This is a genomic window from Jeotgalibacillus sp. S-D1 (genome assembly GCF_004358665.1).
Taxonomy (GTDB): domain Bacteria; phylum Bacillota; class Bacilli; order Bacillales; family Jeotgalibacillaceae; genus Jeotgalibacillus.
In genome coordinates this window covers 1,153,432-1,268,774 of the sequence record NZ_SMZR01000001.1, presented here as the reverse complement: position 1 = coordinate 1,268,774, position 115,343 = coordinate 1,153,432, and the positions used below count along the sequence as shown (strand labels likewise).

The 115,343-nt window shown below is 40.4% G+C and carries 119 protein-coding genes, 1 tRNA gene, 1 other RNA gene and 1 other annotated feature (1 of these 122 running past the window's edge); of the genes, 92 read left to right on the top strand and 29 right to left on the bottom strand.

Annotation, left to right across the window (positions count from 1 at the left end; translation table 11 throughout):
* The 5 genes from E2R51_RS06430 to E2R51_RS06410 form a co-directional block, all read left to right on the top strand.
* Window positions 1–319: the 3' end of a sugar ABC transporter substrate-binding protein gene (locus tag E2R51_RS06430; RefSeq protein ID WP_133376362.1), read on the top strand. It extends 953 nt beyond the left edge of the window; only the last 319 of its 1,272 coding nucleotides appear in the window; its start codon lies beyond the left edge, outside the window; it ends in the stop codon at window positions 317–319.
* 103 nt (window positions 320–422) lie between these two features.
* Complete coding sequence (locus E2R51_RS06425; RefSeq protein WP_133376169.1) at window positions 423–1,733, top strand: carbohydrate ABC transporter permease; 1,311 nt, start codon at window positions 423–425, stop codon at window positions 1,731–1,733.
* Window positions 1,733–2,575, top strand: a complete 843-nt coding sequence (locus E2R51_RS06420; RefSeq protein ID WP_133376168.1) for a sugar ABC transporter permease — start codon at window positions 1,733–1,735, stop codon at window positions 2,573–2,575. The genes E2R51_RS06425 and E2R51_RS06420 overlap by 1 nt, the downstream gene beginning before the upstream one ends.
* A gap of 115 nt (window positions 2,576–2,690) precedes the next feature.
* Window positions 2,691–4,238, top strand: a complete 1,548-nt coding sequence (locus tag E2R51_RS06415) for an alpha-amylase family glycosyl hydrolase (protein ID WP_133376167.1) — start codon at window positions 2,691–2,693, stop codon at window positions 4,236–4,238.
* A gap of 84 nt (window positions 4,239–4,322) precedes the next feature.
* The gene (locus E2R51_RS06410) at window positions 4,323–5,354 is read left to right on the top strand and encodes a LacI family DNA-binding transcriptional regulator (RefSeq protein WP_133376166.1); all 1,032 of its coding nucleotides are present in this window, start codon (window positions 4,323–4,325) and stop codon (window positions 5,352–5,354) included.
* Window positions 5,355–5,436: 82 nt separating this feature from the next.
* Here E2R51_RS06410 and E2R51_RS06405 read toward each other — a convergent pair whose 3' ends face one another.
* Window positions 5,437–6,780 (bottom strand): CoA-disulfide reductase, encoded by a 1,344-nt coding sequence (locus E2R51_RS06405; protein ID WP_133376165.1) that lies wholly within the window; start codon window positions 6,778–6,780, stop codon window positions 5,437–5,439.
* 10 nt (window positions 6,781–6,790) lie between these two features.
* Window positions 6,791–7,663 carry a DegV family protein gene (locus E2R51_RS06400; protein WP_133376164.1) on the bottom strand — a complete coding sequence of 291 codons (873 nt, stop codon included), beginning with the start codon at window positions 7,661–7,663 and terminating at the stop codon, window positions 6,791–6,793.
* A gap of 182 nt (window positions 7,664–7,845) precedes the next feature.
* Here E2R51_RS06400 and E2R51_RS06395 point away from each other — a divergent pair, with 182 nt between their 5' ends.
* Window positions 7,846–8,688: a YitT family protein gene (locus tag E2R51_RS06395; RefSeq protein WP_133376361.1), complete on the top strand. Its 843-nt coding sequence runs from the start codon at window positions 7,846–7,848 to the stop codon at window positions 8,686–8,688.
* Between the two features lie 181 nt (window positions 8,689–8,869).
* Here the strand turns inward: E2R51_RS06395 and E2R51_RS06390 are convergent, their stop codons facing one another.
* Entirely contained in the window at window positions 8,870–9,676 is an 807-nt protein-coding gene (locus E2R51_RS06390; RefSeq protein WP_133376163.1) for a Cof-type HAD-IIB family hydrolase, read from the bottom strand.
* Between the two features lie 178 nt (window positions 9,677–9,854).
* Here E2R51_RS06390 and yjfP point away from each other — a divergent pair, with 178 nt between their 5' ends.
* The gene (gene yjfP / locus E2R51_RS06385; RefSeq protein WP_133376162.1) at window positions 9,855–10,622 is read left to right on the top strand and encodes an esterase; all 768 of its coding nucleotides are present in this window, start codon (window positions 9,855–9,857) and stop codon (window positions 10,620–10,622) included.
* A 71-nt stretch (window positions 10,623–10,693) separates the two neighbouring features.
* Window positions 10,694–11,002, top strand: a complete 309-nt coding sequence (locus tag E2R51_RS06380) for a metal-sulfur cluster assembly factor (protein ID WP_133376161.1) — start codon at window positions 10,694–10,696, stop codon at window positions 11,000–11,002.
* A gap of 62 nt (window positions 11,003–11,064) precedes the next feature.
* On the opposite strand, the gene E2R51_RS06375 is transcribed toward E2R51_RS06380, so the two are convergent.
* The gene (locus E2R51_RS06375; RefSeq protein WP_133376160.1) at window positions 11,065–11,901 is read right to left on the bottom strand and encodes an undecaprenyl-diphosphate phosphatase; all 837 of its coding nucleotides are present in this window, start codon (window positions 11,899–11,901) and stop codon (window positions 11,065–11,067) included.
* 146 nt (window positions 11,902–12,047) lie between these two features.
* Between E2R51_RS06375 and clpB the strand changes: the two genes are divergently transcribed.
* Entirely contained in the window at window positions 12,048–14,633 is a 2,586-nt protein-coding gene (gene clpB / locus E2R51_RS06370; RefSeq protein ID WP_133376159.1) for an ATP-dependent chaperone ClpB, read from the top strand.
* A 64-nt stretch (window positions 14,634–14,697) separates the two neighbouring features.
* Here the strand turns inward: clpB and E2R51_RS06365 are convergent, their stop codons facing one another.
* Window positions 14,698–14,880 carry a YjzD family protein gene (locus E2R51_RS06365; protein ID WP_133376158.1) on the bottom strand — a complete coding sequence of 61 codons (183 nt, stop codon included), beginning with the start codon at window positions 14,878–14,880 and terminating at the stop codon, window positions 14,698–14,700.
* Between the two features lie 217 nt (window positions 14,881–15,097).
* Between E2R51_RS06365 and E2R51_RS06360 the strand changes: the two genes are divergently transcribed.
* The 8 genes from E2R51_RS06360 (at window position 15,098) to opp4C (ending at window position 23,817) form a co-directional block, all read left to right on the top strand.
* Entirely contained in the window at window positions 15,098–15,286 is a 189-nt protein-coding gene (locus tag E2R51_RS06360; RefSeq protein ID WP_133376157.1) for a ComZ family protein, read from the top strand.
* Between the two features lie 253 nt (window positions 15,287–15,539).
* On the top strand, window positions 15,540–16,475 hold the full coding sequence (locus tag E2R51_RS06355) for a beta-ketoacyl-ACP synthase III (RefSeq protein ID WP_133376156.1): 936 nt from the start codon (window positions 15,540–15,542) through the stop codon (window positions 16,473–16,475).
* A 59-nt stretch (window positions 16,476–16,534) separates the two neighbouring features.
* Window positions 16,535–17,776: a beta-ketoacyl-ACP synthase II gene (gene fabF / locus E2R51_RS06350; protein WP_133376155.1), complete on the top strand. Its 1,242-nt coding sequence runs from the start codon at window positions 16,535–16,537 to the stop codon at window positions 17,774–17,776.
* Window positions 17,777–18,125: 349 nt separating this feature from the next.
* Entirely contained in the window at window positions 18,126–19,154 is a 1,029-nt protein-coding gene (locus E2R51_RS06345; RefSeq protein ID WP_133376154.1) for an ABC transporter ATP-binding protein, read from the top strand.
* Window positions 19,151–20,164 carry an ABC transporter ATP-binding protein gene (locus tag E2R51_RS06340; RefSeq protein ID WP_133376153.1) on the top strand — a complete coding sequence of 338 codons (1,014 nt, stop codon included), beginning with the start codon at window positions 19,151–19,153 and terminating at the stop codon, window positions 20,162–20,164. The genes E2R51_RS06345 and E2R51_RS06340 overlap by 4 nt, the downstream gene beginning before the upstream one ends.
* A gap of 25 nt (window positions 20,165–20,189) precedes the next feature.
* Window positions 20,190–21,899 carry an oligopeptide ABC transporter substrate-binding protein gene (gene opp4A, locus E2R51_RS06335; RefSeq protein WP_133376152.1) on the top strand — a complete coding sequence of 570 codons (1,710 nt, stop codon included), beginning with the start codon at window positions 20,190–20,192 and terminating at the stop codon, window positions 21,897–21,899.
* Between the two features lie 33 nt (window positions 21,900–21,932).
* Window positions 21,933–22,898: an oligopeptide ABC transporter permease gene (gene opp4B / locus E2R51_RS06330; RefSeq protein WP_133376151.1), complete on the top strand. Its 966-nt coding sequence runs from the start codon at window positions 21,933–21,935 to the stop codon at window positions 22,896–22,898.
* 64 nt (window positions 22,899–22,962) lie between these two features.
* The gene (gene opp4C / locus E2R51_RS06325; RefSeq protein WP_133376360.1) at window positions 22,963–23,817 is read left to right on the top strand and encodes an oligopeptide ABC transporter permease; all 855 of its coding nucleotides are present in this window, start codon (window positions 22,963–22,965) and stop codon (window positions 23,815–23,817) included.
* A gap of 176 nt (window positions 23,818–23,993) precedes the next feature.
* Here opp4C and E2R51_RS06320 read toward each other — a convergent pair whose 3' ends face one another.
* On the bottom strand, window positions 23,994–24,350 hold the full coding sequence (locus E2R51_RS06320) for a DUF3899 domain-containing protein (protein ID WP_165967152.1): 357 nt from the start codon (window positions 24,348–24,350) through the stop codon (window positions 23,994–23,996).
* A 262-nt stretch (window positions 24,351–24,612) separates the two neighbouring features.
* Between E2R51_RS06320 and E2R51_RS06315 the strand changes: the two genes are divergently transcribed.
* The 6 genes from E2R51_RS06315 (at window position 24,613) to E2R51_RS20625 (ending at window position 30,726) form a co-directional block, all read left to right on the top strand.
* Window positions 24,613–26,289, top strand: a complete 1,677-nt coding sequence (locus tag E2R51_RS06315; RefSeq protein ID WP_133376149.1) for a peptide ABC transporter substrate-binding protein — start codon at window positions 24,613–24,615, stop codon at window positions 26,287–26,289.
* 138 nt (window positions 26,290–26,427) lie between these two features.
* Window positions 26,428–27,357, top strand: a complete 930-nt coding sequence (opp3b, locus tag E2R51_RS06310; RefSeq protein WP_133376148.1) for an oligopeptide ABC transporter permease — start codon at window positions 26,428–26,430, stop codon at window positions 27,355–27,357.
* On the top strand, window positions 27,357–28,388 hold the full coding sequence (gene opp3C / locus E2R51_RS06305) for an oligopeptide ABC transporter permease (RefSeq protein ID WP_133376147.1): 1,032 nt from the start codon (window positions 27,357–27,359) through the stop codon (window positions 28,386–28,388). Before opp3b ends, opp3C begins: the two co-directional genes overlap by 1 nt.
* Before the next feature lie 14 nt (window positions 28,389–28,402).
* The gene (locus tag E2R51_RS06300; RefSeq protein WP_133376146.1) at window positions 28,403–29,458 is read left to right on the top strand and encodes an ABC transporter ATP-binding protein; all 1,056 of its coding nucleotides are present in this window, start codon (window positions 28,403–28,405) and stop codon (window positions 29,456–29,458) included.
* 3 nt (window positions 29,459–29,461) lie between these two features.
* Window positions 29,462–30,406 (top strand): ABC transporter ATP-binding protein, encoded by a 945-nt coding sequence (locus E2R51_RS06295; protein ID WP_133376145.1) that lies wholly within the window; start codon window positions 29,462–29,464, stop codon window positions 30,404–30,406.
* 113 nt (window positions 30,407–30,519) lie between these two features.
* Window positions 30,520–30,726 (top strand): YuzI family membrane protein, encoded by a 207-nt coding sequence (locus E2R51_RS20625; RefSeq protein WP_483299908.1) that lies wholly within the window; start codon window positions 30,520–30,522, stop codon window positions 30,724–30,726.
* A 26-nt stretch (window positions 30,727–30,752) separates the two neighbouring features.
* On the opposite strand, the gene trpS is transcribed toward E2R51_RS20625, so the two are convergent.
* A complete protein-coding gene (gene trpS / locus E2R51_RS06290; protein ID WP_133376144.1) occupies window positions 30,753–31,742 on the bottom strand; it encodes a tryptophan--tRNA ligase in 990 nt (329 codons plus the stop codon).
* 64 nt (window positions 31,743–31,806) lie between these two features.
* Window positions 31,807–32,057 (bottom strand) — a binding site (T-box leader).
* 265 nt (window positions 32,058–32,322) lie between these two features.
* Between trpS and E2R51_RS06285 the strand changes: the two genes are divergently transcribed.
* From E2R51_RS06285 to pepF, 6 genes are all read left to right on the top strand, one after another.
* Window positions 32,323–33,492 (top strand): putative glycoside hydrolase, encoded by a 1,170-nt coding sequence (locus E2R51_RS06285; RefSeq protein WP_483299917.1) that lies wholly within the window; start codon window positions 32,323–32,325, stop codon window positions 33,490–33,492.
* A 164-nt stretch (window positions 33,493–33,656) separates the two neighbouring features.
* Window positions 33,657–34,229 (top strand): GNAT family N-acetyltransferase, encoded by a 573-nt coding sequence (locus E2R51_RS06280; protein WP_133376143.1) that lies wholly within the window; start codon window positions 33,657–33,659, stop codon window positions 34,227–34,229.
* A 277-nt stretch (window positions 34,230–34,506) separates the two neighbouring features.
* Window positions 34,507–34,902, top strand: a complete 396-nt coding sequence (gene spxA, locus E2R51_RS06275) for a transcriptional regulator SpxA (RefSeq protein ID WP_041056911.1) — start codon at window positions 34,507–34,509, stop codon at window positions 34,900–34,902.
* Window positions 34,903–35,226: 324 nt separating this feature from the next.
* On the top strand, window positions 35,227–35,880 hold the full coding sequence (mecA, locus tag E2R51_RS06270; RefSeq protein ID WP_133376358.1) for an adaptor protein MecA: 654 nt from the start codon (window positions 35,227–35,229) through the stop codon (window positions 35,878–35,880).
* A gap of 82 nt (window positions 35,881–35,962) precedes the next feature.
* Window positions 35,963–37,192 carry a competence protein CoiA gene (locus E2R51_RS06265; protein ID WP_133376142.1) on the top strand — a complete coding sequence of 410 codons (1,230 nt, stop codon included), beginning with the start codon at window positions 35,963–35,965 and terminating at the stop codon, window positions 37,190–37,192.
* Window positions 37,193–37,260: 68 nt separating this feature from the next.
* Window positions 37,261–39,084 (top strand): oligoendopeptidase F, encoded by a 1,824-nt coding sequence (gene pepF, locus E2R51_RS06260; protein ID WP_133376141.1) that lies wholly within the window; start codon window positions 37,261–37,263, stop codon window positions 39,082–39,084.
* Between the two features lie 91 nt (window positions 39,085–39,175).
* Here pepF and E2R51_RS06255 read toward each other — a convergent pair whose 3' ends face one another.
* The 5 genes from E2R51_RS06255 to E2R51_RS06235 form a co-directional block, all read right to left on the bottom strand.
* The gene (locus E2R51_RS06255; protein ID WP_133376140.1) at window positions 39,176–39,373 is read right to left on the bottom strand and encodes a hypothetical protein; all 198 of its coding nucleotides are present in this window, start codon (window positions 39,371–39,373) and stop codon (window positions 39,176–39,178) included.
* Window positions 39,374–39,608: 235 nt separating this feature from the next.
* Window positions 39,609–40,460, bottom strand: coding sequence for a ClpXP adapter SpxH family protein (locus tag E2R51_RS06250; RefSeq protein ID WP_240732969.1), 852 nt, complete (start codon window positions 40,458–40,460; stop codon window positions 39,609–39,611).
* On the bottom strand, window positions 40,457–40,858 hold the full coding sequence (locus tag E2R51_RS06245) for a globin domain-containing protein (RefSeq protein WP_133376139.1): 402 nt from the start codon (window positions 40,856–40,858) through the stop codon (window positions 40,457–40,459). The genes E2R51_RS06250 and E2R51_RS06245 overlap by 4 nt, the downstream gene beginning before the upstream one ends.
* 258 nt (window positions 40,859–41,116) lie before the next feature.
* The gene (locus E2R51_RS20095; protein WP_133376138.1) at window positions 41,117–41,779 is read right to left on the bottom strand and encodes a lytic transglycosylase domain-containing protein; all 663 of its coding nucleotides are present in this window, start codon (window positions 41,777–41,779) and stop codon (window positions 41,117–41,119) included.
* Between the two features lie 11 nt (window positions 41,780–41,790).
* Window positions 41,791–42,369 carry a CYTH domain-containing protein gene (locus E2R51_RS06235; RefSeq protein WP_133376137.1) on the bottom strand — a complete coding sequence of 193 codons (579 nt, stop codon included), beginning with the start codon at window positions 42,367–42,369 and terminating at the stop codon, window positions 41,791–41,793.
* Window positions 42,370–42,900: 531 nt separating this feature from the next.
* Here E2R51_RS06235 and E2R51_RS06230 point away from each other — a divergent pair.
* From E2R51_RS06230 to E2R51_RS06215, 4 genes are read left to right on the top strand one after another with little or no spacing between them, the layout of a single operon-like run.
* The gene (locus E2R51_RS06230) at window positions 42,901–43,293 is read left to right on the top strand and encodes a UPF0738 family protein (RefSeq protein WP_133376136.1); all 393 of its coding nucleotides are present in this window, start codon (window positions 42,901–42,903) and stop codon (window positions 43,291–43,293) included.
* A 44-nt stretch (window positions 43,294–43,337) separates the two neighbouring features.
* A complete protein-coding gene (gene yjbM, locus E2R51_RS06225) occupies window positions 43,338–44,021 on the top strand; it encodes a GTP diphosphokinase (protein WP_133376135.1) in 684 nt (227 codons plus the stop codon).
* Between the two features lie 14 nt (window positions 44,022–44,035).
* A complete protein-coding gene (locus tag E2R51_RS06220) occupies window positions 44,036–44,830 on the top strand; it encodes an NAD kinase (protein ID WP_133376134.1) in 795 nt (264 codons plus the stop codon).
* Window positions 44,831–44,839: 9 nt separating this feature from the next.
* The gene (locus E2R51_RS06215; protein WP_133376133.1) at window positions 44,840–45,733 is read left to right on the top strand and encodes an RluA family pseudouridine synthase; all 894 of its coding nucleotides are present in this window, start codon (window positions 44,840–44,842) and stop codon (window positions 45,731–45,733) included.
* A 47-nt stretch (window positions 45,734–45,780) separates the two neighbouring features.
* On the opposite strand, the gene prpE is transcribed toward E2R51_RS06215, so the two are convergent.
* Entirely contained in the window at window positions 45,781–46,518 is a 738-nt protein-coding gene (gene prpE / locus E2R51_RS06210) for a bis(5'-nucleosyl)-tetraphosphatase PrpE (protein WP_133376132.1), read from the bottom strand.
* Between the two features lie 129 nt (window positions 46,519–46,647).
* On the opposite strand from prpE, the gene mgtE reads away from it, so the two are divergent.
* The 3 genes from mgtE to E2R51_RS06195 all read left to right on the top strand — a co-directional run bounded on the left by mgtE (window position 46,648) and on the right by E2R51_RS06195 (window position 49,696).
* Window positions 46,648–48,024, top strand: coding sequence for a magnesium transporter (mgtE, locus tag E2R51_RS06205; RefSeq protein ID WP_483299907.1), 1,377 nt, complete (start codon window positions 46,648–46,650; stop codon window positions 48,022–48,024).
* Window positions 48,025–48,136: 112 nt separating this feature from the next.
* Window positions 48,137–48,910, top strand: coding sequence for an enoyl-ACP reductase FabI (gene fabI, locus E2R51_RS06200; protein ID WP_133376131.1), 774 nt, complete (start codon window positions 48,137–48,139; stop codon window positions 48,908–48,910).
* Between the two features lie 264 nt (window positions 48,911–49,174).
* Window positions 49,175–49,696: a CotO family spore coat protein gene (locus tag E2R51_RS06195; RefSeq protein ID WP_165967151.1), complete on the top strand. Its 522-nt coding sequence runs from the start codon at window positions 49,175–49,177 to the stop codon at window positions 49,694–49,696.
* A gap of 219 nt (window positions 49,697–49,915) precedes the next feature.
* On the opposite strand, the gene E2R51_RS06190 is transcribed toward E2R51_RS06195, so the two are convergent.
* On the bottom strand, window positions 49,916–50,422 hold the full coding sequence (locus tag E2R51_RS06190; RefSeq protein ID WP_133376129.1) for a CotY/CotZ family spore coat protein: 507 nt from the start codon (window positions 50,420–50,422) through the stop codon (window positions 49,916–49,918).
* A 164-nt stretch (window positions 50,423–50,586) separates the two neighbouring features.
* On the opposite strand from E2R51_RS06190, the gene E2R51_RS06185 reads away from it, so the two are divergent.
* The 6 genes from E2R51_RS06185 to spoVIF all read left to right on the top strand — a co-directional run bounded on the left by E2R51_RS06185 (window position 50,587) and on the right by spoVIF (window position 53,488).
* Window positions 50,587–51,018: a sporulation protein gene (locus tag E2R51_RS06185; protein ID WP_133376128.1), complete on the top strand. Its 432-nt coding sequence runs from the start codon at window positions 50,587–50,589 to the stop codon at window positions 51,016–51,018.
* Window positions 51,019–51,029: 11 nt separating this feature from the next.
* Entirely contained in the window at window positions 51,030–51,497 is a 468-nt protein-coding gene (spoVAC, locus tag E2R51_RS06180) for a stage V sporulation protein AC (protein WP_133376127.1), read from the top strand.
* Entirely contained in the window at window positions 51,494–52,537 is a 1,044-nt protein-coding gene (gene spoVAD, locus E2R51_RS06175) for a stage V sporulation protein AD (protein WP_133376126.1), read from the top strand. Before spoVAC ends, spoVAD begins: the two co-directional genes overlap by 4 nt.
* Window positions 52,538–52,540: 3 nt before the next feature.
* Window positions 52,541–52,897, top strand: a complete 357-nt coding sequence (spoVAE, locus tag E2R51_RS06170; RefSeq protein WP_133376125.1) for a stage V sporulation protein AE — start codon at window positions 52,541–52,543, stop codon at window positions 52,895–52,897.
* 83 nt (window positions 52,898–52,980) lie between these two features.
* Window positions 52,981–53,124 (top strand): YjcZ family sporulation protein, encoded by a 144-nt coding sequence (locus E2R51_RS06165; protein ID WP_133376124.1) that lies wholly within the window; start codon window positions 52,981–52,983, stop codon window positions 53,122–53,124.
* Between the two features lie 106 nt (window positions 53,125–53,230).
* Entirely contained in the window at window positions 53,231–53,488 is a 258-nt protein-coding gene (gene spoVIF, locus E2R51_RS06160) for a sporulation-specific transcription regulator SpoVIF (RefSeq protein WP_306462113.1), read from the top strand.
* Between the two features lie 393 nt (window positions 53,489–53,881).
* Here the strand turns inward: spoVIF and E2R51_RS06155 are convergent, their stop codons facing one another.
* The 3 genes from E2R51_RS06155 to E2R51_RS06145 form a co-directional block, all read right to left on the bottom strand.
* Window positions 53,882–54,304: a GNAT family N-acetyltransferase gene (locus E2R51_RS06155; RefSeq protein WP_133376123.1), complete on the bottom strand. Its 423-nt coding sequence runs from the start codon at window positions 54,302–54,304 to the stop codon at window positions 53,882–53,884.
* A 3-nt stretch (window positions 54,305–54,307) separates the two neighbouring features.
* Window positions 54,308–54,823: a YjcG family protein gene (locus tag E2R51_RS06150; RefSeq protein ID WP_133376354.1), complete on the bottom strand. Its 516-nt coding sequence runs from the start codon at window positions 54,821–54,823 to the stop codon at window positions 54,308–54,310.
* A gap of 86 nt (window positions 54,824–54,909) precedes the next feature.
* Window positions 54,910–55,644: an alpha/beta hydrolase gene (locus tag E2R51_RS06145; RefSeq protein ID WP_133376122.1), complete on the bottom strand. Its 735-nt coding sequence runs from the start codon at window positions 55,642–55,644 to the stop codon at window positions 54,910–54,912.
* Window positions 55,645–55,777: 133 nt separating this feature from the next.
* Here E2R51_RS06145 and E2R51_RS06140 point away from each other — a divergent pair, with 133 nt between their 5' ends.
* The 10 genes from E2R51_RS06140 (at window position 55,778) to E2R51_RS06100 (ending at window position 63,628) form a co-directional block, all read left to right on the top strand.
* Window positions 55,778–56,317 carry a phosphatidylglycerophosphatase A family protein gene (locus E2R51_RS06140; protein WP_133376353.1) on the top strand — a complete coding sequence of 180 codons (540 nt, stop codon included), beginning with the start codon at window positions 55,778–55,780 and terminating at the stop codon, window positions 56,315–56,317.
* A 238-nt stretch (window positions 56,318–56,555) separates the two neighbouring features.
* Entirely contained in the window at window positions 56,556–57,542 is a 987-nt protein-coding gene (locus tag E2R51_RS06135; RefSeq protein ID WP_133376121.1) for a TAXI family TRAP transporter solute-binding subunit, read from the top strand.
* 73 nt (window positions 57,543–57,615) lie between these two features.
* Entirely contained in the window at window positions 57,616–58,161 is a 546-nt protein-coding gene (locus E2R51_RS06130) for a DUF1850 domain-containing protein (RefSeq protein ID WP_133376120.1), read from the top strand.
* The gene (locus E2R51_RS06125) at window positions 58,139–60,127 is read left to right on the top strand and encodes a TRAP transporter permease (RefSeq protein ID WP_133376119.1); all 1,989 of its coding nucleotides are present in this window, start codon (window positions 58,139–58,141) and stop codon (window positions 60,125–60,127) included. Before E2R51_RS06130 ends, E2R51_RS06125 begins: the two co-directional genes overlap by 23 nt.
* A gap of 160 nt (window positions 60,128–60,287) precedes the next feature.
* Window positions 60,288–60,359, top strand: a tRNA-Val gene (locus tag E2R51_RS06120).
* A 142-nt stretch (window positions 60,360–60,501) separates the two neighbouring features.
* Window positions 60,502–61,371: a type II toxin-antitoxin system SpoIISA family toxin gene (locus tag E2R51_RS06115; RefSeq protein ID WP_133376118.1), complete on the top strand. Its 870-nt coding sequence runs from the start codon at window positions 60,502–60,504 to the stop codon at window positions 61,369–61,371.
* A 74-nt stretch (window positions 61,372–61,445) separates the two neighbouring features.
* The gene (locus E2R51_RS06110; RefSeq protein ID WP_133376117.1) at window positions 61,446–61,667 is read left to right on the top strand and encodes a hypothetical protein; all 222 of its coding nucleotides are present in this window, start codon (window positions 61,446–61,448) and stop codon (window positions 61,665–61,667) included.
* Between the two features lie 118 nt (window positions 61,668–61,785).
* Complete coding sequence (locus E2R51_RS19750; RefSeq protein WP_165967149.1) at window positions 61,786–61,929, top strand: hypothetical protein; 144 nt, start codon at window positions 61,786–61,788, stop codon at window positions 61,927–61,929.
* A 107-nt stretch (window positions 61,930–62,036) separates the two neighbouring features.
* On the top strand, window positions 62,037–62,333 hold the full coding sequence (locus E2R51_RS06105) for a hypothetical protein (RefSeq protein WP_133376116.1): 297 nt from the start codon (window positions 62,037–62,039) through the stop codon (window positions 62,331–62,333).
* 155 nt (window positions 62,334–62,488) lie between these two features.
* Window positions 62,489–63,628, top strand: coding sequence for a zinc-dependent alcohol dehydrogenase (locus E2R51_RS06100; RefSeq protein WP_133376115.1), 1,140 nt, complete (start codon window positions 62,489–62,491; stop codon window positions 63,626–63,628).
* A 73-nt stretch (window positions 63,629–63,701) separates the two neighbouring features.
* Here E2R51_RS06100 and E2R51_RS06095 read toward each other — a convergent pair whose 3' ends face one another.
* On the bottom strand, window positions 63,702–64,313 hold the full coding sequence (locus tag E2R51_RS06095) for a DUF3298 and DUF4163 domain-containing protein (RefSeq protein ID WP_133376114.1): 612 nt from the start codon (window positions 64,311–64,313) through the stop codon (window positions 63,702–63,704).
* 152 nt (window positions 64,314–64,465) lie between these two features.
* Window positions 64,466–64,891: a hypothetical protein gene (locus E2R51_RS06090; protein ID WP_133376113.1), complete on the bottom strand. Its 426-nt coding sequence runs from the start codon at window positions 64,889–64,891 to the stop codon at window positions 64,466–64,468.
* Window positions 64,892–65,055: 164 nt separating this feature from the next.
* Between E2R51_RS06090 and E2R51_RS06085 the strand changes: the two genes are divergently transcribed.
* The 5 genes from E2R51_RS06085 (at window position 65,056) to ssrS (ending at window position 67,640) form a co-directional block, all read left to right on the top strand.
* Window positions 65,056–66,174 (top strand): NAD(P)/FAD-dependent oxidoreductase, encoded by a 1,119-nt coding sequence (locus E2R51_RS06085; protein WP_133376112.1) that lies wholly within the window; start codon window positions 65,056–65,058, stop codon window positions 66,172–66,174.
* Between the two features lie 386 nt (window positions 66,175–66,560).
* Entirely contained in the window at window positions 66,561–66,725 is a 165-nt protein-coding gene (locus tag E2R51_RS19745; protein WP_165967148.1) for a hypothetical protein, read from the top strand.
* A complete protein-coding gene (locus E2R51_RS06080) occupies window positions 66,726–66,896 on the top strand; it encodes a DUF3813 domain-containing protein (protein WP_133376111.1) in 171 nt (56 codons plus the stop codon).
* An 89-nt stretch (window positions 66,897–66,985) separates the two neighbouring features.
* Window positions 66,986–67,390 carry a nucleotide excision repair endonuclease gene (locus tag E2R51_RS06075; RefSeq protein ID WP_483299916.1) on the top strand — a complete coding sequence of 135 codons (405 nt, stop codon included), beginning with the start codon at window positions 66,986–66,988 and terminating at the stop codon, window positions 67,388–67,390.
* A 57-nt stretch (window positions 67,391–67,447) separates the two neighbouring features.
* Window positions 67,448–67,640, top strand: a non-coding RNA gene (gene ssrS / locus E2R51_RS06070) — 6S RNA.
* Between the two features lie 182 nt (window positions 67,641–67,822).
* On the opposite strand, the gene E2R51_RS06065 is transcribed toward ssrS, so the two are convergent.
* Both E2R51_RS06065 and kynA read right to left on the bottom strand, forming a co-directional pair.
* On the bottom strand, window positions 67,823–68,194 hold the full coding sequence (locus E2R51_RS06065) for a hypothetical protein (RefSeq protein WP_133376110.1): 372 nt from the start codon (window positions 68,192–68,194) through the stop codon (window positions 67,823–67,825).
* 158 nt (window positions 68,195–68,352) lie between these two features.
* The gene (gene kynA / locus E2R51_RS06060) at window positions 68,353–69,210 is read right to left on the bottom strand and encodes a tryptophan 2,3-dioxygenase (protein WP_133376109.1); all 858 of its coding nucleotides are present in this window, start codon (window positions 69,208–69,210) and stop codon (window positions 68,353–68,355) included.
* Between the two features lie 121 nt (window positions 69,211–69,331).
* On the opposite strand from kynA, the gene uvsE reads away from it, so the two are divergent.
* Complete coding sequence (uvsE, locus tag E2R51_RS06055) at window positions 69,332–70,204, top strand: UV DNA damage repair endonuclease UvsE (RefSeq protein ID WP_133376108.1); 873 nt, start codon at window positions 69,332–69,334, stop codon at window positions 70,202–70,204.
* Window positions 70,205–70,223: 19 nt separating this feature from the next.
* On the opposite strand, the gene E2R51_RS06050 is transcribed toward uvsE, so the two are convergent.
* Window positions 70,224–70,676, bottom strand: a complete 453-nt coding sequence (locus tag E2R51_RS06050) for a hypothetical protein (protein ID WP_133376107.1) — start codon at window positions 70,674–70,676, stop codon at window positions 70,224–70,226.
* A gap of 235 nt (window positions 70,677–70,911) precedes the next feature.
* Between E2R51_RS06050 and E2R51_RS06045 the strand changes: the two genes are divergently transcribed.
* The 24 genes from E2R51_RS06045 (at window position 70,912) to E2R51_RS19740 (ending at window position 93,816) form a co-directional block, all read left to right on the top strand.
* Window positions 70,912–72,237, top strand: coding sequence for a phenylacetate--CoA ligase family protein (locus tag E2R51_RS06045; RefSeq protein WP_133376106.1), 1,326 nt, complete (start codon window positions 70,912–70,914; stop codon window positions 72,235–72,237).
* Window positions 72,238–72,323: 86 nt separating this feature from the next.
* Complete coding sequence (paaA, locus tag E2R51_RS06040) at window positions 72,324–73,283, top strand: 1,2-phenylacetyl-CoA epoxidase subunit PaaA (protein ID WP_483299905.1); 960 nt, start codon at window positions 72,324–72,326, stop codon at window positions 73,281–73,283.
* Window positions 73,284–73,299: 16 nt separating this feature from the next.
* The gene (gene paaB / locus E2R51_RS06035) at window positions 73,300–73,653 is read left to right on the top strand and encodes a 1,2-phenylacetyl-CoA epoxidase subunit PaaB (RefSeq protein WP_240732968.1); all 354 of its coding nucleotides are present in this window, start codon (window positions 73,300–73,302) and stop codon (window positions 73,651–73,653) included.
* Entirely contained in the window at window positions 73,650–74,453 is an 804-nt protein-coding gene (paaC, locus tag E2R51_RS06030; protein ID WP_133376104.1) for a 1,2-phenylacetyl-CoA epoxidase subunit PaaC, read from the top strand. Before paaB ends, paaC begins: the two co-directional genes overlap by 4 nt.
* A gap of 18 nt (window positions 74,454–74,471) precedes the next feature.
* The gene (paaD, locus tag E2R51_RS06025) at window positions 74,472–74,981 is read left to right on the top strand and encodes a 1,2-phenylacetyl-CoA epoxidase subunit PaaD (RefSeq protein WP_133376103.1); all 510 of its coding nucleotides are present in this window, start codon (window positions 74,472–74,474) and stop codon (window positions 74,979–74,981) included.
* 24 nt (window positions 74,982–75,005) lie between these two features.
* Window positions 75,006–75,314, top strand: coding sequence for an EthD family reductase (locus E2R51_RS06020; RefSeq protein WP_133376102.1), 309 nt, complete (start codon window positions 75,006–75,008; stop codon window positions 75,312–75,314).
* Entirely contained in the window at window positions 75,307–76,086 is a 780-nt protein-coding gene (locus E2R51_RS06015; RefSeq protein ID WP_133376101.1) for an enoyl-CoA hydratase/isomerase family protein, read from the top strand. The genes E2R51_RS06020 and E2R51_RS06015 overlap by 8 nt, the downstream gene beginning before the upstream one ends.
* 15 nt (window positions 76,087–76,101) lie before the next feature.
* Complete coding sequence (locus tag E2R51_RS06010) at window positions 76,102–76,875, top strand: enoyl-CoA hydratase-related protein (RefSeq protein WP_133376100.1); 774 nt, start codon at window positions 76,102–76,104, stop codon at window positions 76,873–76,875.
* 17 nt (window positions 76,876–76,892) lie between these two features.
* Window positions 76,893–78,410, top strand: coding sequence for an aldehyde dehydrogenase family protein (locus tag E2R51_RS06005; protein WP_133376099.1), 1,518 nt, complete (start codon window positions 76,893–76,895; stop codon window positions 78,408–78,410).
* 119 nt (window positions 78,411–78,529) lie between these two features.
* Window positions 78,530–79,390 (top strand): 3-hydroxyacyl-CoA dehydrogenase, encoded by an 861-nt coding sequence (locus E2R51_RS06000; protein ID WP_133376098.1) that lies wholly within the window; start codon window positions 78,530–78,532, stop codon window positions 79,388–79,390.
* Between the two features lie 11 nt (window positions 79,391–79,401).
* On the top strand, window positions 79,402–80,604 hold the full coding sequence (locus E2R51_RS05995; protein WP_133376350.1) for a thiolase family protein: 1,203 nt from the start codon (window positions 79,402–79,404) through the stop codon (window positions 80,602–80,604).
* Between the two features lie 117 nt (window positions 80,605–80,721).
* Window positions 80,722–81,597 (top strand): phenylacetic acid degradation operon negative regulatory protein PaaX, encoded by an 876-nt coding sequence (gene paaX / locus E2R51_RS05990; RefSeq protein WP_133376097.1) that lies wholly within the window; start codon window positions 80,722–80,724, stop codon window positions 81,595–81,597.
* Between the two features lie 26 nt (window positions 81,598–81,623).
* Window positions 81,624–82,574 (top strand): NAD(P)H-dependent flavin oxidoreductase, encoded by a 951-nt coding sequence (locus E2R51_RS05985; protein WP_133376096.1) that lies wholly within the window; start codon window positions 81,624–81,626, stop codon window positions 82,572–82,574.
* A 315-nt stretch (window positions 82,575–82,889) separates the two neighbouring features.
* A complete protein-coding gene (locus E2R51_RS05980) occupies window positions 82,890–83,273 on the top strand; it encodes a thioesterase family protein (RefSeq protein WP_240732967.1) in 384 nt (127 codons plus the stop codon).
* Between the two features lie 178 nt (window positions 83,274–83,451).
* Window positions 83,452–84,555, top strand: coding sequence for a Glu/Leu/Phe/Val family dehydrogenase (locus E2R51_RS05975; RefSeq protein WP_133376095.1), 1,104 nt, complete (start codon window positions 83,452–83,454; stop codon window positions 84,553–84,555).
* 32 nt (window positions 84,556–84,587) lie between these two features.
* Window positions 84,588–85,670, top strand: coding sequence for a pyruvate dehydrogenase (acetyl-transferring) E1 component subunit alpha (gene pdhA, locus E2R51_RS05970; RefSeq protein WP_133376094.1), 1,083 nt, complete (start codon window positions 84,588–84,590; stop codon window positions 85,668–85,670).
* Entirely contained in the window at window positions 85,654–86,649 is a 996-nt protein-coding gene (locus E2R51_RS05965; protein ID WP_133376093.1) for an alpha-ketoacid dehydrogenase subunit beta, read from the top strand. Before pdhA ends, E2R51_RS05965 begins: the two co-directional genes overlap by 17 nt.
* A gap of 13 nt (window positions 86,650–86,662) precedes the next feature.
* Window positions 86,663–87,865, top strand: a complete 1,203-nt coding sequence (locus tag E2R51_RS05960) for a dihydrolipoamide acetyltransferase family protein (protein ID WP_483299904.1) — start codon at window positions 86,663–86,665, stop codon at window positions 87,863–87,865.
* A complete protein-coding gene (locus tag E2R51_RS05955; RefSeq protein WP_133376092.1) occupies window positions 87,865–89,319 on the top strand; it encodes a dihydrolipoyl dehydrogenase family protein in 1,455 nt (484 codons plus the stop codon). Before E2R51_RS05960 ends, E2R51_RS05955 begins: the two co-directional genes overlap by 1 nt.
* 125 nt (window positions 89,320–89,444) lie before the next feature.
* The gene (hppD, locus tag E2R51_RS05950) at window positions 89,445–90,560 is read left to right on the top strand and encodes a 4-hydroxyphenylpyruvate dioxygenase (RefSeq protein WP_483299903.1); all 1,116 of its coding nucleotides are present in this window, start codon (window positions 89,445–89,447) and stop codon (window positions 90,558–90,560) included.
* Between the two features lie 95 nt (window positions 90,561–90,655).
* Window positions 90,656–91,276 (top strand): flavin reductase family protein, encoded by a 621-nt coding sequence (locus E2R51_RS05945; protein WP_133376090.1) that lies wholly within the window; start codon window positions 90,656–90,658, stop codon window positions 91,274–91,276.
* Window positions 91,277–91,284: 8 nt separating this feature from the next.
* Window positions 91,285–92,214 (top strand): fumarylacetoacetate hydrolase family protein, encoded by a 930-nt coding sequence (locus tag E2R51_RS05940; protein ID WP_133376089.1) that lies wholly within the window; start codon window positions 91,285–91,287, stop codon window positions 92,212–92,214.
* A 4-nt stretch (window positions 92,215–92,218) separates the two neighbouring features.
* Entirely contained in the window at window positions 92,219–93,373 is a 1,155-nt protein-coding gene (locus tag E2R51_RS05935; protein ID WP_133376088.1) for a homogentisate 1,2-dioxygenase, read from the top strand.
* Window positions 93,374–93,645: 272 nt separating this feature from the next.
* Window positions 93,646–93,816, top strand: a complete 171-nt coding sequence (locus E2R51_RS19740; protein WP_165967147.1) for a hypothetical protein — start codon at window positions 93,646–93,648, stop codon at window positions 93,814–93,816.
* Between the two features lie 89 nt (window positions 93,817–93,905).
* On the opposite strand, the gene E2R51_RS05930 is transcribed toward E2R51_RS19740, so the two are convergent.
* Window positions 93,906–95,069, bottom strand: coding sequence for a YeeE/YedE family protein (locus E2R51_RS05930; RefSeq protein ID WP_133376347.1), 1,164 nt, complete (start codon window positions 95,067–95,069; stop codon window positions 93,906–93,908).
* 523 nt (window positions 95,070–95,592) lie between these two features.
* On the opposite strand from E2R51_RS05930, the gene E2R51_RS05925 reads away from it, so the two are divergent.
* Window positions 95,593–95,766 carry a CsbD family protein gene (locus E2R51_RS05925; protein WP_133376087.1) on the top strand — a complete coding sequence of 58 codons (174 nt, stop codon included), beginning with the start codon at window positions 95,593–95,595 and terminating at the stop codon, window positions 95,764–95,766.
* 141 nt (window positions 95,767–95,907) lie between these two features.
* Here E2R51_RS05925 and aldA read toward each other — a convergent pair whose 3' ends face one another.
* Both aldA and E2R51_RS05915 read right to left on the bottom strand, forming a co-directional pair.
* Complete coding sequence (gene aldA / locus E2R51_RS05920; protein WP_133376086.1) at window positions 95,908–97,353, bottom strand: aldehyde dehydrogenase; 1,446 nt, start codon at window positions 97,351–97,353, stop codon at window positions 95,908–95,910.
* 77 nt (window positions 97,354–97,430) lie between these two features.
* Window positions 97,431–97,871, bottom strand: coding sequence for an SACOL1771 family peroxiredoxin (locus E2R51_RS05915; protein ID WP_133376085.1), 441 nt, complete (start codon window positions 97,869–97,871; stop codon window positions 97,431–97,433).
* A 144-nt stretch (window positions 97,872–98,015) separates the two neighbouring features.
* Here E2R51_RS05915 and E2R51_RS05910 point away from each other — a divergent pair, with 144 nt between their 5' ends.
* The 3 genes from E2R51_RS05910 to E2R51_RS05900 all read left to right on the top strand — a co-directional run bounded on the left by E2R51_RS05910 (window position 98,016) and on the right by E2R51_RS05900 (window position 100,878).
* On the top strand, window positions 98,016–98,723 hold the full coding sequence (locus E2R51_RS05910; RefSeq protein ID WP_133376084.1) for a response regulator transcription factor: 708 nt from the start codon (window positions 98,016–98,018) through the stop codon (window positions 98,721–98,723).
* A complete protein-coding gene (locus E2R51_RS05905) occupies window positions 98,720–100,096 on the top strand; it encodes a sensor histidine kinase (protein WP_133376083.1) in 1,377 nt (458 codons plus the stop codon). Before E2R51_RS05910 ends, E2R51_RS05905 begins: the two co-directional genes overlap by 4 nt.
* 62 nt (window positions 100,097–100,158) lie before the next feature.
* Window positions 100,159–100,878, top strand: coding sequence for a PepSY domain-containing protein (locus E2R51_RS05900; RefSeq protein ID WP_133376082.1), 720 nt, complete (start codon window positions 100,159–100,161; stop codon window positions 100,876–100,878).
* Window positions 100,879–100,898: 20 nt separating this feature from the next.
* Here E2R51_RS05900 and E2R51_RS05895 read toward each other — a convergent pair whose 3' ends face one another.
* A complete protein-coding gene (locus E2R51_RS05895; RefSeq protein WP_133376081.1) occupies window positions 100,899–102,500 on the bottom strand; it encodes a PAS domain S-box protein in 1,602 nt (533 codons plus the stop codon).
* 161 nt (window positions 102,501–102,661) lie between these two features.
* On the opposite strand from E2R51_RS05895, the gene E2R51_RS05890 reads away from it, so the two are divergent.
* Window positions 102,662–103,711, top strand: coding sequence for a M42 family metallopeptidase (locus tag E2R51_RS05890; RefSeq protein ID WP_133376080.1), 1,050 nt, complete (start codon window positions 102,662–102,664; stop codon window positions 103,709–103,711).
* A 133-nt stretch (window positions 103,712–103,844) separates the two neighbouring features.
* On the top strand, window positions 103,845–105,308 hold the full coding sequence (locus E2R51_RS05885; protein WP_133376079.1) for a UDP-N-acetylmuramoyl-L-alanyl-D-glutamate--2,6-diaminopimelate ligase: 1,464 nt from the start codon (window positions 103,845–103,847) through the stop codon (window positions 105,306–105,308).
* A gap of 81 nt (window positions 105,309–105,389) precedes the next feature.
* Here the strand turns inward: E2R51_RS05885 and E2R51_RS05880 are convergent, their stop codons facing one another.
* The gene (locus E2R51_RS05880) at window positions 105,390–106,604 is read right to left on the bottom strand and encodes a NupC/NupG family nucleoside CNT transporter (RefSeq protein WP_133376346.1); all 1,215 of its coding nucleotides are present in this window, start codon (window positions 106,602–106,604) and stop codon (window positions 105,390–105,392) included.
* A 145-nt stretch (window positions 106,605–106,749) separates the two neighbouring features.
* Here E2R51_RS05880 and E2R51_RS05875 point away from each other — a divergent pair, with 145 nt between their 5' ends.
* A complete protein-coding gene (locus E2R51_RS05875; RefSeq protein WP_133376078.1) occupies window positions 106,750–106,989 on the top strand; it encodes a YueH family protein in 240 nt (79 codons plus the stop codon).
* 68 nt (window positions 106,990–107,057) lie between these two features.
* On the opposite strand, the gene E2R51_RS05870 is transcribed toward E2R51_RS05875, so the two are convergent.
* Window positions 107,058–107,711: a class F sortase gene (locus tag E2R51_RS05870; RefSeq protein ID WP_133376077.1), complete on the bottom strand. Its 654-nt coding sequence runs from the start codon at window positions 107,709–107,711 to the stop codon at window positions 107,058–107,060.
* Between the two features lies 1 nt (window position 107,712).
* Window positions 107,713–108,507 (bottom strand): DUF4397 domain-containing protein, encoded by a 795-nt coding sequence (locus E2R51_RS05865; protein WP_240732965.1) that lies wholly within the window; start codon window positions 108,505–108,507, stop codon window positions 107,713–107,715.
* Window positions 108,508–108,790: 283 nt separating this feature from the next.
* Between E2R51_RS05865 and E2R51_RS05860 the strand changes: the two genes are divergently transcribed.
* From E2R51_RS05860 to E2R51_RS05850, 3 genes are all read left to right on the top strand, one after another.
* Window positions 108,791–110,359, top strand: a complete 1,569-nt coding sequence (locus tag E2R51_RS05860; RefSeq protein ID WP_133376076.1) for a peptide chain release factor 3 — start codon at window positions 108,791–108,793, stop codon at window positions 110,357–110,359.
* 277 nt (window positions 110,360–110,636) lie between these two features.
* The gene (gene nhaC / locus E2R51_RS05855) at window positions 110,637–112,022 is read left to right on the top strand and encodes a Na+/H+ antiporter NhaC (RefSeq protein ID WP_133376344.1); all 1,386 of its coding nucleotides are present in this window, start codon (window positions 110,637–110,639) and stop codon (window positions 112,020–112,022) included.
* Between the two features lie 157 nt (window positions 112,023–112,179).
* Complete coding sequence (locus E2R51_RS05850) at window positions 112,180–115,281, top strand: efflux RND transporter permease subunit (RefSeq protein ID WP_133376075.1); 3,102 nt, start codon at window positions 112,180–112,182, stop codon at window positions 115,279–115,281.
* Window positions 115,282–115,343 lie beyond the last annotated feature (62 nt).

The following is a 115,343-nucleotide window of genomic DNA, read 5'->3' as shown; positions in this document are numbered from 1 at the left end:
GTATAAAGAAGCTGCTACAGACCTGGCGTTATTTATTACAAATGAAGAAAATTCAACTTTGTATTATGAAGAAGCTGGTGAACTTCCTGCAAACCAGGCAGCTCTTGAAAGTGAAGCGGTAACCGGCAACGAACTTATCGCTCCATTTGCAGAACAAATTCAATTCGGTACACCAATGCCATCAACTCCTGAAATGCAGCAGGTATGGGAGCCGATCAACAACGCGCTTCTATTCATAGCACAAGGGCAGGATGTAAAAGAGGTGCTGGATGAAGCAGTTCAAACAATAGAAGATAATATTGCCATTTCGCAAGAATAACTGAATTCATAAACGCCAGTGGATAGAAGGGTTTCATCCTTCTATCCACTGCATTTATAAAGAAGAATTTTTTTCTTCCAACCTCTCGCTAGGAGGCGATGATATGTCAACTGTAAATCCAGCAGCGAAAAAAAACCACAACCCCAAATTAGCTGTTATTCTCTCCATATTGCTTGCAGGCTTAGGGCAGTTATACAACCGCAGATACATAAAAGGCTCGCTTTTTATCCTTTTGGAAGTTTCTTTCATTTTGACTTTGGGTGAGTTTTTAAACTATGGAATCTGGGGAATCATGACTCTTGGAACACTGCAGGGTGTAGACCATTCTATTATTCTATTAATTTATGGTTTTATATCAATTATTTTAATTGCATTTGCTATCGTTCTATATGTAGCCAACGTAAAAGATGCTAAAAGAGATGCCTTGCGACTTCAAAGAGGTGAAAAAACACCAGGCTTTAGAGAAGCTGTAAAAAATGTCTGGGATGTCGGTTTCCCATACTTTTTCGTCACACCAGGACTCATTATGCTTGCCTTTATCGTCATTCTTCCTTTGATGTTTACGGTGGGACTTGCGTTTACAGATTACAGTCAAAGTAATCAGCCTCCCAGAAATCTATTGAACTGGGTAGGATTTGATAACTTTGCTCGTCTGTTTTTTCAAACAGGAGGTGCTGGAAATAATATCTGGCAGGACACCTTTATCAGTGTTTTCACATGGACAATTGTTTGGACATTGGTTGCAACTACACTGCAAATTGCGCTGGGTCTTTTCTTAGCCTTAATCGTAAATGATCCAAGAATTAAATTTAAGCGTTTAATTCGCACAATATTAATTTTGCCCTGGGCAGTACCGGCGTTCGTTACAATTTTAGTGTTTGCTGCGATGTTTAACGATCGTTTTGGTGCCATAAATACGGATATACTGGCAATTTTCAATCTTTCAATTCCCTGGCTGCAGGATCCTTTCTACACGAGAATTGCCTTAATTATGATACAGACATGGCTGGGCTTTCCCTTTGTATTTGCTCTGTTTACCGGGATTTTGCAAAGTATATCAAAAGACTGGTATGAGGCAGCGGATGTTGATGGAGCGAGCCGCATGCAAAAGTTCAGAAGCATCACCCTTCCTCATGTGCTGTATGCAACAGCACCGCTTCTTATTATGCAGTATGCTGGAAACTTTAATAACTTTAATATTATTTATCTATTCAACGAAGGCGGGCCGGCTGTCAGGGGACAAAATGCAGGCGGTACAGACATATTAATTTCCTGGGTCTATGATCTTACTTTTGAATTAAATCAATACAGTATGGCCGCTGCTATTACCATCATTCTTGGTTTAATCGTAACCGGGTTTGCTGTCTTCCAGTTCAGAAGAACGCGTGCCTTTAAAGAGGAGGGGAATATTTAATGAGCCGTAAAGCGAAATCCCATTTAGAGGTTGCGTTAATTTATGTATTTTTAATTTTTATGGCAATTGTTATTGGTTATCCGCTGTTATGGACAGTGGGGATGTCATTAAACCCGGGAACAAGCCTATATTCAGCACAGTTGATTCCTGAAAACTGGTCTCTTGTGCATTACAAATGGCTGTTTACAGATCCTTCAAGTGATTATCTGTTGTGGTATAAAAACAGTGTGATTGTAGCAGTCGCAAACGCGTTTTTCTCAGTCGTATTAACATCATTTGTAGCGTATGCATTTTCACGGTACCGTTTTGTCGGCCGCAGGTATGGATTGTATGCATTCCTGCTATTACAAATGTTTCCGGCAATTATGGCAATGGTCGCTATTTATGTCATGCTAAATATGGTTGGACTGCTGGATTCACTAATTGGACTTACTTTAATCTATATTGGCGGGCAAATTCCGTTTAATGCTTGGCTAGTAAAAGGGTATTTTGATACAATACCTAAGGAGCTTGATGAAGCTGCACGTATTGACGGGGCAGGACATTTGGGCGTATTTTTCAGAATAATGCTTCCGCTTGCGAAACCAATTCTTGGTGTAGTTGCATTATTTAACTTTATGGCCCCATTTGTTGATTTTCTACTGCCGCGTATTATTTTACGTAACCCTGAAAATTTCACATTAGCTTTGGGACTTTTCAACTTCATCAGCAATCAGTTCGATAATAACTTCACCCGCTTTGCAGCTGGTTCAATCCTGATCGCTGTGCCAATTGCAATTGTTTATCTGCTATCCCAGCGTTTCCTTATCTCTGGACTTACTGCCGGGGGAACCAAAGGATAAAACGACAAACATTCTCAGGTACTAAAGGGACTAATCAGCAGGGAAGTTAAGTTACGAATGAAACTATACGTTTCCAGAGGATCAGCCCTTAGGAGCAAAAGGAGGAGGGACAGGGATGAGAAGAGTTAACGGAGCTCTTTTTCTCATCACTATCCTCCTTTTTAATAGCGTTATTACTGAAACTACTTACGCTGTTAAAAAGGAAGAGAGAAAATGGCAAGATGAATCAATTTATTTTTTAATGGTAGACCGCTTTTCAAATGGAGACACTTCGAATGATACTTCAGTCAACACCAAAGATCCACTGGCATACCATGGTGGGGATTTTAAGGGGATTCAAAACCGTCTTGATCATATAGAAGACATGGGATTTACGGCCATATGGCTGACACCTGTTTTCCAGAATGAGGATGGCGGCTACCACGGCTATTGGATCGAAGACTTCTACAAAACAGATGAGCATTTTGGCACAATTGAGGAATTCAAACAGCTGGTTGATGCGGCTCATGATCGCGGTATAAAGGTGATTTTAGATTTTGTTGTTAATCATACAGGACCCAATCACCCTTTTGTTAGTGATCCGGAAAAAGAAGACTGGTATCACGAAGAAAGTGAGATTACCGACAGTAATAATGCAGACCAGCTGGAAAACGGCTGGATTTATGGTCTTCCTGATCTAAATACAGAAAATCCGGAAGTACGTGAATACTTAATTGAGGCTGCAAAATGGTGGGTTGAAGAAACGGATATAGACGGATACCGGCTGGATACGGTAAAGCATGTACCAGTGGATTTTTGGGAAGAATTTGCACAGGAAGTAAAATCGGTGAAAGAGGATTTTTACTTGCTTGGTGAAGTCTATGATACGGATGTACGTAAAATGGCTGAGTATGCTGACACGGGGATTGACGGGTTTGTCGATTTTCCTTTAGCTGAACAAATGAGGGAATCTTTTCAGGATGTAGATCAAAATACTTCCCGTCTGTTTAACTACTGGGACTATAATCAGGAGTACTTTAAAGATCCTTATTTAATGGGAACCTTTATTGATAACCATGACATGACGAGATTCACACGTCTTTCCGCGGAAAACAATATGTTTCCTGGTACGCGCTGGGAGCTGGCAACGGCATTTATGTTTACAGTGCCAGGAGTCCCGATCATGTACTATGGATCAGAAATTGCGCTTGATGGCGGGGAAGATCCTGATAACCGCCGATTAATGGATTTTAATGTTGATGAAGAATTAAAAGATTATATTAGTGATATCGGCCGTTTAAGACAGGAACTTCCGGCACTAACCCGGGGATCACTTGAGGTTTTGCATAATGAAAATGGAATGCTTGTTTACAAACGGGAGTACCAGGATGAAGTGATTGTGATGGCAATCAATAACACCAGCAAAACACAAACCATTACAGTGTCTGATGAACAGCTTCGTGAAAATGAGGAGCTGCGTGGATTATTAAATGGTGATCTGGTTCGGGAAAATAACGGTGACTACGTCATTGTATTAGACAGGGAAGTAGCGGAAATTTATGCGCTCACTGATAAAACCGGTATTAATTATTGGTTTTTGGCAGCTATTGCGGCAGTATGGATTTTCTTTATAAGTATTTTCATTTATTTTGCAAAACGCAAACGCAAGACCGAAGCTGAGTAAATCAGGGAAGCTGGTGCAATAACAAGTGTACCAGCTTTTAATGCTGAAAAATTGTAAGCGTGATCAAGCAGGAGGTGGTTGAATATGTCAGTTACGATAAAAGATGTGGCTAAATTTGCAAATGTTGCTCCATCTACTGTATCCCGAGTGATCGCAAATAATCCCAGAATAAGCGATAAAACAAAAGAAAAAGTTCGTGCTGCAATGGAAGAGCTGGGATATCATCCGAATTTTATCGCAAGAAGCCTTGCCAATCAATCGACCCAGGTATTAGGGCTTGTTACACCTGGTTCATCGGATGTTTTTTTTCAGAATCCTTTCTTTCCCACTGTTTTAAGGGGGCTTAGTGAAGGGGCGCATGAAAAACAATATGCTCTCCAGCTGGTCACAGGAAAAGATGAAGAAGCTATTTATAATGGTGTTGTTCAAATGGTCCAAGGCGGAAGGGTAGACGGCGTGGTATTGCTCTACTCAAAAGTGGAGGACAGAATACTAATGTACTTGAGAGAAAGAAAGTTCCCGTTTGTGATGATCGGAAAACCATTTAAATTTGTGGATGAAATTACGCATGTCGACAACGATAATTTTCAGGCCACAAAGGATGCAACGGATTACCTGCTTTCATTGGGACATGAAAGGGTTGCCTTTATCGGAGGAGATGTAAATTTAGTTGTAACAGTTGAACGGTTGCTTGGGTATGAAAACGCCCTTGAAAAAGCGGGAATTCCATATCGCGATGATTATGTTTTACATGAAAGCTTTTTACTTGAAGGCGGTCAGGACGCCGTTTGTGAGCTGATGGAGCTTCCTTTAAGTGAACGGCCCACCGCTTTAGTGGTAGCGGATGATTTAATGGCGCTCGGCGTATTAAATACGTTAAATAAGGTAGGAATTTCAGTTCCGGATGATCTCTCAATTTTAAGCTTCAATAACGTTTTAATATCAGAAATGTCGCGGCCTCCGTTATCATCGGTTGATATAAAGATCTTTGATTTAGGCTACCAGGCCTCTCGCAGTTTGATAAAACGCATTGAAAACCCGGACGAGCCATACCAGCGAATCATTGTTTCTCATGAAATTGTAAAGCGTTCTTCAACTGAACAATCGTTAAAATAAAAGAAGCCGCTGTAGGCGCCAGGAAAGTTGATTTGGATCAATTTCCTGGCGCACCACTTACAGGGGCTTCTTTTATTTGTTCCTATTTATTTAACGCTTTATAACCAATCATGTTAACCGGGTCTTTTGGTGCGGAATAGGGGGGAGCATAGGCGATTTCAATTTCCTGAAGATCAAGGATCGAAAGACCGCCGGCAATAGCAGTTGCAATGATGTCCATCCGTTTATCAATGCCGTCCTTGCCAACCGCCTGGGCTCCTAGAATTTTACCGTCCTGATTTGAATAATGAACTTTTAATTTAAACGTCTCTGCTCCTGGATAGTAACCTGCATGCTGCTTGGATTCATGTTCTACAGTCTTATAATCAATGGCTTTTTCCTGAAGCGTCTTTTCGTTAAGTCCGAGCATTGCGGCGGTAATGGAAAACACTTTGCACACAGCGGTTCCGAGTGCACCTTTAAATGGAATCGGATTTCCTGTTGCATGTGAAGCAGCTATAAATGCCTGGCGATGTGTAACCCAAGCAAGAGGAACCCGTTTGGGATCACCCGTAATTTTGTCGAGTATTTCCACAACATCTCCTAAAGCGTAAATGCATGAATCACTAGTCTGCATAAACTCGTTTACCTTCACACCGCCAGTAGTGCCAATCTTTAAATCAGCTTTTTCAGCCAATTGCCGATTTGGCTTAACCCCTACAGCTAATAACAGAAAATCTGCTCGTATGGTTTTATTATTTGTCAGATGAAGCGTTTGGCCATCCTTATCGATATGGGCAATTGTAACGTCTTCATATAAATTAACGCCCTGCTGCAGCAGCTCGCTTCTTATCGGATCCACCATATCCTCATCCAGCGGGTGAAGAACATGCCTGGACCGCTGTACCAGATGAACCTTCAATCCGCGTGCCTTAAGATTTTCAGCCATTTCAAGACCGATAAACCCTCCTCCAACGATACAAACAGAAGTATATTGTTGTGACTCAATATGTTCATCAATTTTCAGCATGTCTTTAAACGTACGCAGTGTATAGCAGTTCGCGTGGGCAAGACCTTTTATGTCTGGTATTACAGGGGTGGCGCCAGGGGATAAAATGAGAATATCATAGCTCTCATCATATTGTTTATCCTGGATGTGATCCTGGATGGTGATGGTTTTTTGGGACCGGTTAATTGCTGTCACTTCGTGGCGGATTCGCACTTCAATATTTCTGTCCTCCTGAAATGCTTCCGGAGTGGCAGCTATTAAGTGTTCGCGCTTTTTAATAAATCCACCTATATAATAGGGCATTCCACAGTTGGCAAATGACATTGTACCGTCTTTTTCCAAGACAATGATCTCGGCTTCCTTATCCAGCTTACGGAGCTGTGATGCAAAAGTTGCTCCTCCGGCAACTCCGCCAATTACAAGCACTTTCTGTTTCATATGTTCCTCCTTACTGATGTGTGGAATCCGGACGTTTGTTTAAGAAGAATATCGCCAGTGTGCCGGGCCCAGCATGAGCTCCAACAGATGATCCAATTAAATTAGTGGAAAATTCTGTCGTTCCAAACTCAGCTGTGATCATTTGTTTGATCTCATTTGCCAATGGCTCATCATCACCATGACTAATCCCGATCACCTGCTGGTCCAATTGTTCTCCCCGTTCATTCATAACTTCAATAATACGCTTAAGCAGCTTTTTCTTTCCGCGCAGCTTCTCCAGCGGTACAAGCTTGCCATCTTCTACATGAAGCAAAGGCTTGATGTTTAAAAGACCCCCTATAAAGGCAGAAGCCTTCGTCACGCGTCCCCCGCGTGCCAGGTAATCCAAGTCATCCACTGTAAAAAGATGCTCCATATGCTGACTGTGGAATTCACTGTCTTTAACAATGCTTTCACGGCCGATGCCTTCTTTTGCAAGCTCAACTGCCCGTTGAACGACTAATCCGTATCCAAGCGAGGCACACTTAGAATCTAGAATAACCAAGTCTAATGACGGATATTCTTCTTTTACCTGATCCCGTACCATAACAGCTGTCTGATAGGTGCCGGACAATTGAGAAGAAAATGCTATATATAATCCTTGCTTGTTCGAAATGGCAAGTTCTGTGAAAAGTTCTTCCATTTGTTTGGGACTTGCCTGGGATGTTTTTGGATGCTGGCCGTTCCGAATTGCATCAAAGACTTTTTTTGAGCTAATATTAACCAGGTCTTCGTATTCCTGATCATCAATATGTACACGCAATGGCAGCAGGTTCAGATTGTTTTCCCGGATATACTCCATAGGCAAATCAGAGGCACTATCCACAAATAGCTGTAAACTCATTTATATCACCCTTTTTTAGTTATTGTGTGCTTTAATTTTAGCTGTACCCAGACAAATTTACAATCAAATGGTGTAGGTTAGGATAAATTAGGTTATGTGAATACTATACATAAGATAAAGGAGGAATTGGATTGGCTCAATCGAAAGAAACGTTTAAGCTTTCAAAGGTTTCCAATGAAACCATTTGGCTTGAAACAAGAAAAATAATTATTGTTATCATAGGAGCAGCATTGAACGCAGTAGCACTTAATTTATTTTTAATTCCTGCCAATGTATTCGCCAGCGGCTTTACCGGGCTGGCACAGCTAATTTCTAATATATTGGCTGATTATACTCCTTTGTATATTTCAACGGGGATTTTGCTTTTAATCTTAAACATTCCTGCTATCATATTAGGATGGCTCAGGGTAGGAAAAATGTTCACGATCTACAGCATGTTTTCAGTTGGATTTACCACCATATTTCTTGCCATTATACCTATAGTGGAAGTTTCCCCCGATATCCTGCTCAATGCGGTGTTTGGAGGAGTGATAGCGGGTGTAGGAGTTGGCTTCACACTAAAATGGGGAGCATCTACCGGAGGTATGGATATCGTGGCGATGGTATTGTCCCGTTTAAAGGACAAGCCTGTCGGCAATTATTTTTTTGCCATGAATGCAGGGATTATATTAGCGGCAAGTATGATATTTGGATGGGAGAAGGGGCTATATACCTTAGTCACCTTATACGTTTCTACAAGGATGATCGATGCGATTCATACCCGTCATGAAAAGCTTACTGCCATGATTATTACGAAGAAAACAAGCGATGTAAAGCAAGCGATCCACGAAAAGCTAGTGCGGGGCATTACCATCGTTCCTGCAAGAGGTGCATTTACAGACGAAAGCAAAGAAATGCTAATCATTGTTATTACACGATATGAACTTTTCGAACTTGAACGAATTATCCATAAAGTCGATCCAAATGCCTTTACCAATGTAATGCAGACAACAGGGGTGTTTGGTTTCTTTCGTAAAGATGAGTAGGGAGGTTCCCTTTTATTTTTTGATGGAAAGCGAAGAAATATTAAAATTATAACCTGAAAACGAGGCTGGGACAAATGTGTCTCAGCCTCCTCTAATGGTTCACTGGGCTTCAGGCGGACACTTTCCGCTCCGTTCACCTCATCATTGCAGATTAATAAATATATGTCCGAACCTCATTTTTTTATAGCTTAAGCTTTTGCTCTAAAAATATGGCAATGCCGTCTTCGTTATTCGTGCCTGTAATTTCATTCGCAATTGTTTGAATCGAATTTATTCCATTCCCCATTGCCACACCGGTTCCAGCAAATTCGAGCATTTCTATGTCGTTGTCTTCATCCCCAAAAGCAATGATACGCTCTTTTGAAATACCAAGGGAATCAGCAGCCAGTTTGATTCCTACTGCTTTATTAAGTCCGCTTTTTACGATTTCAATAACATGCCATGGCGCACCCCATCTTCTATGGTCAATCACTTCTGCGTGAACTTGGCTTAAGTGGGCGCGAATATCGTCCACATCTTTTTCTTCAGCATGAATAAGCAGACTGGTGGGGCTGGCAGGAAGGTACGTTCTCAGGTCTCCTGTCTGAATCGCAGGATTACCGAAGCTAAATATATCAAGTAGTTTTTCGTCGTGAAAGTGCAGGTATACATCATCTAAAATTTCAGCCACTATGTTATGGAACTGAAAGTCCTGACAGGCTTCAACAATGTCTTTTACGACGTTCAAATCCATTGGCTCATGGTGAACTCCCCATGTTTGATCCTCTGGATGATGAACAAACGCTCCATTAAAGTTTACGATGGGTGTTGATAGACCCAGTTCTTTATAATAAGGCTCACTCGCTCTGTAGGGTCTTCCGGTGGCAATCATGACCTCATGGCCATTATCTTTTGCTTTAATTAATGTATTTTTTGTGCGTTCTGAAATTGTTTTTGTGTCGGTTAATAGTGTGCCGTCCAAATCGAGTACGATAAGATGCTTTTCCATAAAAGGCTGTCTCCTTTACCAAATAAGATCTTTTCTCTAGGTTCCAACATCGTTTATTGTACCACTTTATTCCCATAATTAGCACAATTCCATCTCTAGCCGGGCATAATAAATGCTATAGACTGGATGATCATGGTAGGATAAAAAGATATTGTTTATGTGGAAGGAGCATTCTCTGATGATCACGATTAATAGGGAAATGGTTAATACAATTCCTTTATTGCACGTAGTAAATGAGGAATATAGATCTCAACAGCTGCCCGCTGTTTTCTTTATACACGGTTTTATGAGTGCGAAGGAGCACAATCTTCATTTTGCTTATTTACTGGCTGAACAGGGGTTTCGTGTGGTTCTGCCGGACGCAGCATTACATGGCGAACGAACAGATGGACAGGATGAATTAGTCCTAAGCACCCGTTTTTGGGAAATGGTTATTCAGTCCATCCAGGAGCTTGAAGTATTAAAAGAAAACTTTGAGAAACGGGAATTAATTGATGGTGACAGGATTGGCGTCGCTGGTTCTTCAATGGGAGGTATCACGACGCTTGGGGCACTTACGCAATACCCCTGGATCAAAACCGCTGTCAGTTTGATGGGCTCTCCTGCATACGTTGGTTTTGCAAAAGCACAGCTTGAACGATTTAGAAAAAATGGATTTTCCCTGCCGATGTCTGAAGAAGAAATAGAAGAACAGATGAAGGTCCTGGCAGAATTTGATTTGAGTTTGCACCCTGAAAGATTAAATAGCCGTCCGCTGATGTTTTGGCATGGCAAGGAAGATACGGTAGTGCCTTATGAGCCTACTTACACATTTTTTAAGACCATCTATGCGTCATACGAAAAGAACAGAGATGATCTCCGTTTCATTTCTGAGGAAAGCGCGGGTCACAAAGTATCACGAAAAGGACTGCTCGAAACAGTTAAGTGGTTCGAACGCCATCTATAGACATAACATTTTCACATGTAAACAAAGTCTGATATGATGGAAACAGATTAAAGGTAAGAAGGAGTGATAATATGGATCAGGATCTAAAGGACAGCATCATGGGTGCGCTGGAAGAAGTAATTGACCCGGAATTAGGCATCGACATTGTTAACCTCGGTTTAGTATATGATGTGTCACAGGAAGAAGAGGGGAAAACAGAAGTTAAAATGACCCTGACCTCAATGGGCTGCCCGCTTGCACCTGTGATTGTTGATCAGGTTAAAGCTGCTCTGGCAGACATTACAGAAGTCGGCGAAGTGGATGTAAACATTGTCTGGTCTCCGCCATGGAGCAAAGACAACATGTCCCGCTACGCAAAAATTGCTTTAGGAATTACATGACAAAAAAAAGATTGCGCCAAATGCGCAATCTTTTTTTAATGCATAAAATAGAGCCGGACTTTTTATTGCAGATAAAGCACCAGTAGTACGATAGGTCCAACAGCTAAACAATATATAGCGAAATAGATGAGATTACCTTTAGCCATTATATTCATAAACCATTTCAGTGAAAAATAAGAAGCGACGAGGGATCCGAAAAATGCCAAAGTATAAGGAATCCACAGCGCGGCTAAATGTTCGTTATTGATGAGATCAGATAAGCTTAGTATCATTCCGCCAAGGCTGACTGGTATAAATAGCAAAAAAGAATAACGGAGTGCAGTTTCCTGATGAATGCCTCTGGCCATCGCTGCTACAATGGTAGCTCCGCTTCTGCTGATGCCGGGGATTAAGGCGATAGCTTGAGCGCAACCAATAATAACAGCATCTTTAATGGTCATCCCGCCTTCCCCTCTGCTCCCGCGAAGATTGCGGATCATAAACAGAGCTAGCCCTGTTACCATAAGCGTGATTGCTACAAGAGTCACAGTGGCCTCTGCAATGAGATCACCAAACACAACACCAATTACACCTGCAGGAATTGTTCCGATGATAAGGTAGATTATAAAATCGAATTCTGTTTTATCATCCGGGTTTTTTGTTTTGATGTAACCTAGTCCTCTGACAATCAAACGAATAAGATCTTCCCGGAAAATAATTAATACTGCAATCAGCGAAGCTGAATTGACAAGCAATTCAAAGGTAAATGCTCCGCCTTCGCCGCCTTCAATTTCAACACCTAAAAAATGCTGTGCCAACAGCAGGTGGCCGCTTGAAGAAATAGGAATAGGTTCCGTAAATCCCTGGAAAAGCCCAAGAAATAAATATTTTAATAGAATAAATAATTGTTCTGACTCCATAAGTACCTCCAATTGAATCGTTCATTAAAACACTATTTCTAATTTAACCATCATTCAATAACCAAGTAAAGGCAATTATCTTTACAATTTCATGAAGATAATGCTACGATAAAGTAAAGGTCAACAAAGGTCAAAGAGGTGATGAGATGAATTTGGATCAAATGACACATAAACTGCAGCAGGCAATTATTAGTGCTAAGGATCAAGCGGTGGCAAAGTTTCACTCCACTATTGAAACCGAGCATATCCTTTTTGCACTGCTTTCTGACAACAGCGGACTTGCTGAACAGATTTTCCTGAAATTGAATATTGACCCTGAAGAGCTGCTAAAAATAGTCTTACAGCAAATCGATGCATTTCCCACAATAAAAGGGGATGCCGGCCAACTAGGAGCACATTTATCAAATGAGGCCCGTAAATGGTTTGCTGAAGCCCAAAATGTTCAACAGCAATTTCAAGATGATTTTTTATCAGTTGAACATATGATCATTTCGTTAATGAAACTTTCATCAAATGCAGCCGTAAACTACTTACATTCACAAGGAATTGACTCATCTTCTATTAAAGAAACAGTTGATTTAATCCGAGGAGGACGCAAAGTGAACACTCAAAATCCTGAAAACACATATGAAGCTTTATCTAAATACGGAAGAGACCTGGTGGAAGAGGTTCGCAAAGGCAAAATGGACCCCGTAATCGGCCGTGACGCAGAAATTCGCCATGTGATACGAATTCTGTCACGAAAAACTAAAAACAATCCGGTATTAATCGGCGAGCCAGGTGTAGGAAAAACAGCGATTGTAGAAGGCCTGGCTCAAAGGATTGTCCGAAAAGATGTTCCTGAAGGACTGAAGAATAAAACCGTTTTTGAATTAGATATGAGCGCATTGGTAGCAGGTGCTAAGTTCAGAGGTGAGTTTGAGGAAAGATTAAAGGCTGTTCTCGCTGAAGTGAAAAAAAGCGAGGGGAGAATTCTCTTATTTATTGATGAACTCCATACCATTGTAGGAGCTGGAAAAACAGAAGGTGCAATGGACGCGGGAAATATGCTTAAGCCCATGCTTGCCAGAGGTGAAATCCATTGTATTGGGGCTACAACGTTAAATGAACATCGTCAATATATTGAAAAAGATCCTGCGTTAGAACGAAGATTTCAACAGGTTTTAGTTCAAGAGCCGAATGAAGAAGATACGATCTCGATTCTTAGGGGATTAAAGGAGCGGTTTGAAATACATCACGGGGTCAATATTCATGACCGGGCGCTTGTGGCTGCTGTGTCTTTATCCAGCCGGTATATTACAGATCGTTTTTTACCGGATAAAGCGATTGACCTGATGGATGAAGCGTGTGCAATGATTCGCACAGAAATTGATTCCATGCCATCTGAGCTGGATGAATCAACACGTAGAGTAATGCAGCTTGAGATCGAAGAAGCTGCCCTCTCAAAAGAAAACGATACAGCCAGTTTGGAGCGGTTAAACGCTTTACGAAAAGAGCTCGCAGATTTAAAAGAACGAAGCAATGCCATGCGGACAAAGTGGGAGCAGGAAAAGAAGTCAATTCTTGTTGTTCAGCAAAAACGGGAAGAGCTTGAACAGCTGAGGAGAGAGCTGGAAGAAGCTGAAAGTGAATACAATTTATCAAAAGCTGCGGAATTGAAACATGGGACCATTCCATCAGTGGAAAAAGAATTACGATTAATTGAACAGGAAGTAACAGGCCACGATAAAGAAAATCGTTTGTTGCGGGAAGAGGTAACAGAAGATGAAATAGGCAATATAGTTGCCCGGTGGACGGGGATTCCTGTTGATCGTCTGATGGAGGGAGAACGGGAAAAACTCCTTCGATTAGAGGAGATCTTAACGGAACGTGTTATCGGTCAGAAAGAAGCGGTTGAAGCTGTGAGTGAAGCAGTAATACGTGCCAGAGCAGGTATTAAGGATCCAAATAGACCGATAGGCTCGTTTATTTTCCTCGGTCCCACCGGCGTTGGAAAAACAGAATTGGCGAAAACATTAGCCCAAACCCTGTTTGACAGTGAACAGCAAATGATCAGAATTGATATGTCTGAATACATGGAAAAACATGCGGTAGCGCGCTTAATTGGTGCGCCGCCAGGTTATATCGGTTATGAAGAGGGGGGACAATTAACAGAAGCTGTAAGAAGGAAGCCGTATTCTGTTATTCTTTTAGATGAAATTGAAAAAGCGCATCCTGAAGTATTTAATATATTACTTCAAATGCTTGATGACGGCCGTATTACAGATTCCAAAGGAAGAACAGTCGATTTTAGAAATACGATTATCATCATGACGTCGAATATAGGTTCTACCTATATGATAGAAGAATCACCAAACAGCAACAGTACTGTAAGGGAAAAGGTAATGGGGGAATTAAGAGGGCACTTCAGACCTGAGCTGCTGAACCGGATTGACGATATTGTTCTTTTTAATCCTCTAACAAGCAGCCATATGACTGGAATTGTTCATAAAATGGTGGCGGAATTGAGCGGTAGACTAACGGAACAGCATATTCGTCTTGATCTGCCTGAAGAAGTGGCGGCATTTATTGCCGAAGCTGCTTATGATCCTGTTTTTGGTGCACGTCCATTAAAAAGATATGTTCAAAAAGAAGTGGAAACTCTGATTGCAAAGGAATTAATTAAGGGTACCATCAAACCACATCAAACCGTAAAAGTTGGAGTTGATAATGGGAGGCTCTTTATAAAATAGACTTCGTTTTATGACGTGTTTATAAGCAAAAAAAATCCTGGTCCTTCATAAAGGACCGGGATTTTTAGTGATGTTCCACCTGAGGCTTAGGAATTACTGCACCGATTGCAAAAATTGCTACAGTTGTAACAACAGAAATAATCGTCGCTGTCATAAACTCATAAGGTACACCATTCATTGAACTTACAACATAGGTTGCCATATTAATCAGCAAAAATGCCCATATAAACGTCCAAATATAAGACATTAACTCACCTCATTTCACCAATATGTATCGCTTTCATTTGAAAACACTCTTCTGTTATAGTACCACAGTTTCAAGTGAAATAAATGTCCAATACGTGAAAAATTCATAATTGTTTTATTCGGTTATGAATGGATTCTGTGAGAGAAGTAAGATAAACTAAAATCGAGTTGAACCAATTATCAATACAACCTACATATTATAGAAGGAGTGAAGTAAAATGACACAGGATAAAACGATGGAATTCATGCAAATCGCAATGAAATACCTGCCTGAGGCAAAAGAAAGAATGGAACAGGCGGGAATTGAAGTTTCAATTGAATCGCTGCAGCCATTTATGGGTTTATTCGCTAAAGCCATGAATGATGCCTACGAATTAGGAAAAAAAGAAAGCCTGGAAAATAATTAAGGATTAAAGGGCTGGTCAAAAATCAATGAATTTAATTTAGGATGTCTTTACGAACAAGAAGCTTAATTCGTAAGGGCATTCTTTTTTCCCTTTTTAAAGCTTTTCATTGCTCTTGTAATATTCCAGTATCTTCTTTTGTTCGTTTAGGTGTCTTGAAAAAATAAAATAGTTGATATAAAATTAGTACCAAGTCATAATAATAGATAATATAAATTATAAAATGAAGCTAATCTAATAGAAAGAAGGAATTTTTATGCGTGCAGGAGCATGGGGGATTGGCAGATACTTGCCGGAAAAAATCGTTACTAACTTTGATTTAGAAAAAACAATGGATACATCCGATGAATGGATCCGTACCAGAACAGGAATTGAAGAAAGACGATTTGCTGATGAGGATGTAGATACTTCTGATATGGCATATGGAGCTGCAGTCAAAGCACTTGATGATGCTGGAGTTTCTGCTGAAGAACTGGATATGATTTTGGTGGCAACGGTAACTCCGGATCAGCCTTTTCCATCCGTTGCATGTATGCTTCAGGAAAAATTAGGAGCAAAAAAAGCAGCAGCTATGGACCTTTCTGCAGCATGTGCAGGGTTTATGTACGGGATGATAACGGGAAAGCAGTTTATTGAAAACGGCGGATATAAGCATGTACTTGTCGTGGGAGTAGAGAAATTAACAAAAATCACAAACTGGGATGACCGTAATACGGCAGTTCTTTTTGGTGATGGTGCAGGAGCAATGGTACTTGGTCCTGTAAGCGGCGACCGGGGCATCCTGTCATTTGAACTGGGAGCAGACGGTACCGGCGCTGAACATCTTTATCAGGGGCCGGATGGACTGGTGATGAACGGCCGGGAAGTATTTAAGTTTGCTGTAAGGCAAATGGGTGAATCCAGTGTAAATGTCATTGAAAAAGCGGGATTAACAAAAGAGGATGTTGATTATTTAATACCCCATCAAGCCAACATCCGCATCATGGAATCAGCCCGTCAAAGACTTGAACTGCCTATTGAAAAAATGTCTAAGACGGTCAATAAATACGGAAACACATCCGCAGCTTCCATTCCAATTTCTCTCGTTGAAGATATTGAGAACGGCAAAGTAAAAGATGATGATTTATTGGTAATGGTAGGATTTGGCGGAGGATTAACATGGGGTGCAATTGCACTTCGGTGGGGAAAATAATACAATTGAACTAACAAACCATAATAATTTTACTAGATAAATGAGGAGTTGACATCGCAATGTCTAAACGTCGTGTCGTAGTCACTGGATTAGGAATGGTTTCTCCGGTAGGAAATGATGTAGAAACATCATGGAATAACATTATTGAGGGAAATTCAGGAATCGGTGAATTAACAAGATTAAACAAAGATGATTTTCCAGCTACTGCAGTCGGGGAATTAAAGGACTTCAATATTGAAGAATATATGGAGAAGAAAGAAGCCAGAAAAATGGACCGTTTCACACAGTATGCTGTCGTGTCGGCTCAAATGGCTGTTAAAGACGCTAAACTTGATATCAATGATTCGAATGCAGACCGCATTGGTGTTTGGATTGGATCAGGAATTGGCGGAATGGAAACCTTTGAGAAGCAGTTTGAAACTTTTTTAAACAGAGGCTATCGCCGTGTAAGCCCATTTTTTGTGCCAATGATGATTCCGGACATGGCGGCAGGACAGGTTTCTATCGCTTTAGGAGCTAAAGGAATGAACTCGTGTACCGTTACGGCCTGTGCCAGCGGAACGAATTCAATCGGAGATGCATTTAAAGTGATTCAGCGCGGAGATGCAGACGCGATGATCACAGGAGGATCAGAAGCCCCAATTTCTCAAATGGCAATGGCGGGATTTGTTGCCAATACAGCTCTGACTCTTAATCAGGATATTACAAAAGCCAGTCGTCCATTTGATCAAAATCGTGATGGTTTTGTAATGGGTGAAGGTGCAGGGATCCTGGTTCTTGAGGATCTTGATCATGCGCTTGCAAGAAATGCTACAATCTATGCAGAGATTGTTGGTTACGGGTCAACTGGAGATGCCTATCATATTACAGCACCTGCTCCCGGCGGGGAAGGCGGAGTGCGTGCAATGAGGCAATCCCTGGAAGATGCAGGCATACACCCGAATGAAGTAGGCTATATCAATGCTCATGGAACCAGTACTCCTTACAATGATAAATACGAAACGATGGCAATTAAAGAAGTGTTTTCTGATCATGCCAAAAAAGTTGCGATCAGTTCCACCAAATCTATGACAGGTCACTTGCTTGGTGCTGCAGGCGGAGTCGAGGCTATTTTTACGGTACTTGCGCTTAAAGAAAAAATCCTGCCGCCGACAATAAATTTGGAAACTCCTGACCCGGAATGTGATCTTGATTATGTGCCAAATGTATCCAGACAAGCAGATATTCAAGTAGCAATGAGTAATTCACTCGGTTTTGGCGGTCACAACGCTACAATTGTATTTAAATCGTATGAAAAATAAAATAATTTCCAGTAATCATATAAAAAACAGGCTGTGCAATTTGCACAGCCTGTTTTTTTATTCTTATCTGTGTATATTCATGCATCTTATTCTAATATAGTTTGAAAGCGCATACAAAGTTGTTTTCATCACAATTACTAATTTAAACTAAATAAAAAGTTAAAAAATGTTTATAACTTTTTATTTTAATAAATTCAGCAATAGCAAGGGTTTTGGAGAAAAACAAATTTTTTATATTAAAATTTTTTCAAAAATAAGTTGATTATGTAATCTATTTGTAATAGTATTTTATACAAATAATATAAATTAATTGAAAATAAGAAAAATAAGAAATATTTGAGGTGTACAAATGGCTAGATTAACATCAGGACAGAAAGAAACACCACTTCTGGAAATCAAAGACCTTCAAACCGGATTTAAAATTGGTAAAGATTACTACAATGCGGTTGAGAAGGTCTCTTTTCGTGTAGACCGCAGAAAAATAGTTGGAATCGTTGGCGAGTCAGGCTGTGGAAAAAGTGTAATGTCCCTGTCTGTTATGCAGCTTCTGCCTAAAGGAATTGGCAAAGTACGCGGCGGAGAAATCAATTTTGAGGGAAGAGACTTATCAAAGCTTTCCGAACGTGAAATGAATAAAATTCGTGGAAAAGATATATCGATGATCTTTCAGGAACCGATGACGGCATTGAACCCGGTTTTTACCATTGGATATCAGCTTGAAGAGGTTCTGCTGAATCATGAAAATATTACAAAAAAAGAAGCAAGATTAAAGGGAATTGCTCTTCTAAAAAGCGTTGGCATCCCCAGACCGGAAAAGATAGTAGATGAGTATCCCCACCAATTATCGGGCGGTATGAGACAAAGGGTTATGATTTCAATGGCGATTGCCTGTCAGCCAAAACTTTTAATTGCAGATGAACCAACCACTGCACTGGATGTAACAGTACAAGCTCAGATTCTTGAACTCTTAAAAGACATTCAGGAAGTGAATGATATGTCTATCATCATGATCACACATGACTTGGGCGTAGTTGCAGAAATATGTGATGAAGTGATCGTTATGTATGCAGGCAAAATAGTGGAGCGAACGGATGTTGAAACATTGTTTGAGTCACCAAAGCATCCTTATACACAGTTACTCATGGATGCTATTCCAAAGATGGATGAAAGAAAAGAAAAATTAGCAACCATCGATGGACTGGTTCCATCCATAAAACAAATGCCTCAAGTCGGCTGCAGATTCGCAAACCGCTGTCCTAAAGCAATGCCTGAGTGTACTGTCATCACTCCGCAACTTGAGGAAGATGAAGCAAACCATGAAGTGGCTTGTCTGCTGTATAAAAACAGTACGCCAATGGAAAGGGTCGGTCAGCGATGAATATTACTGCAGCAAGTAAAGGCACTCAGCCAAAACCGATTGTTGAAAAGGAAACGCTCTTGGACATTCGCAATCTTAAAACCTACTACCCTGTAAAAGGGGGATTTTTAAAAAGAACAATTGGCCATGTAAAAGCTGTTGACGATATTTCTTTTGAAATTAAAAAAGGTGAAACACTTGGACTGGTTGGCGAATCAGGATGCGGGAAATCTACTACCGGGCGTACAATTCTAAGATTACTTAAGCCAACCGACGGTCAAATCCTATTTGAGGGGAAAGACATTACTGCAATAAGCGGTACAGAACTCCGCAGGGCCCGTCAGGATTTTCAAATGGTTTTTCAGGATCCCTATGCTTCCCTTAATCCGACTCAAAGTGTTGGAGACATTATATCTGAGCCAATTCGCAACTATAAAAAAATAAGTAAAAAAGAACTCAAGTCAGAAGTTTTGGATCTTCTTTCGCGAGTAGGACTGCCGGCAGAAGCATATGACAAATATGGTCATGAATTTTCAGGCGGACAGCGCCAGAGAATAGGAATTGCCAGAGCGCTTGCCCTGAAACCAAAACTTATCATTGCAGATGAGCCTGTATCAGCTCTCGATGTGTCGGTCCAGTCTCAGGTTCTCAACTTACTTAAAGAACTTCAGGATGAATTCGATCTGACCTATTTATTTATTGCCCACGATTTAAGTGTTGTTAAACATATGAGCGACCGGATTGGAGTAATGTATCTTGGAAATATGGTGGAGATTGCGACAAATGACAGCCTTTATGAGGAACCTCTTCATCCCTATACCCAGGCTTTAATTTCAGCGATTCCAGAAGCGGATCCTAAAAAAAGAAAAAAACGCATTATTCTTGAGGGGGATGTCCCGAGTCCGCAAAATCCGCCGAGCGGCTGCCCGTTTCATACCAGATGTCCTATGGCAAAAGAGGAGTGCTCGCAAATTAAGCCTGCTTTAAAGGAGGTGAAACCTGGTCATCACGTAGCATGTATTCTATACTAATTTAACTAATTATGGGGGGAACAGAATGAAAAAGAAGTCGTTATTACTAATGCTGGCGATGCTGCTTGTCCTGTCAGCTTTCTTAGCAGCTTGCAGTTCGGATAATGGGAATGAAGGCGATAATGAAGAAGGTTCTGGTGAAGAAGGAGAAGCGGCAAAAGGCGGAACACTAACATACGGTTTTGAAACTGCACCTGAAGGTCTTTTTAACTGGGCGTTCTACGGTATCGCAACCGATGCAGATGTACTTAATCTTTTTGATGAATCACTTATCTCATATGATGAAAACTTACAGCCTGAGCCGGGCATTGCTTCCTGGGAAACGGAAGACAATAAAACCTTCACGTTCACATTTGAGCAGGGTGTGATGTGGCATGATGGTGTGGAACTGACAGTTAATGACTGGGTTTTTGCACTGGAAACCATTGCTCATCCGGACTATGACGGTCCACGTTATGCCAACGTTCAGACCATAGAAGGCGCTCCAGCCTTTAACGCTGGTGACGCTGACAGCATTTCAGGTTTGAAAGTAATTGATGATTATACATTGGAGATTACTTTTGACGAGGCAAGAGTAAACAACCTGGTAAATGTATGGTCGTATCCAATGTCTGAAGCGCAGTTTAAAGACATCCCTGTAGCAGAAATGTCTGCTTCTCCTCAAGTTCGTCAAAATCCTGTAGGGCTTGGACCTTTCAAAGTTGAAAATATTATTCCAGGCGAATCGATTGAAATGGTTAAGTTTGATGACTACTGGAAAGGTGAACCTAATCTTGACGGTATTGTTATTCAGGTGCTGGACAGTTCTACCATTGTAGGAGCGATTGGACAAGGTGATATCGACATGGTTTACCTTGCGCCTGTAAATGGAGAAGAGGTAGAAGCACTGGATAATGTTGAAGTTATCACGTATCCTGGTTTGTCTTATTATTATGTAGGATTTAAATTAGGTACATTTAATGCTGAGACAAAGGAAATTAAAGAAGATAAAGCAAAATATGAAGATTTAAATCTTCGTAAAGCGATGGCCCATGCCATTAACCGTGAAGAATGGATCGATGCATTTTTCTTTGGTTACGGTGACCCAATCGATGGACCGGTTCCATCAAATCACTGGATTGCTGCTGCATCAGAAGATTTGGAAACATATGAATATGATCCTGAAAAAGCAAAGGAAATTCTTGCAGATGCAGGATATAAAGATATCGATGATGACGGGTTTGTGGAAGATCCTAACGGAGAAAAATTTGTAGCTAAATTCTCTCACTACCAAACAACCAACCCAACTTTTGAAACACGCGCTCAAGCGATCGTGCAATACTGGGAAGAAGTTGGAATTAAGTCTGAACTGGAAATGGTTGAAATCAACCTTTATTACGACATGATTGAAAAAGATGATGAAGCAATTGAAACGTTCTTTGGCGGATGGGGAACAGGAACAGATCCGGATCCAACTGCTCTTTGGGGATCTGATCAGCTTTGGAATTACCCTCGTTTCAAAAATGAAGAGTCTGATAAATTGCTAGCAGACGCTTTAAACGTTGATATCGTAGGTACAGATCAAGAAGCGCGTAAAGACCTTTACATTGAATGGCAAAACCTTGTAACAGAAAACCTGCCTATGATTTTCGTTGCCGAGCTTCAGGAAATTGTCGCTCTAAGTGATCGTGCGGAAAACATTACATTTGATGTATCAGGCTACAACAGCCCGCATGAATGGTCTTTAAAGCAGTAAAATCTGTATTATCGTCAGATAAGGGGAGTATCTATGCTAAAGTATACAATTCGCCGTTTAATCGGTATGATTCCCATGCTTCTCCTTATCTCCATCGTTGTGTTTCTCCTGGCTAAAGCGATGCCGGGAGATTCCCTCAGTGGAGAAATTGACCCGACAAATACTGACCCTCAATATATTGAGCAAATGCGTGAGCGGCTGGGCTACAATGATCCGTTGCCAGTGCAGTATTTTAATTGGGCTAAAGATTTTGTACAAGGTGACTTTGGGACATCAACACGATATAAAATGCCTGTTTCAGAACTGATTGCACAAAGATTGCCAAACACAATATTCTTAGGTGTATCATCATTAGTTATCACTTATATTTTAGCGTTTGGAATGGGGATATTTGCCGGTCGCAGGCCATATACGATTGGTGATCACATTATTGGAGGGCTGAATTATCTGGGACTGGCCATTCCATCTTTTATAGCAGCTGTATTCGCTATTTATTTTTTTTCCTTCAATTTAGGTTGGATTCCATACTCTGGTTCAGTCGATATTCAGATCGAGAAAGGCACACTGGATTACTGGATAAGCCGTCTGCATCATGTCCTTATGCCGGCCATTGTACTGGGAGCACTTAGTACAGCAAGTTATACGCAATTTTTGCGTAATGATATTATAGAAAACAGTCGCAAAGACTTTGTGCGTACTGCGCGGGCTAAAGGAACGCCTACATCGAAAATCTATAACGTTCATATCTTGCGAAACTCAATTATCCCATTAATCACATTTCTTGGTTTTGATATCGCAACAATTATCAGTGGGGCGATTATTACAGAGACAATTTTCACATATCCAGGAATTGGACAGTTATTTTTGAACTCTGTAGGAAATCAGGATTATCCCACCATGATGGCAATCACCATGCTGTTATCTTTGCTAACGTTAGTTGGAAACCTGGTTGCCGACATTTTGTATGGTGTTGTTGATCCAAGAATTCGTCTTGATTAAGGAGGAGTAAGCAGTGGTGAACGTAACAGCAGAAACAGGCAGTCAACAGGAAAAAACCATTAATATGTCTCCTTTTGCCATTGCCAGACGAAAGTTTCTTCGTAATAAATTGGCAATGATCAGCACCTTTTTCCTGTTTGCTATTATAATCGTCTCTTTTCTGGCTCCGTATATTACAACGCAGGACATAGCAAAAGTAAATATTGGTTCGATGTCCTTAGAGCCGGGAGGAGAGCATTTTTTAGGCACTGATAAATCCGGGCGTGATGTATTTACCCGTTTGCTTTATGGAGGAAGAGTTTCCCTCCTGGTCGGAATCTCGTGTACCGCTCTTGTTATTTTATTTGGTACTTTAATCGGTTCGATGGCAGGGTACTATGGCGGAATTGTCGACTCAGTTTTAATGAGATTTACAGATTTTATTTTAAACTTCCCATTTTTAGTTTTTGTTATTGTTCTTAATACAATTTTATTTGGGCTCGTCAGCGGCCTTTGGGTATTGATTGGCGTTATCAGCCTGCTCTACTGGGGAGGGGTTGCCCGTATTGTACGGAGTAAAATTCTCGCTGAAAAAGAAAACGAGTATATACTGGCTGCCGTATCCATCGGATGTAAGCCATCAAAGGTGATTATCAAGCATCTGCTGCCAAACGTGCTTTCTACAATAATTGTTCAGGCAACAATATTATTTGCAAGCTTACTTGTGATTGAATCTGCACTTGGATTCCTTGGCATTGGGGTACCTCAAACGATTCCGAGCTGGGGAAATATGCTGTCATCTTCACAGGAGGCAGACGTTCTTCGAAATAAGCCGTGGATCTGGATGCCTCCTGCGATCATTTTGACAGTAACCATCCTAGCGATCAATTTTATAGGAGAAGGATTAAAAGATGCATTTAATCCCAAATCAAATCGGTAAATTAGAGCGAATTTGCAAAAAAAGGAACCTGGAGTGAAAACTCCAGGTTCCTTTTTTACTGATTTTCTGAATTAGCTGCTGCCTGTGTACATCCAAAGAGAAATATTACAACCATAGAATAGGCTGTTACATAATATAGTTGTAATATAATAATTTAGATCAATAATTTTCGACATTTAACGGTAAAAAATGACTAATCCAACTGCCATTGCGAAATAAATAATTATCCCAGCGTATAAAAAGGGCTTAATATTTACAATTGATATAGCTTCTGACAAGGATCTCATTTCTTCAGCTTCTTCTTTATTCATAACTCTCGACATTGAGAATGTTCTTCTGAAACTGTTTGAAACAACATCAAAAAACCCTGTACTCAGCACAAAAACAGTTAATGAAAAGAAAATTAACGCACCGCCTATGAAAAAAGTACTATTAACAAATGTTAATAGCGTCAATTCACCGTAATAAAGCAGTGAAATAGTAAAGCACAAAAGAAAACTGAAGATTAAACAAATTAACGTATTTTTAAACAAAAAAATCACTCCTATCTAAATATGTAATAATTAACATTTAATTACAGATAATATTTTAAAGAATTATTATCCTAACCATAATTTATGAAAATTAGTAAGTTTGAAAGAAATATTATCGCTTAAAATGTCTTATTATTATAGTAACACAACAATTTTTTAAAAAAATCGTAAAAAAAACGTAATAATCTGTATACAAAAATCTAAAAACTTGTATAATTATGATTGTAACTATTTTCAGATAATTAGGGGAGGTCAAAAAAGAATGAAGAAGTATTCATTACTTTTGGTTTTAACGCTTGTACTAAGTGTATTCCTGGCAGGCTGTTTTGGTGGGGACACTGCTGAAGAAGGAAACACAGGAAATGAATCAGAAGGCGGTTCTTCTGATGCACCACAAGAATTGCGCGTGATGGAAACATCAGCTATTCCGGTTATGGACACAATTCTTGCATCTGATACAGTAAGTTTTACAACAATGAACAATGTTAATGAAGGACTTTACCGTCTGAACGCAGATCAGGAAACTGTTCCTGCATTGGCTGATGGTGAGCCTGAAGTTAATGAAGACGGCACAGTTTACACGTTCAAAATTAAAGAAGGCGCAGTATGGTCTAATGGAGACGCAATTACGGCAAACGACTTCGTTTATGCATGGCAGCGCGCTCTTGACCCGGACAGCGGTTCAAGCTACGGCCCTTATTTAATGGAAGGCAAAATTAAAGGCGCATCAGAAGTTTTTAATGACGGTGCTGATCCTAGCACACTTGGTGCAGTTGCAGTTGACGATCAAACACTTGAAGTTACACTGGAAAAACCAGTTTCATATTTTACATCTTTAATGGCATTCCCAACGTTCTTCCCGCAAAACCAGGCTTTTGTTGAAGAACAAGGTGATAACTACGCAACAAGCGCAGACACAATTCTTTACAATGGACCTTTCGTTCTTGAAAACTGGGATGGAAGCTCAGATGGCGAATGGGTTTATGCTAAAAATACAGAATATTGGGACGCAGATAATGTAGCTCTTGAAAAAATTACTTTTAATGAAGTAAAAGATGCTCAGACTGCTGTAAATGCGTATGAGTCACAAGAAGCTGACATTACTACTAAACTATCATCTGAACTTGTTCCACAATACGAAGGCGACGCTAACATGGTTTCATGGTTAGAGCCTACTGTATTCTGGATCAAAATGAACCAGACAAATGAAGCACTGCAAAACCTGAATATCCGTAAAGCACTTGCAATGGCGATTGACAAACAATCGTTGACTGACAATATCTTTAACAACGGTTCAATTCCAGCTAACTATGCTGTACCGAAAGAATTCGTTCAACACCCTGACACAGGGGAAGATTTCCGTGAAGCAAACGGCGACATGCTTACCTATGATGTTGACGCTGCAAAAGAAGCATGGGCAAAAGGTCTTGAGGAGCTGGGTGTAGATTCCCTTGAACTTCGCTACCTTGGTGGAGACACTGAAGCTGCAAAGACTTCAGATGAATTCATTCAAAACCAACTGGAAACAAACCTTGAAGGTCTGACAATTAAACTTGAAAGTGTTCCATTCAGCGTTCGTCTAGAGCGTGATAAGGCACTGGATTATGACCTGCAAATGGCTGGCTGGGGACCTGACTACCTTGATCCGATTTCATTCTCTGACCTTTGGATCACAGATGGCGGTAACAACCACATGGCTTTCTCAAGCGAAAAATATGACAAGCTGTTAAAAGATGCAGAATCAACTTATGCAAACGATCCAGCTAAACGCTTTGAAACGCTTCAAGAAGCAGAAAAAGTATTATTAGAAGAAGAAGCTGCGATTGTTCCGATTTATCAGCGTCAAGCTAACATTTTAGTTAATGAAAAAGTTAATAAGTTCACTTACCACTTTGTGGGACCTGAGTACAGCTTCTACCCAATTTCAATTGGCGAGTAATAGCTAAATCACGTCTGTTGTAACCTTAATAAAGTAAAGAGTTAGGGGGAGAGAGTACTTTATGTACTCTCTTTTTCCCTGTAATGCAATTGTCAAAACATGTCGAATAGTTTGAAATTTAAAATGGAGGTGTCCTTTGTGGGGAAATATGTTTTTCAGCGTATTATCTATATGATAATCACCCTGTTTATAATTGTGTCGCTGACTTTCTTTTTAATGAAGTTAATTCCAGGCTCGCCATTTTCGGCAGCAGCCAAATTGACAGAATCACAATTAGCTATTATGAATGCAAAGTATGGACTGGATCAGCCGGTAGCTGTTCAATACTTAAAATATTTGGGGAATGTTTTACAGGGAGATTTGGGCGTATCATTCCAATTTAGCAATACTCCCGTAATGGATTTAATTTTAGGGAGAATCGGACCGTCAGCAACGCTTGGCTTACAGGCAATGATTTTTGGAACGATCATTGGAATCATTTTAGGGGTAGTTGCCGCTCTAAGACAAAACACTTGGCTGGATTACGGTTCAACATTGGTAGCCGTTTTAGGTAAGTCAGTACCATCATTCGTATTTGCTGCACTTTTACAGTATTTTATCGCTGTAAAACTCGGCTGGCTCCCCGTTGCTTTTTGGAGAGGGTTTGAATACTCCATCCTGCCCACGATAGCTCTTGCCATATTCCCAATATCAATTGCAGCACGATTTATGAGAACTGAAATGATTGATGTTTTAAGTTCAGATTATATTACACTAGCACGGGCAAAGGGTGCCTCTTCATTTGAGGTTGCTTTTAAACACGCAATGCGAAATGCCTTAATTCCTGTGGTAACCGTTCTTGGACCTCTAACAGTCAGCCTGATGACAGGTTCTCTGGTCGTTGAACAGGTCTTTGCCATTCCAGGACTGGGAGAACAGTTCGTTAAATCGATTGAGTTATTAGACCACCCTGTGATAATGGGAACAACAATCCTGTTTGCAGTCTTGTTCATTGTCATTGTTTTTGTGGTTGATATTTTATACAGCATCATTGATCCGCGTATTCGATTGTCAGGAGGAAATAACTGATGACAAATCATTCAGATAAACGTTTCCCTAAAGAAATGTTTCAACCAGCCCATTATGACAGCTCGCTGGCAGAAAAAATAGAGAAACCAAGTCTTAATTTTTGGCAGGATGCTTATTTACGAGTTAAAAAGAATAAAGCTGCTATTGTAAGTTTTGTAATTTTGTTATTGCTAATTTTTATGGCATTTGTAGGCCCATTTATGAGCGGATATGATGGCGACGTTCAGCGCGCTGAGCATTCTAATCTGCCTCCGCGAATAGCGGCACTTGAAAATGTGGACTGGCTTCCTTTTGATGGCACATTAGTGAATCGTAATGGCGTCACTTTAACTCCGTATGTTGACAAACAGGTAGAGGAATACTACTGGTTTGGTACAGATAAATATGGTCGGGACCTATTCACCCGCCTTTGGGAAGGTGTGCAAATTTCTCTTTTAATTGCTTTCCTTGCTACCGTGATTGACATGATAATAGGTGTATCCTATGGAGCGATATCCGGTTATTTCGGTGGCAGAGTCGACAATGTTATGCAGCGGCTCGTCGAGATATTAACGGGAATACCAAATCTAGTAATCGTTATCCTTTTGATTATTATACTGGAGCCAGGTATTTTATCTATTACGCTTGCACTGGCAATCACGGGCTGGACAACCATGGCCAGGGTCGTTCGTGGTCAAGTATTAAAGCTTAAAAACCAGGAATTTGCTTTGGCATCCAAAACGCTAGGTTCTACCGATATGCGCATTATATTTAAGCATCTGCTTCCTAATATGGTTGGTGTAATCATTATTAATACGATGTTTACCATTCCTAGTGCTATTTTCTTTGAAGCGTTTCTAAGCTTTATCGGTCTTGGGCTGCAGCCTCCAGACGCATCTCTTGGTACATTAATCGAAAATGGATTTAAGGTAATGCTGCTGTATCCATACCAATTGATTGTTCCTTCAGTTGTCATTAGTCTTCTAATGATTACATTTAATCTGCTCGCGGATGGATTGCGTGATGCGCTTGATCCAAAAATGAGAGACTAAGGGTGGTGAATTCAATGAATAATATATTAACAGTTAAAGATCTTAATATATCCTTCAACACATATGCCGGTGAAGTTAAAGCCATCCGGGGTGTTGATTTTGAATTAAAAAAGGGAGAAACACTTGCGATTGTTGGTGAATCAGGCTCGGGGAAGTCTGTAACGACAAAAGCAATTATGCGCCTGCTGCCAAAATCCAACTCTGAAATTAAAGAAGGCAGCGAGATTTTATTTGACGGCAAAAACCTGGCTCATCTGACAGATAAACAAATGGAAAAAATCAGAGGAAAAGATATTTCCATGATTTTTCAGGATCCAATGACGTCATTGAATCCTACAATGAAAATAGGCAAACAAATTGCTGAACCGCTGATCAAGCATCAGAAGTTTTCAAAGAAACAGGCAATGGACCGTGCTTTGGAATTATTAAAGCTTGTTGGTCTGCCTCAGCCGGAACGCAGAATTAACCAGTATCCTCACCAATTTTCGGGAGGTCAAAGACAGCGTATTGTTATAGCTGTTGCATTGGCTTGCAACCCAAAGGTATTAATTGCTGATGAACCTACTACGGCTTTGGATGTTACGATTCAAGCCCAAATTTTAGATCTGATGAAGAATCTTCAGAAGAAAATTGATACCTCCATCATTTTTATAACACATGATCTTGGAGTAGTGGCGAATGTGGCCGACCGTGTAGCTGTAATGTACGGCGGCCGGATCGTCGAAGTTGGTACAGTGGATGAAATTTTCTATAACCCGCAGCATCCATATACGTGGGGGCTGATCAGTTCAATGCCAAGCATTGATACTGAGGATGAAGAGCTGTTTGTTATCCCTGGTTCTCCTCCGGATTTATTGAATCCGCCAAAAGGTGATTCCTTTGCTGTTCGAAATCGTTACGCAATGGCTATTGATCTTGAAGAGCAGCCTCCTATGTTTAAGGTGTCTGATACTCATTATGCTGCTACATGGCTGCTGCATCCTGATGCGCCAAAAGTAGAGCCTCCTGCTGCAGTACTAAAAAGACAGAGGAAATTCCCTGTCACAAACGACCCAAAAGGGGAGGTTTAATCAATGGCAGAAAAGTTGCTTGAAATTAAAAATCTTAAGCTATATTTTAATAAAGATAAAAAAAATGAAGTAAAAGCAGTGGACGATATCAGCTTTGATATTTATAAAGGTGAAACTTTGGGTCTTGTTGGAGAATCCGGATGTGGAAAATCAACCACAGGTAGAACGATTATTCGTCTTTATGATGCTACTGCAGGTGAAGTTCTGTACAAAGGTGAAGATGTTCATAAGGCAAAAAACAAGGCAAAAACATTGGAGTTTAATCGAACAATGCAAATGATCTTCCAAGATCCATATGCATCATTAAATCCAAGAATGAAGGTTATTGACATTATAGCTGAAGGCATTGATCTTCATGGTTTAGCCAAGTCGTCAAAGGAACGCACTGACATGGTTCATAAGCTGCTTGAAACGGTTGGATTAAACCGGGATCATGCAGGGCGATACCCGCATGAATTTTCCGGAGGACAGCGTCAGCGTATTGGAATTGCCAGAGCACTTGCTGTGAATCCTGAATTCATTATCGCAGATGAGCCCATCTCCGCACTTGATGTTTCAATTCAAGCGCAGGTGGTTAATTTACTGAAAAAGCTTCAGCGTGAAAATGGATTAACCTTTCTTTTTATTGCTCATGATCTGTCGATGGTTAAATACATTAGCGACCGTATAGGGGTGATGTATTTTGGACGTCTGGTAGAACTGACAACAAGTGAAGAATTGTACAAAAATCCACTTCATCCCTATACAAAATCGCTGCTATCATCAATTCCATTTCCGGATCCTGACTATGAGAGAAGCCGTAAACGGATTGCATACAACCCTCATGATCATAATTATGCTGAAGGCGAAGAATTAAAAATGCGCGAAGTTACACCGGGGCATTTTGTGCTGTGTTCAGAAAAAGAGTTTCAAGAGATGAAAGCACAGTCTGCTAATGAAGTATTGTAACAATATCCCAAAAAGAACGAAGAAGCCTTAGGTGGTTTCTTCGTTCTTTTTAGGAAAAAATTGAGTGGCGGGACATACAGTATAAGTATGGTGCATTTGAACGGAGTGATCGTATGTTGCGCTTAGCTACTTATGTGATTGGACTTGTTATGTTCTGTACTGGAGCAATTCATAGTGCAGTTTATTTAAATCTTATTCCATCGGGGTTTACAGTAACCGAGTATATTATCTTTATGTCGAAGCACACAGAAACCTACGGAATACCGCTCGGTGCTATCCTTATACAATTATCAGTCACATACTCAAAAAAAGCTAACTGAAAAGTTTTATCAGTTAGCTTTTTTCTTTATTTTCTTTTTCTTCCAAGCCCCATTGCATTCTCCATTTTTTTCAGCATTTTGCCCGCGATATGGTTTGCCTTTAGAGCTCCATTATCCAGGATTTCATCAAGTTCTTTTGATTCCATTAGAGTAAAGTAACGTTCTTGTATCGGTTTAATATGATCTACTACTACTTCAGCAAGACCGCTTTTAAAATCGCCGTATCCTTTTCCTTGATACTGGTCTTCAATTTCTTTTATAGTCAATCCGGATAAAATGGAATAGATCGAAAGCAGATTGGAAACCCCTGGTTTATTTTCTTTATCGTATTTCACGATTCCTTCCGAATCGGTCACTGCACTTTTAATTTTTTTAACCATTTGCTTAGGATCATCCAGCATCGAGATAAAAGATTTCTGGTTGGGATCTGACTTGCTCATTTTTTTAGAAGGATCCTGTAATGACATAACACGTGCACCCACCTTTGGAATTCGCACCTCAGGTATTGTGAAGATATCATTAAACTTTTTGTTAAAACGGTCAGCAAGATCTCTTGTCAGTTCAAGATGCTGTTTTTGATCTTCCCCTACAGGGACTAAATCTGTTTTATATAGCAGGATATCTGCTGCCATGAGGGGAGGGTAGGTAAGAAGTCCGGCTGAAACACCATCTTTGCCTTCGGACTTATCCTTAAATTGCGTCATGCGTTCAAGCTCTCCGATGTAGGAAACACATTGCAGCATCCAGCCAGCCTGAGCATGGGCCGGCACTTCAGATTGAATGAATAAAGTTGAACGGGCAGGGTCTATCCCTATAGCTAAATACATAGCCGCCAGACTTTTCGTGTTTTGACGAAGAGCAAGTCTGTCCTGTGGAACAGTAATAGCGTGCTGGTCTACAATACAAAAAAAGCATTCATACTCATCCTGTAAATCGATAAACTGTCTCATTGCTCCAATATAATTACCCAGTGTAATGGTGCCGCTTGGCTGAATTCCTGAAAAAATAGTCTTCATAAAAAAATCCCCCTTTTTGCTAAATATGTTAAAAAAACACAAAAAACCATTCATCCCTTTAATAATAAGGGACGAATGGTACAATTCCGCGGTGCCACCCTTTATTGTCGTAAATGACTGGTTCATTTTAACGACCTCTTCATGATTTATTCGTAAATAAATCTCTCCATAACGCGGAGTAACGCCATTGGCTACTTTAATTTTTCACCAAGAGTGCTCAAAAGTCCATTCACTGGAGAAACGGGCCTGTTTTCACCACCCACAGGCTCTCTGAAACCATTCAACACAGTTACTACTCTTTATCATCGCAAAATGTATAATTATCAATTATTATAAATCATGTTTAAATTAGATAGCAAGTTTTATTTTTATGGAAGCTGTTGTTATTCCCTGACGCTTTACTCCTGCCGATTGGACATATTGTGTCACAAAGTAACATTTTTCTAAAAAAAGGGGAATCTTCATTTCATTTTATTCCATAACTTGTTAGAATAGTAGGAGTACATGTGATGTGCGGAAATTAGACGCAGTGGGAGAGAGATACATAGTGGCATTGAAACAATTAGTTGTATCAGCGGGATTGGTAGCAGTTATCACGGCATCTTATCATACTTCAGCACAGGCTGAAGAAGCTTCATCCAAAACGGAGCATCATCATAGGGAATTAGCTCAAACTGTAAAGGAATTTCCAGATTCGATGCCAAGATTTTTATATGACTCCGGTTTAACGTTTGAATATCCTGATGCTGTTCGCGGCATTTATGTTACGGGACATTCGGCAGGTGGCGGCCGTTTTGAATCTCTTGTGGACCTTATGAATACCACCGATCTTAATGCCATGGTTATTGACATTAAAGATGATTTTGGCTATTTAACCTACGAGCCGGGCGACGACTCAAAGTTTGCTGATATTGGTCAGCCATACATCGATGATCCACGGGCGATGCTTGAACAACTGGAAGAAAACAAGATTTACCCGATTGCCAGGGTTGTAGTATTTAAGGATACTGTTTTGGCAGAAAAGAAACCGGAACTGTCGTTTACAGAAAACGGACAAGTCTGGGCAAATGGCAGAGGCGAGTCTTTCGTCAATCCATTTCTAAAAGAAGTATGGGACTATAACATCGAAATCGCTATTGAAGCGGCCAAAATGGGCTTCAAGGAAATACAGTTTGACTATGTGCGATTCCCGGAGGGTTTTGAAACCCGCGATAAGACACTCCAATATGATGCAGGAGAATATGTAGACACAGGTGAAAAGGATATTAATTATCGTGTTAATGCTGTTTCAGACTTTGTTGCATATGCTCAGGAAAAATTAAAGCCGTATGATGTAGATGTGTCGGTTGATATTTTTGGGTATTCGGCTACACTTCCTGAAGCGCCAGGAATCGGGCAGAATTTCAGTGAAATTTCAGAACATGTAGACGTTATTTCATCCATGATTTATCCGAGTCACTGGACACCCTATTTTGGAATTGAAAAGCCGGATTTGGAACCGTATAATTTGATTGCTGAGTACTCTAAAGTAGAAAACGCAAAGCTTGCAGAACTTGAAAATCCCCCAGTATCACGACCTTGGCTGCAGGATTTTACAGCGTCTTATTTAGGAGCAGGAAACTATATGGAATATGGGGCAGCGGAAGTTCAGGCTCAGATTCAAGCTCTTTATGATAATGACATTAATGAATTTTTACTTTGGAATGCAGGCAACACCTACACAGAAGGTGTAGACTATCTTCCTGAATAGCAGCAAGTTAAATTGGCGGCTTACAATGTAAGCCGCCAATTTAGTGTTTAAATGAATTGGCAAATGGGTATACAATATGTGAACATTATCGAGCTGTTTTCCCCAACCCTCCTCATTAGTACACCCAGCATGCAAGGCACTTCAAATTGTAAAGGAGAATGACGATGCATTGGTATGAGAAATTAAATGAGTATTTTCCTATTCAGGAAATGAAATCCAAAGAACATATGGAGACACTTCTTAAAGAAAAAAGTGATATTTATCACAAGGAAGAAGGCCCAAAACATGTTCTGATGTATGTAGAAACCGATACATTTATTTTTATCGATTATCTGTTTGTCTCCAAGGAAGCACGTGGAGAAGGGCTTGGCAATAAGCTTATTCAGATGCTGAAAGATAAAAATAAACCAATCATTTTGGAAGTTGAACCGGTTGATTACGAAGACACCGATACAGAAAAAAGGCTCCGTTTTTACAAACGCGAAGGATTCGAACACGCCACATCCATCGGCTATAAAAGACGGTCGCTGGCCACAAATGAAATAAATCCAATGGAAATCCTTTACTGGGCACCTAATGCTGAAAAAGAAGAAGTTATTTTTGAAGCAATGAAAAAAACCTATGAAATGATCCATACATATAAAGATGACACTTTTTATGGAGACAAATATGAACCGGTTGAAAATGTACTAAAAATAAATGACGACAATGATAAAGATGTATTAAAAGGGCTATGATATTTTCAATGACTAAAACTAAATGAGAATAGTCCAAACAATAATAAATAAATGGTTTAATCTTGAGTGTTAAGGGAATAGTAAGTTTAGGACAAGATCTTTATGAGTTCGTTGATTTTAAAACAGTAATATGACAATTTCGTTAACACTCTATTCTTTTCCTGACTAATTGTGTATAATAAATTTAAGATATCTTTTTAAAACAATTTTAAATAAGCTGTTTTAAAAAATATGTATAATTTAAATCTTTTATAATGTAAGGGAGTGTGAATGGTTCATGGTAACTTTGTTCACGTCACCTAGCTGCACATCATGTAGAAAAGCTAAGGCTTGGTTAGAAGAGCATGACATTCCATATACGGAAAGAAATATCTTTTCTGAACCGCTTAGTATCGAAGAAATTAAAGAAGTTCTTCGTATGACGGAAGATGGCACAGATGAGATCATTTCAACCAGATCTAAGATTTTCCAAAAACTTGATGTGGATCTAGATTCATTACCTCTTCAAGATTTATTCGAATTAATTCAAGAAAACCCGGGTCTGCTTCGACGTCCAATTATTATGGATGAGAAAAGACTTCAGGTCGGATATAATGAAGATGAGATACGTCGATTCTTACCGCGTAAGGTTCGTACTTATCAGCTTCTTGAAGCACAAAAAATGGTTAACTAACTTAAACAATATAAAGACTTGTCCCATTTAGTGTTAAAGGGACAGGTCTTTTTTCTTGTGCTCATGAATTTTATTACCAAATCTGTATGCTTTACTCAATCCTCAACGCTTGAAATTGCTTTCAGAATAGACTACACTCTAGGAACAATAGGTTCTTACATTAAGTTTAAATAAATGGACTGAATATGATTTCCCTTTGTCAACTATTTGTCATACAATAAAATTAGAAAGATCACCCTATCGATACTAATAATTGCTGCAGGCTAGACCTATGATTAAGGGGGGATTCCCTTCATCCAACACATAGGAAGGGAGAGTTAAATGATGGAAATAGAACGTATTAATGATCACACAGTAAAGTTTTATATTTCGTACGGCGATATTGAAGATAGAGGATTTGACCGTGAAGAAATATGGTACAATCGTGATAAAAGTGAAGAACTCTTCTGGGAAATGATGGATGAAGTGCATCAAGAGGAAGATTTTTCGATTGAAGGTCCTCTTTGGATACAAGTCCAGGCGCTTGAGAAAGGGCTGGAAATCCTAGTTACGAAAGCTCAGGTAACAAAAGATGGTCAGCGGTTTGAATTGCCGATTCCAGAAGACAAGCAACGAGACGGGACTGTTAGTGACCAAATTGAAGAATATTTAGAAGAACATTTTGACATGGAAGATAATGAAGAAGATGAAATTTTAGATTTCACTATGAAATTTAGAGATTTTGAAGATTTAATATCATTATCAAAGCGCTTTGATCATGATCAATTAGCTACAAAATTATATGCATTTGAAAATGTGTACTATTTATTCGTTGAATTTGATGAGGATCTATTTGAAGAAAATGACATCGAAAACATCCTTAGCATTTTGCTTGAGTATGGTGTAGATACACAATTAACGGTGCATCGTTTAGAAGAATATGGCAAAGTAATCATGAAAGAAAATGTTTTCGAAAATGTTCGAAATTACTTTTCTTAAACGAAACCCTCTAAGATATTTATCTTAGAGGGTTTTGTTTGTAGCTGAAAGGCGGAATATAAGATAAAATAGTTGGCAGGAGGTGGTTACAATATTAATTGCGATCAACCAGAGCGGTGAGGTGGTATTTCTCAATGGAAAAAAGACGCATCAGGAACTTCTTTCCTTCAAAAAGAATAACCGTTTTCATTGCCCGCAGTGCAAACAAAAGGTTTTTTTGAAAGTCGGCACAATAAAAATTGCTCATTTTGCGCATGCTGCTAAAGAAACCTGCAGTTCCTTCAGCGAACCTGAATCACTTGTACACATTCAGGCCAAACTCCAGCTATATCACTGGCTTAGTGAGAAGCATCTAACAGTTGAAATGGAAAAGAACTACCGTCTCTTTAATCAACGGGCAGATATTGGCTTATCTGTTAATGGAAAAGAGTTCGCTATTGAATTTCAACGCTCTGCCCTAACCAGCACTCATTTTCTAAATAGAACGCTGGGTTATTATAATCATGGCATTATACCGCTTTGGCTGCTTTCTCATGATCGGTTATCGGCCCCAAAACCACATAAAATTTCACTTACATCATTTCATCAGCAATTTATCCGCTACTCAAAAACCCTCAAACAATTTTATCTGCTTTCCTACGATGTACAATCCATGTCCTTCATTATTTATCAATTGTATTTTCCTTTAACGAAAACGACATTCACTTATTCCGTGTCAATCATTCCTCTAAAAAACATCCATTTTCCTCAGTTTCCTTTAGTAAAACTTCATTTAACTGAACAAAAACTTAATCCCTTTCTAAAATACCGTGTGAAATGGGGGGACAGCCGGCTGCTTTATGGAAAGGGGCATGTTGATCCTCTTTTGCAAAGGATGTATTCTTCCGGACTTTCCGTCCAGCTGCTCCCTCCATGGGTGGGACTGCCTGTTAGAGGGGCAATTGAAATTAATGAAACATTAATGGAATGGCAAAGTTTTTTATATGTATTTATACACAACAGATCCGTAAGCAACTGTCCATTTTTATTAACAGACATTTCTTCCTATATAAACGACTTTATTACTAGCAGGAAAATCGCCTGCAGTCCATTTGAATTAAGCAGGAAAATAGATAAGCCAGCAATCATCCAGTATGTGGAGCTACTGGTGAAAATGAAAATATTGAATAGAGAGGACGATTATTTTTCCCTGAATGAAAATAATCCTTTTACAAAAATTGAGCATATACAACATAAAGAAAGGATATATGACCGATTTCATCAGGAAGTGACCCAAGTAATTATTGATCACTATAATTGCAGCGGACTGTAATAGTTGCAAGCAGAGGAAAAAAAAGAGAAAATAAAGAAAGTTTAAAGAATGAATCTAGGAGGATCTCTATGGCGAATGAAAATACAGTAAAATCATTGCCTCCGCGCAATGAAATCAAAGAAGAAAACACGTGGAAATTAGAAGACATTTTTTCAACTGATGCTGATTGGAACGAAGAGTACAAATCGCTTCAAGAGGACTCAAAAAAAGCTGCGGAAATTAGAGATACTCTGGGTGAAAGTGCCGACCATTTTTATAATGGATTAAAACTGCAGGACGATATTATGGAACGGTTGGGCAGGTTGTATACATATTCACATATGCGCTATGACCAGGACACTACAAATTCTTTTTATCAGGGTCTGGATGATCGCGCGAAAAATCTTGCATCACAAATCAGCAGTGCTTTTGCATTTATGCTTCCTGAAATACTTTCCATTGAAGAAGATAAGATCAAGTTTTTCTTAGAAGATAAAGAAGAGTTAAGAATTTATCAGCATGCGATCGAAGAAATCAATGCACAGCGTCCTCATGTCCTGTCAGCTGATCAAGAGGCGTTGCTGGCAGAAGCTTCTGAAGCATTAGGTGCTGCAAGCAATACCTTTAACATGCTTAATAATGCAGACCTTGAATTTCCTACGATTGAAGATGAAAACGGAGATGAAGTACAGATCACTCATGGCCGCTATATTAATTTTTTGGAAAGTGAAAATCCACGAGTTAGACGAGACGCTTTTAAAGCAGTCTATAAAACGTATGGCAAATTCCGAAATACATTTTCAACTACTTTAAGCGGTCAGGTTAAGAAAGATAACTTCTCAGCACGCGTCCGCCATTACGATTCAGCAAGACACGCTGCTTTGTCTAATAATAGTATCCCGGAAGAGGTATACGAAAATTTAGTGAATACCGTAAATAATAATCTGCACCTACTGCATCGATACGTAAAGCTTCGCAAACAAATATTAGGGCTGGATGAAATTCATATGTACGATCTGTACACTCCGCTTGTAAAAGACGTAAACATGAAGGTTCCATATGAAGAAGCCAAGGAACTGATGGTAAATGGACTTGCTCCGCTTGGAGAAGACTATAAGCAGGTGGTAGAGGAAGGTCTGTCAAACCGATGGGTGGATGTAGAAGAAAATAAAGGGAAAAGAAGCGGCGCCTATTCTTCTGGTGCATACGGCACGCACCCTTATATACTGATGAATTGGCAGGACAATGTGAACAATCTGTTTACATTAGCACACGAGTTTGGTCACAGTGTTCATAGCTATTATTCACGCAAAAACCAGCCCTATCCATATGGAGGCTATTCAATTTTTGTGGCAGAGGTTGCTTCAACCTGTAATGAAGCGCTTTTAAATGATTATCTGTTAAACACCCTGGAAGACGAAAAGAAACGTTTATATATCTTAAACCATTTCCTTGAAGGCTTCCGCGGTACCGTATTCAGACAAACAATGTTTGCTGAGTTCGAGCATATTATTCATCAAAAAGCTCAAAATGGAGAAGCGTTAACTGCTGATTCACTGACAGAGGAATACTATAACCTTAATAAAAAATACTTTGGTGATGAAGTAGTAGTGGATGAAGAAATCGGTCTGGAATGGTCCCGGATTCCTCATTTTTACTACAACTATTATGTTTACCAATATGCTACCGGCTACAGCGCAGCAACAGCGTTAAGTAAATTAATTTTAGAAGAGGGCCAGCCGGCAGTAGATCGCTATATCAATGAATTTTTAAAAGCAGGAAGCTCTGACTATCCAATTGAAGTGCTGAAAAAAGCAGGGGTGGATATGACTACTTCTGCACCGATTGAGGAAGCCTGCAAGGTTTTTGAAGAAAAACTAAATGAAATGGAAGAGCTTTTATCTAAACAGTAGACTTTGTTAAACTGCGGCATCAACCATCGTTAACAAAATTAAACAATAAAGAAAAAGGGTTAATCATGTGGCTTACACACTGATTAACCCTTTAAAATTTTCTTTTAGCAAAGGGTGAAAAACCACGAAAGCGATGTTTTGAAGTTGCCCAGATAATCGCCAAAAAGATAACTGAAAACATAATTAGGGAAGATATAACGATAGGAAAAATTTTTAGCAATGCAAACACTTGTAAAGTAAACGCACCAATGATCGCTACTAACCAAAATGCACCAATCCACTTTCTCATTAAAATCCCCCCTATCTTCCTATATTCAATCAGGGAAAACATTAGAACTTTGTTTCTGCTTGTCATACTTGTAAATACATGATAAACTATCCCTGTGAAGTTGATCACAAGCAAACATATACCCCTTTGTTTGACCGTGAAAAATTTCTCCCATCCCCTTTGTTCGTAAAGAAAAGCCCTCATCATTTGATGAGGGCTTTTCTGCTTATTCATGAATAATGATTTAAAAGAACTCCTACTCAAGATGGCGCCAAAAAGCTCCATGCTTGGTGTTGATCAGTTCTATCTTTTGTTGGAACATTCGTTTCTTCAATTCTTTTTCGGCTTGCTGCAAAGAAAGGTTATAAACAGTTGCAACCTCAGGGGTCGCTACAAGCTTGTGTTTCTCTAAAAAAGCATCCATAGAAGGCAGCTGCTGCTTTTCTGGTTTATTCAGGAGCATTTCCTCAACAATCTGTACATAAACCTCGTATGGATAGACTCCGTCAATTTTAATTCCTTCATCTTCAATGTTTTCATTAAAGAAAACCAATGTCGGAGTACTCTCTACATCCATTTCCGAAGCAATTTTCACATCACATTGGAATGCTTTTGAAGCTGAAGCGGAATGCATATCCTGAAAAAATTCATCTAAATCAAGCTTAGCTTCATCAGCACACATTTTTAACACATCAAAATCTGACACATCCAGCTGCTTGATAAATAGCTGCTCCTGCAGCATCCGAAGGAATCGGGTCCCAGCCCTTTTTCCCTGCAGTTCTGCGGCTTTAATCGCAACAGATGCTACAAAAGGAGAGGTGATTGGGTTATCAACCATTTCTTTGCCAATAGAATTTGATTTTGATGAAACATCTTCAATGTTTTTGGTTTTGCAATATAACTTCTTGCGTGCATTGTTTAATGATGATAAATCCACACTTAAAACGTGTTTAATTCGAAGATAGGGTCCATATTCAATGTTGAGTTTTTTTATGATCGGTTCTAAAGCCCAACAATCAGGGCATGTTGGGTCTACAAAAAGATAGATCTCTAAAGGCTTTTGTTCCATGTCCTGCCAATTCGAATCAGTCCAGTGTTTTGCCGTCAATCTGTATCACCCTCTGCTTTTTCGGGAGTGTTAACCATATGTTGTGCAGTTAATGAAAGTCTGTAAAATAAGGCATCGCGAAGTTCACTTTCAAGCTGAACCTCTTCCATGGCAATTGACATACAATCAAGCCATGCTTGTGCCCGTGTTTGAGTTATTTCGTGCGGGATATGACGGGCACGAAGCATAGGATGACCATGTTCCTCTGTATAAAGAGAAGGTCCGCCAAGATATTGTGTTAAAAATTGTTCTTGTTTTCTAATTGTCTCTGTAAAATCTTCGGGAAATATACTTTTTAATTCAGGATGATGCGCAACTTTATGATAAAAAGTCTGGACAAGTTCATAAAGTTTATCTGCACCAATTGTTTCATAAGGTGTAGGGATTCGATCAACCATGAATTTAACTCCTTTATGATTTATTTTGCCTGCTCAAAAAAGGCATGCAATTGGTTAGTGAGCATAAAGAAAACGCTCCAGAAGGTTAAAAGACCCTATACCGAAATAGCTTGCCTTCTAATGCCTGCAACTTCCTTTTTTTATTTTATGTACAATCATTGTAGCAACGCATGTATTTTTTCTCAAATATATAGACTTGAATTCTAAAAATATGTAAAAAACTACTAGTCTGAGTCCTTTGGAGGAGACTAGTAGTTATTATGAATAATAGGTATGCATTACTTTTTTTACATAATTGGTTGTTTCTTTGAATGGGGGAATACCATTGTATTTATCGACATTTCCAGGACCCGCGTTGTAGGCTGCAAGTGCTTTTTCTATATCTTGGTCATAGCGGTTAAGCATATCCCGGAGATACCGGGCACCTGCATAAACATTTTCTTTCGGATCAAATATATTTTCAACCCCCAGCCATTTTGCCGTTCCTGGCATTAGCTGCATTAGACCGGATGCACCGGCATGACTTACTGCGGAGGGGTCAAAATTAGATTCGTGTTTGATTACTGAACGAATCAGCTTATCAGGTACCCCGTAACTTTTTGAGGCTCCGGTAATAATTTCTTCAATTAAGCTGTTTGATGATTTCCCTGCAGGAGTTGATTCAGGGACATCGGTATCTTGTAATAACGCCTGTACAGATAAAGGGGGCTTGAAGGGCTGCATGAAGTTTCTATTTGCGTTATTTGAAATTAAATCTCCGACACTCCCTAATTGATTTTGATTTACTTCTGCAGCTGCCTGCTGGAAAAGCAGCTGAAATAAATCTGACTGATTAAATGAAGACTCAGTATTTTGGTATTGAGAACCGAGGCTGCGAAGCGTTTGTGCCTGCAAAAAAAGTTTTGTTCCATCTATGTTCATTACTATCCTCCCTAAGTGGCTTGTCGAATTTTTTCCTGGTAAAATCGTTTAATTTTATTATCGGTTTTTCTTACAGGAATTTTATAGTTTGAAAGCAGTTTTTTAAATATACTCTCGCCTTCAATTCGATCCTTCACTTCAAATTCCATTTCAAAATCTTCCTTGTTTAAGTATTTGCTGTGGTCTAAAACAAGAAGATTATTTCCAAGTGGAACCTCTATTCGGTCGGTTTTTAAGCTGCCAAAGTGTATGATCTCCTGGATGGGGATACCGGCCTTAACAAGCAGGTCAGAAACTTCTCCGGCGATAAGTCCTCCGTTTTCCAGCATGTCCTTTGCTTCAGAAGGAGTAAGTTTCTGGTGGGTCTCTAAAATCCCTTCTTTCACCGGCTGTTTAAGCGTCAGTTGGAAGCCATAGCTTTTTTCCCGGATTCTAAGAGCTGACCCCATATCCTTTAGGTGAAAAAAGGGTGTATCAAAATAATGATTTTCTTGCGTAATCATTTTATGGTTTGTGTAAGTATTTTTTAATTTCAGATACTCATCTTTTGTTAATAGATTTTTAAACTCAATTTCTATTTCCTGGCTCATGGCTTTCACTCCTAAATTCTTATGCTTGTTGCAGCTGAACAAGCGCCTTACGCTTTTTGTATTATCCAGCTTAAGTGGGCAGGGGCTCGGGACATAAGCCGCCCTGCCCAAAAGGCAAAAAGCGCCTTTCTGTGCCGGTCGTCTTATGCCGGTCGCCCCTAAACGCCCACTTACGCATTTAGTTTATCCAGCTCCAGGCGCTAGCTGCTCGAGTCATAAGCCATGGAGACCAAGTGAGCAAAAACCGCTCACCTGATCCCCCTGTCTTATGCATGTCGCAGCTGAACAAGCGCCTTACGCATTTAGTATTATCCAGCTTCAGTGGGCAAGGGCTCGGGACATAAGCCGCCCTGCCCAAAAGGCAAAAAGCGCCTTTCTGTGCCGGTCGTCTTATGCCGGTCGCCCCTAAACGCCCCCTTACGCATTTAGTATTATCCATTGTTTTTTCTTATTCTGCAATGGTGTGATGTAAGAAGGATGGGGGATGTGATAAGATGAGTGGGAAGATGTGATGAAAGGAGAACATAAGCAATGAGAAAAAAAGTTTGGTTAAATCGTACCTCTTACATAGAAAATCAATTGATTTTAGAAGGGGAAACTACAGAACAAATTGGTGAACTTTCTCCGAGCGGACAATTGATCGTTGATTCAGATGAACTTTCATTTGTTTATTTAGCGGAAGAAGGGGATGAATATACATATTTGTACCTGCCCGATTTTATATGGGAGGAATTAAAAACAGCAATGGACAAAGAAAATGAGATCTTTGTGCATATTGGGAATAATAAAATGCCCCTCATTCAACTAAAAGATGAGATCGAGTATTTAATTTTTAATATTGAGGGTAATAGTAACTATGGGGAAGAAATGGTTAATAAGGTTGAGTCAATCTTTATATCAGCAGACTCAAACCCAGCCAATTAACTATCTTCATAACTTAACACTCCAATACTATTGAGGTGATGGGCATGAATCATTGGGAATCCTTTATTGAACCATATAAACAGGCAGTTGATGAATTAAAAACAAAATTAAAAGGCATGAGAAATCAATTTCAGCTGCAGCAGTCCCATTCTCCTATTGAATTTGTAACGGGAAGAGTTAAACCAATTGCCAGCATATTGGATAAAGCAAATGAAAAAGATGTGCCTCTGGAAAAATTGGCAACTGAAATGCAGGATATTGCGGGATTGCGCATGATGTGCCAGTTTGTGGATGATATTGAAAAAGTAGTGGAATTACTGAGAAAACGCAAGGATTTCACGATCGTTGAAGAAAAAGATTATATTTCACATAAAAAGCAGAGCGGTTACCGCTCATATCATGTAATTATTGAATATCCCGTACAAACAATAGAGGGTGAAAAAAATATACTGGCTGAAATTCAAATACGCACCCTGGCAATGAATTTTTGGGCTACGATTGAGCATTCTCTGAATTATAAATATCAGGGGCAGTTCCCGAAGGATATTCAAAATCGCTTGCAGCGGGCAGCTGAAGCAGCCTTTAGATTAGATGAAGAAATGTCAGAGATTCGGGAAGAAATTCAGGAAGCACAAGCATTTTTTCAAGAGAAGAAGGTAGATCAGGTTAAGGATCAGAGCAAAGAGCGCTCAAGCAGGAGAAGAAGCTATGGGGACCGTCGAGGATAAGGAGTGAACCTGTAATGAAATTTGCGATAACATCTAAAGGTGACGCTAAATCAAACGCACTCATGCACAAAATGAGAACGTATTTGAAGGATTTTAATTTAGTTTATGATGAGGACGAACCCGAGATTGTCATATCAGTAGGCGGGGACGGCACGTTGCTTTATGCTTTTCATCGTTACAGCTCCCGGCTATCCGAAACAGCATTTGTTGGTGTTCATACAGGACATCTTGGTTTTTATGCGGACTGGGTTCCGGATGAAATCGAAAAGCTGGTTATTGCTATAGCGAAAACACCCTACCAAATCATTGAATATCCCTTAATTGAAGCCATCATTCGATACAAAAGCGGCGGGCGTGAAACAAGATATTTAGCCCTTAATGAATCGACCGTTAAAAGTGTGGATGGCACACTCGTCATGGATGTTGAAATACGCGGACAGCATTTTGAAATTTTCAGAGGGGACGGTCTTTGTTTATCCACTCCATCTGGAAGTACTGCCTATAACAAGGCGTTGGGCGGAGCTATAATCCACCCTTCTCTGCCTTCGATCCAATTAGCTGAAATGGCATCGATCAATAACCGGGTGTTCAGAACGGTTGGGTCGCCTTTAATAATGCCTGCGCATCATACCTGTATGCTTAAACCAGTAAATAGATCAGATTTCCTAATCACGATTGACCATTTAACTTTAGTACATAAAGATGTAAAATCGATTCAATATCGCGTAGCGGATGAGAAAATTCGATTCGCACGATTCAGGCCTTTTCCTTTTTGGAAGAGAGTACATGATTCATTTATTGACGGATAAGGAGATACCATGAACCAACCGCAGCTTACCCTGCAATGGGCTGTAGCAGAGCCTGAACAGGACCAGTTATTAAGAGATTTCTTGAAGTGCAAGGATATTTCCAAACGTTCATTGACACACATAAAATACGACGGCGGAAAAATAGAAGTTAATGGCGTGGAATCGACTGTCAGAAGGAAGCTTGCCAAAGGGGATGAGGTGAAAATCACATTCCCTGTGGAAAAAAGAAGCAGGACATTAAAAGGGGAACCGATTCAATTAGATGTCTTATATGAAGATGACTGGGTGTTAGTGATTAACAAACCTCCTTATATGAATACAATCCCGTCACGAGAACATCCATTTGGCAGCGTGGCTAACGCCATTACAGGAAAATATGAACTCCAGAATTATCCTGGTGCAGTTCATATTGCAACCAGATTAGACCGGGACACCTCTGGCATCATGCTTGTAGCTAAACATACGCATGCTCATCACTTAATAAGCAAGATGCAGCAGGGAGGAAGTGTCCATCGTTTTTATACAGCCATTGTCCACGGGCGCATAAATCCGCCAGAAGGAGTTATTTGCTCTCCTATCGGACGGAAAAATTCAAGTATTATTGAGCGCGAAGTGAGGGAGGATGGACAAAAAGCCATTACTCATTATAAAACGATAATCAGCCGCCCTGACATCACAGTAGTTCAATTAAAGCTTGAAACAGGGCGCACTCACCAGATCAGGGTTCATTTGCAGTCAATAGGCCATCCTATTATGGGCGACGACTTATACGGCGGAAGGCAGGAGTTAATCAGCCGCCAGGCTCTGAATTGCAGTGAATTGAACTTCATTCATCCATTCACTGGATTGCCGATGACATTCAAAGTTCCATTGCCGGAAGATATGCATGCTCTTTTATCGTAAACATGCAGAAAGCGCACAATAGCTGTGTGCTTTCTGCATGTTTATTCTCAGTCAAAATCCCGAAACTTTTCTTCAATGAAATCCATACCTGACTGTATTGACACAACTTCCATCTCAGGATAACGAAGTGCCGATAGTAAATTTCCAAATACAGCTCCCGTATCAATGTTAACCGTTTGATTTTTAAATCGGACCTGATGAACAGGAGTATGGCCATACACGACCCAGGCGTCGCCGTTATATTCTCTCGCCCAGTCTCTTCGGACCGGAAGCCCTTTACTGTTTATTTCTCCAGTAATATCACCATAAAGAACAAACGTCGTAATTTGTTTGCTCAATTTTCCAATATCCTTGTGGCGGATTCCTGCATGGGCAATGACCAGCTTACCGTTGTCGAGTACCTGGTATAGTGGAGATTTTTCGTATAGCTCGATAAATTTTTTTGTAATTAGCTCTTTTTCGTCAGAATCCAGCCGATTTAATTCATCCACGGTTGTTTCTAAACCATGAATTATTTTAACATTATTGCCTTTTAAATAGCGATAAAGCTTATTGCAGTGGTTTCCTGGAACATAATAGGCGGCATCATGGGTAAACAGATGATAAACATCATTTATAACACCAAGTGAATCCGGTCCGCGATCGGTTAAATCACCAACAAAACCGAGCTTTCTGCCATCAGGATGAACAGGCAGCCCATCAGTCCATTTATAACCCAGCTTTTCAGTCAAAGCGACCCATTCCTTTCGGCAGCCATGAATGTCACCAATTATATCTATAAGCATAAAAGGCCTCCCTTAAAAGATGATAATGAAAAGAGTTTAACACGTTTCTATAAGATAAATAAGCGACAAGTACCAGAGAATCTGCTAGTATAATGATGATTTATTGTTGAAGAAAGGAGAGTGAACGTGTTGGCGGATCAAAACCAGGAATACGAACAAACCATGCTCGATGAAGAGCTGCTCGTTCGCACTCTTCAAAATCATGAGATTGAATTATTTAGAGAAGAGTATTTTAATCTACATCCATATGACCGGGCGAAGTTCTATCTGCGTTTGCCGGGTGAATTGCGCGAAAGGATATATGAATGTCTATCTCCTGAAGAGATGGCTGACATTTTTGAAAACCTTGATGCAGATGATGAAGAGTATGAACCTATTTTAGCGGAAATGAATCCGCAGTATGCAGCAGATATGTTATCTAATATGTACACGGATGATGCGGTTGATGTACTTAATGAACTTAACAAGGATCAAGTGGCAAGCTACTTAACCATCATGGATAAGTCATCAGCTCAGGAAATTAAAGATTTACTGCATTATGAGGAATATACAGCCGGTTCCATCATGACCACTGAGTTCGTATCAATACCTGAACATTCAACTGTTCGATCTGCAATGGCTATTCTGAGAAATAAAGCTCCCAGTGCAGAAACAATTTATTATACGTTTGTTATAAACGAGGAGCGGCAGCTATCTGGTGTTGTTTCACTTCGGGATCTGATTACGGCTGATGAAGATACACTGATAAAAGAAATAATGTCTGACCGTGTTGTTTCTGTTTCTGTAGGTGTTGACCAGGAGCAAGCAGCGAGAATGATGAAAGATTATGATTTTTTAGCTTTGCCGGTAGTGGATTTTCAAAATCATTTACTTGGAATTATCACAGTAGATGACATAATTGATGTCCTGGATGAAGAGGCATCGGATGATTACTCAAAATTAGCCGGGGTTTCAGACATGGATTCCAGGGACCGGACGCCGTTTGGGGCAGCAAAGAAAAGGCTCCCATGGCTGATCGCACTGTTATTTTTAGGCATGTTAACCGCGAATTTAATCGGCAGGTTTGAAGCGACATTAGAACAGGTGGCAATTTTAGCTGTATTTATCCCTTTGATTGCCGGAATGGCTGGAAACACCGGCACTCAAGCTTTGGCGGTAGCCATTCGAAGCATTGCAACAGGGGATATTAGAGAAGAAAGCAAATGGAAGCTGATCATGCGGGAAGCAGGCACCGGTTTAATTACCGGAACGACCTGTGGAATTATTGTGATCGGAATCGTTTACGTTTGGCAGGGCTCTATTTATCTGGGCATCCTTGTTGGAATATCGATACTGGCATCTTTAGTTGTAGCTACATTGGCCGGATCGCTTGTGCCACTGGTAATGGACAGATTCAATATAGATCCCGCAGTTGCCTCAGGACCTTTTATAACCACCATTAATGATATTTTCAGTATTCTTATTTATTTCGGAATTGCAACTGCCTTTATGAGTTATTTAGTCTAACCAGAGAAGCCAGCATTTTTGATGCTGGTTTTTTTACATTGCTTGTTTAGAGGGATCGTGTTAAATTAGTATCAGGTACTAATAACTTGTTCTAATACGGGAGGATCATATTATGTCTTTATCTTTAAAAGGAAAAACATTCGTAGTAATGGGCGTTGCTAATAAACGGAGTATTGCCTGGGGAATTGCCCGCTCTTTAGATCAGGCAGGGGCATCAATTATTTTTACATATGCTGGTGAACGTTTTGAAAAAGGTGTCAGAGAACTTGCGGAGTCACTTGAAGGTGACCATCCACATGTGCTGCCTTGTGATGTAACTAACGATGAAGAGATTGTACAATGTTTTAATACGATCCAGCAGAAGGTTGGCGTGATTCACGGGGTAGCCCACTGTATCGCATTTGCCCAAAAAGAAGATCTGCAGGGTGAATATTTGAATACAACCCGCGACAGCTTTTTGTTAGCACATAATATTAGCTCTTATTCACTAACAGCTGTTGCGAAGGAAGCACGAAAGCTGATGACTGAAGGCGGAAGTATTGTAACACTAACCTATCTTGGCGGAGAGCGCATTCTGCAAAATTATAATGTTATGGGAGTGGCAAAAGCTTCATTAGAAGCGAGTGTCCGCTACCTTGCAGGGGACTTAGGAAAAGATGGAATTCGAGTAAACTCTATTTCCGCTGGTCCAATCCGAACATTGTCTGCAAAAGGCATTGGCGATTTTAACTCGATTTTAAAAGAAATTGAAGAAAAAGCACCACTTCGCAGAAATACGACGCCAGAGGAAGTTGGAGACACAGCAGCATTCTTATTCAGTGACTATTCACGCGGAATAACAGGAGAAAATTTACATGTGGACTCCGGCTATCATATTGTAGGCTAATGTTTAAATGGTAAATTAAGACAAAAACCATAAGAATGCTCTCACATCAAAAATTTTCGTGAGAGCATTCTTTTTATATTTTTGATCATCCAATGCAGCGGAAATGAACCGGTCTCCTGTACAGTCTTCATTATATCCCCACACTTACCCTCATTCTATTTCAGGGTCCAGTTATGGAAATACATCTTTTTTTAGCAAAAAATCATCTTTATTTAACTTTCTCATATACTTTATTCAAGAAGACGAATGAGAAAGGGGATTCCCATGAAAAACAAAGATGAAAATAAGCGTTCACATAATCCCTTACTATACATTAATCAGCCTAAATTTGACTGCGCCAAACCTTCGATGCAGCAAGTGTATCAAACCACGCGATCAAAAGAGGCAGATTCAGATGCAAAAATAAAAAAACCAGCTTCAAAGAAAAAATTTAGTGTGGAGCCGCTTGGACATGTGAAGAAAGAAAAAAATCACACTGCTCATAAAGAAGAGCCCGAAGAGGAAATGGAAATACAAGAAGAAACTGCACCAAAACATGATATGAAGAAACCTCGTTTTCAACAATTAAAGCCTTTTAAGGATATGGATGTAGAAGAAAGACTGGATTATTTAAAGCCTTTTATAGGGAAAAAAGCTCCTTTTATGTGCATGTTCGTTTTTAGTGATAAAACACATGTTAGAGGTGTACTGGAATCCTGTGATGAAGAGGAGCTGTGCATTACAGTAAAAGAGGGAGAAATCGTCACGAGAAAAAAAGAGGAGCTTCTGAATATTTTTATTAGCTAATAAAAAGGCCGCCCTGCTGATGCAGGGCGGTTTAATTTGTTCGTAGAAAGATCGAACGGTATATTAAATTAAAGGTAAACAAATACTCGAATAAACATGTAAGTGCTTCAACACGAATGGATTATTGAATTATTACTATGTTATATAAGAGATCTGCCTTCGCATCTATACAGGTTCCCTACCAAGTCCTGATGACGATCAGGGGGGATCGCTTCATCCTCAGTCACAAATATCAAGATATACGTCTTTAATACATTGTACTGCACAGAAGCATTTCAGGTCGACTGTGATACAGCTATCCGTTGCCTCGAAATAATCAACTTTACAAAGCTTGCTTAAATTCAGCTTAGATCCGCAGTCTGTAAACAGGTTTACAGTGTCGCGTTCTTTATCAACTGGCTTAAGCACACGAAGTGTAGCACAGCAGTTATCAAAAATGTCTTCTACTCGGAAGTAGATTGAAATACAGCCGTGTTCTTTTCCATGATTTTCATGGAAAAACGCGTGAAACGGTGAACCATCTTTCGTTTTTAAAACGAATACACGTGTATCCGCAGGATGTCTGCGTGACGGGCTTGTTAGATCTCCAAGTGGCTCCAGGAAGCAGCTAGTCAGACAAGGCGGACATTCTACCTCAGCATCTTGTATATCCTTAATTGCACGTACCACCTCGCATACGCAGCTTTCAAAATCCCTTACGCTATCATTTTTTCCACAACAGCTCATTAATTTCTCCTCCTTTACATTGGATTCTATATAAAGTATTCATCAGGTTCCTTATTGGAATAGTCATGCGCCTTGTTTTTTCTAAATAAGCATGAAATTTTAAAACTGATACAAACTAGATAGGAGTAAAAAACATTTGAACTGAATATTGCGAGGGATGAAAAATGAAAATATGTCGCCTGGGTTTATTAATGATGATTATTTTGCTTCTTGGAGGCTGTGCTGTTTTTCAGAAAGTAGGTCCGGCAGAAATGATTATCCATGATGGACATAAGGATTTGGTGTCATCAATAAAACAGCAAATTGAGGATACGGACGAAATTTATGACACGGTTGTAATCGCAGCCAAAGACAAAATTCTTGTGACGTACAAAGTTCGTCATCTTAACCGGTTTAAGATGAAATCAATTGAAAAGAAGCTTACAACATGGCTGAAAGATGAGTTTCCTGATAAGGATGTAGATGTATCAAGCGATTTTAAAATCTTTCTTGAGTCCTACAACCTCTATGAACAGTGGGAAAAAAAAGAACTGACTGGTCAAGAGGCTGAAAAAAAACTCTATGAGATAATCCATTTAAAAAACGAAATGACTTAGGGGGAGACGTTTTGAAAAAGCAGTCGGCAAGTCAAAAAGCTTATCAGGACCTTGCAGCAGTTCATGACCGGAAGCGTCCTGTTCTGCTGAATTGTGTAAAAGCTTTTCTGGTAGGCGGCCTTATATGTGCGATAGGACAGGCTGTAACCGTAGTATTCGTATTATATTTTTCGTTTACCGAACAAACAGCTGGAAATCCGACTGTGTCGGTAATGATATTTCTTGCAATGATTGTCACCGGGCTGGGACTATACGATAGGCTGGGTCAATTTGCAGGAGCAGGAAGCGCGGTTCCTGTTACGGGCTTTGGTAATGCTATCATCAGCGCTGCCATCGAACATAAAACAGAAGGATATGTGTTGGGGGTAGGAGGGAATATGTTTAAGCTGGCAGGCTCAGTAATCGTCTTTGGCGTGGTATCGGCTTTTTTCCTTGCAATCATTAAAACGCTTCTTATCCAATGGGGAGTGATTGGATGAAACAGGGGAAAACATGGATCTTTCAACATAAACCCTCTATCCTCTCTACAGGAGTAATAGGCGGCCCTTTTGAAAAGAAGAGCCCTTACAGCTCTATTTTTGATGCTTGTAAAGACAGTCTTTGGATGGAGCAGGACAGTTTTGAAAAAGCAAATAGGATCTTAATTGAAGATGCAGTGGATACGGTTCTTTCAAAGTCAGCTGTGCTGGCAGAAGATATTGACGCCCTTTTAATGGGAGATTTAATAAATCAAATTACACCATCAAGTTTAGCTGCCAGAACATTTTCAACCCCTTATTTAGGTTTATTCAGTGCATGTGCCACTTCTATGGAAGGACTTGCTTTATCGGCAGCATTGGTTGACGGCGGTTATTGTGACAATGTGCTGACTGGTGCCTCCAGCCATAATGCAGCAGTCGAAAAGCAATTTCGTTATCCGACTGAGTATGGCGGTCAAAAACCTCCTACCGCACAGTGGACAGTCACTGGAGCAGGTGTTGCTTTAATAGGAAGAGAATCATCACAAAATAAAGCCATTGCACATATTGAAAAAGCAACAATTGGAAAAGTGCTGGATAAAGGAATTAAGGATCCGTTTAATATGGGGGCTGCTATGGCGCCTGCTGCAGCAGATGTGATTGACCGTCATTTTAGGCAGACGAATCAGTCCCCTGAAGATTTCGACCTAATTGTTACCGGGGATTTGGCCTGGATCGGCCATAGTATTACGGAAGATTTATTAAAAGAAAAAGGCTGGCACTTTAAGGAAGAACAATTTCTCGATTGTGGAAAATTGATGTACCTTGATGATCCTGCTGTACAGGCTGGTGCAAGTGGACCGGCTTGTTCCGCAATGATGATTTACAGTCATTTTTTAAAAGAATTAGAAAAAGGTTCAATTAAAAAAATTCTTGCAGTTGCTACAGGAGCTTTATTATCACCTCTTACCTTTCAGCAGGGAGAATCCATCCCCTGTATTGCACACGCTGTTGAACTGGTATGCGCTGATAACAGTTCCAGGCATGGAAGGGAGAGTTAAATCATGTTGCCTTTCTTTTTTTGGGCGTTTGTAGTTGGAGGTTCAATTTGTGTGATTGGACAGCTTTTAATGGATGTCGGGAAGCTGACGCCAGCTCATACTTTAAGCACGCTTGTTGTAGCAGGTGCTGTGCTTGATACAATTGGTCTTTATGAGCCATTAATTGATTTTGCTGGCGCAGGTGCTACAGTTCCTATTACATCATTTGGGAATGCCCTGCTTCACGGGGCTATGGAGGAATCGGAAAAGCATGGAATAATCGGTGTGTTAACCGGTATGTTTAAAGTAACCAGCTCCGGTATATCTGCAGCCATTATTTTTGGCTTTATCGGTGCTGTTTTATTTAAACCAAAAGGATAATCACTCAAAACCCTTATTTCGCCCACGCCTTTGAGTAAAACCACTCATAGTATATGAAAGAAGGAAAGGGGGAGGTGAGGTTCATGTTTGGTTACGGCGGTTACGGTGGCGGCTATGGAGGCTGTGGCTGTGGTTACGGTGGTGGCTACGGTGGTGGCTACTCTACATTCGTTTTAATTGTAGTCCTCTTCATCCTGTTAATTATTGTCGGTGCAAGTTTTTGCTAATACAAATGGTGGAATCCTTTAAGGGTTCCACTTTTTATTTTGAGCTCCTTTTGAACCAATCAGGAAGCCTCTACATATAATGCTAGAGATGATAGAGGAGGGGAATATGATGAATGATGCTTTTTTTAAACGAATTGAACAAAAAACAGGTGTTAGCATGGAGAACGTTTTTTCATTAGCACAGGCATTTCAAAATGCGGACTTTAAAGATGATAAAACAGTACGTAAGCTAATCAAACAAGTATCAACTGTTGCAAATAAGCCGATTACAAAAGAATTGGAAGACAAAATTGTTGAAACGATAACGGCTAAAGGTAAATCAATTGATTTTAATACGATTACCGATATGATCAATAAAAAATAATTCGTTTATCCCAATTGAGTAGTACTCTGCTGTTAATGGGTTAGTTAATGATAAAACAGGGTATTCTTCATTAACAATCCTTTTTTGGGGGGAGGAGTGACAGTTGGGATATATTGAGCCGCGCAGTTCAATTCAGTACCAGCATTACGCTGACAGGGTAAGGAGGAACGACCCCCGGTATCGGATCCTTCCCATTAACCGAATTGCTCCTTATAATTGTTTCACTGGGGCTCAAAAAGTTTGTTTTGACAATCGAAAAGAAGATAAGAAAAAGCTGTCTGACAAAATTCAGCCTTCAGATCATTTTAGATATACAGGAAAAGGTCTTTATATAAATGACTTGATCTAAACAAAAAAAGATGCCAAACGAAGTATTTTCGTCTGGCATCTTTTTTATAAAACTTTTTCCATCGCTCTGTGAGGAATTCCGGCGTCTGAAAATTCTTCTGAAGTAATACGGTAACCCAATTTTTCATAAAATGAAAGAGCCTGCGTTTGGGCATTCAATCGTAACGTTTGAAAACCGTTTTTCCCAGCGAACCTTTCAATTTCTTTCATTATAAATGAGCCGGCGCCTTTCCCACGGTGTGAAGAAAGAATACAAATACGTTCAAATTTTCCCGCGTTATCATAGGAGCGGAATCGTCCGGCACCTATAGGTTCATTTCCGGCATATAAAAGAAAGTGCTCAGAAGTGCTGTCCAGTTCGTCCAGCTCTTCTTCTTCAGGAACGCCCTGTTCTTCTACAAATACCGCTTTTCGCAGGGCAAAAGCAATCTGTTTATCCTGTTCAGTCAAAGCATGTACTACCCTCATATTTTACTCGTCCTTTCCAATACGGAAGGTTTCGTGCACAGTCCATGAACCATTTTCCAATTGGTAAAGCAGGTGGAAACGGTCTACTGTTTCTTCATGGTTCACGCCGGCCATCCGTAAAGATTCATAAACATCCGAATGTTCATCATCCGAGAGTTTTTGCGCAATGGTGATATGAGGCACAAATGAAAACTCCGGCGCACCGCCAAGATCATCAGTATGAAGTGCATCATGAAGAGCAAGCAGTTCAGGGGTTGAATCCACCTTCATGTAAATGACATTGTTGACAGGCTGAAAAGAACTGATCTTAAACGCACGTAAGGTAAAGGGTTTTGTTTGTTCCCCAACTTTCGCTAACTTTTTCGCAATTTCACGAATTTCCTCATCTGTTGCTTCAAACGGATTCTTTATTGTAAGATGCGGCGGTATTAATGAATAATGAGGATCATACCTTTTTCGGTAAGAATTTGCTAAATCTTGTAGCTTTTTAGATGGGAAAACTGCAATTCCAAATTTCATCATCTTTTATACCTCCTCGTGAACTAATCAATAAGCATATAAATTCTTCTTCATTATATCAAATGGGTGATAAGAAAAGAAAAAAATTAATAAGGCGTTTTGCTAAACATCATTTTCATAACGCGTTCCAAATCCGGCTGCCAATACTTCCATGTATGTCCGCCGTCAAATTCTTCATAAAAGACAGAAAAATTCTGTCGAATCATCAACTGATGAAGCTGTCGATTTGGAGACAGGAAATCTTCTTCTGAGCCTCTTGTTGTTTTCACCGCTGTTTCACCTTTGCCAATAATATGGTATACATTCAATAAATGTACGTCCTGAAAGGATTTGACTGCATCCAAAACCCCGTCATTTACTAAAGGTGACTGCATAATGACCCGGCCGAATGTATGGGGATATTTAAGGGCGGCTTTAAAGGATACAGTACCAGCCAGAGAATCCCCAATCAATGCCCGGCCAAGCCCCATTTGATAGGTGGGAAATGCTGAATCGATATATGGAACAAGTTCACGTGCCAGAAAACGAATATAGGCTTCGTGCTGTTCACCATCCGGATGATATTTTCGGGACCGGTCTTTAACATCTTTATATGGAACCCCTACGATAATAATGTTCTCAATTTCCTGCTCAGTTAATAATTTGTCGGTTAATCGGGGGAGGCGCCCCAGTTGAAAATAATCTTTGCCATCCTGAGCAATTAAAACCGTATACTTATAAAGAGGGGTATAATTATGAGGCAGATAAATGAGCAGTGTCATTTCTTCCTGAAGAGCATCGCTGTATAATTTGTGCTCATTAATTGTGCCGGTGTTAGACATGATTTGTTCCTCCATTTCACTTTCATCAAAAATAATTTGAAGCGTTTACAGATAGATTGTATCATAAGATCTTAGACATCTTGCCTTGGAAGCATTGATTTCTTGGCTAAATTAGGGGGCTGTTCAATTGAAAATTGAAAGAGTGCATTCACATGAAGTAACCAAGGCTGCCCATGCATGCTTATCGGATCGTGGAGTAACGATAATGGATGTTGCAGAGATCGTTATGCAGATGCAGGGACCTTATAATGATAAATTAACGATAGAAGAATGCGTTGACAGTGTCGAAAAAGTTCTGCTGAAAAGAGAGATCCAGCATGCGCTTTTAGTCGGTGTTGAACTGGACCGCCTGGCGGAACAAAAAAAGCTGTCAGAGCCCTTGCAATCAATTATAGAAGCGGATGAAGGGCTGTTTGGAGTCGATGAAACCATTGCTCTTGGTGCTTCTTTGGGATATGGGAGCATAGCAGTTACAACATTTGGACATTTGGATAAAAATAAAATTGGCATTATCGCCAAGCTCGATACCAAAGTAGGAGGAGGCGTGCATACATTTTTGGATGATATGATCGCGAGCATAGCAGCAAATGCATCTTCAAGGCTCGCTCATCGCAAGCGTGACATCGAAGAAAACCTCCCTAAAGAAGAAAGACGAATAATTGAAGATGAATAAATGAAGAAAATACCATGCAATTTTTATACACAAAGCACTGTGGTCAAATTGTGACAAAATATCCTATGTAATGTTGTTATTTTCTTGTAACATATAATAAAACACATTCAAAGCCTTATAAATCAGTGTTTATAAGGCTTTTGTTGTGCCTGTTATTCAATTGCATTTGACAAAAATGTAATATAGCGTGATAAAATAGTATACGTAGTAATGTAATTTTATAAAAGGGGGAAATTCAATGCAAAAGAAGAAGTTATTTCTGGGCTTCATTATGATGTTAGCCTTGACGATGATCCTGGCTGCTTGCGGAGGGGACGACAGCAGCGATAACGGCGGCGGAGAAGGCGAAAGTAATCCTGATTTCATTGGCCTTGCTACCGGAGGGACTGGCGGTACATATTATCCGCTTGGTGGTACTTTTTCAAATCTTATTGAAGATGCTACAGGTATAACAACTGATGCGGTGACATCAAACGCATCTGCAGAAAATATGGCGATGATTGATAACAATGAAGTGGAAATTGCCTTTGTACAGACTGATATTGCCTCTTATGCAGTAGAGGGTACACAAATGTTTGAAGCTCCCATTGAAACCATTCAGGGACTTGGAACACTTTATCCGGAAACAATCCAAATTGTTACAACTGCAGACTCTGGAATTGAATCTGTTGAAGACCTTAAGGGTAAAACAGTTTCAGTAGGGGAGTCAGGTTCAGGAACCAGATTAAATGCTGAACAGATCCTTGGCGCACATGATATTTCATTTGATGACATGGACGTTCAAAACCTATCCTTTGACGATTCTGCAACGGGGATTCAGGATGGTTCTATTGATGCAGCATTTATCACGGGAGGTACGCCAACAGGGGCAGTTGAAGGCTTAGCTGCACAAGTTGATGTTGTCATTGTACCGATTGAAGAAGATAAGGCGCAGGCGCTGATGGATGAGTATTCTTTCTATTCAACAGACGAAGTGCCGTCTGGCATCTATGGTCTTGAATCCGCTGTGCCAACTGTTGCTGTTCAAGCAATGCTTGCAGTGTCATCTGAACTTTCAGAGGATTTAGTCTATGAGATTACCAAATCAATTTATGACAATACCGATTCGATCTCCCATCCAAAAGGTGAATTTATTTCAGCCGATACAGCGCTGCAAGGCATAGGAATTGAAGTGCATCCAGGTGCACAGAAATACTATGACGAAAAAGGCGTAGAAGCAGAATAAGGGCAAGGGACGAATACTGGCGAACAGGTCCATTTTTGGGCCTGTTTGCTTGTTACTATGGAGATGACCCAAAATGTACGAAAGCAATAAAAAAATAATATGGCTTATGACCCTATCTGCACTTATAATAATTTCTGTGATAATTATTTTTTTACCGGTAAAAAAAGCTTTGGTATTCTCAGATCTCAGATCAAATAATTTGTTATCGTACCTCTCGGTTGAGAAGGAGCAAGTTTTTCAGCTTGAATATATCCATTCCATCCACCGGTCTGCTGTGGTGGATACATACAAAGTTTTACCTGATAACCGAATTCAGCAAACCGCTCTCCAATACGAAGACATGGCTATTGGCATGCCATCAAACGCATTATTCAAAGGGGAAAAGTTTGTAGAAAAAGATGGAAAATACTTTATTGAGAATATGAATAGGATATTTCCATCCATAAATTTAGGAACAAGCCAGGTGGTAGTGAGTCACAAAATAATTTTGTCAAATCAGGTGTATAAGCTTGATGACTATATACAGCCTGGTTCTTTAGTTAAGTTTGAAGTAAAAAATTTAACATTGCTGCAACTGATGAGAGGAGTGAAAATGAATGGAAAAAGATCAAAAGACTAATGAACATACTGTTCAAAATAAAGAAGCTTTTACAGAGGAACAGCAGAAGGAATTGCTGGCAAAATACGATCCTGAAGCCAGAACACGGGAGTATAAAGGGTTTTTAAATTGGGTTGTATTTATTGGACTGGTCGCATTTTCAGTTTTTCAAATTTATGCGGCGATCACGCAGTCAATTCCCAGACAAACCCTATTGTCCATTCACTTAGGGTTCGCCCTTACACTGGTATTCTTATTATTTCCTGCACGAAAAAAATCTGTGCATCAAACCAGATTGCCCTGGTATGACGGCATACTGGCTGCCATCTCAATATGGGTGGGAGCATATTATCCGCTAAATGAAGAACGGATTGTCAATACCATTGGAAGTATTTCACCATTGGATTTTTGGACTGGACTTATTGCTATTTTATTAGTGCTTGAAGCAACAAGAAGAGCAGTCGGTTTACCAATCACGGTTATTGCCAGTTTATTTTTGGCCTATGCCTACTTTGGACCGCAGATGCCCGGATTCCTCCGACACAGAGGATTGGATATTGAAGCGCTGGTAAATACCATGTTCATCTCATCTGAGGGCATATTTGGAACACCTTTATATGTCTCAGCCACATTTATCTTTTTGTTTTTATTATTTGGTGCATTTCTCGTGAAAACGGGAATAGGACAATATTTCAACGACCTTGCTGTTGCCTTTGCGGGGAAAAGGGTTGGCGGACCTGCAAAGGTTGCCATTTTCTCCAGTGCCCTGCAGGGGACGATCAGCGGAAGCTCGGTTGCTAATGTTGTCACTTCAGGTTCATTTACGATACCGATGATGAAAAGACTGGGCTACCGGAAAGAGTTTGCCGGCGGGGTTGAGGCGGCAGCATCTACCGGCGGACAATTGATGCCTCCAATCATGGGAGCAGCTGCATTTTTAATGGTCGAATTCATCGGTGGTGTCACCTACTGGGAAATTGCAAAGGCAGCTACTATACCTGCACTTTTATATTTCTCCGGCATTTGGATTATAACGCATTTTGAAGCAAAAAGAATTGGCCTGACCGGGCTTCCGGATAAAGATATTCCGAAAAAATCAGTTGTACTAAAAAAAATCTATTTACTGACACCCATTTTTGCTGTCGTATTTTTATTGCTTGATGGCAATTCAATTATTCGTGCAGCACTTTATTCGATTGTTGTAACAATTCTTGTCAGTTTGATTCGAAAAGACACAAGAATTAACCTGAAGAAATTTGTTGATGGTCTTGCGGATGGAGCAAGAACTGCCTTATCGGTAGCTGTGGCAACAGCCTGTGCAGGTCTGATTGTTGGAGTTGTAACCAGAACAGGTCTGGGGCTGAAGCTCGCAAATGGTCTTGTTGATTTATCCGGCGGGATACTGCTGCTTACGTTGTTCTTCACGATGGTTGCAGCCATTATTTTAGGAATGGGTTCACCAACAACAGCCAATTATGTAATCACAGCTACCATAGCTGCACCGGCCTTGATATTGCTGGATGTACCTCCTTTAGCTGCCCATCTATTCGTATTTTATTTTGGTATTGTAGCTGATATCACTCCTCCAGTAGCTTTAGCAGCGTTTGCGGCCGCAGGGGTATCAGGCGGGGAACCGATAAAAACCGGTGTCAATGCAGCTAAGCTTGCTATTGGCGCATTTATCATTCCATATATGTTCGTGCTTTCTCCGCAGCTTCTTTTGATTGATACCAATGCTTTGGAGATTGGAATATCCGTTATTACTGCCCTGGCAGGCATGACTGCCATCGGGGCAGCCGTCATCGGGTACTGGTACCGCAGAGTTCATCCAATCGAACGACTTCTCGCAGCAGCAGCGGGATTAATGCTCATCTATCCTGAAGGGCTGACAGATATATTGGGAGCGGTGCTATTTATTGCCTTACTTATTCTTCAACTTGTATGGAAACGTAAAGATACAAATAAAGTACAAACAGCTCAAGCGTAATTTACCTGAACCTGACGAGAAATTCGTCAGGTTCTTTTAAATAAAGGAACAAGTTAATTTTATGTAAAAAAGGATTGACGAACGATTTTTTATCGAATAAAATTATAAATGTCGTTAACGATTCTATGCAGTAAGTTAATGAAATAACAATTAAAACAAAGATCTGGTAGTTCAGCGGGAGAATACATCCTTGACAGGGATGGGGTCGGGGGTTCGAATCCCTCCCAGATCATCGATTAAAAAACACACTTTGTCTGAGGTGTGTTTTTTTATGTTTTATTTAGAGAAAACATGATTTAAAAAGGAGTTTTCTTCCTTTTATCGAATATAGTTAAATAAGAGAAATTACAATGACAGACTGGGATGTGAAGTAATTGGTCAAAGAATTTCACTTTTTATGGGTTCAAATAGCTATCGGAACCTTTTTAGTTTTTCTCATAGGAGTTTATATTATAAGCGTGATAAACTTTTTTAAAGTAGACAACCGATATAGAGAAAATCTTCCTTTGTACAGAAAAACACTTTATTTTTTATTTACCGTTTTAATTTGTCTGCTGGGTATGCTAAATCAAATCCGTATTGATGATTGGAGATACTTGTTAATGGCAGCCATAGCTGTGATCTTTACTGACATAGCCGTGCTTTCAACGCCTACCATTACAAAGATATGGAATACAGAATTTGGTTCCCATGATGATGCCAAAAAATATATTCAGCAAAATGCCACAAATGAACGCAATCGCAAAGCCAAACTAAATTATTTTTCTCAGCTGGTTCAAACCGCTCACTTTGTTAAAAGGAAAATTGCAGAGCAAGGTCTTAGTGAAAGAGAAGCGTTTCAAACATTTCTAAGTTATTATCCAAATGAATTTGGTTTAAAAATGGTGTTATATCGAATGGGGACCCGGAGTGAAAATGATGAGGCAATTACAGAAGAATTTCGGGCGCTCATTAACAGAATTGAGCGCGTTCATTCACTTAGCCTGGAGGAAATGGCAGATATACCAAAGGAAGATAGCACCGACAGCCGCTCAACAAGTGAACGTGCAATCCAGCAGGTATGGAATGGCACTGTTCTTGCATTAAATAAAGAGGAGGAAAACATTGCTCATCTTTGTCCGATCTTTATCAGAGGGAAGGATTCCTACGTCATTTTTTTAATAGAAGATACCGGCACATTGTTAGAGCTTGATCCGCTGTTGATTACTGATTTAGCTTATATTTATCTGGGCATCAATGCATAAATGGACTGTTTAGTTGTGATAAATACAGCAAATCGGGTATAATATAATAAACAGGCTGGTAAAGGAGGGTTCTCATGAATCTGATAAGGACACCAATAGGAGTTGGAAGCACACAAAAAATCAAGAGAAAACCCAAACGATTGCACCGTGCCAGTACGACACAGAAGCAAGTAACGCCGCTTGAGGATATGATGCGCGAGTATAATATGCCAATTACACATATAGATGATTCATCTGTCACAGCCCAATCGAAACAGCTAGAGGTACTGCGGAAAAAAGCGTTAAAAAAATTATAATCATTGCTTTTACAATCAATCCTATTAATGCCTGAGGGCTTAATAGGATGTTTTTGTGTATAAAGAAAAATTTCAGCATAGAATACATAACATCCACTGTGAGTAAGGGGGCAAGGTAATGAGTGAAGAGGGAAGCTATGAAGGAATAAAAGGAGGTAATTATCCTATACCCATAAAAATAACGAAGTGGGAAGGAAAAACCAGAGAAGAAAAAAGACATGAAAAGATGCTCAGATCTATTTTAAATCGCCGGAGAATATAATTTTTTAACTATTTTTAGTGTAAAAAATTTAGTTCTTATCGTAGTATATGTTTCCCTGCTTGATCATATCCTGAATTGTACCGTATGGAATTAAAGGAGTTGATTGGATGGTTGAATATGAAATCAAGGCACTTAAAGCGGATGGAGTGAACTTCAACTTTAAAAGAGGCTTCCTTTATCATCAAAAGGACAAGAATTTGCATACATGGGAAATAGAACTATTATGCACAACGGATGACCGGATGATTGAGAAGGGTTTATATAATGATAAGCCCTTTATTATTGATGTGAGCACAGGAAATGGCCATCATTTTGTAGGGGAAGCCCTCATTCACAATGTGAATGAAGGACCCGATGGCTCTAATGTACTGTTTAACGGGCTTGGCGATCTAACAAGTGGATAAGGAATGTCAACGCACTTGCTGTAAGCGGCAAGTGCGTTTTTTATTTCTTTCCTCTTAAATGCAGGTTATTTTTACCATAATAGTGCTTTTATATCAGATTAGTCTGAATAATTGAGGGAATGGTATCTATAGAAAATAAAATAGGAGGTCATCTTATGAAGGGTGTAACATTTCAAGGGTTAAAAGACATGCAGGTAAAAGAAGTGCCTGATGCAAAGCTGCAAAAAAATGATGATATTATTGTTAAAATTACGTCTACAGCTATTTGCGGTTCAGATCTGCATATTTACCAGGGAGCTTTGCCTACGCATAAGGACTATGTAGTGGGCCATGAACCAATGGGCATTGTTGAAGAAGTGGGACCTGATGTAACCAAGGTTAAAAAAGGAGACAGGGTTGTCATTCCATTTAATATTTCATGCGGACAATGCTACTATTGTCAAAATGACTTAGAAAGTCAGTGCGATGAATCAAATCCAAATCCTGAAATCGACACCGGAGGCTATTTCGGTTTTACTGAGCGATATGGGAATCATCCAGGAGGCCAGGCTGAATACCTCAGGGTGCCGTTTGGAAACTTCATGCCGTTTGTTATTCCGAAATCGGTAGAACTGGAGGATGAAGCCTTGCTGTTTATGTCTGATGTGCTGCCTACAGCTTACTGGAGTATCGAAAGCGCAGGTGTAAAAAAAGGAGATACAGTAGCAATACTCGGGTGTGGACCTATCGGCTTGATGGCCCAAAAGTTTGCCTGGATGAAAGGGGCAAAAAGGGTTATTGCCGTAGACAATCTTCCTTACCGTTTAGATCGGGCCAAAAAGATGAACAAGGTTGAGATTTTTAATTTTGATGAGTTTAACGATATGGGTCTTCATATAAAAGAAATAACAGAAGGCGGTGTGGACGCTGTTATTGATTGTGTAGGCATGGATGGAAAAAAATCTGTGATGGAGGAAATTGGCCAAAAATTGAAGCTGCAGGGAGGAACATTAAGCGCTGTTGATATTGCGATTAACGCCGTTAGAAAATTCGGAACGATACAGCTTACTGGCGTCTATGGTTCAATGTATAATATGTTCCCTCTTGGAAACATTTTCGAACGCAATATTGAGTTGAAAATGGGACAAGCCCCTGTTATTCATTACATGCCGAAATTATTTGATATGATTCAATCAGGAGAATTTGATCCGACTGAAATTGTCTCTCATAAAATGAGTCTGGATCAGGCAAGTGAAGCGTATAAAATTTTCAATGATCATGAAGATGAATGTGTAAAGGTAGTGTTGAAGCCTTAATAACTGTTTTTCCTTGTGAAAAAACCTCAATTCCTTAAATTAATTCCGGGTTGAGGTTTTTTCGTTCATGCACTTAAGTGAATGGCAGCAAGATCCCTAATGGTCCTTTGTCTAAAATAATATCGGATACATCCAGTATTGGAATTGGAAAGTAAGGAAACCCTGCAACATATGGTGTAATTTCATACAGCTGAAAATAAATAACAATGCTGTGATCAGCAAGATAATAATCCTGATCATAACGAATCTTAGTAAATTCATCTAATAATTGAATATCCCACAGTGTGATTTTTTCACTAATAATCGAAGATAATCTTTCAACATATAAGCTGTCAGGTTTAAACAATTCGTATAGCTGATAGTTTTTCCCTGTATCAACATTAAAGGTTAATGATTTAACCATTGTTAACCCATGGGCACCTCCTGTAAAGGAATATACCAGGAGCGTCAAACTCAGAATTCTTCTTTCATTTGTTTTTATCTCAAAGTATCCCTGCATTTCAACCAGGTTTTGATCATGGTAACCTAAATCCAGCAACATTCTGTTTAATGTTTCAACAATTGCGACATTGATATTCATTTCGGCAGCTTTATTTGGCAAATCCGAAACGACGGGATAATAAACGCGTATGTTTGGAGATTGTTTTATAACGGCTCTGGTGCTGATCGTTACTGGAAGGTCCATTGAATCACCCTTTCAAGGATCGTTTCTACTACTGTATGTAGCAGGACAGAGGAAAATAGCAGATTTATTGAAATTAATATATCTTTTACAAACCCTCAACAAAAATAAAACAGCCCTCCACTGCTGACAGTGAAAGGCTGTTAAAGTAATGTTTATTTAAAGAAAATGACTTTCATATCGTCTTGATAAAATCGGATATCACATGGAATGTTCATAATATGACCTCCATAGGAAATCCGCACTTCCTGGTTTCCTCTTAAACCTCGTGAAAGCACAGAACGTTCAAGTTCTGCCAATATACCAGCAACATCCTGCCGTTGAGTTCCATTGGCGACAGTCAGTTTGTCATCAAATAAAGGGATCGATTTATAAATTATGCTTAAACTCTTTATTTGCTCGTTAATGGTATGATAACGTCGAGCAAATAGCTGTGACCGATCAAATACGTGGACAGACTGTATTTTATTCGATGAAATTACATGATCATTAAGCTCGTGTTCAACTAATTCTTCTGTTAATCCTAGGATGGAGGCAGCAGCTTCAATTCCGTAGACATAGTTATGAGTATCAATAGTCATAACGGATCCCTCCTTCATGTATCTCTTCCATCGTAACAGACTCTGCGTACATAAGCTAGCGTTATAGCGAGATATTTCCTTTTTTCATAAATTGAGAGAGTAGTTTAAGTCTTGTACAATAGACGTATAGTATAAATAGAAATGATAGAAAATAGGTGTACAGTATGAAATCAATTATTGTAGTGGGCGGAGGCATTTTGGGTGCGTCCACCACGTACCATTTAGCGAAAAAAGGAATAAAGGTAACACTGATTGACAGGCAGGAGCCTGGTCAGGCTACAAATGCTGCTGCAGGCATCATATGTCCCTGGCTCTCGCAGCGAAGAAATAAGGCATGGTATCAGCTGGCGAAGAGCGGAGCTGCATACTATAAGGAACTAATTTCGATGCTTGAAGAGGACGGGGAAATTGAAACCGGCTATAAAAGGGTTGGAGCCATCAGTATTCATAATGATGATGAGAAATTAGAAAAGATGGAGAAGCGTGCAGTCCAAAGAAGATCAGATGCACCGGAAATAGGTGAAATTACTCGGTTAACACAAGAAGAAACGCAAAACTTATTTCCTGTTTTGTCAAATGAGTATAGTGCACTTCACATTTCCGGCGGTGCGCGGGTGGATGGCAGCGCATTATGCAGTGCGTTGATTTCAGCCGCTAAAAAACATGGAGCTGAACTAAGATTTGGCAATGCCAGTTTATTGACTGAAAACAATCAAATTACAGGTGTTCGTGTACATGATGAAGAATTGTTTGCCGATAAAGTAATTCTAACAGCTGGAGCATGGGCATCTGAATTATTGATTCCTCTGGGAATTAACTTTTTGATTACTTCCCAAAAAGCGCAAATCATCCATTTGAAAATTGATGATCTGAAGACAGATACCTGGCCGGTTGTCATGCCGCCTAATGATCAATATATTTTGTCGTTTAATCCGAATAAAATTGTGGTGGGTGCTACACATGAGAATAATATCGGTTTTAATGAACGGATAACAGCAGGCGGAATCCACGAAATACTGGATAAAGCGTTAAAAGTTGCTCCGGGTCTTGCAGCAGCAGAGATCGTGGAAACACGAGTAGGATTTCGTCCATTTACACCCGGGTTTTTGCCTGTAATCGGAAAGATTCCAGGAACCGAAGGAATGCTTTTAGCCAATGGTCTTGGCGCATCAGGATTAACCGTTGGTCCATACTTAGGGGCTGAATTGGCAAAGCTTGCATTAGATATAAATACAGAAATTGATTTAAGCCTTTATCCGGTTGAAGAGGCACTAGGTAAATAAAAAATGGCTGCCGGGAATTAACCCGGCAGCCACAAAGCGGTATGTCCATTGTTCACACCGTTTTGTGCAAAAGATCGAATGGTTTATACGTCATGTACCTGTTCTTTGACAAACACCTCATTTACATGAAAATGATTTGACAATAAGAATCCCTGTTGGGAAGGTTCGATGATCGTCCAAAGCCCTCACCCCATCTGGAGTTTTTTCGTTCCTTGCCTTAGTTATGATGTACAGTTTAAAGATAATCATTCTTAGTATTTTTTTCCAATAAATTTCAACCATTTATTGCACATCTAAATTGTTTATTTAAAGCTCATACTAAGCAGGTACAGCGCACATCAAGCAGTGGTTGTATAAAGAAACTCTACAAACTGGGGGTCATTAATGTGGGAAAAGGAAATAAGTCTAAACGATTTGTTCAACAGGGAAAAAATGCTGTAGCTCAGCACGATCAGCGGATTCCATACCACAGTACTTATTCTGAGGCGATTTCACGTGAATCAGCAAAAGACTCAGTCTCAGTAAATGATCCTACACTGGGAGGGTTTTAAATGAAAAATAAACTATTTCAATTGGCACGGTCATTTGTGGAAAAAGCAAAACAAACGAAGAGGGCCGATGATAAGCAGAAAGCAAAAAATAATTTGTCCTCCGCTTTTGCAAATTCCACTTATGCCGAACAAAAACAGCTGAGGGAAATGCAAGAAGAGCTCAGGCCTTAATTGCGCAAAGAGGGAGCTGCTGAGTGTGCTTCCTCTTTGTGTTTTTTAAAAAGTCCAATAGCATTCAGTGAAAAAATATGTTACGCTTAATGCTTATTTTATATAAGGACGTGAATATTTTGATTAAAATCGAAATGCCGGCAATTGATGTTAGCATTACCGAACGAAAGCAATCTTTTTCTCAAGGTGAACCTGAGATAAAGTCTATACATGGATTTATTGACTTCCATCAGATCCCCCGTGATAAAGGCGGAATTTTCACATTTTATAATGTGAACGATGAGTTGTTGTTTGTGGGAAAAGCACGTAAGATCAGACAGCGTGTAAAAAAGCATTTTGAAGATAATGTTTCGCCAATGAAAAATCATCGCGATGAAGTTTATCGCATTGATGTAAGCATTGTAGAGGACCCAACCGAACGGGAAATTTATGAAACATACATCATAAATGAATACCATGCAAAATATAATGTAGAGAAAGTGTTTTACAAATAATCATATGCATAACCCTTTTTGTTGATTTGCTCAACAAGTTATTGTATGATTCTAAAACAGGCTGCGTTGCTCGTACTAACTAAGTAAGTTTTAACCTTTAAGCTGTAATAGGGAGTTTTAAATAAAAGCTGAATTGGCAAGCTTCCGTCTATATGACAAGGAAGACATACATGAATGCTTTTGCGAACACCCACTTTGAGAAGTGGTGGTTTAAAACTTTCTTAATCCATACGGCAAATGCGGCTTATTACTTAAAAAATCAGTTCCCCTTTTGGAGAACTGATTTTTTTTATTTATTTATGCACTGTTTCAACATGGAGCTGGTGTTTTATTTTCTTTTAATCATATTCATTACTGCATAGCAAAGGACAATTCCGTGGAAAGTAAATATCGATAGGGCTGTAAAGGAAAATACACCAATGATAAGAAGTTTCACCCAAAACATAACGATTCTCCCCCTTCATGATGATTCATTTGCATCATTTGAAGAAAGGACCGCACAAAAGTGCTCTGATAATGAGCTGGAGCTAAAAAAATAAATAATCGATAAAAATACCAGATGGGCAGCCGTTGACTAATCAGGATCAGAGAGATACATAAAAAAATAATAGCTGCCTGTTCAAAGTCATTTCTGATTGAATCCAGCTGTTCTTTGTGTAAAGGGAGTTCTGCGTTCCATTCGGCTGGAAAGAACGCTGCAGAGTGATAACCGCGATACATTTCAGTCAGGTTAAATTTAACTGCAATGATGCTGAATGCGAAAAAGACCAGGAAAAAGCTTCCCCAAAACATTCTATTTCGCATGAAGCGCCTCCCTAAAAAAGTATAAGGACATTTTATGCTTATATGGGTAAAAATGTTCCTGTGATTTCTATCGATAAGTAAAAAAAGTTAATCAAGTGCCTGCCTCCAATTATTCCATCTTCACCCGTTCATCAATGTGGAAAAGTATTTCCATCTAATTAAATTTCTGTTCGTAAATCCCACAGTTCCGGGAAGAATCGCTGGTCCAGTACTTTTTTTAAATAATTTACTCCTGAAGAGCCGCCCGTTCCAACCTTAAAGCCAATGATCCGCTCAACTGTTTTCATATGTCTGAAACGCCATTGCTGAAGCCAATCTTCTATATCTACAAGTTTTTCTCCTAATTGATACAAATCCCAATATTGGTCAACGTTCTTATAGACGGTTAACCAGGCTTGTTTTACTGATTCATCTTGCTGATAGGGTTTGGATAGGTCCCGGTTCAAAATTTCTTTATTTATGGGCAGCCCGGCGCCAGCAAGAGCTTGGATTGATACATCGTACAAACTAGGGGCATGAAACGCCTCGGTTAACAGTTTATGCAGGGGAGGGTCTTTTTTGTATATTTTCAATACATGACTTGTTTTATAGCCAAGGGCAAACTCGATCATCCGGTATTGATAGGACTGGAACCCGGAGGCTTGTCCGAGTGAATCGCGAAATTCCATATATTCAGCTGGCGTCAGGGTGGACAGCACATCCCAGGCTTGAATAATTTGAGACTGAATTTTTGATACCCTGGCCAGTCTCTTGAAGGAAGTAGCAAGCTGGTTGTCTTGGATGGCTTTAATGGCTGAGCGGGTTTCGTGAAGTATCAGCTTCATCCATAACTCACTTACCTGATGGATAATAATAAACAGCGTTTCATCGTGATGGTCTGACAAACAATTTTGCGCGCCAAGCAATTGATCTAAACTCAAATATTCACCATAGGTCATGTTTTGAGTGAAGTCTGTATGGATTCCTTTTTCATTGTTTGTAGTGGAGTTTTGATAATCATTTTTCGAATTTGTCATCTTGCCCTCCTTATGAACACATTTTAGTTTGAAAATATGTATTCTTTCGTTTATTGTAACGTGATAGCGCCTGACATAACAATCGTCAGTTATAAAATAAAAGGTTCAGCGAGGTGGAAGAATGAAGTTTGGATATGCATGCATCAACTTAACCGTTCCAACAAAATTCAGAACATGCCGTCTTAAAACGGTTGAGGAAAAAGGCCTGGAATATGTTAAGGAGCTTACGTTAAGTAATTTTACTCAGACATTGGACGCTGTCAGGTGGAATATTCAGCACGACATTTTATTTTACAGGTTAAGCAGTGATCTGGTTCCGTTTGCTACCCATTCAGTAAATGACTGGGAGTGGTGGAATGATCCGGATGTTCTTGCGATAACAGAAGAAATTAAGCTGCTGCAAGAAACATACGATTTACGCTTAAGTGCGCATCCGGGACAATATAATGTGCTGAACTCGCCTAATCCAAGCGTTATCAAAAATACAATGAACGATTTGGACTATCATGCTAAAATGCTCACAGCTGTTAATGGTCAGGATATGATTCTTCATATTGGAGGCGTGTACGGGGATAAAGAACTTGCAATTAAACGATTCGCTGAAAACTATACGTTGCTTTCGGATGACGTTAAATCATTATTGAGAATTGAAAATGATGACAAATCCTTTACTTTAAAAGATGTAATCCATGTTCACAAGCTGACTGGTGCACCAATCTGCTTCGATATTCATCACCATAACTGCAATCATGGGGAAGACCGACTTGAAGAAATGCTGCCAGAAGTATGGAGCAGCTGGGGGAGTAAAAAACCTAAATGTCATATCAGCAGCGGTAAAAACCACTCCCAGGACCGCAGTCATCATAATCTTATCTTAGAAGACGATCTGCTTGCATTGCTTTCCCTGATTGGAGAACGCGAAGCAGACGTCATGTTCGAAGCGAAGCTTAAAGAACAATCAGTGCTGCCCCACCTCCATTTACAAAAGATATAAGGGGGAAAATGAGATTGGATTAGGAGTTATAATCCCATAATATTCTCCATTCTTTATCTTCTTGCGTCACATACACGTATTGAATCAAGTCCATATTGCCAAATTGGCTTTTTAAATTAAGTGTAACGATGATTTTAAAGACTGTAAGAGGAGTTGAATTACTGGTCATTTGCCAATTTTTAATCTTTTTTGGCTCACTAAGCTTAAAGGTAAATGAATCAGATTGGAGCTGCTCAACAAAAAGGCCGGATCTCATCATGATGTACTGGTCCTTTGAAAAGCGGTTTTTCATTTCAGCATGAAACAAATCCCATGAAGCTGAGGCTTCCCCCTGCTTTTCCAATGTGTAGAATTGTTCAACCACATCAAATGCCCGCTCTGAATCGGTGGGATAAAGAAAGATTACAAACGCGATTATTCCAACGATAGTGATCATGATAATAGGGAGTTTGAAAGGATTTCTTCTATGCATCGCCCTTACCCTCTCTCCTGATTTATCTGTTAACTTCTACATACATATTCAAAAAGAGCTGAAACCTTCTCATATAGTAAAAATAAATCCTCCTTTTACATATAAGGGAGGGTTTATTTTGATTAATTTTCCAGATATGAATTGACTTCATCTTGGAAAAGCGGTAACTTCAAATCATAGTATTACGTTTTTATAATAAGCGAATAATTATCGTCATATTATAAGGGGTGGTAAATTGATCATTCATCGAGAGGAAACATTTGCCGGAAAACAAATGGAAGAGCTTCAATTAGAGAGAATGAAGAAGACGCTTGAAAAGGTGTATGAAAACGTACCATTTTATAAAAATTTATTGGACGACTACGGAATTGATGTTTTAAAGTTTAACCGGTTAAACGATTTAACAGAATATCCTTTTACAACGAAAGAAGACCTGCGAAAGAATTATCCTTTCGGAATGTTTGCTGTAGGAAAAGAAAAATTGGTCCGTATCCATGCTTCCTCAGGAACAAGCGGCAAACCGACTGTCGTTGGATATACCAAACATGATATTGAACAGTGGAGTCAGGCAGTTGCCAGGGCAATTGCCATGGGCGGAGGGAAAAAAGGGGAAGTCCTGCATAATGCATACGGGTATGGATTATTTACAGGAGGTTTGGGACTCCATTATGGCAGTGAAATGCTGGGTATGACCACTGTCCCTGTGTCAGGTGGAAATACCAATCGGCAAATTCAACTAATCCAGGACTTCAAACCTGCAATTATATGCGGTACTCCCTCGTATACGCTTAATATCGCTGAAAAAATGGAATCATTAGGAATTGCCCCGGACAATAATTCTTTAAAGTACGGCATAATGGGAGCGGAACCATGGACTGAAAAGATGAGGTTGATTCTTGAACAGAAACTTGGCATTCAGGCGTGCGATATATACGGGTTAAGCGAGGTTATGGGACCCGGTGTTGCAATGGAATGTGCTGAAGGCAGAAATGGACTTCATATTGCTGAAGATCATTTTATAGCTGAAGTTGTGGACCCTGTAACACTTGAAAGATTAGAGGACGGTGAGGAGGGGGAGCTGGTTTTTACCAGTCTGACCAAAGAAGCGATGCCTCTCATCCGATACCGCACCGGTGATATCGCGTCAATATCAAGAGATGCTTGCATATGCGGCAGGACCACTGCCCGCATGTCGAGAATCAAAGGCAGAATTGATGATATGTTAATTGTCAGGGGCGTTAATGTCTATCCTTCTCAAATTGAATTTCAGCTTCTTTCCACAAGTGAAGTGGTACCGCATTATCAGGTCTTCATTAATACTTCAGGATCCCTAGATGTTGTAACACTTCATGTTGAATTAAATGAAACGGTTTACAAAGAGGCTTCTTTTTCTGTTAATCATGCTATTGCCCAAACCGTAGCCAGGAAGATTGAACAGCGCTTAAAAAGCGCTTTGATGATTTCAATTCGTGTCAAAGTCTGTGCGCCTAATACAATTCCCCGTTCGGAGGGTAAAGCTGTTCGGATCATTGACCAAAGGAAACTAAACAGCTATACCTGAGAAAAACTTTCAGAACATTCTGTTGAATAAAGTATGACATTAATATATAATTACGTTAAATTAACGTTATATAAGGTGGTGGTGTCATGATGAACCAATCTGGTTCAACTGAGCAGGAAAAGTATGAGCTGTTTATGAATCGCATTAAAGCAGGAGAAAAGATTGAAGCGGATGACTGGATGCCGGAGGAGTACCGAAAAGTACTAATCAAACTTATTTCCATGCATGGAATCAGTGAAATCATGGGCGCGTTGCCTGAAAAAGAATGGGTGCCAAAAGCGCCTTCACTTAAAAGAAAGCTCGGAATTATGGCAAAAGTTCAGGATGAAATGGGACATGGCCAGCTTCTGCTGCGTGTAACTGAGGACTTGATGAAGCCGCTGGGACGCACGCGGGAAGACATCATGAATGATTTATTTACAGGAGATTTAAAGTTTCATAATGTATTTCACATGGAAGCGCCTACCTGGGGAGATGCAGGATTAATTGGCTGGCTGGTCGATGGCGCTGCAATTATTACTCAAACCAATATGCTGGGTGCTTCATACGGACCTTATGCCCGGGCGCTGAAGAGAATTTGTGCTGAAGAAGTTTTTCATGCGCAACATGGTGAAGCCATCATTATGGCGCTTGCAGAGGGAACCGAGGAACAAAAAGCAATGGTGCAGGATGCTGTTAACCGGTGGTGGGAGCCGCTTCTTATGTTTTTTGGACCAGGCGATGCCAAAGCACTGGGCACCTCAAAACAGGATATAACAGCAAAATACGGCATAAGAACAAAATCAAATGAAGAATTACGCCAGGATTTTTTCACAAAATATGTTCCCCGAATTCTTTCACTGGGACTTACAATCCCTGATTCAACGATGCATTACAGCAAAGAGGCAGAACAATGGATCTATCAGCAGCCGGATTGGGCTGAATTTAAAAAGATTGTCCAGAATAAAGGACCCAAATCCCAGGAGCGACTGCGTCTTAGGAAATTATCTTATGAAAATAACGAGTGGGTTCGTAAAGCATTAAGTCCGGCAATCGATGCTGGATAGAAGAGGGGGACCAATGTTGAGCTCAACAAGCAAGGAATTTTATCAGGAATATGAAGTTTTTAGTAAAAGGACTGACACTGCTGCAATGCAGTATCAATTTAGTTTGCTTGCACCGAATGAAGAGCTCGCGTTAGTTTTTGCGCAGGAAAACTTTATGCGCCGTGAACCGGTTGTCGATATATGGGTGGTAAAACGTTCGCAAATGAGGAAAATGACACCGGATGAAAGGCAGTCGCTCCCGAGGCTGGATAATAAGGATTACCGTAATACAAAAGGATATGGCTATCTAAAAAAGAAGTGGCGTCAATACGAGCAGGATATGCTGGATGAAAAAGAAATTCTCTCGTGGGGAGGGAAAATTAATAAATGACCGAACAGTTATCAGACAAGTCGAAGCAGGCATTAATTAACTTATTATATCAACTTGCAGACGACGATTTTATACTGGCTTTCAGAGGCTCTGAATGGCTGGGTCTTGCTCCGCATATTGAAGAGGATGTCGCTTATTCTTCCATTAATCAGGATACCATGGGGCATGCGGCTATGTTTTACAAGCTGCTGGAGGATCTGGGGGAAGGGGATGTAGATGAACTTTCACACGCCAGAAAGTCCACCCTTCGAAAAAATGCAGTCATGCTGGAACTCGCTAACGGACCGGGGCATTATTTAAAGGAACCAAACTATGACTGGGCATTTACGGTAGTTCGTAACTACTATTATTCTCAGGCAAAAAAAGTAAAAATTGACTCGCTAAAGCAGTCTTCCTATAAACCTCTTGCAGATGCAGCGGTAAAAGTAAGCATGGAATTGTATTATCATCTTTTGCATTGGACTGTGTGGTTTAAACAGTTAATTCAAGCTGGTGGAGAAGCAAAAGAAAAAATGATTAATGCAATCAAAAAAGCAGAAGCGGACTTTGGAGACGTACTTTCCCTCGGACCTTTGGCAGAGGACATTGTCCAATCCGGATTCATTGAAAGTGAAACTGTATTGACCCAAGCGTTTCACAAAAGAATGGATCCTGTCTTTCAAGGTTTGTCGATACCTTACTCAGGCAGGTTTCAGCAAATTAACGGCAAGGGCCGTTATGGTGAACATACCGAAGAACTTGTACAGGCTTTAGATACAATTAACGAGGTTTATAAAATTAATCCCAAGGCGGTATGGTAAAAAGGGGGGAGTATTGATATGGAGTGGCGGACTGAATTCACCAGGGATCAGGAAAATCAGATAGAAGAAGCGCTTATGACGGTTAAGGATCCTGAAATCGATTCAATCAGCGTAATTGAGCTTGGAATGATTGAGCTTATAAAAGGATGTCACAATCAGGTAAGTATTTATGTGCTGCCTACCTTTATGGGATGCCCTGCGCTGGATATTATAAAATCGAATATTTTGAAAGCGGTTTCATCTTTATCCTGGCTGGAACAGGCTGCAGTATTCTTTATATACGATCCGCCGTGGACATCTGATCGCGTTACCGAAGAAGGTCGTGAGAGATTAAAAGAATTCGGGATTGCACCTCCTCCGGAAAAAATAGACGAAACGGGTGAATGGCATGTCGCATGCCCCTATTGTGAGTCTATTTATACGACAATGGATAATCTTTTTGGTCCAACTGCATGCAGAAGTATTTTATATTGCAAGGCCTGCAAAAACCCGTTTGAAGCCATGAAACCCGTTTCAACACTTATGTAAGCAACTTAAAAGGAGATGTTCAATATGGTAAAGCTGATTGCATTATATAAACACCCGGAAAATAAGGAAGCATTTGATGATCATTATTTTGGCACCCACGGTCCGATCACGGCTAAAATACCCGGTTTGCAAAAAATGGTCGTAACAAAGGTAGTTGGCAGTCCCATGGGCGGAGAGGGCAAGTATTATTTAATGTGTGAAATGTTTTATGAAAGCCATGAAGCACTTAAAAAGGCAATGAAGACAGATGAAGCCAAGGCTTCCGGTAAAGATTTAATGTCGTTTGCGGGGAATCTGGTGACATTGATGATTGGTGAGGAAGTGAATGAATAAGCAAGCTTCTTTCATCATCACAGCGGTTGAGAATGGAATCGGCATGATTACCTTAAACAGACCGAAAGTATTAAATGCCATCAATACGGCAATGGTTGGCCAAATTGTTCAGGCAATGGAACAGTTTGATCGCAATGAACATGTCAAAGTCATTGTTCTGCAGGGAACAGGCAGAGCCTTTGCAGCTGGAGCAGACATTGATGAAATGTTGGAAAAGAATACAATCGAGCTTGAACTGCTCAATCAATTTGAGGATTGGGACAGGATTACATGGGTGAAAAAACCGATTATCGGAGCGGTTCAGGGGTTCGCTTTGGGCGGCGGTTTTGAACTTGCCTTATGCTGTGACATGCTGCTAGCAGCTGATGATGCAGAATTTGGTTTCCCGGAAGTTGGGTTGGGTATCATGCCAGGAGCAGGAGGCACTCAGCGGTTAACGAAACTGATTGGAAAAACAAATGCGATGAAGTGGCTTTTAACCGGCCAGCGTTTCTCAGCGAAACAGGCCTTGGACTATGGAATTGTCAATTCACTCTTGCCGGCAGAACTGTTGAGCGAAGAAACCATGAAACTGGCAAAAACAATTTCAGAAATGCCGCCTCTGTCTCTTCGATTAATTAAAGAAGCTGTACATAAAGCCGTGGACCTTCCTCTTAGTGAGGGAATGCATGCAGAAAGAAAAAACTTTTATCTTTTATTTTCTTCTGAAGATCAAAAAGAGGGAATGTGTGCATTTAAAGAAAAGCGCAAGCCTGTATTTAAAGGAATTTAGGAGGGGATGTAAGCATTGGAAAAGGCTGTTCAATATGAAGTTAGTGAAGGTATAGCGCGGTTAACATTCAATCGGAGCGATAAGCTAAACTCCTTTAATGAACAAATGCACACCGAGATGTTACTGGCATTAAAAGATGCAAATAAAAATCCGGATGTACGCTGTCTTATCATTACGGGCAATGGCAGAGCTTTTTCTGCAGGTGAGGATCTGGACGGTGTCACAGAGGATATGGATCATGGGGAAGTTATCCGTAAACGCTATGCTCCTGTCATGATCCAGCTTTCAAAAATGAAGATGCCTGTTATTGCAGCTGTTAATGGGATTGCAGCAGGGTCAGGATTCAGTCTGGCGCTTGCCTGTGATTTTCGCTTAATGCATGAAAAAGCCAAGCTCGTCCAGGCTTTTATTCATGTTGGACTAATACCTGATTCAGGGAATTTATACTATCTTCCAAAACTTATCGGACATGCAAAAGCACTCGAATTAGCCCTGTTTGGAGAAAAAATTAATGCATCACAAGCGCTGGATTTGGGATTGGCGACCAGGGTTGTTGCCGGGGAGAATTGGCATGATGAGGTCAATCAATTTGCTGACAGGCTTGCCTTGATGCCCACAAAAGCGGTGGGGATCATTAAACAGCAGCTGCAAAAAAGCTGGGAGTATCCGCTGGAAGAATTTCTGGACTGCGAGAGTTTCAGTCAGCGAATAGCAGGGCTGACCTCCGATCACCAAGAAGGAGTAAAAGCATTTCGAGAAAAAAGATTACCTGAATTTAAAGGAAATTAACCAAGGGGGAAGAAGATATGTCAATGATCAAAGAAGAAAAACTCGAGCAATTGGATATGAAACGCGGCACCTATCAATTAATTATTAACGGCCAGCGAATGGACAGTCAAAGCGGAGAAACATTTGCAGTGATCAACCCTGCCACTGGTGAAGAAATAGCCAGAGTGGCTAAGGCATCGGTTGAGGACGCAGAAAAAGCGGTTGAAGCTGCCCGAAATGCCTTTGACAAGGGCAAGTGGCGGCACTTTCCTGTTAACAAGCGCTCCCGAATTTTAAATAAGATTGCAGGCATCATGCGTTCCCGCTTTAATGAACTGGTGGAACTTGAAATTCTGGATACAGGAAAGTCTCTTTCAGCTGCGCAGGGCCAGGTCATGCAGGCCATTGAGGATTTCGAATTTTACGCAGGAGCCATTGTCAGCCACAGAGGCAGTGTGAATTCATTACCCGGAGCTTTTCAAAATCATACTGAGCAGGAGCCGGTTGGTGTCTGTGCCCAAATCATACCCTGGAACTACCCGCTTATGATGGCTGCGTGGAAGGTGGCGCCTGCTATTGCAACAGGTTGTTCCATTGTGGTTAAACCTGCCACTTTAACTCCGTTGACTGCCATTGTACTTGGGGAAATATGTCTAGAAGCGGGCGTTCCGGCAGGGGTTGTAAATATCGTGCCAGGGTCCGGTTCAACGGTAGGAAATTATTTAGTTGAACATAAAAATGTAGACAAGGTTGCATTTACGGGTTCCACACCAGTAGGCAAAGGCATAATGGAGAAAGCATCAAACACGTTGAAGCGAGTGACGCTCGAATTAGGAGGTAAGTCCCCGAGTCTTATTTTTAATGATGCGGATATTGATGCCGCAGTAGATGGTTCGTTATTTGGTATTTTTTACAACTCTGGCCAATCATGCGAGGCGCGGTCCCGTTTATATGTGCAGGAAGAAATCTATGACCAGTTTATGGAGAAGTTTATAACAAAAGCAAAAAAACTGACTTTAGGTGATCCTTTTCAAAAAGAGACGCATATCGGAGCAATCATTAACCAAAATCAGCTGGACGTGATCGATGGGTTTGTCCAATCAGCACGCAAGGATGGAGCGACAATCGAAACCGGCGGAGCCATTGCAAGTGTCAAGGGCTTTGAAGAAGGTTTCTGGTATGAACCGACAATCATCTCAAATGTATCACATGATATGGAAGCAGTAAGGGAGGAGATATTCGGCCCTGTAGCAGTGGTAATGAAATTTAAGGACGAAAAAGAGGCAGTAGAGCTTGCAAACGACAGTATTTATGGTCTTGGTTCAGCTGTCTGGACACAGAATCATGCAAGGGCCACGAGGGTCTCCAAACAAATAAAAGCGGGAATTGTCATGATTAATTGTCCTTTTTCAGCTTTTCCGGGGACACCGTTTGGAGGATACAAGCAGTCAGGATTTGGAAGAGAATTATGCGTGGAAACACTGGATCTGTACTGTGAAACTAAAAGTATTGTTTCCTATTATGGTGACAAACCTCTAAATCCTTTGGGAGTTTAATACAAGCAGAAGGGCAGGATCTGACTCCTTTATTAGAAAGGTTTGCGCCATGCAAATCATTTTAACCGGGAGCAGATCTTTTCTTAATTTAAAGTTGAATGTGCATTGGAGGGAAGAATATGAAAAACATAGCTGTGGTTGGATCTGGTGTGATGGGAAGAGAAATCGCTTATATTGCAGCCGTAAATGGATGCTCCGTCAGTTTGGTGGATATTAATGAGGAGCAGTTAAATCGGGCGGGAAATGAAATCGAAACACTCCTTGAAAAAGGCATTACCCGTGATAAGATCACACAAGCCCAAAAGAACCAGGCACTCGAAAGGCTCCACCTGTCCATAAATATGGAAAAATCATTCGAAAAGGCAGATTTTATTATTGAAGCGGTGCCTGAAAAACTGGAAATTAAGCGGACGGTGTTTGAAAAAATGGATAAACATGCTCCGGGGCATGCTTTTTTTGCTACCAATACATCTACGATGAGCCCCACAGAAATAGGCTCATTTACAAAACGACCGGAGAAAGTGATTGCCATGCATTTTTTTAATCCAGTACATAAAATGCCGCTAATTGAAATTGTCCGCGGTCTGCAAACAAGTGATGAAACAGTTCAGCAGACAATGGAGCTGTCGAAAATTTTTGGCAAAGAAACGGTTGTTGTCAACGAATTCCCTGGATTTGTTACAAGCCGGATTTCGGCTTTAGTGGGAAATGAGGCGTTCTACATGCTGCAGGAAGGTCTCGGTTCTCCTGAAGAAATCGATAAAGCCATCAAGCTTGGTTTGAACTATCCAATGGGTCCATTTGAACTTGGTGATCTGGTGGGGCTTGATACCCGCCTCAATAATTTGAAGTATCTGCACTCCAAGCTGGGTGAAAAATATCGTCCTGCCCCATTGCTTGAAAAGTATGTTAAAGCAGGAAGGCTTGGGAGAAAATCCGGCCAAGGGGTATATGATTATCGGGATCCGTTTGGAGAGTGAGGGGGGACATGATGAAGGAAGTTGTCATTGTAGATGCAGTGAGGACACCGATCGGGAAATTCAATGGCGCACTGAGGATGGTGCGGCCTGACGATTTGGCTGCAATCGTCATAAAGGCTTTGTTAAAAAGGAATTCCGAAATGGATCCTGCACTGATTGAAGAAGTGGTTCTTGGAAACGCCAATGGTGCAGGGGAGGAAAACCGTAATGTGGCAAGAATGTCCCTTCTGCTCGCCGGCATGCCAGTGAGTGCGGCTGGTACGACAATCAATCGTTTATGCGGCTCAGGTCTGGACGCAGTCAATTATGCAGCGCGTGCCATTATGTCAGGGGAGGGAGATATCTTTATCGCGGGAGGCACAGAAAGTATGACTCGCGCCCCTTTCGTTATGAAAAAACCCGAAACAGAATTTCCGCGGGGGAATATGGAGCTGATTGATACCACAATCGGATGGCGGTTTATTAATCAAAAACTCCATGAAATGTATGGCACTGACAGCATGCCGCAAACAGCTGAAAACCTTGCGGCTAAATATACAATTTCCAGAGAAGCTCAGGACAAATTTGCGTTTTTAAGTCAAAAAAAAGCACAAAATGCAATGCAGGAAGGGAAATTTAAAAAAGAGATTGTCCCTGTCGCGTATAAAGACAAAAGTGGACTGGATATCGTTGTCACTGAGGATGAACATCCAAGAAGAAATACAACGGTAGAAAAGCTGCTCACACTTAAACCTTTGTTTAAAGATGGGACCGTTACGGCGGGGAACGCTTCAGGCATTAATGACGGTGCTTCAACATTGCTGCTGATGTCGAAAGAAAAAGCGGATGAACTGAATATGCAGCCGCTTGTGAAGTATATAACCTCTGCTACTGCAGGTGTGGAACCTTCTATTATGGGCATCGGGCCGGTTGCTTCTACTAAAAAAGCCCTGGAAAGAGCTGGAATGACGATGGGGGATATTGATTTAATCGAGTTAAATGAAGCTTTTGCAGCCCAATCAATTGCCTGTATGCAAGAGCTTTCCATACCGCAGGAAAAGGTGAATGTAAATGGCGGGGCTATTGCATTTGGACATCCTCTTGGAGCGAGCGGTGCGCGCATATTAACAACGCTGGTTCATGAAATGCAAAGAAGAAAAGACCGCTTTGGTTTAGCGACCATGTGTATCGGGGCAGGGCAGGGGATTACGACCATCGTAGAGAATTTATCATAAATCTTGTAGATGTCTCATGAATGAAAATTTCATTATTTTATCAAGAGATTACCGCGGTAAAGTGGTAAGATAATGTAAGATGAATAGTTAAGAATGAATAGTAAAGGATGATCATTCATGAATACAAGGTCTATGATCTTTACACTTTATGGCGATTATATACGGCATTATGGAAACAAAATCTGGATTGGCAGTTTGATCCGGCTCCTTAATGAATTTGGCCACAATGACCAGGCAGTGCGCGCAGCGATTTCACGCATGAATAAGCAGGGCTGGGTCCAGGCTGAGAAAAAAGGAAATAAGAGCTTTTATTTTCTTACTGACCGCGGATCGAAGCGTATGGAAGAGGCGGCTAACAGAATCTTTAAGATGAAGCCAGAACAATGGGATGGCAAATGGAGAATGCTTTTGTATACGATTCCTGAAGAAATAAGAAATATCAGAGATGAACTTCGAAAGGAATTAGTTTGGAGCGGCTTTGGTTCCATGTCAAACAGCTGCTGGATATCTCCTAATAAACTTGAAAAACAAGTGAAGTTATTAATTGAGAAATATGAAATTGAAGAGTATGTCGATTTTTTTGTAGCGGCATATGACGGTCCGCATACGAGCAGCAGGTTAATTAATAAGAGCTGGAATTTAGAAGAAATTAACCAAAAATACGGACAATTCATTACTGAATACAGTCAAAAATATATTATTGATAAGGGTAAAATTCAAAAGGGAAGTATGTCAGACGCTGAATGCTTTGTAGAACGCACTAAGCTTGTCCATGAATATAGAAAATTTTTGTTCGTTGATCCAGGATTGCCGGATGAACTGCTTCCGGAGCAATGGCTGGGAGAGCATGCAGCCTCTTTGTTCAGCGAATATTATAAAGAATTGGCCGAGCCTGCACTTCGTTTCTTTGAATCGGTTTTTAAAGAAGGAAACGAGTTAACCCGAAAAAATGAGTCGTATGATGCCCTGGATCATCCTTTTATAATCAACTAGCATTCTTTAGGAAAAGAGATGATGAGATGAATGAAATAGCCCGCCAATTGGGAATAAGGTATCCAATTATTCAAGGGGGAATGGGGAATGCATCCAATGCCATCCTGGCTGCAGCCGTTTCTAATGCTGGCGGATTAGGGATGATCGGAGCCGGCACCATGTCCCCTGAAGAAGTGGAACGTATTATAGTGGATACGAAACAGCGGACAAGCTGCCCCTTTGGCGTAAATATTGCAATCAATGTGAGTCCTTATGTAAATGAGATCATTCAGCTTATTATCAAGCATGGGGTAAAAGCTGTTTCTCTTTCTGCCGGAAATCCCGCTCCCTATATTCCATTACTGAAAGAGCATGGAATAACCATCCTGAGTGTCGCAGCGTCAGTATTACATGCCCGGAAGGCTGAATCGGCTGGAGCTGATATGATTGTTGGTGAAGGATATGAGGCTGCTGGAATTAATTCTCACTTAGAAACAACAACCTTCGCACTGATTCCCCAATTGGCGGATGCAGTCAGAATCCCGATAATTGCTGCAGGGGGCATTGGAGATGGCAGAGGGCTGGCAGCAGCTCTTGCATTGGGAGCAAGCGGTGTACAGATGGGCACGCGCTTGATCGCAACGAAAGAATCGATGATGCATGAACATTACATCGCATCCATCATAGAGAGCCATGATTTTAGCACAAAAATAATTGGGAAATCTGTGAATCAGGTAAGAAGGGTTTTGCCAACTCCTTACGTTGAACATATTCTGCAACTTGAAAAAGAAGGACTGACGGCAGAACAGTATAGAAAGTTAACAGCAGAAAAATACCATGTAAAAGCGGCTGTAGAAGGCAAGCTGGGAGAAGGATTTATAAACAGCGGACAAATTTCAGGGTTAATTCAGGATGTTCCTTCAGTAGAAGCATTGATCCAGACGATGGCAGCTGATGCAATAAAAAAAATAAACGAGGTACAAAGCCTGCTTAAGTGATAAAATAAGGATAGTGAAAGTGCCTATTTTAATGCTTGCCTGAACTTATTACGATTAATTTACGAACTTTTATATATTATCATATTAAGAGATTAACTGTGATTCATTATAAAGATGATCTTCAGTAACGAACAGCAGATGTGTTTAGAAAGCAGTGAGCGAGTGGATGTAGCTTATACATATCGCTCTTTTTTTTGAAATAACGAAATATTTTCAATATATTGACTACTAATCATACAAAATGTTATCATATCGTTAAATAAACGTTATATAAATACATAAAGAACGAGCATGTTATTTAGTAGAGGTGATGGGTTGAAAGCAGGTCTTCATCAAGGCTATTCAGAGCGCCTTACAATTACTGTGACAAAAGATATGTTTGCTGCGTTTAATGATAAAGTCATTCATCCTTTGTATTCCACTGTATCAGTCGTTTACCATATGGAACTGATTTCAAGACAAGTGCTGTTGCCGTTTTTAGAGGACGATGAAGAAGGAATGGGCGCAGAAATATGTGTCAAGCATCTTTCAACGGCAAAGGAAGGTACCTGTATTGTATTGAATGCAGTGGTCACAGATATCTCAGACCGCATTGTTTGCACCTCTGTTGAAGCTGTCGACAATCATAGGAATATAATCGCACAGGGGACTGTAAAGCAGGCTGTTTTACCAAAGATAATCATAGAAAGAATGTATTAAACTATTTATTAACTCTGTTAATTTCAATTGCTGTTATTTCTGCAAGGTGATTTGGAGCTTAAGGTGTGAAACTCCAGCGGGATGCAGCGGGAGAAATCAAAAGCCGCATTTAATAAATTTTTTTTATTCAATAATGTAAGCGTTTTCTTTTTAAACGGGAGGGGAGTATGTAGTGCGAATGTTTGAAAAAATAAAAGGTCATGAACAAGTTGTATTTTGCAATGATGAAGAAACAGGATTAAAGGCGATAATAGCCATCCATAATACATCACTGGGGCCTGCACTTGGCGGGTGCCGCATGCAGCCGTATGCAAGCGTGGATGAAGCGCTGGAGGATGTCCTGAGGCTTTCAAGGGGGATGACTTACAAGTGTGCTGCTGCAGATGTTGATTTTGGCGGTGGAAAGGCTGTTATTATCGGTGATCCGGCTAAGGATAAAAGTCCTGAACTGTTCCGGTCCTTCGGGCAGTTTGTAGAATCACTAAACGGCCGTTTTTATACAGGAACAGATATGGGCACAACACCGGAAGATTTTGTACATGCTTTAAAAGAAACTAATTGTATCGTTGGAGTGGATGAAGTATATGGAGGAAGCGGAGATTCGTCCATCCCTACAGCTCATGGTGTGATATTTGGTTTGCAGGCAACCAGCCAGGTTTTATTTGGGACAGACAACTTAATAGGCAGAACATATGCCATTCAGGGCCTCGGCAAAGTTGGAGCAAAAGTAGCTGAACAATTAATGCTTGCAGGCGCAAAAAAAATAATTGTGGCAGACATAAACCCCCTTGCAATTCTGGAAGTTCAATCACTTGCTGAAAAAATGAAAACAGAAGTTGAAGTAGTGAATGGGGATGAAATATACGGGGTGAAGGCCGACTACTTTATCCCCTGTGCGTTTGGGGGAATTTTAAATGACCGAACGATTGATCAGCTGCAGGTAAAGGCAGTTGTAGGTTCTGCGAATAATCAGCTGATGACGGAAGAAAATGGTGTCCTGCTTAAAAATAAAGGGATTTTGTATGCACCGGATTATATCGTAAATGCAGGAGGTCTAATTCAAGTTGCAGATGAGCTTTATGAGCCGAACAAAGAACGGGTACTAAGACAAACAAAAGCGATTTACACATCGTTATTAAATGTATATAAAAGGGCAGAAGACGGCGGACTGACAACAGTAGAAGCGGCCAATTCTTTTTGTGAGCAGCGCATGAAATCCAGGGCAAGAAGAAACAGTTTTTTCTCCCATATGAAACGGCCCAAGTGGGCGGTAAGAATATGACAACCATTCGATTCGCCGAAGGGGGAACGACAATGGAAAACCAATTTCCCATTCAACAATTACTCAGTCCGCAAGGCGTTTGGATCAGCGATCATCACAAGGAGCTTTTAACGAAAGAAAGAACCCTGGATTTTTTTAAACATATGCTTCGCATTCGGACCTTTGATCGAAAAGCAATCAGTTTGCAGCGTCAGGGCAGAATAGGAACTTATGCACCGTTTGAGGGGCAGGAAGCTTCCCAGGTCGGTAGTGCGCTCGCTCTTAGCAAGGCGGACTGGCTGTTTCCTACCTATCGTGATCATGGGGCTACCATGACATTTGGTCACTCATTGCGCAACATTTTATTATTTTGGAATGGACGTAATGAAGGGAACATTCCGCCTGAAGGAATGAACATTTTTCCCCCGGGAATCCCGATTGCAACACAGATTCCACATGCAGCGGGCGCAGCTTTTGCTGAAAAAAGAAAAGGGACGAATAATGCTGCAATTGCCTATTTTGGCGATGGAGCAACCTCAGAAGGCGATTTTCATGAAGGCCTCAACTTTGCCAGTATTTTTAAAGCACCAGTCGTCTTTTTTAATCAAAACAATCAATTTGCTATTTCCGTCCCGATATCAAAACAAATGAATACAAAAACGATTGCCCAAAAGGGACTCGCTTACGATATTCCCAGTGTGCGCATCGATGGCAATGATGTGTTTGCTGTTTATCAGTATGTTTCAGAAGCATTGAGACGAGCCCGTTCAGGGGAAGGGCCCACACTGATCGAAGCTGTTACATGGAGATACGGGGCTCATACAACAGCGGATGATCCCACAAAATATCGAGACCAAAACAACAGTCTTAAAGTTAGGGAAGAAATTGATCCACTTTTAAGAGTGGAAAGATGTATGAAAATCAATGACTGGCATGACGAAAATTGGGTGCGTCAAATGACAGAAGAGGTTGTGCAAGAGGTTGATCAGGCGGTGGGTGAAATGGAACAGTTCCCTCAACCGGACCCCTCTGTGATTTTCGATTATGTTTATAAGGAGCCTACGCTGCCGCTGGTAAAACAAAAGCAGCAGTTACTAAATTTAATCGGAGGCAAAGAACATGACAACCTCGACTAGGAAGAAAACGGTAACTCTTCTCTCCGCCATAACAGACGCTCTTTCCATCATGTTAAAAGAAGATGAGCGCGTGTTATTACTTGGAGAAGACATTGGAAAAAATGGCGGCGTATTCCGTGCAACTGAAGGGCTGCAGGCTGCGTTTGGAGAAGACAGAGTCATTGATACTCCTTTAAGTGAAGCGGGTTTTGTTGGGGCGGCGATCGGTATGGCGGCCAATGGTTTAGTGCCTGTTATTGAAATTCAGTTTTTAGGCTTTATTTATCCAGCCTATGAGCAGCTAATGACACATGCAGTAAGACTTAGATCTAGAACAATGGGGCATTACAGCGCTCCTATAGTTATCAGGGCGCCTTATGGGGCAGGAGTTCGTGCACCGGAAATTCATTGTGACAGCACAGAAGCAATTTTTACTCATATGCCTGGCATGAAGGTTGTGTGTCCGTCAAATCCATATGATGCAAAAGGGTTAATGATCGCGGCAATTGAAGACCCGGATCCTGTCTTATTTCTTGAACCGATGAGAAGTTACCGGGCTGTAAAAGAGGATGTGCCGGAGGAGAAATACACCGTGGAGATTGGAAAAGGGGCTCTCCTCGAGCAGGGAGAGGATGTGACGATCATTACCTGGGGTGCGATGGTTCCGGTTGTCAGAAGTACCGTTAAACAGCTGGCAGAGGATGGAGTAACGTGTGATGTAATCGATTTACGCACACTGTCTCCAATTGATGAAGACATTATTGCATTTTCTGTACAAAAAACGGGAAGGACCGTAATTGTGCAGGAGGCGCATCCTTCAAGCAGTGTAGCGAATGATATTTTATCGATCATAAATGAAACATCATTTTTATACCAGAAGGCTCCTGTGGAAAAAGTGTCAGGCTTTGACACGCCTGTGCCTTATTTCAGCTTTGAAGATTTTTATTTGCCAACACCTGAAAGAGTGAGAGAAGCGGTTTTGAAGGTGATGAGTTTCTAAGAGGAGGATCAATATGATCGAAGTGAAGCTTCATGATATTGGTGAGGGGATGACGCAAGCGGATATCAATCAATTTTTTGTTCAGCCTGGTGACACTGTCAAGGCGGACGACCCGTTAGTTGAAGTACAAACCGATAAAATGACTGCTGAAATTCCTTCTCCGGCATCAGGGGTCATTAAAGAACTTAAAGTGGAAATTGGCTCTACTATTTCTGTAGGAACAACCGTCCTTATAATTGAATCCAAAGATAAAAAGACAGTGCCGGGCAGCGTTGGAGAAGAGAAAGAAATGAAGCTCGAACCTTTTACTGTGCAAAGAAATTTTGTAAAACACCAGCAAGAACCTTCTAAACGAACCTTGGCATCCCCCTATACAAGAAAGATTGCGAGAGAAAATGACATAGATTTGGAATATATAACAGGTACCGGCAAGGGAAACCGCATAACCGATGAGGATGTATATTCAGCGATCAAAAATAATCAACAATCAGCTGATATTAAAAAACAGGAAAGTGAACAGGAAGTAAAAACGATTCCTTACTCAGGGATGCGTAAACAGATTGGAAAAAAGATGACGGAATCTCTGTTAACCATTCCACACTGTACCCATTTTGAAGAAGTGGATGTAACCGAACTGCTTAAGGTCAAAGAACAGCTGAAAGAAAAGGGAAAAAACATATCCGCTACGGTGTTCTTTATAAAGGCATTGAGCATTTGTTTAAAGGAATTCCCATTGTTTAATGCCTTTCTGGATGAGAAAAATGAAATGATCCATCTTCATGAAAAAATTCATATCGGTCTTGCAACAGATACAAGTGAAGGGCTGATTGTACCGGTCATTCACCATGTTCAAAATCAATCCTTTAGCATGCTGCAGAAAAAAATGAAAGAGCTGGTGGATAAAGCAAATGCTCACGCTCTGACTTTGGAGGATGTGACAGGCGGTACATTCACGATAAGCAATGTGGGACCGCTTGGAGGAAGTACGGGGGCAACACCTATTTTAAATAAACCTGAGATAGGATTAATGGCTTTTCACAAAACAAAAAAGCGTCCAATGGTCAACGAACTGGACGAAATTGTCGTTCGTTCAATGATGAATATTTCCATGTCCTATGATCACCGGGTAGTGGACGGTGCAAGCGCTGTAGCCTTTACTAACCGTTTTACCGAACTGATTGAACGTCCTACATTATTGTTTGTGGAGCTGATGTAATGGTTGTTGGAGAAATTGCGGAAGAACGCGATGTCGTAATAATTGGAGGAGGCCCAGGAGGATACCATGCCGCTATTCGCGCGGCTCAGATGGGCAAACAGGTGACAATTATTGAAAAAACATCACTTGGGGGCATTTGTTTAGCAAAAGGATGCATTCCGTCAAAAATGTTCGCTGCAGCAGCTAAGAAATTGGATGATTTAAAGCGATATGACCGTTTTGGAATTAACGTTGAAGATTTTCGGTTTGACCTGAAACGATTACATACTCATGTGAATGAAACGATCACCCGGCTTGGCGCTGGAGTGGAGGGATTAATTCAAGCAAACAACATAGAGCTTATTAAGGGCTCAGCTTACTTTTTATCGGAGGACCGAATAGGTGTGGAAAATGATCATTCCTTTACTGTCTACCGATTTAATTCTGCAGTTATTGCAACGGGCAGTTCACATGAAATGATAGAAGAAGCAGATAACAAGCAGATCTTTACCTCCGAATCGATTTATTCGATTGAAGAAGTACCGGAGCATCTTGTAATTTGCGGCAGTGACTACCTGGCGCTTGAAACAGCTTTTACCTTTCAGCAATTTGGGTCAAAGGTTTCGCTCATTCTGGATAATGCGGGAAAGGAATTTGACTTTGATTCCTCTGTCAACAAAGAAATTAAGCGATTATTAAAGAAAAGAAAAATACAGCTTATAGCAGGGAAGATGATTCAAAGCATACAGTCAGAGGACTTCTTAACAATTCATTTGACAGAAGAAAACGGTGCGAAAACTAAAGCCTTAGAAGCCACCCATTTTGTTTTATCAGCCAGACAGATTCCAAATACGGCCAGCTTGGGGATTAACCGTTTAAAAATGAATATGGGGGAAGAGGGCCACATCGTAATTGATCGCGCCTGCAGAACTTCAATAAAGAATATTTATGCTGTTGGCGATGTTACAGAAGGTCAGGCACTCGCTGTAAAAGCGATTAAGCAGGGGAAAACGGCAGCAGAAGAAATAGCTGGTATACCTTCAGAAGCCGACTTTACATTTCTTCCTACAGTTGTTCATATGAATCCTCCCCTATCATTTGCAGGGCTGACAGAGGAAGCGGCAAGAAATGAATTTAATAATGTCCAGACTGCCATTTTTCCCATGGGGGGTAATGGATTTGCGGAAATTACCGGAGAGCGGGAAGGTTTTATAAAGGTAATTATGGACGGTGATTCTGAATTGATTGTAGGAATTCACATAGTTGGACAGGGAGCTGTTGAAATGGCTTCGGCTTCCACACTTGCGCTGGAAATGGTGGCAAGAGCTGAAGATCTTTCATTTCTTCACTACCCTCATCCGAGTCTAAATGAAGGGCTATTGGAAGCGGTTGAGGCTTTAACAGGAAGAGCCGTTCATTTAGCGCCTAAAAAGCAGGAAATGGAAAAAGTAGGATCAAGAATCCAGCACCAATAATGGAAAAACTCTTCGCTGCACAACAGCGTTGTAGCTTTAGCCTGTACTCTTGCAACCTGTATTTTCAGTTCTTTATACTGAAACTATAATATTGGAAATATTTCAAATAAATGGAGGTATGGATGATGAAAAAAGAAACAATAGCAGCTGATCAGCAAATGAAGGATTTCTTCCCCGTAAAAGATGTTGATTATCTTGAAATGTATTCAGGAAATGCAAAACAGTCCGCTCATTTTTTCTGTACGGCTTTTGGTTTTAAAATCGTGGCTTATTCGGGTCTGGAAACTGGAAACAGAGAAACGGTATCCTATGTGCTGCAGCAGCATAAAGTAAGGCTTGTTATAACCGGGTCATTAAACGATTCTTCGGATGTAGCGGTTTTTGTTAAAAAACATGGAGATGGCATTCGCGATATCGCTCTGACAATGGATGATGTTGAGCGGGCATATGAAGAAGCAGTATCCCGTGGAGCAATTGAATTGAAGGCACCATTCGAAGTTGAAGACAGCCATGGGGTAGTGAAAAAGGCAGTTATCGGTACTTATGGAGATACAATTCATACGTTGATAGAAAGGCAGAATTACAAGGGTGTATTTTTGCCGGGTTTTGAAAAATTCGATTCGACAATTCCCACAGAAGATGCAGGAATAATTGCAGTTGATCATGTGGTTGGAAATGTAGAGCGGATGCAGGAATGGACATCTTACTATGAAAAAGTTATGGGATTTAAGGAAATGAGACATTTCACTGATGCTGATATCAGCACAGAGTATTCATCACTTATGTCCAAGGTCATGCACAATGGCGGCCGTATCAAGTTTCCCATTAATGAACCGGCTGAAGGCAAACGAAAATCCCAAATACAAGAGTACCTGGAATTCTTTAATGGCCCCGGTGTCCAGCATCTTGCGATTTTAACAGAGGATATCGTGAAAACGGTTGGAATCCTTCGTAAAAATGGAGTGGAATTTTTAAATACTCCTGCCGCTTATTATGACACTCTCAGCGAACGGGTAAGTGATATTGACGAGGAGATTGAGAAGCTGAAAGAATTAAATATTCTGGTTGATGGAGATGACGAGGGGTATCTGCTTCAGATTTTCACAAAACCTATCGTGGATCGTCCAACTGTATTTATCGAAGTGATTCAGCGAAAAGGGGCAAAAGGATTTGGTGAAGGTAATTTTAAAGCGCTCTTTGAATCGATTGAGAGAGAACAGGAGCGTAGAGGAAATCTATAAAATAAGATGCTCATCCTGCTGCATTGCAGGTGAGCTGTCTTTTATTTTATTTTTGCCCGAAAATAGCTTGAATCATATACAGATGGAGGAATGAAATGGATGTCCAGCCACATTCTTTAAACTGGAAGGAAGCATACAAATTGATGATCGGCGCGATCTTGCCGAGACCCATTGCATTTGTGTCGACTATTGATGCTAAAGGAATACCCAATCTTGCTCCTTTTAGTTTCTTTACGGCGATATCCGCCGAACCAATGTTAATCTGTTTTTCTCCTATGCGAAACGGAGAGGACGGCTCAAAAAAAGATACATTAATCAATATTGAGGAAACAAAAGAGTTTGTTATTAATATTGTCAGTGAAGATTTGGCAGAACAAATGAATGATTGCGCTGCAAACTTTCCAGCGGACCTGGATGAGTTCGAACAGGTAGGTTTAACAAAAGCACAAAGCTCCACCGTTTTGCCGCCTCGTGTGCATGAAAGCAGGATTCATCTTGAATGTGTTCTTCATGAGGTGCTGCACTTTGGTGAGCAACCTGGATCCGGGAGCCTGGTGATTGGAAAAGTACAGCATATACATGTTGATGATGGTCTTTATTTCGATGGCAAAATTGATTCCAAAGCGTTGCAGCCTATAGGACGCTTAGCGGGCCAGGTGTATACAAAACCCATGTCAGATACGTTTGAATTAATACGCAAGAAAAACGAGAGGTGAAGGGTCAAATGAAGCTGATTACGTTTCTGCTGCCCTCGGGAGAAGAAAAAGCAGGATGGATTTCTCAAAATGAATTTGCTGTTGATATGCATGAAGTATCCAGCAAAGGACTGCCGGAATCGATTATAGATTTAGTTGCAAAATGGTCTTATTTTAAACCCATGTTCAGCCAGTATGAGAACATCAGCCCGGATCTTCCCGGAGTGTATAATCTGGATCAAGTTCAACTTCTTGCACCGATTCCAAAACCCGTCAGCATCCGTGACTTTTATGCATTTGAAGATCATGTGAAAACAGCGCGTGCCAATAGAGGGCTTGAAATTGTGGAGGAATGGTACAAGTTTCCTGTTTTTTATTTTACAAACCATTTAGCGGTAAAAGGTCCTAACGATTTTATTCCAATTCCTAAAGGATGCAAAGCTCTTGATTATGAGCTCGAAATCGCCTGTGTCATAGGAAAGGAAGGGAGAAATATATCAGTACAAAATGCAGAACAACATATTTTGGGTTTTTGCATAATGAATGACTGGAGTGCACGCGACTTTCAAAAAGAAGAGATGAAAGTAGGACTCGGACCTGCTAAGGGGAAGGATTTTGCAACATCTTTTGGTCCTTTTATCGCTACAGTAGATGAATTAACAGAGTTTAAAAAAGATCAGCATTATAGATTAAATATGGCAGCTTATGTAAATGGTAAACATTTATCGAACGGAAATACGGAGGATTTATATTATACATTCAGTGAAATGATCGAGCGTGCATCCGCAGGAGTAACACTCTATCCCGGGGAAGTGATTGGTTCAGGCACAGTAGGGACCGGCTGTATTTTAGAGTTGGGTACAGAGGTTCAGGACTGGTTGAAAAAAGGAGATGAGGTTGCACTGAGTATTGATGGTCTCGGCACCCTGGTAAATATAATCGGAGAAGAGGGCGGGTGAATCAATGTTTTATCGTCAGATGGGAAAAATACCGCACAAACGTCATACCATGTTTAAAAAAGAGGACGGTACCCTATACCGGGAGCAGGTAATGGGTACGAAAGGGTTTTCAGGAACCCAGTCAATTCTCTATCATCATCATTTGCCTACAGAAGTAGCAAAATCAGAATTAGCAGGTTCTTACCTGCCTGAATATGAAGAAACGGAATCACTTAAGCATCGTCACTTCTTTACTTCCAAGCTCACAAAAAAAGGCAATGCAGTGAGTGCCAGAAAGTATATACTGGGCAACGATGATCTTTTAATCGGCATCATTCATGCCAATGAGCAGATGGAGGATTATTACCGGAATGGCGATGGTGATGAAATGCTGTTTGTTCATTATGGTTCAGGGAAAATTGAAACCATGTTTGGGACAATTAGCTATCGTAAAGGAGATTATATAATCATTCCAATCGGGACGATTTACCGGGTAATTCCAGCTGCAGAAGAAGAAACAAAGTTTCTGTTAATCGAATCATTCAGTCAGCTGACTACTCCTAGAAGATACCGCAATGAGTATGGGCAGCTTTTGGAACACAGTCCATTTTGCGAACGCGATTTGCGCGGACCGGAAGAATTGCTGACCTTTACAGGTAAAGGTGAACATACGATCTTAACAAAGTCCAGAGGGTACATAACAAAGCATGTACTAAATCATCATCCTCTCGATGTCGTGGGGTGGGATGGTTATTTGTATCCCTGGGCCTTCAATATAGAAGATTTTGAACCGATTACCGGAAGAGTTCATCAGCCTCCTCCAGTACATCAAACCTTTGAGGGTCATAACTTCGTTGTATGCTCTTTTGTGCCAAGACTATATGATTATCATCCTGAGGCAATTCCAGCTCCCTATTATCACAGCAATGTAAATAGTGATGAACTGCTCTATTATGTGGAAGGGAATTTTATGAGTCGAAAAGGAATTGAAAAAGGCTCCATTACGCTTCATCCCAGTGGTATTCCACATGGTCCCCACCCTGGCACAACAGAAGCAAGTATAGGGAAAAAAGAAACATTGGAGCTGGCCGTCATGATCGATACCTTCAAACCATTAAAAACGGTAAAGCAATCGAAAGAGATCGAAGATACAAACTATATGTTTACCTGGTTAGAATAGATGATAAAAGAAGAGCTGACCTCAGCTCTTCTTTTTTAGTGAAACCGCATGCGTTTAACCACTTTTACAACTAAACTAAAGAATTGCAAGCAAATTGTTTTCATAATGTGCTATAATTGAATGATTGAGATGACAGAAATCAATCAGTATTTTTTATTTTCTATCGAGCTCAGGTAGGCCAATCATGGTGAATGGCTAAGCAGGGACATTTTAAACCAGCTATTTCGTTCCATTGCTCGGCAAAATCGTACTTAAAAATTGGAGGATGGACGATGAAAACATACAAAAATAAATTTATTGATGGAGAACAGGTTTTATTAAATGAGAAAATAGTGACCATTAAACAATGGTCTTATGTAGCAAATATGAAACGCTATTCTTATATTATTCAGGAAGATTCTGCAACATTTTATTTTGAAGAAGAACTAAAGAAAATAGAGTAGAAAAGTTTGAAATATTTTTCACCTGAAAAAGCTGCAGCCTCTCCCGGGGGCTGCAGCTTTTTTTCTTCTGAAAATACTTTAATGGCTGTTTAACAAATTGTGTCTTTAGGTTTTGGGTTTTTTAATCCAAATAATGGGCGGATAAATAGAGCAAGTCCTGTGCCTAGCATTGCCATAACTGCCCAGACCCAGCCGTGTAAACTAAATGACGAAATGCCTCCAAAATAAGCACCAATATTACAGCCGAATGCAAGGCGGGCACCATAACCCATTAATAAGCCGCCTATTATGGAGCCGGCAGCTATACCGGGTTTTATCTTTTTAGGCTTGAAAGTACCAGAAGCCGCTGCAGCAATAAAAGCACCTAAAATGATACCAAAGTTCATTACACTTGTTGAATCTGCAAGAATGGATTGGGATAGCTGAACTGCATTAGCTCCTTGCCAATAGCCCCAGCCAGACACATCAATGCCGACTAATTCCAATGCTTTTGATCCCCATAAAGCAAAGGCTGATGTAATCCCCCATGGGTTTCCGCGAATGGCCAATGTTAAAGCATTTAATACAGCCAGCAAAATGGCTGCTGTGAATAAAGGCCATGCGCCTCTGAAAATATTTTTCCAGCCCCTTGCAGCAGGGAGCGGCTTCATTGGCGGTGGATTTTTACGTTTTGAAAACTGTACCAGCGCAAAATAAATAACAGCAAAAATGATCATTTGTACTGCCCATGCGCCAAAAAATCCAAGATTTGTCGATTCAGCTAATGAAATTGGAGGCAAAGCCCATGTTTCCTCCATCCAAAAATTAAAGTGATAAGCTCCTATAACGGAGCCCGTAATAAATCCAAGGAGGGTAAGGATCATGGATGATTGTCCTCCTCCTACCGAATACAATGTTCCTGAAGCACAACCGCTACCCAGCTGCATACCAATGCCGAATATGAAAGCACCAAACAATAAGCTGATTCCTACAGGTGACACGTATCCTGCAGGCTCGGCGCCAGTAAAACTAAAACCAGTGCCCAAGATTAAAGCGAATAGGGTGGTTGCCACTGCAAACATAACCATATGCGCCTGAAGGCCCTGTACGTTGCCTACAGACATTAACCTTCTGAACACGGACGTAAATCCAAAACGTGCGTATAGAAGCGTTAATCCAAGTGCTATCCCTATAATATATAAAATACCCTGAGTCCAATTTGTGGTGGACACAATCATCACAAATAAAAATATTGCCGCAATGATTCCCAGCATAACCAATGGTTTTTGTACTGGAGCAAGAGAGGTAACAAAAGTCGTTTTGCCTGCTTTCCAACCGCTCGGAAGCTCACTCGTATTTTGAGTCACTTGTATCCCTCTTTTCCTATTAAGTTAGTCGGTTTTTAATTTAGCATAAATTCCTTTGCCTTGTAAAAGAATTCGATTTTAGATAAATGGAACAAACCAAAAACGACTCTTTCATCTTTCAAGAAAGAATCGTTTTTAAGCAGTAAGTTTGGGTCTGTTTATTCGGAGTCTCATAGACTGGTTACGAATAAAAGAATTGATGTTAAGACTGCAGTTCCTGATAATCCTGTTAATATATCTGACTTATTATAAGTAAATTTTTCATCAAACATGTCGATCGTCCTCCTCGTCCATTATGCTTTTCTATACCTTTGTTAGCAGGTTATTAAACCTTTAGTCATACATCTGTTTCTTAATACATAAGCAGTGTTTAATTAATCTGCCCAGTGGTATAGATAAGTAATTAAGCGAATTAAAGGAGGAAATATCGATGAGCAATAAAGGATTTTCTGACAAAGTAAAAGGTGAAGCGAATAAAACCAAAGGTGAAGTAAAAGAACAAACAGGGAAAGCTACAAATGATCCTAAGCTGGAACAAGAAGGTAAAAATGATAAAACAAAAGGAAATGTTCAAAAAGGTGTAGGCAAGCTTAAAAACCTTTAAGCTGACCCACAGATAGCAAAGCATCATTCTATCTGCCAGTTAGATAATAAAAAAGAGGAACACGCTGTGCAGTACAGCGTGTTCCTCTTTTTTGTGTTTGCGCAAAGGACCATTATTAGCATAAAGCAGTCGCTAATAAAATTATTCTTCTTTATATTGCATGTATACAGTGTGGGTAACTAAGAAATCTTCAAGCCCATTTTTACCGTCAGCTCCACCAAGGCCGGATTTTCTGACACCAGCATGATAACCCTGAAGCGCCTCGAAATTTTCACGGTTTACGAATGTTTCGCCGAATTTTAATCCATTTACGACTTTCATTGCCTCGTGATAATTTTCGGTATAAACAGATGAAGACAGCCCGTACTCGGTATCATTGCTTAACTCTATTGCTTCATCCAGCGTTTTATAAGTCAAAACAGGAAGTACAGGACCGAATATTTCTTCCTTAACAATTGACATATTTTGTGTAGCGTTTGTAATTAATGTGGGTTCATAAAAGAAGCCTTTTTCTTTATTCTGCCTTTTGCCCCCAACAAGAACAACAGCACCTTCTTCTTTTGCTTTTTCAACCATTTCATGAACGGTTTCAAGTCTGTCACCACTGACCAGCGGACCAAGATCAAGGTTTGTTTCTTTATTAGGGTTGCCGGCCTTGGCATTTTCCATAGCATATTTCAATTTTTCAATAAAGGATTCAGCTACACTTTCCTGAACGTAAACCCGTTCGGCATTCGTACAGGCCTGTCCTGAATTTGTTAACCGGGATGTTAGGATGTGTTTTACTGCCAAATCCAGATCAGCATTTTCGGTTACGATGGCAGGCGCTTTTCCGCCCAGCTCGAGGTTTACTTTGGTAATATTTTGAGCGGCAGCTTCCATTACTTTTGTACCCGCGCCAACGCTGCCTGTCATTGTGATGATTCCCACCTTGGGATGTGAGGCCATAATGTTCCCGATTGTTGAGCCTGTTCCAGTAACAAGATTATAAACGCCTTTTGGCAGACCATCAGTTTCGTTAATCAGCTTAGTGAATTCCATTGCAGTATTTGGTGTCTGCTGGCTTGGTTTTAGGACAATCGAACAGCCGGCAATTAGAGCGGTTGCCACTTTTCTTGCTAAAATGAACACGGGAAAGTTCCATGGAACAATTCCTGCTACAACACCGATTGGTTTTTTATAGATAAATATATTTTCATTTGGCTGGTCGCTCGGAACAATTTCACCTTGAATTCTTCTTGCCCATTCCGACATGTAATAAAAGTACTCAATTGCTGTATCTACTTCATCGGATGCTTGATCCTGAGGCTTTCCTTGTTCTTCAATCAGCAGTTTAATGAACGTTTCTCTTCTTTCTTTAATGCCGTCACCAAGCTTACGAACGATTTGGCCTCGCTTATTGGAAGGGACTTTTTCCCATTCTTTTTGAGCATCAAAAGCTGCATCAATCGCTTTATTCACATCTTGCTCGGTGCCTTTCGGAATCCTTGAGATGACTTCTTCAGTTGAAGGATTTAAAACCTCAATCCATTCATCTGCAGTCGATTCACAATATTCACCGTTAATATACAATTTATGATCCGTCATATGAAAATCCTCCTTAGATTGTGTGCTAAGGAATGTTTTCCACAACTAAGGAGGATGAAAACATCAGAGTATGCTGATTATAATATGACAGGCGCCACTTTTATAGCAACATTTCCTTTAAGGGCTCTTGAAATCATACAGCTTTCTTCCGATTGGTAAATGTATCGGAGGATTCGTTCTTTCTCTTTTTCATCGGAATCTTTCATGACATGAATAATCGGTCTGTGAATGATTTCCTTGTAAGTGATTACTCCGTTAATGACTTCCACAATTCCTTCAGATTCCAGCCCCATTTTTTCTGTTTCAATACGGGCTCTTTCCAATTTCGCAGCCAAAGTAATAATGTAGCATGTAGCTGCAGCACCAAGAAGCATTTCGTCGGGATTCGTGCCAATGCCGGGTCCGTCCATCTCAGGCGGAATCGAAATTTTAGTTTGCAGATTAGCGGTTTTAATAGAGCCCACACTGTTTCGGCCTCCAGGCCAGTCAGCTTTTAATATAAATGAATGAACTGCCATATATTGCTCATCCTTTCCCTTGTTAAGATAAAATCATCTTAACATGATGTCATCAAAGGAGTCAGGAATGCCTGCTTAAAACAATGTATAACCAATAGTTTGTGCTACAATATCGACATAAATCTTCAATTTGGGGGGATGGCCATGAGTGAAAAAGAAAAAATCCTTGTCGTAGAGGATGAAGAAAAGATTGCCCGTGTATTAGAACTGGAGCTTGAGTACGAGGGATATATGGTTACCAAAGCAATGACTGGATATGAAGCACTGGAAAAATACAGAATGGAAGAATGGGACTTGATATTACTTGATATTATGCTGCCTGAAATGTCAGGCATTGAAATTCTTCGAAGAATCCGTGCTGACAACCCTAATATGCCGGTTATTTTACTTACTGCTAAGGACTCTGTTGAAGATAAAGTCTCAGGCCTTGATCTTGGGGCAAATGATTATATGACAAAGCCCTTTCAAATTGAAGAGCTCCTTGCACGCATCCGGGCTGCGCTAAGACAATTTGAAAAAAACAGCAAAAAGAAACCTGTCAATGACGAAAGCTGGCTTGAAGTGAAGGATTTATATCTGAATGAGAAAACAAGAGAGGTAAAAAGAGGAGAAACATATATCGAGCTGACCCCTCGAGAATTTGATTTGCTCGTTTATTTAATGAAGAACCAGCGTCAGGTACTTAACCGTGAACAGATATTAAATGCTGTTTGGGGCTATGATTATTTTGGTGATACAAATGTAGTGGACGTTTATATACGATACGTTCGCAAGAAGATCGATAAAACAGAATTTGATCCGTTGATTCATACAGTCAGGGGAGTCGGCTATGTTTTGAGAGAAGCAAAATGAGACTTCAAAATAAAATCCATTTATATACGTCAGTCGTTTTTGCCGTTTTACTCATCGTAATCAGTGCATCCATTTATGTTGTTTTTAGTAATTTAACTTATTCAAGCGAGCTTGAATCGGCCCATGATAATGCCAAGGGCACAGTAGTGGGGGTAAACCGTACAGCCGGTCTAACTTCCGATAAAGAATTACTTCAAACCTTTGTGCCGCCTGACGGGTCATTGAAAATCGTAAAAGATGATGAAACATCAATTGGGGGGACTGTTACCTCTGCAGGACAGAATAATCTGAGCACCTTCCCGGATCGGTTTTATATGGAAGAAAGATCTGAGATAATCGAAATTAATCAACGGCCGTACACATTTGTTTCCATACCCAACCCATGGATAGATGGGTCGGTGGTCAATATTCAAATGATCGAGAGTCTGAGTACAGCTGAAGAAAATCTTAAAGTCCTGAGAAATGTCTTGATTATTGTTACCTTACTTGCATTGGTGCCGGTGATTATTTCTGGCCGGATATTAAGTAACCTTATAACCCGACCGATCGCAACCATGATCCAAACCATGAAAGATATTCAGCAAAACGGTGAATTTAAGCGGTTGTCCCTGAAGAACCAGTCAAAAGATGAATTATATGAAATGGGAAATACGTTTAATTTAATGATTGATCTTCTTGAAGCAAACTTTGATAAGCAGGAGCAGTTTGTTTCCAATGCTTCCCATGAACTTAAAACGCCCTTAACTGTAATTGAAAGCTATGCAAATTTATTGAAGAGAAGGGGGTTTGAAAAAAAGGAGTTATTTGATGAGTCGATCGACGCCATTCACTCAGAAGCAATAAGAATGAAAGAATTAACCCAGCAGTTGCTGCTCCTTGCCAGGCAAGGGGAGCAGTGGAATCTGGATTTAGAAGTGATTAATGTGGAGGAGCTTGTTGAAGAGTCGATAAGGGGCTTCAGAAATGCCTACGGCCGTGAAGTAAATCTTACTGTGAAAAATAATATCATTACAATCGCTGATCGGCAAAAACTTAAACAGCTGTTGTACATTTTTTTGGATAATGCAAAAAAATACAGCGACAAAGCAATCAATGTATCTGTGGAAGAAAGAATTGACGCAGGACTTATTCGAATAGAGGACAGAGGAATCGGCATCCCAAAAAGTGATCTTCCCAAAGTGTTTGATCGTTTTTACCGGGTTGATAAAGCAAGAAACCGGAAATTAGGGGGATCTGGACTGGGTCTGTCTCTGGCAAAAGAGATAGCAGATGTCCTGGGTATCCGTATTGAACTGGACAGTTTGGAAGGGGTAGGAACTATCGTGACGATTGTTATGCCGTTAGAAGCAGATTCACCTCAAAAACTAAGTTAATTCTCATCAAATTCTCATTTTTATCGTTTATCCTATAAGTACAATCAAAAAGAGGTGAGATAGTGAAAAAACAGCGTATGATCTGGATGGCAGGCGGTGCTTTACTACTGGTTATACTTGTTTTCGTTGCTGTGCAGTTTGTTTCCGGCATGTCTGCAGCTTCACCCCTCACAGAAAACGAGGCAGTGGATATAGTAACCGACAGATACCCTGAGGGAGAAATACAATCAGTTGGCAAATATAATAACGGTTATTCAATCGAGTTTGTGGTCCCAAACGGGATATATGAAATGAAAATTAATAAAGACTCTGCTGAAATTGAATCATTGATGGTGATAGAAAATACAGCATCTGATGCTCCAGGTAAGAACCCGGACAGTCAAAAAGAAATCTTATCGGAAAAAGAAATACGTGAAATTGTCAGTGAATCATCAGGTGTCATTCAAAGTATTGAAAAGGTTGAAAAACAAAATAAAACCGTTTATGAAGCGGTTATTTCTGAAGACGATCTGCTTGTTACTAAGGTGCTGGATCCATATACCGGAGCCGAACTGTCCGTTTCAAAAGAAGCAGAAAAGGACAATGCAGCTCCTCTTACAGAACCAGAGGCAATTGATATTGCATTAAAGGCAGTTCCCGGTGAAGTCGATGATGTTGACTTAGAGCATTCAGATGAAGAGATGTATTTTTTAATTGAGATTGACACAGCTGATGATCGGGAAGCCACCGTTCAAGTGAATGCGATTTCCGGTAAAATTATGTCTACGACCTGGGATGACTAAATAAAGAACCCGATACACCGTTAAGGTATATCGGGTTCTTCTTCGTTAATTGGAAGAGTGATGGTTACGGAAGTGCCGATATCCAGTTCGCTGGAAATTGTCATCAAGCCACCGTGACCCTGCACTATTTTTTCAGTAATCATCATACCAAGCCCTGTTCCTTTTTCTTTTGTCGTGAAAAAAGGTTCTCCGATCCGTTGCAGTATATCGGCAGGTATCCCTTTGCCGTTGTCTGAGATGGCGATGGAAAGGTGGGGGACCTGCTGCTGTATGAAGGTCTCTACGTGAATACGTATTTTTCCGCCATCAGGCATGGCGTCTGCTGCATTTTTAAATACATTTAATAGAACCTGTTTAATTTGATTTTCTTCACAAAAAAGAGAAAGGTTTTTTTCCTGCCAATGCTGTTCAATTTGAATGTTTTTGAGATGAAGTTCTGTTTCAAAAAGAAGAACCGTATCCTGGATCAGCTCGTCCAGCAGCGCTTTGCGAAAAAGAACTGCCTGCGGTTTTGACAGCACCAGGAACTCACTAATAATTAAGTTGATCCGTTCCAGCTCCGCCTGCATAATCTTGGTATATGCCTGAAATGGATTTGTCTCTTTTTCATTCATCATTTGAATGAATCCAGAGATTACGGTTAATGGATTTCTAATTTCGTGGGTCACCCCAGCAGCCATTTCACCTGCTAAAGACAGCTTCTCAGATTGACGCAGCCGGTGTTCTGTTTCTTTGCGAAATGTCACATCACGGCTGATGGCTGACATGGCTATCACTTTTTTTTCTTCGTCAATTATTGGAGATAATGTAATTTCAACTTCAATTAATGAACCGTCTTTTCTCTGATCCTGAGTATGGAGAGAGGGGATGCTTTCTCCCTTTAGTATCCTGGAAGTTCGTTCTGCTGCTTCCTTTATTCTGTGACTCGGAATAATCGGTAATTGATTGCCTATCGCCTCTTCTTTCGTCCATCCATAAATTTTTTCAAAAGCAGGATTAACCTGAATAATCTGCTGGTTTAAATCAAATACGATAATTGCATCCTGTGCGTGTTCAAACAACAAATCATGGTAACTGTTTTTGGAATACAGTTCCCTTCTTGCCGCACGTTCGCTTTCCTGAGTAGAATGATTTATTTTCTGGATATTAGCCGTATGAAAAAGTAAATAAATCATAAGCAACAGGGAAAATAAAATTAAGTAAAAAAGGTCTGCTGGTTTAAAGGTTTCAAAAATCGTCATATAGTTCTTATGGAAAAAGTACATCATCAGTAAGGCAGAAAAAACACTCGAAAATATAATTAAATATTTTTTCAAGTAAAGTGATGCAACAATCATGCCTAAATAAAAGAATAATAGATTAACCAGTAGAGGATAATTCAAATTGTAGTAAATGATATAACCGTATATACCCAAAATGACCAGCCACATTGAAATGGAGGCTTTCGGAAGCTTCCACACGAGCACACTGATCCCTACAATGATCATAAGACCATATGGCGGAAGAATAATATCAAATTTCTGCTCAATTAAAACAAATGTTATTAATTGAAGCAGGTAGGCAAACCACCATATTTTAAGCAGTAAACGATTTCTTTCATGTAAAAATAATTCCTCAGTCAAAAGATCACATCCTATCAAAGCTGCATTTAATTGGCTATATAAATATACTAAGGAAATTATTCGTGTATTCCCTTTAAATACCCAATGATTATAGTACACTATAAATTATTAGGAAGATTTTAAATTTAAAAAAATGTACTAACCAAAGGAGAGTATATCGAATGAACTATCCCAATGGTACCAAAACAGTAGAATTAATAAAAGATTTGGTTTCAATACCAAGTCCTTCCGGTAATACCGCAAACGTTATACAATTTGTTCAGCAGTGGCTGACAAATAACGGCATTGAATCCTACATAAATAACAAAGGCAGCCTTTTCGTAACGGTTGAAGGCGAAAACAAACTCAAGCACCGAGTATTAACAGCTCATGTAGATACGCTGGGAGCAATGGTTAAAGAAATAAAACCAAATGGACGCCTCAAGCTTTCCATGATTGGAGGCTTTAAATGGAACGCAGTTGAAGGTGAATATTGTAAAGTAGAAACCTCAGACCGAAAAGAAATAACGGGGACAATCCTCATGCAGCAAACTTCCGTTCATGTGTATAAAGACGCAGGCACAGCAGAAAGAAACGAAAAAAATATTGAAGTAAGGCTTGACGAAGTAGTTCATACGGCGGAAGATACTCGAAACCTGGGCATAGAAGTGGGGGATTTTGTTTCATTTGATCCCCGGGTTGAGGTTGCAAACGGATTTATTAAATCCAGACATTTAGATGACAAGGCAAGTGTTGGCATGCTGATGAATGTTTTACGCCATATCAAGGCTGAATCAGAAACACTTCCTTATACTACTCACTTTATCATTGCGAATAATGAAGAGATCGGCTATGGAGGAAACTCGAATATTCCGGATGAAACAGTTGAATACATTGCGGTGGACATGGGCGCACTGGGAGAAGGGCAGGCTTCTGACGAATTTACTGTGTCAATCTGTGCCAAGGACAGCAGCGGTCCTTATCATTATGGTTTAAGAAAACATCTGATTGAACTGGCAAAAGAGCACCAGATCGCCTACAAAGTAGATATCTATCCATACTACGGATCAGATGCTTCGGCTGCAATTAAAGCTGGTTTTGACATAAAGCACGGTTTAATTGGAGCCGGAATCGATGCTTCGCATGCTTATGAACGCACGCATGAAACATCGCTTCTGCAAGCGGAATCTCTTATTTATCAGTACATCAAATCTGATATGGCAAAGGAGTAATAGGAATCATCTTTCATTTATATCAAAGGGATGATTTTTATGAAATGAAGGGATAGTACTACTCAATATCATAAACATCCGTTAAAATAAGATAGCAAATAATGATCCTAAGAAAAAATGTGAGGAATTTAAAATGAACCCATATGATTTATTTAAACGATTAAAATTAAAAACCATTATCGGTACGCTTCCTCCATCTGTGGACCATATTGAAGTGGATTCACGTGAAGTGAAGCAGAATTCTGTTTTCTTTTGCATAAAAGGCCACACAACTGACGGCCATGACTATGCCCAGCTAGCTGTAAATAATGGAGCCACAGTCATAGTTGCGGAAAAAAATCTTGATATTGACATGGACAAAGCGACGCTGGTTATCGTAAATAGTAGTTCAAGAGCTCTTGCTTTTGCAGCAAATCAATTTTATAACTTTCCATCTAATGAGATGAATGTGTTTGGCGTAACCGGCACGAACGGAAAAACCTCAGTGACAAATCTGATTCACCAGCTCATTAAAAGAGGCGGAGAATCATCTGCCTTATCGGGCACAATAGGATTTGACCTGGATGGCACTTTATACGAAAGCGCCAATACCACAAGTGATATTATTACGACTCAGCGAATGCTCGTGCAGGCAAGAGAAGCTAATGTGAAGAATATGACATTTGAAGTTTCTTCTCATGGACTGGTAGAAGGACGGCTATGGGGAGTGGATTTTGATGTTGTGACCTTTACGAATCTCAGTCATGACCATTTAGATTTTCACGGAACAATGGAGCATTACGGATATGCAAAAGGCCTGCTGTTCTCCCAGCTGGGCCAAGACTTATCAAAACAAAAATATGCAGTCCTGAACTTGGATGATGACTGGTTTGATACATATTCTTCCATGACGCCATTTGAGGTAATCAGCTACAGCATGGAGCGAGACGCTGATTTTTCAGCTAAAAACATTCAATACCTTGATAACCGTACGCTCTTTCAATTAGAATCGCCTGAAGGAACGTTTCAATTGGAAACGCAGTTGCTTGGTACATTTAATGTGTCAAACGTGCTTGCTGCTATCGCTACTTTATATGCTAAAGGAGAAAGTGTGGCTTCACTTGTCGAACGCTTAAAGGATATTCCTCCAATCTCGGGAAGAATGGAACGGGTCCATACGGAAGCTCCGTTATCGATTTACGTAGATTACGCGCATACACCTGATGCGATAGAAAAAGCAATTCAATCCGTTATGCCTTTTAAGAAAAACCGCGTTCTTTTTTTAGTGGGAACAGGGGGGAACCGGGATAAATCCAAACGTCCGACGATGGCAGAAAAAGCCTCGCTGGCAGATTATGTAGTGCTGACAACAGATGATCCAAGGTATGAAAGCTATGACAGCATCATCAATGATTTAGGACAGGGCATGAAGCATGAAAACTATGCCTTGATCGGGGACCGTGAAGAGGCAGTGCGGCATTTAATGAGCATTGCAGAACCTGACGATATCATCATTTTTGCAGGAAAAGGCCATGAGGATTACCAGATTATTGAAAATACTAAATACCCGCATAGCGACCGCAATATTGCGTTGGATGTTATTGCTCAAAGGTTTTAACAGAGCGTATTAAAAAGGCAGCCGGATTTTCTCCGGCTGCCTTTTTGTATTGAGCGCTTTTAGTTAAATTCAGAAAATGATTTAAAAGAACATACCTGCTATAGAAGCGGATAGCATCGAGGCCAATGCTCCTGCAATAACTGCCCGGATTCCAAGACGGGCAATGTCAGGGCGTCTTTCAGGTGCAAGATTGCCAAGTCCGCCTAATAAAATGGCCAATGAAGAAATGTTAGCGAATCCGCAAAGAGCAAACGTAACAACCGCTACCGTTTTGTCTGATAGCTGATCCATCATCGGAGCGAAGTTAGCGTAAGCTACAAACTCATTCAGAACCAGCTTCTGCCCAATGAAGTTTCCTGCCTGAATCGCTTCGTTCCAAGGAATTCCAATAGCAAAAGCAAGTGGAGCGAATACATAGCCAAGGATTAATTCAATGGATAAATTGTTAAAGCCGAACCAGCCGCCGATTCCGCCAAGGATACCGTTAAGCATGGCGATTAAAGCAATAAAGGCAATCAGCATTGCTCCAACGTTTAACACCAGCTGAAGACCGGTACTTGCTCCTTTTGCAGCTGCATCAACGACGTTCGTTGCTTCATTATCAGCTTCCATTTCTAAATCTTTCGGGTCAGGTCTTGGATCTGTTTCAGGAATAAACAGTTTTGCCATAACCAGACCAGCAGGTGCAGCCATAAAGCTTGCCGCTAAAAGGTATTCCAGAGGAACTCCAAGCTGTGAATAACCAATCAGTACAGAACCTGCTACTGAAGCAAGTCCCCCTGTCATAACTGCGAATAATTCAGAGTTGGTCATTTTAGCAATGTAGGGCTTAACGACAAGAGGTGCTTCGGTTTGTCCAACGAAAATATTTGCAGCAGCTGACATTGATTCTGCTTTGCGGGTACCGAGCAGCCATGAAAGACCGCCGCCAAGAAACTTAATAACAATCTGCATGATTTTCAAATAGTAAAGAACTGAAATTAACGAAGAGAAGAAAATAATAATACATAAAACATTGATTGCAAATACCATGCCGCCTTCAGTTTCATAACCAAAACCGCCAAGAACAAAACCAATTCCTTCATTTGCATAGGAAATGATATTGTTTACACCAAATGTTAACTTTTCTAAAGCCCAGCGTCCGGGATTCGTCTTAAGAACTAGAAAAGCAAACGTTAATTGAATAAGTAAACCAACTAAAATCGGCCTCCAATTAATGGATCTTTTATTGCTTGAAAGAGCAAAGGCGATACCCAGAACAACGATAATTCCGAATAATCCCCATATAATGTTAATCATGGTGCACATCTCCATTCATATATATATCTTGCTTGTCAAAACGCTCTCCTCATTCTACAATGCAAATGCAAGCGTTTCAATAATAGTCACAAAAACGTCAAATTAATGTCAGATGTCTGACAACTGAAGGTGGTTTAAAAGTATGAAAATCAGGAAAATAATTAGCTCAGGTAAGGAAAGAAAGATTTTTATCCATGAAAATAAAAAAGAAGAAATGATATTAGTGGCGATTCCATCATTGCACTGGTCGATCGAATTTTCCTACGATGAACTGGGAGAAAAGATGGTACAAACCATTACAAGTTCCCTTTCAGGCCAAACGGACAGCAGCACGGCAGCAGAACTTGCGAATCGAATTAGTCAATGGACGAGAGAAATGTAAGGAATTATAGAAGAAAGAATTAGTATTCACTAAAAAAACCGCTTTATGCTTCGCATAAAGCGGCTTTTTTAATGTTCTTCTGATTTCAGTTCAGTATAAACAACCATCCGGTCTACATAATTTAGCTCATCCCGGTCAAAATATCCTGTACATGTGATAAGATTCAGCTTTCTGGAAGATGAACTGCCAAAAATATTTTGGATCGGGGCTTCATTCCGTTCATAAATTTCTGTTTTCACCACTTCAAACACTAAGGTTTTTCCATCTGAATCGCTGACGATTATCTCGTCACCTTCATTTAATGCTTTTAAATCCCAAAACACAGCAGGGGCTTTTTCGCTGTCAACATGTCCTGCTAAGACGGCATTGCCTTTTTGTCCTGGTTTAAATCCGGGTTCAAACCAGGCAACTTCGTTTCCGTTATCAGGAACGGCCATCGCTCCGCTGTCATCAAGTCCATAGGGATTTACAGGTGCTATTAGACCAATTGATGGGATTGATAGAGAAGATGGTATAATGTGCTCCTCTGTTTCAAGAGGTTTCTTCACAGAATTTGTATTGGACTGGAGTTGATTTACTGCCGGAGGGGCTGCTTGTACCGGAACAGCATCATTTGTTTCGTTTAATATAGGCATTTCAGGGACGGAGGAATCGGGAAAACCTTCTTCTGCACAAGCCGGCAGAAGAAGGATTATACTTGCTAAGGCAATAAAGCGTTTCATCTTAGTTATGTGCACGTCTGCGTACGGCTAATAGAACAGCTGCTCCGCCTAACAAAGCTGCCACTGCAACATACGGTAAAATAGAAGTACTTTCATTCGCCATTCCGCCCATGCCCGTCTCAGGCATTTCAGAAGGCATTGAACCAGAGGCAGGTGCTGTTAAAACAAGTGCTTCAATACTATCCAATGTGTTAACTGCATAAACGCTGTAAGCCATTCCTTCTTCAAGAGCAGTTCCGGACAAGTCTAAAACCTGATCGCCTTCAGGAGTCCGTACTTCAAGATCATAGGTACCTGCTTCTAATTCAGCAAAGTCGGTTACTCCGGGAAATGAAGCTCCGCTGAATACCGCGTCTCCTCCTACAAGGCCAACATCAACTGTTGGAGCATCAGGGGAAAAATGTCCAGCTCTTACTTTTGTCATACCGTCGCTGATTGAAAGATCATCTTCCGTTACATTCAGTTCTAAACTTTCTAGAAGATTAATGGCAGAGGCGGTATAGTATTTTCCGGATTCAACTGTTAATGCAGCAGAAATTACAGCTGTATCTGTTTCTCCTGCAGGGAAAATTTCAACTTCGTGCTCACCGGCAGGCAAAGCCATGTACTCTGTATACGCCTTGAATTCTGCTCCTTCTACTACAGGCTCACCATTTACATACACGTCAACAGCGGGGGCATCGGGTGATGCATGAAGAATCCGAACCCATCCTTCACCATCATTTGCTAAAGCTGCTCCTCCCAACAGCGCCATCATCATTACAGCTGCAAGCATTGAAGCAAAAAACTTTTTCAAATTCGCCACTCTCCTTTTGTTTAGAATATTTGTACAATTAATGTACAACTTATTTATACATTATGTATAGCAAGACAAACAACTTTAAATGTGCTGTGTTATTAAAAATAAAAAAGCTGCTTCATTTTTTAATTAGACGAAAGAATATAAATTAAATGCATCTAATATAGTTATGGTTAGCAGGATGCCGTGAAGCCCTGATGGCATAAATGAATATTTGCATTTAAGAGGCCAAAGCTCTATCATTTAATAGGTAAAGCTTAAGGAACGAGAGGATAAAATTATGACAACACTACAAAAAGAAGTTTCATCTAGACGAACTTTTGCAATAATCTCCCACCCTGATGCAGGGAAAACGACATTAACCGAGCAGCTCCTATTATTTGGAGGAGCGATCCGTGCTGCTGGAACGGTCAAAGGGAAAAAGACCGGTAAGTATGCAACTTCGGACTGGATGGAAATTGAAAAGCAAAGAGGAATTTCGGTTACCTCATCAGTAATGCAATTTGACTACGATAACAAACGAGTGAATATATTAGATACCCCTGGACATCAGGATTTCAGTGAGGATACATACCGTACCCTGATGGCTGTTGACAGTGCTGTGATGATCATTGATGCTGCCAAAGGTATAGAGGCCCAGACATTGAAGCTTTTTAAAGTGTGTAAAATGCGCGGAATTCCGATCTTTACCTTTGTAAATAAGCTTGATCGCCAGGGGAGAGAACCTCTTGAAATAATGGAGGAGCTTGAAGAAGTTCTTGGGATTGAGTCATATGCAATGAACTGGCCGATTGGAATGGGAAAAGAATTTTTAGGTATATATGATCGTCACCACAAAAGAATTGAACAATTTCGTGTAGAAGAGGACAAACGTTTTCTTCCATTAAACGAAGAGGGCGAGCTTGAGGGTGACTACGAAATAAAGCGGTCAGGGTTATATGACCAGGCGCTTGAAGACGTTATGCTGCTGGAGGAAGCAGGTAATGTGTTTACTGAAGAACGTTTGGCAAAAGGCGAGATCACTCCGGTGTTTTTCGGCAGCGCTTTAACAAACTTTGGAGTACAGACATTTTTGGAAACGTACCTTCAATTTGCACCTTCGCCTCAGCCAAGGCAATCCGACATCGGTGCGATCGATCCTTCCGCACAGGAGTTCTCAGGGTTTGTATTTAAAATTCAGGCTAACATGAATCCTGCGCATCGCGACCGAATTGCTTTTCTGCGAATTTGTTCAGGAAAATTTGAAAGAGGGATGGCAGTTCAGCTTGCCAGAACAGGAAAGACGATTAAGCTTTCCTCCTCCACATCCTTCCTGGCAGATGACAGAAATACAGTTGATGTAGCAGTGAGCGGAGATATCATTGGCATCTATGATACGGGAAATTATCAAATTGGCGATACGATCACCGAGAGTAAAAAAAGTTTTCAATTTGAAAAATTGCCTCAATTTACTCCCGAACTATTTATGCGCGTAACCGCAAAAAATGTAATGAAGCAAAAACACTTTCACAAAGGCATCAATCAGCTGGTTCAAGAAGGGGCCATTCAATTGTACAAAACACGCCGTACAGAGGATGTCATTTTAGGAGCGGTTGGACAGCTGCAGTTTGAAGTATTCGAGCACCGCATGAAAAACGAATATAATGTGGATGTCATGATGGAAAATATCGGTTCAAAAATTGCCCGATGGATTGAAAATGAAGCGGATGTAAAGGATGCCATGTCATCTAGCAGAAGCATGCTGGTGAAGGATCGCCAGGAAAAACTTGTTTTCTTATTTGAAAATGATTTTGCTATGCGATGGTTTGCTGATAAGCACCCTGAAATTAAACTGTACAGCCTGCTTTAAACTGAAAAACACCCTTAATGATCAAAATCATCAAGGGTGTTTTTGCGGTTATAACGCATAATAATAGAGGGGTTAAAACCGGGTTGATGAATTTCATTGAAAGATCTTGACGAAACAGCAGGGTATGCTAAAATAAAGTTACTTTAGTGCTTAAAAGCGTTCAAGCGAAAGATGGAATCGGACTGTAAAACAGTTTATCAGGTCTATACCTTGGAGAATTTCCTGGTCCCAATTGTTGAGGGGTGCGGAAGTTCTTTTTTGTGACAGGAGGAAAATGATGTTTAATAATGAACCGGTAATAAGAGCAACAAAAACAGAATCAATTGGGTTGGTAGTTGTTATTGTGGCATTGATCAGCCTATGTATGATCGTGCTGAAAACGGTTCCCCACATTCCAATTATCGTTAGTATTTTATTATTGTTAGGGTTTGGAATCAGTAAAAAAATATCGATGAATGATTTACAAAGCGGAATGACAGCCGGCGCATCATCTGGGTTAAGTGCTGTGTTTTTATTTTTCTTCATAGGCATGATCATCAGTGCATTTATGATTTCAGGAACAATACCAACATTGATCTATATAGGTTTGCATATTGCTGACTGGCCATTTTATTTTGCCATCGTATTTGTTATTACCGCTATTATTGGAATGAGTATTGGAAGTTCCTTAACAACTGTAGCTACTCTTGGCGTAGCGTTTATTGGCGTATCAACTGCTCTGGATGTTTCGCTTGCGGTGACAGCAGGTGCCATTGTATCCGGTGCATTTTTCGGCGATAAAATGTCACCGCTGTCAGATACAACAAACCTTGCCTCCTCAATTGTTGAGGTAGATCTTTTTGAGCATATAAAAAACATGGCCTGGACTACAGTGCCAGCTTTTATCATTTCACTGCTCGTTTTTGGGTTGTTATCACCAGGAGAAAATGCAGGGACAGCAGCTGCTCAGATTGGTAATCTGCAGCAGGGGCTTTCGGATGCAGGGGGAGTCCACTGGTACGGACTATTGCCCTTGGTCTTGCTTTTAGTATTGGCTGTTAAAAAAACGCCTGCTATTTTATCTTTGGCTGTTACCATTGTTTTTAGTATTGCTCTGTCTTATCTCCACAGCTTTACTTCTTTAGCCGATCTATCTGGTTTATTATTCGAAGGATATAAATCTGAATCGGGCATTGAAGAAATAGATTCCCTTCTTACCCGGGGAGGAATTAATTCGATGATGTTTACAGTGGCGCTGGTTATCCTTGCGCTTGGTCTTGGTGGATTATTATTTAAACTGGGCATTATTCAAACGCTGCTTGGTTTAATTGAAAATAAACTTAAAAAAGCTTCCTCCACACTGGTATCAGCTGCATTTACGGCAATTGGTATTAACGCAGTGATAGGGGAACAGTATTTATCCATCCTTTTGACAGGAGAATCATTTAAACGGCCGATTGATGATTTGAATTTGGCACGAAAGAACTTGTCGAGGGTGTTAGAAGATGCTGGAACTGTTATTAACCCACTAGTACCATGGGGCGTTTGTGGTGTTTTTATCACCAATGTTTTAGGTGTATCTACATTAACCTATCTTCCCTTTGCCGTGTTTTGTTTAGCGAGCCCTATACTGACGGTGATTTTTAGTGCTACTGGATGGACGATAACTAAAAATAAAATGTAAACAAGCCCTCCTTTCAGAATGAAAGGGGGGTAATTTTGTTTATATTGTGAACGAGGATGTTAAATATTGAATAACGACACGAGAGTCAGTATAGTAAAAAGACATAGTATTAAAGTTGGGCGAGCTGTTTATTGGTCCAGCGGAGGGAGCGTTTCGGTTGAATTTAAGCAGTTTTTCAGTAAGAAGACCCGTTTTTACCATTGTTACCATGCTTTTAGTTATTTTACTTGGTACCATCTCATTAACAAGAATTCCGATAAAGCTAATACCAGATATTAATCCTCCTGTAGCGGTTGTAGTTACTTCCTACCCGGGAGCAAGTCCGACAGAAGTACTGGAAAAGGTGACAAAGCCAATTGAGTCTCAGCTTGCACTTTTACCAGGATTAAAAAATGTGCAATCAACATCAGAAGAAGGCTCCAATCTGGTGTTTCTGGAATTTACATTTGCCACAGACATCGATGAAGCTGAACGAGATATACAGCAGGCGATTCAACAGGTAGAAGTTCCCGATGAAGCAAACGAACCGAGGGTGCTGAAATTTGACCCTGCCCAGTTTCCGGTTATCCAGCTCAGTCTTCGGTCTTCTGATGATTCAACAGATATTCGCGAGCTTGCAGAAGAATTAGAGCTCGAACTGACACGGACAGATGGAGTTGCAAGTGTAGACGTTTCAAACTCATTATCTGAAGAAGTAAGAATCCTTCTTGATCAGGACAAGCTTGAAGAGTTTGGTCTTACCCAGACAGACGTTTTAAATGCAATCCAGGCAAACAACATTTCGTTTCCCGGCGATACAGTGGAGACAGATGGAAAAGATTTAACGACGAGGATATTAAGTACGCTGACTTCTGTGGAAGACATTGAGAATTTAGCGATATCCGTTAATCCGGTTGACGGGGAAGATATTTTAGTCAGCGACTTGGCGGAAGTTGCCTTTGGTGAGCCTGATCAGGAAGTCATTACCCGGGCAAATGAAGAACAAGCAGTATTAATTAGTGTGCTGCAGGAGTCTGACGCAAATACAGCGGATGTATCTTCAGCATTTCAAGAAGAATTAGACCGCTTATTAGAGGAAGATCGATATGAATCTATAACGGCGGATGTCCTGTTCGATCAGGGCGACTATATTCAATTAGCCATTGGGAATATAGGCAATTCCTTAATTGTCGGTGGATTGTTCGCGATGATTGTATTGTTTTTGTTTTTGCGCAATGTTAAGAGCCCGATCATCATTGGAGTGGCAATCCCATACTCAGTGATTGTAACCTTTGTGTTAATGTTCTTTTCTGATTTCTCACTAAATATTTTCACACTTGGGGCATTAGCACTTGGAATTGGAATGCTGGTGGATAATGCTATCGTTGTGCTTGAAAATATATTCAGGCACTTATCTATGAAGAAAGATCCTAAAACAGCGGCAATAGATGGCGCGAAGGAGGTTGCAGGCGCAATAACAGCATCTACTCTTACAACCATCGCAGTATTTATCCCGGTTATTTTCATTGAAGGACTAATTGGGGATTTATTTACTGAATTTGCTTTAACCATCTCGTTTAGTTTATTTGCTTCTCTTATTGTTGCTTTGACGGTTGTGCCGATGCTTGCGAGCAGACTGCTGAAAGAGCCGCCTAAAAACTATGAAGCAGAAAGAAAGCAGTCCTCATTTGTTAAAGGTTTTGAACGGACAATAGCGTGGTCCCTGAAAAAACGATGGGTTCCGCTGGTGTTAACATTCCTGCTATTGGCAGGAGGAGGCCTGGGATTAACGACGGTTGGCACTCAATTTTTACCTGCTACAGACGAAGGGTTCTTTAGTGTCCGGGTATCGTTGGAAAATGGTACTTCACTCGAAGAAACTGAAAAAGTCGTTAATGCGGTAGAAGAAGAATTGAAAAAAGAAGATGTTATTGATGTTTATGTCAGTCAGATAGGCGCTTTGCAACAAGGTTCTTTTGATGGCTCAACGGATGGCAGCATAGCTGATATTTCCGTTAAAATGAAGCCATTAAATGATCGGGACATATCAGTATTTGAATTTATTGAAGACTTATCACCAAAAATAGAACAGGCAGCACTGGATGTGAATGAAACAGCTGAAGTAACGGCCGATTTGCAAACTGCAACCGGTACTTCACCACAAACTTTATCGTTTTCAGTTCGTGATTCAAGTGAACAGCGATTGGAAAGAGCTGTGGAGGATATACAATCTGCATTGCTGGATCTGGATCATATAACAGAAGTAGAAACAGATTTAGAAGATACAGTTGAAGAAGTACAGCTGACAATTGACCGTGAGAGTGCTCAGGAGTATGGTTTCGCACCGGCCCAAATTGCTCAGACTGTCAACAGTGTCACAAGGGGCGCTTTGGCTACACAGATTATCTCTGAGGATTCGCAGGTGTACAGTGTCTTTGTCCAATATCAAGAAGAGATTGCGAACACTCTCGACGGGCTGGAGACGTTGGCTCTTCGTGCCCCAAGCGGCCAATTTGTTGAGCTCCAGGAACTGGCTGATATTGAAATATCGGAAGGACCAGTATCAATCCAGCGAATCGATCAGCAGGCAGCTGTAGGCTTTACAGCCACCTATACCTCCGGGACTAATCTAGGATCCATTTCTGCTGAAGTAGACGAAGCAATTGCCAAACTGGATCTGGCTGATGAAACAGATGTGGTATTTGGAGGGGACCGTGAACTTCTTGAAGATTCATTAAGTGATATGCTTTTGGCTGTGGTGCTTGCGATTGTACTCGTTTATTTTGTTATGGCAGCACAATTTGAATCGTTTAAATATCCATTTGTTATCATGTTTACGGTGCCTTTAAGCGTTATCGGAGTGGCAATCTCTTTATTTGCAACACAGACGCCGATCAGCGTTACGGCTATTATTGGCTTACTCGTTTTAGCAGGAATTGTAGTAAATAACGGGATTGTTTTAGTCGATTATATCAATCAGCGCAAAGCAGAAAAGATGACCAGTTATGATGCGATTGTCACCTCTGTACGAGATCGTGTTCGTCCAATTTTAATGACGGCATTAACCACTATTTTGGGATTATTGCCGCTGGCTTTGGGTATTGGTGAAGGGACAGAAATAAATCAGCCGATGGCAATTGTCGTTATTGGCGGATTAATCAGTTCCACTTTCTTAACGCTTTACATTGTCCCAATTATTTATAGTTTCTTGGATCCTGAAACAAGAAAAATGAATAAAAAAACGAATAAAAGAAAAAACAACATAACTGAAGAAAGTTAATTTTTAAAAAGGGTTCAACCGGGGGTTGAACCCTTTTACTTTCATCTTTAGTATTAATTAAT

What these genes read in the sequence shown, in the direction of transcription:
- E2R51_RS05965 (WP_133376093.1), top strand. Translation starts at nt 85,654, where the DNA reads ATGACAACCTCGACTAGGAAGAAAACGGTAACTCTTCTCTCCGCCATA.
- E2R51_RS06235 (WP_133376137.1), bottom strand. Translation starts at nt 42,369, where the DNA reads ATGAGCCAGGAAATAGAAATTGAGTTTAAAAATCTATTAACAAAAGAT.
- opp4B (WP_133376151.1), top strand. Translation starts at nt 21,933, where the DNA reads ATGCTAAAGTATACAATTCGCCGTTTAATCGGTATGATTCCCATGCTT.
- trpS (WP_133376144.1), bottom strand. Translation starts at nt 31,742, where the DNA reads ATGAAGACTATTTTTTCAGGAATTCAGCCAAGCGGCACCATTACACTG.
- E2R51_RS19750 (WP_165967149.1), top strand. Translation starts at nt 61,786, where the DNA reads ATGAGTGAAGAGGGAAGCTATGAAGGAATAAAAGGAGGTAATTATCCT.
- E2R51_RS05875 (WP_133376078.1), top strand. Translation starts at nt 106,750, where the DNA reads ATGAAAATCAGGAAAATAATTAGCTCAGGTAAGGAAAGAAAGATTTTT.
- E2R51_RS06220 (WP_133376134.1), top strand. Translation starts at nt 44,036, where the DNA reads ATGAAATTTGCGATAACATCTAAAGGTGACGCTAAATCAAACGCACTC.
- E2R51_RS05870 (WP_133376077.1), bottom strand. Translation starts at nt 107,711, where the DNA reads ATGAAACGCTTTATTGCCTTAGCAAGTATAATCCTTCTTCTGCCGGCT.
- E2R51_RS06345 (WP_133376154.1), top strand. Translation starts at nt 18,126, where the DNA reads ATGGCTAGATTAACATCAGGACAGAAAGAAACACCACTTCTGGAAATC.
- E2R51_RS06020 (WP_133376102.1), top strand. Translation starts at nt 75,006, where the DNA reads ATGGTAAAGCTGATTGCATTATATAAACACCCGGAAAATAAGGAAGCA.
- E2R51_RS06110 (WP_133376117.1), top strand. Translation starts at nt 61,446, where the DNA reads ATGAATCTGATAAGGACACCAATAGGAGTTGGAAGCACACAAAAAATC.
- E2R51_RS06065 (WP_133376110.1), bottom strand. Translation starts at nt 68,194, where the DNA reads ATGCGAAATAGAATGTTTTGGGGAAGCTTTTTCCTGGTCTTTTTCGCA.
- E2R51_RS05910 (WP_133376084.1), top strand. Translation starts at nt 98,016, where the DNA reads ATGAGTGAAAAAGAAAAAATCCTTGTCGTAGAGGATGAAGAAAAGATT.
- nhaC (WP_133376344.1), top strand. Translation starts at nt 110,637, where the DNA reads ATGTTTAATAATGAACCGGTAATAAGAGCAACAAAAACAGAATCAATT.
- E2R51_RS05975 (WP_133376095.1), top strand. Translation starts at nt 83,452, where the DNA reads ATGTTTGAAAAAATAAAAGGTCATGAACAAGTTGTATTTTGCAATGAT.
- E2R51_RS06280 (WP_133376143.1), top strand. Translation starts at nt 33,657, where the DNA reads ATGCATTGGTATGAGAAATTAAATGAGTATTTTCCTATTCAGGAAATG.
- E2R51_RS06100 (WP_133376115.1), top strand. Translation starts at nt 62,489, where the DNA reads ATGAAGGGTGTAACATTTCAAGGGTTAAAAGACATGCAGGTAAAAGAA.
- E2R51_RS05925 (WP_133376087.1), top strand. Translation starts at nt 95,593, where the DNA reads ATGAGCAATAAAGGATTTTCTGACAAAGTAAAAGGTGAAGCGAATAAA.
- yjfP (WP_133376162.1), top strand. Translation starts at nt 9,855, where the DNA reads ATGATCACGATTAATAGGGAAATGGTTAATACAATTCCTTTATTGCAC.
- E2R51_RS06340 (WP_133376153.1), top strand. Translation starts at nt 19,151, where the DNA reads ATGAATATTACTGCAGCAAGTAAAGGCACTCAGCCAAAACCGATTGTT.
- prpE (WP_133376132.1), bottom strand. Translation starts at nt 46,518, where the DNA reads ATGCTTATAGATATAATTGGTGACATTCATGGCTGCCGAAAGGAATGG.
- E2R51_RS19740 (WP_165967147.1), top strand. Translation starts at nt 93,646, where the DNA reads ATGAAAACATACAAAAATAAATTTATTGATGGAGAACAGGTTTTATTA.
- E2R51_RS06105 (WP_133376116.1), top strand. Translation starts at nt 62,037, where the DNA reads ATGGTTGAATATGAAATCAAGGCACTTAAAGCGGATGGAGTGAACTTC.
- uvsE (WP_133376108.1), top strand. Translation starts at nt 69,332, where the DNA reads ATGAAGTTTGGATATGCATGCATCAACTTAACCGTTCCAACAAAATTC.
- pepF (WP_133376141.1), top strand. Translation starts at nt 37,261, where the DNA reads ATGGCGAATGAAAATACAGTAAAATCATTGCCTCCGCGCAATGAAATC.
- E2R51_RS06185 (WP_133376128.1), top strand. Translation starts at nt 50,587, where the DNA reads ATGAAAATATGTCGCCTGGGTTTATTAATGATGATTATTTTGCTTCTT.
- E2R51_RS06015 (WP_133376101.1), top strand. Translation starts at nt 75,307, where the DNA reads ATGAATAAGCAAGCTTCTTTCATCATCACAGCGGTTGAGAATGGAATC.
- pdhA (WP_133376094.1), top strand. Translation starts at nt 84,588, where the DNA reads ATGGAAAACCAATTTCCCATTCAACAATTACTCAGTCCGCAAGGCGTT.
- E2R51_RS06375 (WP_133376160.1), bottom strand. Translation starts at nt 11,901, where the DNA reads ATGGAGTCAGAACAATTATTTATTCTATTAAAATATTTATTTCTTGGG.
- paaD (WP_133376103.1), top strand. Translation starts at nt 74,472, where the DNA reads ATGGAGTGGCGGACTGAATTCACCAGGGATCAGGAAAATCAGATAGAA.
- paaA (WP_483299905.1), top strand. Translation starts at nt 72,324, where the DNA reads ATGATGAACCAATCTGGTTCAACTGAGCAGGAAAAGTATGAGCTGTTT.
- E2R51_RS05935 (WP_133376088.1), top strand. Translation starts at nt 92,219, where the DNA reads ATGTTTTATCGTCAGATGGGAAAAATACCGCACAAACGTCATACCATG.
- E2R51_RS05955 (WP_133376092.1), top strand. Translation starts at nt 87,865, where the DNA reads ATGGTTGTTGGAGAAATTGCGGAAGAACGCGATGTCGTAATAATTGGA.
- E2R51_RS06165 (WP_133376124.1), top strand. Translation starts at nt 52,981, where the DNA reads ATGTTTGGTTACGGCGGTTACGGTGGCGGCTATGGAGGCTGTGGCTGT.
- E2R51_RS06090 (WP_133376113.1), bottom strand. Translation starts at nt 64,891, where the DNA reads ATGACTATTGATACTCATAACTATGTCTACGGAATTGAAGCTGCTGCC.
- E2R51_RS05985 (WP_133376096.1), top strand. Translation starts at nt 81,624, where the DNA reads ATGAATGAAATAGCCCGCCAATTGGGAATAAGGTATCCAATTATTCAA.
- hppD (WP_483299903.1), top strand. Translation starts at nt 89,445, where the DNA reads ATGAAAAAAGAAACAATAGCAGCTGATCAGCAAATGAAGGATTTCTTC.
- E2R51_RS05960 (WP_483299904.1), top strand. Translation starts at nt 86,663, where the DNA reads ATGATCGAAGTGAAGCTTCATGATATTGGTGAGGGGATGACGCAAGCG.
- E2R51_RS06390 (WP_133376163.1), bottom strand. Translation starts at nt 9,676, where the DNA reads ATGGAAAAGCATCTTATCGTACTCGATTTGGACGGCACACTATTAACC.
- E2R51_RS06150 (WP_133376354.1), bottom strand. Translation starts at nt 54,823, where the DNA reads ATGAAATTTGGAATTGCAGTTTTCCCATCTAAAAAGCTACAAGATTTA.
- E2R51_RS06215 (WP_133376133.1), top strand. Translation starts at nt 44,840, where the DNA reads ATGAACCAACCGCAGCTTACCCTGCAATGGGCTGTAGCAGAGCCTGAA.
- E2R51_RS06195 (WP_165967151.1), top strand. Translation starts at nt 49,175, where the DNA reads ATGAAAAACAAAGATGAAAATAAGCGTTCACATAATCCCTTACTATAC.
- E2R51_RS06425 (WP_133376169.1), top strand. Translation starts at nt 423, where the DNA reads ATGTCAACTGTAAATCCAGCAGCGAAAAAAAACCACAACCCCAAATTA.
- E2R51_RS20095 (WP_133376138.1), bottom strand. Translation starts at nt 41,779, where the DNA reads ATGAACATAGATGGAACAAAACTTTTTTTGCAGGCACAAACGCTTCGC.
- E2R51_RS06080 (WP_133376111.1), top strand. Translation starts at nt 66,726, where the DNA reads ATGAAAAATAAACTATTTCAATTGGCACGGTCATTTGTGGAAAAAGCA.
- E2R51_RS05905 (WP_133376083.1), top strand. Translation starts at nt 98,720, where the DNA reads ATGAGACTTCAAAATAAAATCCATTTATATACGTCAGTCGTTTTTGCC.
- E2R51_RS06300 (WP_133376146.1), top strand. Translation starts at nt 28,403, where the DNA reads ATGAATAATATATTAACAGTTAAAGATCTTAATATATCCTTCAACACA.
- E2R51_RS06075 (WP_483299916.1), top strand. Translation starts at nt 66,986, where the DNA reads ATGCTTATTTTATATAAGGACGTGAATATTTTGATTAAAATCGAAATG.
- E2R51_RS06355 (WP_133376156.1), top strand. Translation starts at nt 15,540, where the DNA reads ATGCGTGCAGGAGCATGGGGGATTGGCAGATACTTGCCGGAAAAAATC.
- E2R51_RS06315 (WP_133376149.1), top strand. Translation starts at nt 24,613, where the DNA reads ATGAAGAAGTATTCATTACTTTTGGTTTTAACGCTTGTACTAAGTGTA.
- E2R51_RS05890 (WP_133376080.1), top strand. Translation starts at nt 102,662, where the DNA reads ATGAACTATCCCAATGGTACCAAAACAGTAGAATTAATAAAAGATTTG.
- E2R51_RS06230 (WP_133376136.1), top strand. Translation starts at nt 42,901, where the DNA reads ATGAGAAAAAAAGTTTGGTTAAATCGTACCTCTTACATAGAAAATCAA.
- E2R51_RS05930 (WP_133376347.1), bottom strand. Translation starts at nt 95,069, where the DNA reads ATGCTGGGAATCATTGCGGCAATATTTTTATTTGTGATGATTGTGTCC.
- E2R51_RS06050 (WP_133376107.1), bottom strand. Translation starts at nt 70,676, where the DNA reads ATGCATAGAAGAAATCCTTTCAAACTCCCTATTATCATGATCACTATC.
- fabF (WP_133376155.1), top strand. Translation starts at nt 16,535, where the DNA reads ATGTCTAAACGTCGTGTCGTAGTCACTGGATTAGGAATGGTTTCTCCG.
- E2R51_RS06125 (WP_133376119.1), top strand. Translation starts at nt 58,139, where the DNA reads ATGGAAAAAGATCAAAAGACTAATGAACATACTGTTCAAAATAAAGAA.
- E2R51_RS05940 (WP_133376089.1), top strand. Translation starts at nt 91,285, where the DNA reads ATGAAGCTGATTACGTTTCTGCTGCCCTCGGGAGAAGAAAAAGCAGGA.
- paaC (WP_133376104.1), top strand. Translation starts at nt 73,650, where the DNA reads ATGACCGAACAGTTATCAGACAAGTCGAAGCAGGCATTAATTAACTTA.
- yjbM (WP_133376135.1), top strand. Translation starts at nt 43,338, where the DNA reads ATGAATCATTGGGAATCCTTTATTGAACCATATAAACAGGCAGTTGAT.
- E2R51_RS06005 (WP_133376099.1), top strand. Translation starts at nt 76,893, where the DNA reads ATGTCAATGATCAAAGAAGAAAAACTCGAGCAATTGGATATGAAACGC.
- paaX (WP_133376097.1), top strand. Translation starts at nt 80,722, where the DNA reads ATGAATACAAGGTCTATGATCTTTACACTTTATGGCGATTATATACGG.
- E2R51_RS06415 (WP_133376167.1), top strand. Translation starts at nt 2,691, where the DNA reads ATGAGAAGAGTTAACGGAGCTCTTTTTCTCATCACTATCCTCCTTTTT.
- spoVAE (WP_133376125.1), top strand. Translation starts at nt 52,541, where the DNA reads ATGTTGCCTTTCTTTTTTTGGGCGTTTGTAGTTGGAGGTTCAATTTGT.
- E2R51_RS20625 (WP_483299908.1), top strand. Translation starts at nt 30,520, where the DNA reads ATGTTGCGCTTAGCTACTTATGTGATTGGACTTGTTATGTTCTGTACT.
- E2R51_RS05860 (WP_133376076.1), top strand. Translation starts at nt 108,791, where the DNA reads ATGACAACACTACAAAAAGAAGTTTCATCTAGACGAACTTTTGCAATA.
- E2R51_RS06400 (WP_133376164.1), bottom strand. Translation starts at nt 7,663, where the DNA reads ATGAGTTTACAGCTATTTGTGGATAGTGCCTCTGATTTGCCTATGGAG.
- opp3C (WP_133376147.1), top strand. Translation starts at nt 27,357, where the DNA reads ATGACAAATCATTCAGATAAACGTTTCCCTAAAGAAATGTTTCAACCA.
- aldA (WP_133376086.1), bottom strand. Translation starts at nt 97,353, where the DNA reads ATGACGGATCATAAATTGTATATTAACGGTGAATATTGTGAATCGACT.
- E2R51_RS06295 (WP_133376145.1), top strand. Translation starts at nt 29,462, where the DNA reads ATGGCAGAAAAGTTGCTTGAAATTAAAAATCTTAAGCTATATTTTAAT.
- E2R51_RS05945 (WP_133376090.1), top strand. Translation starts at nt 90,656, where the DNA reads ATGGATGTCCAGCCACATTCTTTAAACTGGAAGGAAGCATACAAATTG.
- clpB (WP_133376159.1), top strand. Translation starts at nt 12,048, where the DNA reads ATGAATTTGGATCAAATGACACATAAACTGCAGCAGGCAATTATTAGT.
- E2R51_RS06245 (WP_133376139.1), bottom strand. Translation starts at nt 40,858, where the DNA reads ATGGTTGATCGAATCCCTACACCTTATGAAACAATTGGTGCAGATAAA.
- E2R51_RS05885 (WP_133376079.1), top strand. Translation starts at nt 103,845, where the DNA reads ATGAACCCATATGATTTATTTAAACGATTAAAATTAAAAACCATTATC.
- E2R51_RS06190 (WP_133376129.1), bottom strand. Translation starts at nt 50,422, where the DNA reads ATGAGCTGTTGTGGAAAAAATGATAGCGTAAGGGATTTTGAAAGCTGC.
- E2R51_RS06145 (WP_133376122.1), bottom strand. Translation starts at nt 55,644, where the DNA reads ATGTCTAACACCGGCACAATTAATGAGCACAAATTATACAGCGATGCT.
- E2R51_RS05995 (WP_133376350.1), top strand. Translation starts at nt 79,402, where the DNA reads ATGAAGGAAGTTGTCATTGTAGATGCAGTGAGGACACCGATCGGGAAA.
- E2R51_RS06155 (WP_133376123.1), bottom strand. Translation starts at nt 54,304, where the DNA reads ATGAGGGTAGTACATGCTTTGACTGAACAGGATAAACAGATTGCTTTT.
- E2R51_RS06130 (WP_133376120.1), top strand. Translation starts at nt 57,616, where the DNA reads ATGTACGAAAGCAATAAAAAAATAATATGGCTTATGACCCTATCTGCA.
- E2R51_RS06000 (WP_133376098.1), top strand. Translation starts at nt 78,530, where the DNA reads ATGAAAAACATAGCTGTGGTTGGATCTGGTGTGATGGGAAGAGAAATC.
- E2R51_RS06135 (WP_133376121.1), top strand. Translation starts at nt 56,556, where the DNA reads ATGCAAAAGAAGAAGTTATTTCTGGGCTTCATTATGATGTTAGCCTTG.
- spxA (WP_041056911.1), top strand. Translation starts at nt 34,507, where the DNA reads ATGGTAACTTTGTTCACGTCACCTAGCTGCACATCATGTAGAAAAGCT.
- E2R51_RS05915 (WP_133376085.1), bottom strand. Translation starts at nt 97,871, where the DNA reads ATGGCAGTTCATTCATTTATATTAAAAGCTGACTGGCCTGGAGGCCGA.
- spoVAD (WP_133376126.1), top strand. Translation starts at nt 51,494, where the DNA reads ATGAAACAGGGGAAAACATGGATCTTTCAACATAAACCCTCTATCCTC.
- E2R51_RS06085 (WP_133376112.1), top strand. Translation starts at nt 65,056, where the DNA reads ATGAAATCAATTATTGTAGTGGGCGGAGGCATTTTGGGTGCGTCCACC.
- E2R51_RS06255 (WP_133376140.1), bottom strand. Translation starts at nt 39,373, where the DNA reads ATGAGAAAGTGGATTGGTGCATTTTGGTTAGTAGCGATCATTGGTGCG.
- opp4A (WP_133376152.1), top strand. Translation starts at nt 20,190, where the DNA reads ATGAAAAAGAAGTCGTTATTACTAATGCTGGCGATGCTGCTTGTCCTG.
- fabI (WP_133376131.1), top strand. Translation starts at nt 48,137, where the DNA reads ATGTCTTTATCTTTAAAAGGAAAAACATTCGTAGTAATGGGCGTTGCT.
- spoVIF (WP_306462113.1), top strand. Translation starts at nt 53,231, where the DNA reads ATGATGAATGATGCTTTTTTTAAACGAATTGAACAAAAAACAGGTGTT.
- E2R51_RS06420 (WP_133376168.1), top strand. Translation starts at nt 1,733, where the DNA reads ATGAGCCGTAAAGCGAAATCCCATTTAGAGGTTGCGTTAATTTATGTA.
- E2R51_RS06410 (WP_133376166.1), top strand. Translation starts at nt 4,323, where the DNA reads ATGTCAGTTACGATAAAAGATGTGGCTAAATTTGCAAATGTTGCTCCA.
- E2R51_RS06365 (WP_133376158.1), bottom strand. Translation starts at nt 14,880, where the DNA reads ATGTCTTATATTTGGACGTTTATATGGGCATTTTTGCTGATTAATATG.
- E2R51_RS06095 (WP_133376114.1), bottom strand. Translation starts at nt 64,313, where the DNA reads ATGGACCTTCCAGTAACGATCAGCACCAGAGCCGTTATAAAACAATCT.
- mecA (WP_133376358.1), top strand. Translation starts at nt 35,227, where the DNA reads ATGGAAATAGAACGTATTAATGATCACACAGTAAAGTTTTATATTTCG.
- kynA (WP_133376109.1), bottom strand. Translation starts at nt 69,210, where the DNA reads ATGACAAATTCGAAAAATGATTATCAAAACTCCACTACAAACAATGAA.
- E2R51_RS06360 (WP_133376157.1), top strand. Translation starts at nt 15,098, where the DNA reads ATGACACAGGATAAAACGATGGAATTCATGCAAATCGCAATGAAATAC.
- E2R51_RS06380 (WP_133376161.1), top strand. Translation starts at nt 10,694, where the DNA reads ATGGATCAGGATCTAAAGGACAGCATCATGGGTGCGCTGGAAGAAGTA.
- opp4C (WP_133376360.1), top strand. Translation starts at nt 22,963, where the DNA reads ATGTCTCCTTTTGCCATTGCCAGACGAAAGTTTCTTCGTAATAAATTG.
- E2R51_RS06405 (WP_133376165.1), bottom strand. Translation starts at nt 6,780, where the DNA reads ATGAAACAGAAAGTGCTTGTAATTGGCGGAGTTGCCGGAGGAGCAACT.